This window comes from Gleimia sp. 6138-11-ORH1, assembly GCF_024814355.1.
GTDB lineage: Bacteria > Actinomycetota > Actinomycetes > Actinomycetales > Actinomycetaceae > Gleimia.
Genome location: NZ_JANUXV010000001.1, coordinates 576,716 through 692,058 on the forward strand (window position 1 = coordinate 576,716; position 115,343 = coordinate 692,058).

The window sequence follows — 115,343 nt, forward strand, 5'->3', positions numbered from 1 at the left end:
CGGAACCGGTCTAACGATCGTGAGAAAGCCTATGCGGAGGCGCGTGATCTGGGAGTGGTATTGAATCAATTGCATGAGGAACTGCTTCGAATTGAGATAGATAAACTTAACCGTTGAGGTACGGATTAACTTTTGGTTCCTTTACTTAAGTTTTATAACGAATAAGTCTCAACTTGAACTTTAAGGTTAGACTCGCCGAGTTAAGATCTTACAGTTCAGTAGAGTAGACCGTAAGGTAAAGATAAGTAAAGTACCGATCCAATAAATGTAGGAGCAAGAAATGGCTAACGCCCCCGAAGCGCAGAGTAATAAGTCTGCACCAGAGCCTTATCAGGGCGTGCTTTTCGGAGGATCCTTAGATAATGTTGGCCCAGATACAGGGTATCGGGGTAAAGTAGCCGCGCAAGCTGCTTCAATTACCTATCGACAGCTAGATTACTGGGCGCGCACCGGATTAGTAGAACCCTCAATCCGTACTGCACATGGGTCAGGCTCCCAGCGGCTTTACTCCTTTAGGGACATTTTGGTTCTTAAGGTAGTTAAGCGTTTATTGGATACGGGCGTTTCCTTACAGCAGATTCGTGAAGCTGTGGCCCATCTGAAAAATCGTGGGGTAGCGGATCTTTCTACAATTACTTTGATGAGTGATGGAGCATCAGTTTACGAATGTCGTTCTCGGGATGAGATGATTGACCTGATTGAAGGCGGTCAGGGAGTATTCGGGATTGCAGTTGGGAAAGTCTGGCGCGAGATTGAAGGTACTTTGGCTGAGCTTCCCACCGAAGAACTTGATGGTAACGTTGTGTTATTTGATGAGCTGGCGCAGCGACGCCGAGCTAAGCGTACCGCCTCGTAAAGTTTTTACAGAATCAGATCTGTATAAAGGGGCAGAGGGGTCACCAAAAAGTGTTGCGGGTGAGTCTCTGCCCCTTAACTTTAAATATCTAAATCTGACATAATGTACATTATCGGATTGAAGGGTATTTTTGTAGACTGACTTTTACCTACTAATGCAAGAAAAATAACTAGCCCCCTCCCAAACCCCGCTTATTATTTGCGATAATCAATCCAGCAACAAATTACATAAATAGAAAGTTGGTTCACCATGGCAGATCACGCATTGCGCGGAATGCAAATTGGTTCTAAATCTTTAGAAACTGAAGAAGGTATCGTCTTTGCTGACCGCACGCAAAAACGTTACCAGTGCGAAATTGGGCACGTCTTTTCTATCACCATGGCTGCTGAGGCAACCGCCCCCGCAACCTGGGAATGTAAATGTGGAAACCAGGCAGAGTTTTTAGGTACTGCAGAACCAGATGAAGAAAAAGTACATAAACCAGTTCGCACCCACTGGGACATGCTGGTAGAACGCCGCTCGATTGAAGAGCTAGAAGAACTACTGCAAGAACAGTTAGAAACGCTTCGCAGTGGCGAATTGCGTAACGGAATCGCTTACCAGCGTTAAGCTCTGCAATAAAATGGCGTCAGTTGTCTGTAGAATCGGCAGCTGGCGCCTTTACTGTATAGAACGTGCGCTTTGAAAGAAACTGCGCAACCTTAATAAGTAGCAACATTAGTGGAAATAACATAACCAGTTCTCTAATTGGCCACCCATGTATTCCATAGAATCCACCTACATTATCACGCAAATCCACTGTTTCAATCAGATGTTCTGAGGTAAATAGCTGGGTTTGCTGCAGCACCTCTCCCCTGTGTGATACAATGGCTGAAATACCGTTAGTAGAGACTTGAATTGCCGGACGTTGAAACTCTAAAGCGCGTAACTGGACCATTTGTAACTGCTGCGCAGACTGCGCCGTCCACCCAAAAGAAGAATTATTCGTGGGAACCACTAAAAGTTTTCCTAAAGGACCTTGCGCGTTCGCGAAAACCCCCTCGAAACCAGACTCAAAACAAATCCCCACCCCCACAGGTATCGAATAATCACCTAAATTAACATTCAACTTCCCCGGTTGCTTTCCAAAACTTAACTCACCCACCCCATAGCGATAAAGCTCCAAAAAAGGACCAAATTGTAAAAAACCGGGTAAATACTCACCAAAAGGAACCAACATTTGCTTAGCGTATGCTCCCTCAGCCTTCCCATTTTCAGTCCACACGCCATAGAGGTTATAGCGTTCCGTCTCAGTACCAGAAACATAACCAGTCACAATCGGAGCCTGCGCTCGCCTGGAAAGATCCTGTAACCGCCAACTAATCCCTCCATCAGTTAGAGGATCTAAATCAATCGCAGTTTCCCCCCAAAAAATCACATCAATCGGGCGATTAGTCTCTGCCAGCAAACGCTCAGTTTCATTCAAATGATTATTAAAAACCTTATTCGCAGTCCGATAAGTTACCCGCACCGGCTCCTCAACATTTCCCTGCACCACCCCCACTGTGAGGGATCCCGCCGAAACAGTCGGCGGAATCGGTAAAAGCAACGGCACAGCAAAAACTACCAACCCGGCAGCTAAAATGGGCACGGTCTTTGACAAACGATGTGTAAAAATCCCATAACAAAGTGCCCCTAAGAAACCTGCTACCCCAGACAAAAGCACTTCACCGCCAAAAGGCGCCCAAGCACGCAACGGTGAATCCACTAACGCATAAGCAGCATAAGCCCACGGAAACCCAGTAAAAGGAAAATGCCCACGCAACTGCTCAATAGCCGGCCAAAGCAAAGCAAATGAAATCGCGCGATACCAAAAAACACTGGTTAAATCCCGCAATAAGTACCAAAAAACACCCAGTAAGCCAAAAAATAGCGCTTGAATATTAACTGAGACAAACCACAGAAATAAACTCTCAGTGGTTACATAAGCCCACCAAATATGCCCGCTCATGAAAACCACGCCAAATAACCAACCAAGGGTAAAAGAAACTCGCACACTCTGATTCTCAAAGGCAAGCAGCAATAACCCCAGCGCGCAAATAACACCCGGCCAAAAATATAAAGGAGGAAACCCCGCATACATACACAGCCCAGCCAAGACAGTTAGCACATACGGCTGACGCACCGTTAAGCTCCCTCGCCTAAAGCCACCACTGAACGACGCACCAAATCTGCCGCCCTACGCGCTGTACCTGCTAAAGTGGCATCTGCAGAAGCAACCGCAATCTGGCTCAATAAATCAATAGTCTGCTTACACCAACGAACCCAATCACCGGCTTCTAAATCAGCAGCATGAACTGCTTCAGCTAATGAATCGCCCTTTACCCACCAGTACATGGCGTAAACCAACCCCATTTCCAACGGTAATGAAGTGGGTGCCTGGCACTGTGATTCCACGCGGTTAATGTCATACAAGATTTTTTGCGTATCAGCTAATGCCTGTCCTAAAGTTCCAAAGGCGCCCTCGGGAACTTCCAAAACCGGAGCGTGCATCTTACGAGCTTCAAAAACGCAGGTGCTTACCACCGCAGCCAACTGCGCCTCATCTAAACCAGCCCAAATCCCAGCTTCTAATGCCAACGCCACCACCAGGTCCCGCTCACCGTAAATTCCTCGCAAAGTCTCCCCCGCGCCGGTGAGTGAACCATTATGTAAACAACCTAATATTTCTAAAACCGAAACAATCTTATCGAACCGCTTGGCCACCGAAGAAGTCTGCGTCTCAACCTGCTTAGCTAAACGCTGGAACTCACGCCTGGCCCGCATCCACTGCACCGCGGAACGGGCATGCAAATCACGATCTAAGCACCCGTGCACCGGGTGAGCTCGCACAAAATCTTCCAACCGATTGATTTCAGCCAGCTGAGCGTCTCCACCTGAGAACTTTAAACGCTTAGCTGAGCCCAGTTTGCCCCGCTTACGCAAAAGCGCAACCTCAGCTCCAATCTCCCCTTGGAAACGGCGCACGTTACGTAAATACTCCTTACGCAAACGCATTCGCCCCACCACGTTAAAGCCCTGCGGAAGTTCACTAGCATTAACTTGCTGGAGCCGACCATCAGAAAAAACCACCTGTACAACCGGATTATTCGCCCCCGGGTGAGCTGGCTTAACCACCACCGCATCTCCCCCACGGCGCCGACCAGCCACCGAGATAACTTCCCCCGGTTCCAAATCCCGAAGCAACTGCACCAACTTGGAAGTAAGTTGCAACTTACGCTGTTTCACCGACTGTTTTTGTAAAAAAGTCAGTTCTTCGCGCGCCGCAAAATACTCGCGGGCATCACCCAAATGGCACTCAACCTGAGGTGCTAATTTTTCTAACAACTGCTCAGCCTGTTTTGCTTCAACTGCTAAACCCACCACTTTGCGGTCAGCTTGGAACTGTGCAAAACACTGATCCATTACCTGCCGGGCTGAGGCAAGATTCCCCGCTGCCGCCAGGTTAGCCACCATATTATAAGTAGGGCGGAAAGCAGAAACCAGCGGATAAGAACGCTTTGATGCTAAAGAACCCACCAACTCAGGTTCATGATCCTCTTGATAAAGCACCAGAGCGTGCCCCTCAATATCAATCCCCCGCCGGCCAGCTCTCCCAGTTAGCTGAGTGTATTCCCCCGCTGAAAGAGGAACTCGCGCTACCCCATTCCATTTACGCAGGCTTTCCAACACAACCGTACGAGCCGGCATATTAATCCCTAAAGCTAGGGTTTCCGTTGCAAAAACAACCTTAACTAACCCTGCAGCAAAAAGCTTCTCAACCGTTTCTTTCATCACCGGTAATAGACCCGCGTGATGCGCCGCTACCCCAGCTTCTAAAGCACTTTGCCAAGCGTTAATCCTTAAAACAGTTAAATCTTCCCCTGCTAAAGCGGCCACCGCCGTATCCACCGCAGTTTGAATCTGGCGACGTTCCGCTTCAGTAGTTAAAGTAATCCCCGCCCGAATCACCTGCTCTACAGCTTCATCACAACCAGAGCGAGAAAAAAGAAAATAAATCGCCGGAAGTAAATTCGCCCTATCTAAACTAATCACTACCTCTGGGCGGGAAGAACGCCGCGGACGTTTCCGTCCCTCTCGTAAGCGTCTACCACCAGCCAAATGCCGGTCAGTTTGCCTTTCATTCCGAGAAGAAATCCCCAAATGCCGTGAGATTTCAGAACGCAACTGTGGATTAATCTGTTTAGCAGACTTATCCGCGTATAAATCAATAATTTTTCGCCCCACCAGCATATGTTGATAAAGGGGCACAGGTCGTTTCTCAGAAACGATAATATCGCAGTTAGACCTGACTGAATCGATCCAATCACCGAACTCTTCAGCATTAGAAACAGTGGCCGAAAGAGCCACAATTTGAATATGCGCCGGAGCGTGAATAATAACTTCTTCCCACACCGGCCCGCGGAAACGATCAGCCAAATAATGGACTTCATCTAAAACGATTGCCCGTACCGCCGATAAATCTCTCCCCTGGTAAATCATATTACGGGCCACTTCCGTGGTCATCACCAAAATAGGAGCGTCCCCATTAATAGAAATGTCACCAGTAAGTAACCCTACCGAGGCTTCCCCATACTTTTCACACAGTTCCCGGTACTTTTGATTCGATAACGCTTTAATCGGAGTAGTGTAAAAGGCTCTCTGTCCTTTACTAATCGCCAGGTACAGCGCAAACTCACCGACGATAGTCTTCCCAGCTCCTGTTGGGGCAGCTACTAAGACACTGCGCCCAGCCTCAACTGAGGCTAGTGCTTCTTCTTGGAAAGAGTCTAAGAAAAAATCTAACTCTGCTGCGAACCTAGACCGATCTGTTTTCTGATATGCTGCTCTTTGCCGGCTTTGCCGGTATTTTTCTGCTGGACTAAGTTCTTCAGATTCCGCGGCTACTTTACCCAGTTTCTGCCGTGAGCGTTTACGACGAGTCACTCACTTTCTCCATCTGTAACAGACCCAGCTGGTGGAACAGCTAAAGCAGCGTCTAAGGCAGCTTCTTCTGCAGCCAAACGTTTATCTCTGCGTTTATCATGCAAAATTCCGATCCCAACAGCTAAGAAATACAACCCGCATAAGAAAAGAGCTTGGAAAGTCATTGTCCACGGATCTGGCAGCGGGTTAGCTACTGCTGCAAAGACAAAGGCAATCGCCACTGCCCAACGCCAATGCTTTAAAAATACTTCCCCTCTAATCACATTTATAAAGTTCAAGGCCACCATAGCTAACGGCACCAGGAAAGAAACCCCAAAAACCAAGACTAAACGCATATAAAAACTGAAATAAATACTTGCATGCATTAAAGTCACGGAAGAATCGGGGGCAAAAGAAGTTAAAACTTCCACCGCATGCGGCATAATCCAAATTCCCGTAGCTGCTCCCAGCGCGAAAAGAATCGCACCGGAAAAAGAAAAACCTAAAACATACCGCTTCTCACTCCGGTGTAGTGCCGGTGCCACATAAGCCCAAATCTGGTACAGCCACCAGGGGCTAGATAAAAGAAACCCAATAAAAATAGAAATCCGGAGTTTTAGATCAAAAGCAGCCGATACTGTATCGAAGTTAAGTTCAGCCCGTCTGCCCATCTTCCTTAAATCGGCTAAAGGCTGAGCCATGAAATCAAAAACATAAGGGTAGAGAAACCAACCCACAATTGTGAAAAGGAAAATCCCCGCTAACGCGTAGAGTAAGCGTTGGCGGGCTTCCCTTAAATGATCCGCCAGAGGCATTACGCCATCTGGATCAACGTTTTCTTTAAATCCCATAAAACCTAAGAGTTTATTTCTTATCGGTCGTTTCCTCAGCGACCTCGGTAATAGAATCAGCTACATCAGCAGGCTTAGGAGCCGGCACGGCATCAGTCGCAGCTTCTTCTTCCGTAAGATCCTTAATCTCTTTTTTCAAAACCTTCGCAGATTTACCAATGTTCTTTGCAATTTCTGGAAGTTTAGAAGCCCCAAAAATAAGTACGAAAACAACTACGAGCACAAAAATATGCCCTGGCTTCAGCGCATTGATAAACTGTAACATTTGAGTTCCTTAACGATATAAATTCAAAAAATCAGGTCGCTATCTAGTCTAATGCATCGGATGGTTATTTGTCTCTAAGAGGTCATACAACTGAAGTGTTTGCTCAGCACGCTCACAAATCTCTACCAACAGATCCCGATCCGAACATGCCACCACCAAATCTGCGTAATAAAGCAGCTGTGACCGTAACCAGTTCCGATCAAGCAAACGAAATACCGCAATAACCCCTTGTTTAGATTCATAAATTCTTAAAGCTGCTGGCTCTAATTCTTCAGGTAACCTTTTAAAAACTACTTCAACCTGCGGAAAACGCTGACGGGTAAGCCTTTTTTCAGAAACTAAAGGCGGACTTTTTATTGCATCTAGCAAATCCACATCTTTCATGCGGCTAACTCGAAAACTCCGGGTCTGTGCAGCCGTCTCACAATAACCATCTAACAGCAAGTTACCGCTTCGGATTTCCAAGTTCTGCGGAAAAACGATTCGTTCACTAACTTCACCGCTCGCATTTTGATAAGTAAATGAAATCCACTTAGAGTCCTGTAACGCTTCACCTAAAGTCTGCTGGATTTGTAGCAAACTCTCCGAAGTAACGACCTCCAAATGTGCCCGAAAATCTGCCAACTCAAAGTGAGTGACCAACTGGTCTGCTAACCGACGACTTGCCTGTAACTTTTCCGCCGAAAAAGTCGGCTCTAAAAGGGACAATCCCAGTAAAAGCACCTGAGCTTCAGCTTTAGAGAATCTGAAAATCTGCAAATCAGGAATTGACAAAAACTCAACGATATTTTCATCTAAAAGATCTAAATCAACAACCGGTAAATCATCTAAACTCAAATGAGGTAGGTCAATTACCGCCAGTTGAATCAAAAGCTCACGCAGTTTCTCCCGATCCATCTGAAACTGTTTCGCTAACTCTTCTAAATCACAGCTACCACGCAATTGCACGTACTCAATCAAAGAAAAAATACCTGCCAGGCGATCTCTTAACTTAGTTGCCACCTGCACCCCTCTCCCACTGCAAAGCTGCTTCTAAAGAAGCCTTCACCGCCACTTGTAAAGGCTCAGGTTCCACCACTAGCAACTGGGTTTGCGCCGCTAATACTCTTTCTAACCAAACAGAAAAACTAGCCGGATATCCCCGATAGTACTTCCACCGCGTACTCGACTTGGCAATCCCCGGAAGTGAAAGAGACTCAAGCTCAGCTGCAGCCAGCTCAGTAGCCCAAAAAGCCACCTGAGCTTCATAATCAGTAGCCACCAAAAGCACCGGAGAGATTTCCTCTGGCTGCCCATCTGCAGAAACTACCCCCTGCATCTTTTCTGAAGCATTTTCCCCCAAAAGAAAACGTAGGCTGTTAGGCAGGAAACGACTTAACCGAAAAGTCCGCGAATCCTCCCGCACTTGATCGATTCCCTCTAAGTAGAGCACATTATCTTTAAAAATCAGCCCAGTTGGAAGCACCCGCCTGATTTCCGGCTCTGTTTGCGCTCGTTTTAAGTATGAAAACTCCACCACTTGACCGGCCGCAATCCCCGCCAATAAGGCGCTGGCTAAACTAGCTCCCGCGATCATCGCCTTTACGGCAGCAGGGTCAGTAATCGCGTAGGCGTTTACCTTATAACGGAACAGCTGCGAATCGCTTTGCAAATCCTTCGCCTCACTCCACAGACGCGCAGCCATATCCAGTACTTGACGTTGTAGGGTATCTAAACGCAGACCACCACCGGCGGTTTTTACCCGATACAGAGGCTCATCTTGTTTAGTCTCCACCAGTTCAAGCTCAACGCCTAACTCTTTGAGCGTCACCTTATCTCTTTCAAACATTCGCTCGCGGGCAGCTTCAGTGATTTCCTGATAGGCCGGGATCCGCTCATAGATTTGTTTTTTAGATACGCCGATTGGGGTTGAATTTAAGGTCAGTAGCAAAGTAACCAGGCGCAAATCAGCTTGGAATTTTTCGCTCATTATCTCAGTCTAACCTCTCTTAAAGTTTCCGCCCGTCTACCTCAACTGGCAGAAACTGCTTAGGGAAGATACTCATTCGTCACAGCTGTTTCGACTCTTACCTTCGCCCCTAAAACACCTAAGCCGGATAGAAATTCTGACATCTCTTCCCACGTTTTCAGGTTTTGTTCTAAGCTGACTTTGCCTTGAGGAGCAAATAGCAGATTCGTTGCCTTAATAGTTTCTAAAGCGGCTTTTTGAGCTTGCGGAGTATGCAGGTTCGGGTCGTATAGTTTAGTGACTTCAACAGCCAATTCAGGATCTGCTACGCTCTTTTCCATTCCTTTGCCAAGGGCACGCAGAACTTCCTTGATTACCTCTGGGTTTTGCTTCGCGTATTCAGCGGTGGTGACGATATTGGCACTTACTAAAGGTAGTTCTTTATCAGCTAAGGGAATTTCTTTAATTTTTTCGCCAGCTAAGCGAAACTGTACTGAATCATTATTAGTGAACCCAACTACGGCGTCTACTTGCCCCGATTTTAAGGCAGCTAACTGTGTGTAGCCGATACTTTGAATCGTAAGGTCTTTTTTATCGAGTTTCGCTTCTTTAAGTGCTGCTTGGAGAGCAAACCAGTTTGCCCCATATTCACCGGGCAACCCTACTTTTTTACCTTTTAAGTCGGCAATCGAGTTAATTGCCGAGTCTTCTTTGACGATTACCTTAATGGGATATTGCTGATAGTAGCTTCCTACCGAAATCACATCAAGTCCGTTGGAACGGGCTTGGAGCATTTCATCTCCAGAAGCAATCACGATATGTTCATTGCCTGAAATCAGTGAGTTGAACAGCCCCTCATCTGCGCCGTGGTGTCGCAGTTCAACCTGGAGGTTTTCAGAAAATAGTCCTTTTTCTTTTGCTATATACGAGGGCGCAAATTGCACGTTAGGAATATAAGTTAGACCGATAACTACTTTTTGTGCGTCTGCGCTAACTTTTGGTTTTGTTTCATTTTCTTGAAAGTCGAACTTATCTGTATCGATCCGTCCGGTACTGGTGCAGGCAGTTAAAAGTAATCCGGCTGTTAGAGTTACCAGAAACTGTGTGAGGTGTTTTCTTTTCATTTCTTTGCCTTTAATCTAAATTTACGAGTTTTGAACGCCGTTCAAAAAAGTAAATCACTCCATAAAAAATCATTGCCAGCGTACAAAGAAGCGCAATAGTTACAAACATTCCTACAGTATCAACTGCATTGCGTTGGGCGGTGAGGATCGATCCTAATCCGTTTCCACCCATAACTAGCTCCCCTACCACGGCACCCGTGATTGAAAGTGTGAAACCGTTTCTAACTCCTCCAAGTATGGCTGGCAATGCTAATGGTATTTCCACGTTTTTTAGAAGCACCAGCCCTGCGGCACCATCTAAAACTGCTGCTTCGATAATTTCTTGGTCTAAACGCCGAAGGCCTATCGTAGTTGCTATCAAAATCGGAAAGAAGACTAACATTGCGCATAAGAATACGATGGGTGCTAATCCATAGCCAAACCAGAGCACTAAAAGCGGTGCTAAAGCAATCGCTGGGATAGCTTGAGTTACCCCTAAAAATGGTTCTATCGCTGCAGAAATAAACCTAAAACGGTATATACAGTAGGCTAAGGGAAGAGCTACTGCCGCTCCTAAGAGCGATCCAAGAATCGCTTCAAGTAAAGTGACTGCTACAGCTTCCCAAAGTTGGGTGCGCTGCACTTCCACAATGAATCGTTGCATGAATGCTTCCGGTGTGGGAAAAATCCAGCTTTCAACATTGAGGAAGTGGGTGAAAAACCACCAGGTAAAAAATAGGGTTCCTAAGAATACGGCAGAAGCGAGCACCTGCACCCAGCCTGGAAGACGCTGGCGGTGTCGATTTACCTTAGACATTAAGAAACCCCGGTTTCAGTTTTCAACGAATTCCGGGGTACGAAAGAAGCCGCAACTATACTCCTGTCACAGCTTAGCTTCTCCCATCCGGACTTTAACCGTCGGTACTGGACTTTCACCAGTTCAACCGCCGAAGCGGGTCGCGGACTTTAACCGCCGGTTCGGACTTACACCGACCCCGAAGCTGACAGTTTTAAGTATAGCTTATTTTCTCTGGCAGCTTCTTACCCCCTGAGCGTGTGCGGGACTTATTTACAGTAAGGCTCAGTAGGACGGTGGTTAATGTTGGCACCCATTAGCTAAAGCACGAAGTGTTTCTACCTCTGCATAAGCGTCCTCGGCCCGAAAAACTGCAGAACCCGCCACGAAAACATCCGCCCCCGCCTCTGCAGCTAAGGTGATATTCGCCTGAGAAATTCCCCCGTCTACCTGGATGGCTAAATCAATCTGCCGACTGTTAGCAGCTTCGCGAACGCGCCGGATTTTTGCCAACTGGGATTCTAAGAAGGCCTGCCCCCCAAAACCTGGTTCAACGGTCATCACTAAAATCATGTCGAATTCAGTTAGCAGATCAACGTAATCGTGAATATCCGTAGTGGGTTTTAGCCCCAGTCCGGCTTTTGCCCCCAGACGGCGCAGTTCCCGTGCTAATCGGATTGGGGCGTGCGCTGCCTCAGCGTGGAAGGTAACTGAAGCACTACCGGCTTCTGCATAGGCCGGTGCCCACCGATCCGGATCAGCAATCATCAGATGCGCATCAACTGGAAGAATCTGCTGCGCAATCACCGCTTCTACAACGGGAAGCCCCCAGGTGAGGTTTGGCACGAAGTGATTGTCCATCACATCTACGTGTGCGAAATCAGCGTTGCGGATCTTATTTAATTCACTGGTCAGATTGGCAATATCACAGTTAAGAATCGAGGGGGATATAGTTACCGGTTTAATAGCAGACATTATTTTACTTTCTTAATTAAACACAGGAACATCGCGTCAGTTTGATGTAGGTGTGGCCAAAGTTGGATGGTGTTACCGCTGCCAATTTCCGTAGCGGTAAGTTTAATCGGTTCCATCGCCACGGCTTCTACCGCTGCTTTAGTATTGAGGATTTCTATATCAGAACGGTCCGCAATCCGCTTAATCTGCGCGATAGTTTCCTGCTCGTGCGGTGAGCAGGTGACGTAGGCTAATACTCCCCCAATTTCGAGGGCGTCCAAGCCCGCGTCAAGTAGTTCCGCTTGCAACTTGCACAGCTGAATGACATCTGAGGGTTTGCGGTTCCAACGCGATTCTGGACGGCGACGCAACGAGCCTAAACCAGTACAGGGAGCGTCTAACATGATGCGACTAAATTTCCCGTGTTTGGCGATTTCCCTTCCGTCTCCTACAACTACTTCAACGTTATCGAAAGGTCGCACAGTTTGTTCTACCAGCTGCGCCCGGTGAGCGGTCACCTCATTGGCCAGAAGGTCTACTCCATTAAGATCAGCATAGGCAGCTAAAAGACCCGCTTTTCCGCCGGGGCCAGCGCACATATCTAACCATTTAGTGTCTTCAGTAGCTATCTCGAGTTCTGCTAGAGCTGAAGCTACCAGTTGAGATCCTTCATCTTGGACTGAAGCCCGCCCATCGCGGATTGCATTCAATCGACCGGGATCTCCCTGGTTTAAAGCCACACCCCATTCAGAGTAGGTAGCTGGACGCGGTTCGGCTCGTAAATAACGGGCGGCATCATCAGCTAAATCAGCTGGGAGCACCTGCCCCGGGCGGGCGCACAGCATCACCTCAGGGTTGGTATTATTGGCTGCTAACAGTGCGGTTAGTTCTTTCGCTGGTAGCCCATGCGCTACCAGCGCTTGGGCGAAGGCTCTAACAATCCATTCAGGGTGAGAATACTGGATGGAAACGCGGGTGACATTTGCTTCAATCGCTTTAATGCGTCGTTCCCATTCACCCGGAGTGTGCTCTACCATCGCCCGAGCTACCCCGTTGACAAACTTTTCAACCCCAAAACCACACATATACTTGGTCAGCTCAACTGATTCTGCTACGGCAGCGTGGTCAGGAACTCGCATATGTAGTATCTGGTGTCCGGTCATCCGTAAAATAACTCGAACTTCCGAATCTAAATCAGTTAGTTTCCGAGGCATACACTGTTCAATAACCCAATCAATCCGAGCTTGGTTGCGCAGTGAACCATAAACTAATTCGGTGGCTAAAGCCGCGTCACGCAGGTCTAACTTAGCTTTTGAAAGCGCTGGGGGTAACGCAAGGTTTGCGAAAGCCTTATTGACCTCCACCTCAAGAAGTACTTCATAGGCAACTACACGAGCACGGGAAACTCGCAGGTTTCGGGTGCGCCCTCGAGATTCAGAAGTTGCTTTTCGAGCTTTATTTTCTTCCCAACTGGTGCTCATGCCATCTGCCCACTTTCATTTAAGATTGTCTTTGGTTCTAAACGAGCTCCGCGCGCCCAGGCAGCGGCTTCCATCATATTTTTCCCAGGTGGAGCAACTAAAAGCAGTTCAACGCTTCCAGCGCCAGTGCCCACCCAAACTTGTTTTTTAGTCACTAAAATCTCGCCCGCAGCTAAAGACTCGCCAGCTTGTGAAGCAGTGCCGATACCGGGGGTGTGCGCCGGCGGAGCACTCACTTTAGTAGCTAAGATTTTCAATTTTTTACCATCTGGTAAAAAAGCGAAAGCTCCCGGCGTGGGCGCACAGGCGCGCACCTGATTGTGAACTTCTGAAGCTGACTTAGTGAAATCCACCCACAGATCAGCGGCTTTAATCATCTTCGCATAGGTGGCGCCCTCTTCAGTTTGCGCGGTAGTTACGGCGGTACCGGCGGCGATTTGCGAAACTACTTCCACAACATCAGGGGCACCTATTTGGCTTAACTGAGTAAGAAAATCACCTGAGTTAATCTCTGCGGGAATCTCAACGGTACGAGAAAAGTAAACTGGGCCGGTGTCTAACCCTGCTTCTAACTGGAAAATATTGATAGCAGTTTCTTTATCCCCAGCTGCAATGGCTCGCTGTACGGGGGCGGCGCCTCTCCAACGCGGCAATTTGGAAAAGTGCAGGTTAATCCAACCGTGTGGGAGCAGATCTAATATTTCTTGGGGAATAATTGCCCCATAGGCGACTACTACTCCGAGGTCAGCTTCAAGTGTTTCCAACTGTGCTTGAGCTTGAGCGGAACGGAGGGAATCAGCTTCAATAATGGGTACGCCATGAGCTTGCGCTGCAACTGCAACTTCAGAAGGAACTAATGTTTTAGAACGCCCTTTTGGTTTTGCACTGCGCGTAAGCACTGCTACCACAGTATGTTCCGAAGCCATTAACGCTTCAAAAGTGGGAACTGCAACTTCAGGTGTACCGGCAAAAATAATCTTCACTTACCCAGTTTAACCTCAAATAATAGCGAAGCCTAACCACTCTAACGGGGATTTCACAAGAGATCACGGGGATTTACACGAATCGTCACCAATCCTTGCTTCTTTAGGGAGCGTTTCGTTTGTAACTGGCTGAGTATTTCAAGTAGTGCAGGGAGGTTTTCCCAACTGCTGCGCAGTAGTAACCGAGTTGGGTGGGGTCCAAACACTTTCGCGATGTCCTGCCCGTAGCGTCTAGTGGTGCCCAATATTTCCACCTGAGTAGAGGTCTTAATTTGGTTTAGGCTCTGGGTTAGTTCGGTGGTGTATTCAAGGATGGTTTCTTCTGCTCCGTCAATAGCGATCATTACTTTAGCTGGAAAGAATCCTACTTCATTACGTTCAGCAAGAGTGAGTTTAGCCCATCCGACGGGGTCTTTGCGGATGAGTGCCTGGGCAAAGGCAATGTCGTTGATTCCCAGGATAGTTAGTTCTCCGCTGGTTTTGACCATGCCAAGTAGCCTGATCCACCGGCGCATAGCTTCTTCTAAAGCCCAAAGTTCTGGGCGGTTAGCCACTGCTTCACCGTCTAAAACCACGATTTGCGTGTATCCGCCAACTACGAAAGGTTCTGCCCCGGGAGTGGCGACAACTAGGCACGGCGTATGCGCTGGTAGGTCGGTGATTTGATGTTGGGCGTCTGCTTGAATAATTTTCACGGTGGGAAAGGCGCGTCCCAGTTCTTCAAAAGTTCGTTCTGAACCAAGTTGGATGGGTTTCCATTGGGTTTGGGAGCATTTGTGACAGTGCCAGCTGTACTGCGGATCCGCACACCAGGCGCAGCTTAGGGCGCCGTTTGCACTTACTCTGATTGGGCCTTGGCATTGGACACAGCGGGCAGTTTGCCTGCAGTTTGTGCAGCTTATGATGCTTATCCATCCGCGCCGTGGTACTGATACTAGGACTGGGCCTTGGTTGAGCGCTTTGCGAATTTTGGTTTGGATGAAGGCGGGTAATCGTCCTTTGCCGGCTGATCCTTGGCGCTGTCTTTCATAGTGGTCGATTACTTGCACTATAGCGGTGTTTTTCCGGTATGCCTGGGGGATGGGCAGGAGCCAGTGTGCCCAGTTGCTTTCGGCCAGTGCGGTGGCTTGGATAGACGGGGCGGCTGAGGCGATTAGTAGGCTGGATTTTTCCAGATAGCTCCGTCTTAGGCTGATATCTAGGGTGCTTAAGTAGGGGGATTGTGGGTCGTGATGGCGACTGTCACCATCGTCAAAAATGACGATTCCGGCAAGTTTTGGCACGGGTTGGTAGGCCAGGCTCCGCGTCCCGATAATAATCGAATAGGCTCCCCCGGCAGCGGCGATGTATTTTTTGTACCGCTGGGCGGGAGAGTCGGTGCTTGAAATGGTGGCAGTTTTCAGTTCGCTTTGGTTTTCTGTTTGTAGCTGTGCCAGTTTTGCTTGAAATTGGGTTACTTGTCTGCTGGTGGGTAGGATTACTAGGATTGTTGCATCAGCGGTGCTGAGTGCCCAGTTGTAGATGGTAGTTATCAGTGCGGATTGACTGTAGAAATCACGGGTGGGAAAGTCTGTGGGGATGAGTTGCCAGATAGCTCTGACTGGGTTTTGTTGGTTGAGACTGTGTGCGAAGGCTGCTCCCCCCTGGTAGTTTTCCAAGGCTGGATTTTTTACGAGGGCGGTGTGGGAACTTTCTGCCGGTGTCTGCGCTTCTGTTTTGGAGGCTGTTTCAGGACTTTCTGCCGGTGTCTCAGGACTTTCTGCCAGAGTCTCAGGGGTGAATTCAGGTGAGGTTTCGGTTTGTGTTTGTAGTAGTTTTAGTCCGGCTTTTTCTCCGCCGGCGTGGCGCGGGGGGATCATTGCGGAAATGATTTTTACAACTGGAACGCAGTTGCGTCGGGCCAGGTCTTTAGCCAGTTCTAAGGCTTTGGGGGGCAGGACTATGCTGGTGCTGACGATTCTTTCAATAGATTGCAGTTTGCCGGGGAAATCGGTTTTATTAACGACTTCAACTACCCAAGCTGAGTAGAGTTTTCCTGCGAAGCGGACACGTACTTGCATTCCTGGAGTGACGGTGAACTTTTCGGGGATGGTGTAGTCGAAAAGTTTATCTAAATGAGGTAACTCATTGTCGATGTAGACGCGGGCAATTGGTTGTCCGCCTGGGAATAAGGTGTCCATCTTCTAATAATGACATAGTTTCTAATTGTGCTTGTGGGCACTGCCGGTAAGTTATCTTGCTGGCAGTGCCCTTTGCGTTGGTTTTGTTGGGGTTAGCGAATGGCTGCGCGTAGTTCTTCGGCTTTGGAAGTATCTTCCCAGGTGAATCCGGAACGTCCGAAGTGCCCGTAGGCAGCGGTTTTTGCAAACCCTGGTTCTCTTAACTTTAGGTCGCGGATAATAGCTGATGGACGTAGATCGAATACTTCTGCGACTGCGCGGTTTAGGGCTTCTCTTGAAACGGTGCGGGTACCGTAGGTGTCAATCCAAAGGCCGACGGGTTCGGCACGCCCAATTGCGTAGGAAACTTGGAGTTCACATTTGGCGGCCAGTCCAGCTGCCACAATGTTTTTCGCAATCCATCGCAGGGCGTAGGATGCGGAACGGTCTACTTTGGTAGCGTCTTTTCCTGAGAATGCGCCGCCTCCGTGGCGGGCGTAACCGCCGTAGGTGTCCACAATTAGTTTTCGTCCGGTAAGGCCTGTGTCGGCGGCAGGGCCACCGTAAACGAATCGCCCGGAGGGGTTGATGAGGAAACGTGTTTGGGAAAGGTCTAATCCATTTCCGTGTTCTGCCAAGACGGGTTTAATTACCAGTTCTCGCACGGCTTCGCGGATTTCTTCCAAGCTGATTGTTTCTGCGTGCTGGGTGGAGACTACTACTGTATCCAGAGCAACTGGAGTCCACTCGTCGTATTGAATAGTCACCTGAGTTTTTCCGTCTGGGCGGAATTCAGGGACTTCGGTGCGGCGAACTTCTTCTAGTCGCTGAGCTAGTTGATGCGCTAAGGTAATTGGAACTGGCATTAGCTGTGGGTTGTCTGAGCAGGCGAATCCGAACATGATTCCCTGGTCGCCGGCTCCTTGGAGGGAAAGTTCATCCAAGGAGTTTTCTTCGCGGTTTTCTAAAGAGCGGTCTACTGACTGGGCGATGTCGGGTGACTGGGTGTGAATCAGGCTGGTGATTTTTACAGTTTCGGCATCGAACCCTTCATTGGGATGGGTGTAGCCAATCTTGCGGATGGTGTCACGCACGATGGCTTCAACATCAAAGCTTCCGGCGCAGGTGACTTCTCCAGCTACTACTACAGTGTCGGTAGTAACCAGGGTTTCTACCGCGACGCGAGCCATAGGGTCAGTGAGTAAGGCGGCGTCTAAAATAGCGTCAGAGATCTGGTCACTTACTTTATCTGGGTGGCCAGAGGTCACTGATTCGGAGCTAAATAGTCTGGAGCTTTTCATTCTCTATTTTCTTTCTAGAGTTAAGAACGTTTCTTACGTGCGAATACTGTTGCCACCAGGGCAGCCAGTTGCGGAGCGATTGCTGCTTTGCTTCCGGCGAATTTAGTGAGGGTAGTTCCCGTTGCGTCTAAGATAGTCAGCTGGGTTTGTACGTCACCGAAGCCGGTTTGCCGTCCTACTTGATTGACGGCCAGCAAGTCTGCTCCCTTCCGAATAGCTTTTTCGCGCCCATATTGGGCGACTTGTTCCGCGTTCCCTGTTTCCGCGGCGAAGCCGACGGTTATGAGGTGTGGGAAGCGGTTTACTGCGCTGGCTAATATATCGGGATTTTTAACCAGCTCGAGAGTGAGGGTTTCGTCCTCTCCCCCGGTTTTCTTTATTTTTTGTTCCGCGGTGTTAGCGGGACGAAAATCTGCTACTGCTGCTGCAAATACCCCGATTTGGCTTTGCGGGGCTATTTCCATCACTGCTTCGAACATTTCTTGTGCCGAGGGCGTATTGATAACGCAGGTTCCCGGGGGGATATCTACGTCGGTGAGATTTGCTCCGATGAGGGTTACCTCTGCCCCGAAAGTTTGGAAGGCTTTGGCGATTTCTACCCCAAATTTTCCGGTGGAACGATTTCCGATATAGCGTACTGGGTCGATCGCTTCATGGGTGCCCCCGGCGGTAATGAAAACTCTAATTCCTTTAAGCTGTTTTGTTGCAGTTTCTACCGGAACTGTTTCCGCAGCTGAATTAGAAGCGGTGGGTTTTTGGTAGAGGAAGTTAAAGATTTCTGCTGGTTCGGGAAGGCGTCCTTTTCCGAAATCTCCAGAGGATAGTTCCCCGGTTTCTGGTTCCATAATCAGGTAGCCGCGTTCACGGAGTACTTGGAGGTTTTCTTGGGTGGCTGCATTTTCATACATTGCTGTATGCATTGCAGGGACTAAGACCACTGGGCAGGTGGCAGCTAAAATGGTGGTGGTGAGCAAATTGTCGGCTCTGCCACTGCGAATTTTAGCGAGTAAATCTGCCGTTGCTGGCGCGATTACAATAAGTTCTGCTTCGCGGGCTATTTCCACATGTTCTACATCTGCTGCGGAATCGAATACGCCGGTGACTACCGGCTGTCCGCTGAGAGCTTCCCAGGTGGTTTTACCAACAAAGTTGAGACTATTTTCGGTTGGAATGACCCGCACCTGGTGTCCAGCTTTAATGAGGGCGCGCACCAGGTATGGAATCTTATAGGCGGCTATACCACCACTAACCCCCACCACAATTCGGCGGGGGCTAGTAAGAAAGTCAGAAGCTAATTGCAAACTGCTACTCTCAAAAATCAGCGGTTAGCGTTTTTCTTCCAGGACCAGCAAACCTTCGTTGATTTCACGTAATGCGGTACCAAGTGGTTTGTCATCTGGTTCTACTGGAACTACGGGGCCTACGAACTGCACCATGTTGTTTTCCATCTGCAGGTTGTAAGCGTTGATCTGGCGAGCGCGACGAGCAGCGAAAACAACCAGAGCGTACTTTGAATCTACCTTATCCATCAGTTCATCGATTGGTGGATTAGTAATGCCTTCTGGCTTGGCAACAATTCCTGCCATGATTCCTCTTTCAGTACTGATTATTTGTTAACGCTTAGAATCTTACGCTAATTCAAGCAACTCGGCTAGTTCCGACACAGTGCGATCCACCTCATCATTGACGACAATGTGGTCGAATTCGTCTTTGGCTGCCAGTTCTAGTTTTGCTGTTTCCAGGCGACGCGTCATTTCTTCTGCTGACTCGGTTCCTCTCCCCTGGAGACGCTTAACCAGTTCTTCCCATGATGGTGGGGCGATGAAAATAAATAGGGCATCCGGCATTTGCTGGCGAACTTGTCGCACGCCTGCCAAGTCGATTTCTAAAATCGCCGGGACTCCCTGTGCCAGCTGCGCTTCGATGGGGGCTTTCAAAGTACCGTACTTGTTGACTTTGTGGACGGTAGCCCATTCTAAGAACTCATCGCGTGCAATGGCGCCCTCGAAATCCTCATGGGAGAGGAAATGGTAGTCTTGCCCGTCGATTTCTCCCTCGCGCGGAGCCCGGGTGGTGGCTGAAACAGAAAGGTAGACGTGCGGGTATTTTTCTAAGAGGGCGCGCACTACAGTTCCTTTACCAACTGCCGTGGGGCCGGCAATTACTGCCAGGCGAGGTTTCTTCTCAACGGACATAGAAATACCTTTTCTTTCGATACTACTTAAGGTAGGTAGGTAGGTAGGTTTACGAGTTCTAGTTTAGAGCATCTGTAAAAGTTGGTTGCCGGCGATTCCACATAAGGCCGCCCAGATGATTGACACTGCCGTGCCGATGATGAATTTTTCAGCTGAATGAGGGTGCGCTTTTAACTCTGGGTAGCGCCCTAACCCTTTAACTGCGATTACTGCCGATAGCATTACGGGAGTGCCAGTGAGGATGATTAGGGTAACTGCGAATCTTTCTAAACGACCGATCCAAAGCCCGCCTCTGAGAATTTCTCGGGCGGGTTTTTCGCCGTTAAGTAGGGTAGCTTTTTGTGTTCCTGAGTAGTTAGTTTCCCACACTGGTTCAACGGCAGCCTGTTTGAGAATGAAGTTCACCAGCGGACTACCAAGGGCAACCGATAAGCCAATGGCGCTAAGTGAAATAACTAATTGAGTTAAAGAACCCAGGTAATTGGCAGACCATAGTAAATCCGTTAGACCTTGAATCTGATTCATGAGCGGTTTAATCCTTCAAGTAGCCGGATAGTCAGGGTATCTGTTCCGGTTTCTAACTCCCAGTTTGCAGCTTTTAATACTTTGGAAATAGCCGCTTTAGAAACGCCGGTTTCTTCGGCTACTGCGGTGGCTGACGGGGCTTTTTCACGCAGGGCAATGATTTGTTTTTGTCGTTCAGTCCGCTGGGCGATCAGCATACATTTGGTGCGGATGAGGGATTGTAGTGAGCTGGCGATTTCGCTGTTTTTACCGGTGTGCAGGGCAAAGGCATAGGGGGTTTTCTTAGCTCTTTCCACGGCTTTGCGGGCGTTGACGAAGGCTTTGCCGGTGCCTTCGGTGGTTGAGGTGATGCCGGTGATTTCGGCTTCTCCGATGCCCAGTCCGCAGTGCCATTGGCCCAGGTTGGCTAAGAGTTTGATGGCTTTGAGGGCTTCGTTGGCGTCAGCTACTACTCCTTGGATTTCGTCGCCTACGGTGCGTTCGAAAGGCAGTACGGTGCGTACGTGGGCGAGGATTCTTAGGGCACGGGGGACGGCGTCTTCGCCGGTTTTACGCGAGTCTTTTTGATCTGCGGTGATAACGTACATCTTCCACCTCCTAAGTTAACTATAATCGGTAAACTCTTTCATGTAAACCAATTTCAGTATACTTATCGGTTTTGGCGAGCAAAGCTTTCCTTCTACTATACCGCCTCTACCCTATTTTATGGCGGAAAATCAGTGATTTACCGGGCGTTCTAATGGCAGCTTGCTATAATGAACTTATGAATACCCTGCGCACTGGAGTATTTTCAACTGACTTAGGAGTGGTCCATTATCAGGTGTCCAAAGTCAGTTCTACTGACGCGCCCTGGCTGGTGTTCTTACCGGGTTTAACCGCAGATTCCACGTTATTTAAGTACCAGTTGGAAGCTTTTTTGGGGCGGGCGAATCTACTGGTGTGGGATGCTCCGGCACATGGCAAGTCCCGCCCGTTTCCGCTTTCTTTTAGCTTGGCTGATTTAGCGACTTGGCTGCAGCAGATTTTTCTTTCCGAGGGCGTCACTGAACCTGTTTTGATTGGTCAGTCGATGGGCGGTTATTTAAGCCAAGTATTTATGCAGAAGTTTCCGGGCGTAGCCCGGGCTTTTGTGAGCATTGATTCGGTGCCGATCCTGCGGAGTTTCTATTCCGATAAGGACCTGTGGCTGCTGAAGCATAGTTCTTCATTCCTTTCCCCCATGCCTTGGTCTATGTTGCAGGCAGCTACGGTGAGAGGTTCAGCTACTACCCCACTGGGCCGGGAGAATATGTCTTTGATTGTGAAGCAGTATGCGGCGCGGGAATATGTGCAGTTGGCGGCTTTTGGGTATCGGATTATTGCCGAGGCAATTGAGCAAGCATCTTCAGAAGGTCTAAGTGTACCGGCCCTGTTAATTTGCGGCACAAAAGACCGGGCAGGAGAAATTCGGAAGCTCAATCAGCGCTGGAGTCTTATGTCAGAATTGCCGATAGTGTGGGTGAAGGGCGCGGGACATAACTCTAACGTGGATGATCCGGACACCGTGAACCAGGCGATTACTAAGTTTTTAACGTCTTTAAAAGGTTTTAGTTTCTTTAAAGAAACTGTTATAGGAAAGGAATAGCCATGGAAATTGTTGACGTAGATCTACCTGACCAGTTTGATGAAGACCTGCAGTGCCACCACACGCTGGTGGTGGAAACCAGCGATCCCCTAGCAGACTTGGCACTGCTAACTATCCCCCCAAGCGACGCCCTGCCCGCCCACGACAACACGCCGAAGTTGCGGCGTGAAAAGCCTGTAAAAGTGATTAAGCGATTTAACGAAGCGCAGAACCGATAGCGCCCCTGCTACTCGAATTCATCAAAGCCCATAGCCGATCATCGTTATTAAAGTAAGAAAGTCGATGGATGTGTCAGCGTAGTTAGCAGTTGTTAACCAGCTCCAATTAGGCGGACTTGTGATGCTCCTTAATATTAGATGTTGAGGACTTCCCCATAACTGCAAGTTCATCAAGGAATGTTACGGATTGGTTTTAGGCTCTCATTGTTTCAAAATAGTGACGCGTAACTCTATGCAAAACGGATCTGTACGCTTTTGGCTTCGTGACATCGAACAAAACTAAATTATTTCCCCTGGAAACAGAACTAGGAAACAAGATCCCATCAAAACCATTAGCTTGCAAGAGCTCACAAATAAATTGATATGGCAAGTATTTAAGAACTCGATCAGCTTTAACAATCGGCGTTGCAAGTCCTTGTGCTATTTCTTTGAATAAGGAAAGAAACACGTTTAATGTTGCAATGTCATCAGTTTCCTCTACCCTAAAAGGCGAAGAGTATGATGCATTATCGCGTAAATCAAGCACTTTCCCCTCGGTTATTTTAAAGAACGCAACTTGTACTATTTCACCTGGATCAGGCCGAACTTCAGCAATAGCAGTGTCTTCATCGGAAGCTAAATACAAAACAGGTATGCCTGCAGAATTAGCACGACCAGAAGTAGCTTTCTCAGGAGGCGGTGCTCCCATATATTTAATTTTATATCGCGTGCCCAAAACTACGCGGGCACGATACCATTTCTTGTCGTCAAGATCTTTTATATCTCGGGCAAGAGACTCGACACAAACAAGAAAAGTATTTAAGAAATCCTGAAGCGTACTTCCTCCAAATCCTAGTTGCAGCTCTCTGAAAAACCACCTTCTTTCATGCCGAATCGTTTTAACCAAGCCATGCCAAATTGCTTTTGGATCTGAGAATTTAGTTTGCTTCAATAAATACTTCGCCGTCAGCAAATCTGGATAGTTTGGGAGTAGCTTTTCGACTAGCTCTTCACGTTTGTCAGCCGGTAGCAATTTTGAAAACAATGACCAATCGCGTTGCAACGCATCAGGAAAAAGCTCTCCCGCAGAATCTTCCCAGTACGCTTCAAATAATTTTTCGAAGGACTCTGTCAACTCACAAATTTCAATCGAAACTTGTTTTTTACTACCACAGTAATAGCATTTCGACACGATAGCCTTTATTGAATCTTTATTTAAGAGTTCTCTTAAGTAAGAATCCCTAAAGCATTCTTGACAGCAAAAATCTAGATCAGTCATTTCAATTATTCAACTAAGGAAACAATGGTTTCGATATGGTGCATAATAGAGAGTTTTTTCAATACTCCTAAACCAGGAAAATGTTTTCTTTCATAAAGGTCGACTAATCCTTGAAGTCCAAGAGAATCAATAAAAAGATTGGGGTGTTGTTCTCTAAAATTAATCAACTTTGACAGCGCGTTCATATAACGTTCAGCGATTACTGCACCATCGCCTGATACGAAATGTCTACATTCGATTACGTCATAACCGTCTTTATTCGAATATGTAAGATGAATAGCAACTGCTTTTACAGGACCACCACTTTCGGAATAGCCTTCCCCGATAGTCTGAAAGTCTCCGAATCCATGAAAATCTCCTTCTGAATATTCAAGAGGAATATCAGAGAAATAATCATACTCCGGGTAATCTGCGTTCTTTGATTGCTTGGTAAAACCATCAAAGATCAACATCTTGTTTTCCGTTGTAAACTGCTCAATTGCCCTGTCAGGAACACGATAGAAAAAGAGTTCAAGATCCTTATCCTGAAGATTTAGCGCATTAATATCCTCTTGTCGGAATTCAATATTCTTCCATATTATTAGTGCAATTTTTTCTGCATTCGGAACATTTCGTTTAATCTCAGAAACTATCCGTTTACCGTCTGTCCCACTTAAGATTAAAATAGCTGGAATTATCTTGAATTCACCATTATTCTTACGACAAAAGTCTAAAAGAACGCTGTTATCATCTTTAAACTCACCAACTTGAGGATTAATAACTAAGTAAGACTCAACTTGCGCATCTCTTAAAGTTGCTAGAGTAGAGGTAAGTTTCGCCATATTACGTCGGACAGGTTCTATAACCGGATGAACCAGCTCACCGTTTAGCTTTCCTCGACTTGCCATCTCTTGAAGCGCTGCAAGTTCGAATTGTTTTCCTCGTAAGTATGGGTAATACATGCTTCCTCCAAGAATAGTGGCTGACGAATTGCCTCAAGGTAATTTTCTCTTGCAACTTTGGTTTTCAATAAGCAAAGTGCCATTGATTTTGAGTATATCGGAAAACAATCAAGTTCCGAGCTAAGATAACTGAAGTCTCGGGATTTACGTAAGGTACCTCGAATACATGTAGAAAGTTCTTCAGGATCCGCGGCACGAAAGTATGATGAAGCTATCCTATGGAATAAAGTGTTAGGGACTTCTTCCATTTCAAATCCAAGTCTTTTAATCACTTCAAGCACCTCCGCCTTCCGTAAAGAAGCGGCCATTGTTACAGGGTCATTGAATGCAATCTGGTCCTCTGCACGCCGTTCTATATGTAGTGTCCCACGTTTAGTTAATACTATGATTCCAACATGTGAAGGCATCTCCTTTTTTATGGTTCTTACGTGTTTTTCGGCTGTTACTACATTGATAAACCTGAAAAAACGACGATAATCTTCAAACTGAGAGGATAATCTGAAAAGGCTATCTCTATCTGATTTGATTTCATATGCGATTAACTCGCCGTTCACGATACCCAAGTCAAGAATCGAATCCCGAACTCTAAATTCGTTCAAAACGGTCGTCGTATTCAACGAATGTCTACCGAGCACAAGTTTTTCAATAATCTTATTACGAAAGTAGTAGTCCGGCCGTAAACCTTCTTTAGATAAAACTTTATAAGCGTAAGCATAAAGTTCGTCAAGATTCAGAAAATCTAACGGATGTACCCCCGCTTCGGATAAAATTCGCATTAACCTATCACGATAGGTACCTTCTGATATTGCACGAACCATAGAGGGAGCAAACAGCTGAGATAAAGCTATTGAATCCATTTTCCCTTCCTAGATTCTTTTTCACAGCTGAGCGAACACACTCACATCAACACTACTCTAAAATCCATTGTATTTCTATTTCTCTAAGATAGTTCATTTTCTGATTCATTTTGATTGTTTCGAGCAGAAGGAAGCTGATTTGTGATTCCAAATGGGACATGTGCGCATGGAATTGACTTTACAGTACCCTCGAGATGCTTTATCTGGTCATCGAAGAAAATCTGTGGTCTCAGTTCGTTAAGAATCAAAGCTTTCTTAATGCCCCAAGGAAAAACGCATCATTAACGTAAAGCCCATGTTCTTTCAAAATAAACAATACACGTTCATCAGCGGGTGCATTACCGGCAGTTACAATAGCAATTCGAAGTTTGGGACTATGGTCAGAGTGTGCCTTAGAGATCTCTAACTCATGCTTACGGATACGGTTCAACGCTTTCAGTAAATCCGTTAATGGGCCCTCATTGAGAGGAATAGACGCGTTTTCTGCCTCATGTTTCTGATATTCCTTCATACCCTTATTTTGAGATATACCTTCTGCACTATCCCCGGCAAGCACCCCATCAAAGTCGAAGGCTATCAGTATTTCTTCACTGTTAGCGTCTGGCACTGGGCTTCCAATAACTTGCCCGGCGGAAAACCCAAGATTAGTAGCATCCTCAACATCTTGTGGATTTGCTGAAAGAAAGAGTGAAATATTGAGTACCGGAATAAAGTTATAAAGAGACTTACCCTGGGTAAAAATTGCACGTGTAACATTTAAACCATGTGCTTTAATCGATTTCATTACTTGTAAGCCAGTTTGTGGGTCATTACGCGAGAGAACAATTACTTCTATGAGGGCGGCATTTGATTCGTTCAACGAGTTAAAGCTGAGTAGACGTTTAATAAAGTTAAAGGCTACGCCAGGGGCAAGAACGTCATCAACTTTAGCATCCTGATATTCGCGATATGCTTTCTCTCCTTTTTTCACGAAAATAAACATCTGAATCTTTCAAATCAAATAAAGCGCTCGACGCAATACCGATCACCAGTTTATTCTCTAGCGGATAGCTCAAATGAATCACCTACTTTTCTGGGTTGAAGGGTAAGAGGAAGCTGATTAGATGCTAGGGAGCGGCTTGAAACGGTTAACAACGACTGGATCAAGCAAAAAAGGTATTTAGTCTCAAAATCGAGAAATTACATTCCTGCAACGGGAACATAAAACCCCAGACGCAGTTACTGAACTCCCAGGTAGTCAAAATATGCTGCCACTTTGACTCATGCGAACTTGTCATAGTAACTACTTTAGCTCCAAAGCATAGGGCGCGAAGCAAAATACTTCGCGCCCCGCACTATGAAACAGTTCTGTTTACACCCCCAAAGGTACATCCACTTCAGCCACAGACTTAGCCAAAGCAGCCTGCAGTGCCGAAACCGACGGCCCGGCTTCTAACAGCCCGCGGGAGGACGACGCCAGTACCTGTGGGAAGTGACCGGCAAAACGCTTGCGAATATCTTCTGCATCCGCGCCCTGCGCGCCAAAACCCGGTGCCAAAATCGGACCATTAAATACCGCAAAAGAATTCCCTAAAACTTCGGTCATATCCTTTACAGTTGCCCCAATCACAACACCGAAAGAGCCTAAACGAGCGTCAACACAATGCTTCGCATTCGCCTCATTCGTCCACTCCATTACCTGCGCCGCCACCGGCACGCCAGAGCCAGAACGGGAACGCTGCAGGCGCTTACCCTCCGGATTAGAAGTCAGCGCCAAGCTGAACAACCCCTTACCATGCTTAGCCGCTAAAGCCGCCGTAGCATCATAGGCAGAAGCCCCCATGTAAGGGGCGATCGTAATCGCATCAGCCTCAAGCGGAGCGCCCTCGGGAAGAAAAGCCGCAGCATAACCAGCCATTGTGGACCCAATATCCCCGCGCTTCACATCCAAAATCGTCAGCACCCCGGCAGAACGCGCGTCACGCAGCAAATCCTCTAGCACTGCCCAACCGGCAGAACCGAACCGCTCATAGAAAGCCGACTGCGGTTTAATCGCCGCCGCACCCGCCAAACCTTCCAACGCGATCTTAGAAAACTCGCGCAAACCCGCCACCGAATCGGGCAACCCCCACTTCGCCAGCAGCGACGCATGCGGGTCAATCCCCGCACAAACGTGACCGCGTTCTTCCATTGCTACTCGCAGCTTAGAACCAAAACGCATCGTCTATTCCCCTCCCGCGCGGCGTGCCAAACGATCCGCGTCATATTCTTGCAAAGTACGAATCTGGAACTGGCCGCGCCGCTCAACCTCAATCGCCTGCACCGCCGCAGAAAACGCCTGCAAAGTCGTCAAAACCGGCTTGCCCATACCCATCGCTGCAGAACGAATCTTATAACCATCCTGGCGGGAAGACTGTCCCTGCGGAGTATTGACTACCATCTGCACTTCCCCACTTTGAATCAAATCCAAAATAGTAGGCTCGCCCGGTAAACGCTCAGACTCCTTATGCACCAACTGCACATCAATGCCATTGCGACGCAAAACAGAAGCAGTACCCTCAGTTGCCAAAATCTTAAAACCCAGATCAACCATGCGTGAAGCTGGGAAAACCACCGAACGCTTATCCGCATCCGCAATGGAAATGAAGATAGTCCCGGACTTTGGTAGGCCGCCGTAAGCGCCGTGTTGGCTCTTCGCGAACGCCGCTGGGAAAGACAGGTCCTTCCCCATCACCTCTCCGGTTGAACGCATTTCGGGACCTAAAATAGTATCCACAATCATGCCGTTCTTATCGCGGAAGCGGTTAAATGGCAGCACTGCTGCTTTCACAGAAATCGGCTCATCCAAGTCTACGAAAGAAGCATCCTGCGCTGGCAGTTCCCCGCTGGCACGCAGCTGGGCGATGGTGGCGCCCAACTGGATTTTCGCAGCTGCGCGGGCCAGGGAAACCCCCAGGGCCTTGGATGCAAAAGGCACCGTGCGCGAAGCTCGTGGGTTGGCTTCAATCACGTACAAAACGCCAGAAACCAGGGCGAACTGAATGTTCAGCAGGCCGCGTACACCCACGCCCTCGGCAATCGCGCGCGTAGATTTCACGATTTGCTCAATCTGCCGGGAAGAAAGCGTCATCGGGGGCATCACGCAAGCAGAATCGCCAGAGTGAATCCCCGCTTCTTCAATATGCTCCATAATCCCACCCATAAACAGGTCGGTACCGTCAAACAGGGCGTCCACGTCAATTTCCACCGCGTTATCTAAGAAACGATCGATTAGCAGCGGCCCATTTTCAAAAGCATCACCTAAACGTTCCAAATAGCCGAGCATACCCGGCTCATCGTAAACGATTTCCATGCCGCGTCCGCCCAAAACAAAAGATGGGCGCGCCAACACCGGATAACCCACCTGCGCGGCGGCTGCCACGGCCGAGGCCGGAGAAAGTGCTGTTGCATGTGCCGGGGAAGGTAGTTGAGCTTCTTCCAAAACTCTTCCAAAAAGTTCCCGATCCTCAGCTAAAGCAATCGCCTGTGGGCTGGTCCCCACAATCGGCACCCCGGCTTTTTCGAGTTCTTCTGCCAAAGAAAGTGGCGTTTGCCCGCCCAGTTGCACCAAGACTCCCTTTATTGGACCAGCTTGTTTTTCCGCGTAATACACCTCGAGGACGTCCTCTAAGGTAAGTGGTTCAAAATAGAGCCGATCAGATATATCAAAGTCAGTGGAAACTGTCTCCGGATTGCAGTTAATCATGATAGTTTCGTACTTTTCACGCAAAGCTAAAGTAGCGTGCACACACGAGTAGTCAAACTCAATCCCCTGCCCGATTCGGTTTGGGCCAGAACCTAGGATAATGACCGCTTCTCTTTCCCGCGGTTTTACTTCCGTAACTTCATCGTAGGAAGAATAGAAGTATGGGGTTGTAGCTTGGAATTCGCCGGCGCAAGTATCCACCGCTTTGTAAACTGGGCGGAGGTTGAATGCTCCGCGCAGTTGTCGCACCACTTCTTCAGATAGATTCCGTAAAGAAGCAATCTGCCGGTCAGAAAAACCGTACTTTTTCGCTTTGTGGAGGATTTGCGCGGTAAGTGCCGGCACAGTTGCTACCTCGGTAGCAATTTGATTAAGCTGCTGGATTTGGTTAATGAACCAAGGGTCGATTGCTGTGGCAGCGTGTACCTGTGTTAAAGAAGCCCCGCCGCGCAAAGCCTGTTGGACCTGCACTAAACGCTGTTCAGTTGGGGTGGTGGCAGCTTCTAAAAGAACTTCAACTTCTTCAGGGGTGGGCGCTGGCCCGTCCCAGTGGAAAGTAACTCCCTTTTTGTCGATGGAGCGTAAGGCTTTTTGTAAGGCTTCGGTGAAGCTACGTCCCAGCGCCATAGCTTCTCCTACTGACTTCATTGAGGTAGTTAAGGTTGGGTCTGAAGCTGGGAACTTCTCAAATGCAAAACGGGGTACTTTAACCACAATATAGTCCACTGCTGGTGAATCTGCCGCCGTTTTTTCCGCAACCAGGTCATTGGGAATTTCATCTAAGTTATATCCCAATGCCAAACGGGTAGCGATCTTAGCGATCGGATAACCGGTAGCTTTAGAAGCCAAGGCAGAAGAACGCGAAACTCGCGGGTTCATTTCGATTACCACTACCCTGCCGTTAGTTGGGTGAATCGCGAACTGAAGGTTACAGCCTGCTTGATTTACCCCCACTCCAGCAACAATGTCGGCACCAATTTTAACCAGGTGGGCGATTTCGTCCCCGGTCAGAGTCAGTGCCGGAGCAATCGTGATTGAATCGCCGGTGTGCACCCCCATTGGGTCTACGTTTTCAATCGAGCAGATAGGAATGCAACGACCAGTCCGGTCCCGGACAACTTCCAACTCGATTTCTTTCCACCCCAAGATTGATTCTTCTAACAGCACTTCACTGGTTAGAGAGTTCTGCAAGCCAGCCCCGGCAAAGCGCCGTAATTCGGTCTCATTATGAGCAAATCCTGACCCTAATCCGCCCATGGTAAAAGAAGGGCGCACTACCAGCGGGTATCCGAGGGTTTCTGCAGCTTCCAAACATTCTTCCATGCTGTGGGCAACTACAGAGCGGGCCACTTCAGCTCCGCAGGCCTCTACAATTTTACGGAACTCGTCCCGATCTTCTCCGGCGCGAATTACCTCAGCGTCAGCTCCGATTAGCTCCACTCCGTACTCTTCTAAAACCCCTGCTTCAACCAGTGCCATAGCAGCGTTTAATGCCGTTTGCCCACCCAGGGTAGGTAAGATCGCATCAGGGCGTTCTTTTTCGATGATTTTTCGGATGGTTCCTACATTAATTGGCTCCACATAGGTGGCATCTGCCATAGCTGGATCGGTCATGATCGTAGCTGGGTTAGAGTTGATTAGAACAACCCGGATTCCCTCATCTTTTAGGATTCGACAAGCCTGGGTACCTGAATAGTCGAATTCGCAGGCTTGCCCAATCACGATAGGGCCAGAGCCGATTACCAGAACGGATTTAATGTCAGTGCGCAGTGGCATTAGATTTGCTCGCTTTCAATGACGCGGGTTACTAAGTCAGATTTGATGGACGCGGGGATTTTCGCGTTTCGCTCCAGGTTCCTCACCGTTTCTGGGAGGGCTAAGCCAGAGAAGATTCCTGCTTTTACCGAGGGGTTTTGCTGTATCAGCTGTCTCACGGCGCGGGTATCGATTCCGCTGATCCCGATTACTTTATGGGAGCTAAGCTGAGGTTCTAACTCTGCTTCTGCCGTCCAGTTTGAGACGATTTGGGCAGGTTCGCGCACAATCATTCCAGCAGCCAAATAGGCGCCGTTTCCGCGGGCTCCCACGTTCCCAATATGCGGGCTGGTGGATAACACCAGTTTTCCTTTATTTTCTGGTTTACGGAGTGCTTCTTCATATCCGCTGATAGTTGCGTCAACTACCACCGCTCCAGTAGTTACGCCTTTTTTCCCCCAGGCAAACCCGCGGAAAATAGTTCCATTTGTGAAAACTAGCAGTGCGTCTGTGGTTGTCATCGGTTTTCCTTTGCCACTGGTTTTGCGTCAAATACGGTGAAGTCACCGTTGTACATGGTGTACATGACTTGTCCGTCCAGGTTCTCCCCAACAAACGGAGTATTGGTTGAACGAGTCCACTGAGTGGCGGGATCAATCCGGCGAACTACGGTGGGGTCTACAAAAGTCAGGTGTGCGGGGGCTCCTACTGCGATTCGGTGGCCTTGCTGCGCGACTTGCCCAATTTTTGCGGGGGCTTCAGATAGGACTCGAGCCACGTCTTGCCAGCTCATTCGCCCGGTTTTCACCATGGTGGTGATGATTACTGGGAGGGCGGTTTCTAAACCGGTCATTCCAAAAGCGCCGGCCTGCCACTCGCAATCTTTCTTTTCTAACGGATGCGGGGCATGGTCGGTACCTACGATGTCAATGGTGCCATCGGCTAATCCGGCGCGTAGCGCTTCTACGTCTTCTTGGGTGCGTAGGGGCGGATTGACTTTATAGAGAGGGTTGTAGCTGCAAGCCAGGTCTTCGGTGAGGAAAAGGTGATGTGGGGTGGCTTCTGCGGTTACTCGCACGCCCATTGATTTTGCCCAGCGGATTAGTTCTACTGAACCGGCGGTGGAAACGTGGCAGACGTGCAGGCGCGAGTCTACATGCTTTGCTAAAGCAATATCGCGGGCAATGATGGCTTCTTCAGCTACTGCTGGCCAGCCAGCCAAGCCGAGTTTAGCTGAGAGTGGGCTCTCATTCATTTGGGCTTCGGCAGTTAGGTTAGGGTCTTGTGCGTGCTGTGCGATCACCCCGTTAAAGGTTTTCACGTACTCTAATGCTCTGCGCATTAAGAGTGAATCTGAAACGCACATGCCGTCATCAGAGAATACTCTTACTCGTGCTTTTGAGCTGGCCATACCACTCATGGCGGAAAGTTGTTTACCTTCCAAACCACGGGTGACTGCCCCAACTGGGCGGACTTGTAACCATCCGGCTGCGTCCCCTAATGCCTGTACTTGTTCAACAACTGAGGCGGTGTCTGCCACTGGGTTGGTATTTGCCATGGCGTGTACGCAGGTGTAGCCCCCTACTGCTCCGGCGCGGGTTCCGGTGTAGACAGTTTCAGCGTCTTCTTGTCCGGGTTCGCGCAGGTGGGTGTGCAGGTCCACTAAACCGGGGAGGGCAATTAGTCCGCTGGCATCAATTACTTTTGCTTTTCCGAGGGCGTCGCGGGCAGCTTTTCCGATGGCTATGATCTTTCCATCGGCAACAGCAATATCGGTGTTCTTTTCTCCGTAGGGTGCTACTGCGGTGATTAAGTATTGTTTGTTTTTAGACATGGTTTTCTCCAGTTCCAGCTAGAAGGAGATAGAGGGACGCCATGCGCACGCTCACTCCGTTATTGACTTGTTCTACGATTACTGATTTAGGTGAGTCGGCAGCTTCAGCACAGATTTCTAAACCGCGGTTCATTGGTCCGGGGTGCATGATGATTGTTTCGGGACGCAGTGATTTGAATCGTTCTAAATCTAATCCGTATTCGCGGTGGTATTCCGTGGGGGAAGGAAAGTATCCGCCCCCTAAAGAGGTCATGCGTTCTCTTTGGACTCGAAGCATCATCACTGCATCTGGTTCTTCACAAAGAGCCTGATCTAAGTTGTAGACAACTTTGCAGGGCCAAGTTTCCACTCCTACCGGCACCAGGGTGGGAGGCGCAACTAGGGTTACGCTGGCTCCCAGGAGGGTAAGTAAATCGACGTTTGAACGGGCAACTCGGGAATGAAGGATGTCTCCTACGATTACTACTTTTGCACCTTTTAAGTCAGTTCCCTGGGTTGGGCTGCTACCGTCTGCCTGATAGTAGCGTCGTAGGGTCATGGCGTCTAAAAGTGCTTGGGTGGGATGTTGGTGGGTTCCGTCTCCGGCGTTAAGAATCGGACAGTCAATCCAACCTGCGTAGGCTAGGCGGTGGGCTGCGCCGGAGGCAGGGTGGCGGATAATTACCGCATCCGCTCCCATTGCTTGTAGGGTGAGCGCTGTGTCTTTGAGGGATTCGCCTTTAGAAACTGATGAGCCTTTGGCGGCGAAGTTAATCACGTCTGCGGAGAGTCGTTTTGCGGCTGCTTCAAAGGAAAGTCGAGTGCGTGTTGAGTCTTCGTAAAAGAGATTTACGACTGTTTTTCCTCTGAGTGTGGGGAGTTTTTTTATTGCGCGCACTTGGGTGCTGGCCATTTCTTCAGCAGTGTCAAGTAGGTTAATGGCTTCCTCATAGGATAGGTCTGAGATATCGATTAAGTGTTTCATGCTGCACCTGTGATTACTACTGAGTTAGTTCCGTCTATTTCTTCGCAGTTGATGGTGACAATTTCTTGTCGCGAGGTGGGGAGATTTTTTCCGATAAAGTCAGGGCGGATCGGTAGTTCGCGGTGGCCCCTATCAACTAGTACGGCTAGCTGTACTATTGAGGGTCTTCCCAAGGCGAATAATGCGTCTAAAGCAGCTTTGGCGGTGCGTCCGGTGTAGAGTACGTCGTCTACCAGTACTACGCGTTTATTTTCAATTCCGCTTACGGGAATCTCAGTTGGGTGTGGCAGCCTGGTGGGTTGTTTTGCCAGGTCGTCTCGGTACATGGTGGTATCTAGGGTACCTACCTGCACTGGACGGGAAGTGATTTCGGCTATTTTTCCTCCGATCCGTTTGGCTAGGATTTCCCCGCGGGTGGGGATTCCCAGAATTACCAGTTCGGATATGGCATCGGAGTATTCGATGATTTCATAGGAGATACGGGTGAGTGCCCGATTCATTTCGTCCTCGTTGAGGACTATTTTTGTGCGGCGATTCATGCCGGCTCCTTCCCCGCCTCTCTGGACGGACTTAAAGGATTTTATTAGGTTATTTTAATGCCCGAAGTAATTGAATACTTCGGGCATTAGGATTAATTGTCTGGGCTTTCGTACTCAGAAAGTACTTCATCCAGGTCGATGAATTCCTCAGGGTCTTCATCAATTGCGAAAGCTGCTTCAATGGCCGCATCAGCTTCATGTACGTTACTGGAATCGCGTCGTACTGCGTCTAATATGGCATTGACTAAAGCAGGTGAATCATCTGTAGAGATTTTCCGCGTGATTCGGACAGCTTCATCAATCGCGGTAATATCGGGAACTGTTTCGTTCCAAATAATTTCCCAGGTGGCGACTCTTAAGATAGCTCGGTCCACTGCGGGGAGTCTAAAGAAGCTCCGTCCCGTGGTGTGTGTTTCTAGAAGCGAGTCAATCTCGTTAAGGTGGTCGCGCACGCCCTCGACAATTTCAATCGAGTATTCGGGAAGTGGAGTTTGTGCTGCCGTGATTTCTTTACGTTCGGTGAGCATTTTGTCAATGCCTGCCGGCGTATCTGCACGTCCTCGTTGATCGGCTTCGAAAATCGTGTCGATGGCACGTTTTCTTGCTCGGGTCCGAGATGAAAATCCGCGGTTGCTCATTAGTCGTTTACTCGTCCTGCGTATTCGCCGGTGCGGGTGTCCACCTTGATACGGGTTCCCTGTTCGATAAACAGTGGCACCTGAATGTCAGCTCCGGTTTCTAAAGTGGCTGGCTTGGTGCCGGCGTTGGAGCGGTCTCCTTGTAAACCTGGTTCAGTGTAGGTGATTTCCAAGACTACGGTGGCGGGGAGTTCAATGAAGAGAACTTCACCTTCGTGGAGGGAGACGATAACGTTCTGGTTTTCCACCATGTAGTTCTTTGCGTCGCCTACGGTTTGTGCGGAAACTAGGATCTGATCGTAGGTGGATACGTCCATGAATACGTAGTCAGCACCGTCTTGGTAGAGGTAGGTCATGTCGCGACGGTCTACGGTGGCGGTTTCTACTTTTAGTCCGGCGTTGAAGGTCTGGTCTTTGATTTTTCCAGAGAGTACGTTCTTTAGCTTGGTGCGGACGAAAGCTGGGCCTTTACCTGGTTTCACGTGTTGAAATTCGATTACTGACCACAGTTGGTTGTCGATTTTCAGGACCATACCGTTCTTAAGATCGTTAGTTGTTGCCATTCGGTTTACCTCATAACTCGTTTACCCCATAGGCTGCTATGGAGATTTTATCATCGGTCATAGAATACCTTGTTTTAGCTTAATAATGCGACTACACGCGGGGCAACCAGGTGCGGTTTTGTTAAAGATGTGTCGATTTTCTCATCTGCTAGTTCCGCGTAGGTTTGCCGATAGGCTTCTACGAGGAGCCGGAAGGTGCGTCGCGTGGGGCCTAAACTAATCGAGCGGGGCGCGTTTAGGCCGGTGCGCTGGGCTAAAGTATTGAAATCTGCGTAGAGTTCAAGTATTTTCACGCCTTGGTGTTTAAGTTCCTTTAGTTTTTCTTGGACTTTTGGTTGTATCGCTGCATCTGGTGAGAGGACGACTATTCCAGTTTGTTTTAGGGCAGCCAGGGCTCCTGCTTGCAACTGGTGTTCTTGCGTTTGGGTAGTTTCTCTGACTGCTAATAGTTCTGGACTTTGTCCTGATAGTTTAGCCGTGTAGTGGGCAGATTCGTGGAGTGGAAGTCCCAGTTGCGTGGCAACTGCTTGAGCAACTTCTGTTTTCCCAGCCCCACTAACCCCGATAATAACCAGATTTGGTTTATTTTCCATATTATTTTCTTTCCAAGGTAGCTTTTATTTGCGCTGTTTCAACACTGCGAACAATAGTTCGTTGCGGTGAGCAAAGCACGAATCTTAACTTCCCATCACGAATTTTCTTATCGGTCTGCATTTGCGCGAGCAGTTCCGCTGGGGAATATTCTCTCCAGCTGGTAGGCAGACCTTGGGTTTCGATAATTTTCTGCTGTAGTTGCACCCATTGTTGGTCGGCGATTTTGAGTTCTTCTGCTAGTTTAGCGGCGAATATTATTCCGATTGCCACTGCTTCCCCGTGTTTAAGTTGGTAGTTAGAAATTTTCTCGAGGGCGTGCCCTAAGGTATGCCCATAGTTAAGAACTTCTCTTATCCCAGCTTCGTGGAAGTCTTGGCTGACGATCTTTGCTTTAACTTTTATGGCTCTTTTTATCAGTTCTGGTAGTGCTGCGGAAGTTACCCTAATCGGTTTTTGCATTAGCTCAGTTATTTTCGGATCGGCGATGAATCCGCATTTGATTATTTCAGCTAATCCGGCTGTGAATTCTTCAGTTGGTAGGGTTTTTAACAGACTTGGGTCGATTAGAACTGCGTGGGGTGAGTAAAAGGAACCTACCAGGTTTTTCCCTGCGCTTGTGTTAATCGCTGTTTTCCCACCAATTGCTGCATCTACCATTGCTAAAAGTGAGGTGGGGATATGAAGGAGTTTTATTCCTCTAAGCCAGGTAGCTGCGATGAAGCCACCCAGATCGGTGACTGCTCCGCCGCCGAGGGTAATGATTAGATCATTGCGTTCCAGTTTAATTTGCCCGGCTCGATCCCAGGCTGTTTCAAGAACAGTTAGTGTTTTCCCAGCTTCCCCATCCGGTATCCAGATAGTTTCAGTTGAAATATTAAGCTCTTTAAGCTGTTTTTCCACTATCTGCTGGTAGTTTTTTAATGCTTTAACTGAGACGATTAGCGTTTTTTTACACGCGAGTTCGTTTATAAGTTGCGGAAGCAGGTTTTGTATTCCTTGTTCCGCGATTAGAACTTGATAGTCTCGTTCTGCTTTTACGGGAATACTTATTTCAAGCATTTTTTGCTTTCAAGAGTTCATTCACGGCTTCTTCTAATACCAGCGTGTCTTCTTCTAAGGTGGCATCGCCAACGGGGATTGTCAGTGTGGCGACTTGTTTAAACCATTCTTGTCTGCGCACGTAGAGTTCTATTAGGTTTAGTTTTCTTTTTTCTAGGTCTGCTGCACTAAGCAGGGGGCGATTGTTGTCGTGTTTGACGCGATTCCAAAGTACTTCTAAGGGACAATCTAGGTAGATTACTTGCTGATTCATTAAGAATTCTCGGTTGGCGGCTCTTTCTACAACGCCCCCTCCGCAGGAGATGAAAGTTGGTGAAGTTACCTGCATATTTCGCAGCGCGGTTTCTTCTGCGTCTCTAAAGCGTATTTCAGATTCGGCGAAGAGTTTAGCGATCGTGGTTTGGGTCTGTTCTTCGATTAGGTTATCGAGGTCGATTTGTGTCCAGCCTAAATCTGCGGCTGCCTTTTGGGCAAGGGTAGTTTTACCGCTTCCTGGCATTCCCACGATGTAGATTACTGGGGTGGACATTTCATTCCTCATTTCCAACTGTTAAACGTTTATTGAGACGTTCTTGATAGTGGTTAAGATTGGTTTGTAAGTCTTTAAGGGTGGAGCTTCCGAACATCTCTGTCAGGGCTTTAGCTATCACTAATGCAAGCATTGCTTCCGAGATTACGGCTGCGGGTACGACTGCGCAAGTATCGGAGCGCTGATGAATAGCTTTCGTAAGCTGTTTCGTTTGGAAGTCGAAGCTAGTTAAGGCTTCTGGAACGGTGGAGATGGGTTTGAAACCTATTTCTACTGAGATTGTTTCTCCGTTACTGATTCCGCCTTCAAGACCACCGGCGTGGTTGCTTTGTCTACCAATTTTTAGTTCGTTGGTTTGCGTCCGTCTCTGGGTGAAGGGGTCGTGTGCTTCCTTGCCGGTTGCAGTGGTCTGTCCGCTGCCAATTTCTACGCTTTTTGCCGATTGGATTGATAGCATGGCTGCGCCGATTTGTGCGTCTAAGCGCTGGTCCCACTGGGTGTGGGTTCCCAGTCCGATAGGAACGTTGAGGGCGGCTACTTCTACTTTGCCACCAATCGTATTTTGTTGCTGTTTTGCTTCGTCGATGAGGGTTTGAAAACGCCGGCTAGTTTCAGCGCAGGTGGTTCGTAAGGGGCTTTTATCAACTTCGGGCATTTGTTCCACAGAGGGAAGTTTAGCTTTGGTTTTTTCGGTTCCGATTGCCGTTACATGGGAGACGATTTCAATCTGTGCGCCTTGTTTCAAGAAGGCTTTTGCTACAGTTCCCAGGGCTACCCGCATGGCGGTTTCTCTGGCGGAAGCACGTTCTAATACGTTGCGTATGTCGTAGTGATCGTATTTTAGTGCTCCGGCTAAGTCAGCATGTCCGGGTCTGGGACGGGTAAGTGCTTGGTTACGGGCTAATTCTCTTTCGTCAGAGGTTCCTGCGTGTTTTTTTAGGCTCTCTAAGGGAACGGGATCTGCTGACATAACTGTCTGCCATTTTTCCCATTCTGCGTTAGCTATTTGAATGGAGATAGGTGCTCCGGTGGTGATGCCGTGTCGCACTCCTGCAGTGATGGTTACTTTGTCTGTTTCAATCTTTTGGCGTGCTCCTCGCCCGTATCCGCTTCGTCTGCGGGCGAGTTCTGCTTCAATATCTTCTGTGCAAAGAACTATTCCGGCGGGGATGCCTTCGATTATTCCAGTGAGTACGGGGCCGTGTGATTCACCTGCGGTTAGCCATCTGATCATATTTAAATTTTCGCATATTTTGTTTCTTTTTTTCTTTCTTCTGTTTTCGGTGCGTTGCTTTTCTCTCCCACCAAGACTTGCTGACACTCAGTCATTTAAAGGGGTAAAAATCATTTACGATCACCTCTGCCCCATTTATAAGAACAAATGATTTTAATGTCACAAATATGCTGACAGTCCGTCACCAACTCTGCGTATCTGTTCAAGCTAAAACCAACCGATCCAACAGATTAAGGAATTTTCACATTACAGCACTCCCCTAAAAGCAATTAAGTAACAAAACATTTTCCTTAACATTTACCACTGGCTCAACACTAAAGCCCGCAGCTTCAAGAAATTACCCCGTTTCCAAAATTGCCAAATAAGGCTTACCTTACTAACCTATTCATGTCGAGTTATCGATATCTATATAAAAGAACGTACATTCAGGAGACATAAGTATGCGCCCCACTGTGAAACGCACGGTGATTGCCAGCCTGATGGCTACCGCCCTCGTCGCCGGTAGCACTTTACCTGGCTTCGCAGCAGAAACCGTAGAAATGCCTCCTTCCGCCTCAACTGACACGGTTGCAACCAACCCTGTCGCACCTGAATCGGAAGAAGCTAGCAAAGACTCCCTTCCCACAACTAATCCCAATGCAGAAGCAACAACCGAATCTTCCGAACCAAAGGCAGATAAGCAGGTTACCGAAGCTCCTGCACCAGCTAATCTCAAAGTAGAATCAGCAACTACCGAACCAGCAACCGGTTCAACCGCTACTGAAACTGCTCCGGCAAAACCCGCAGCTGAGGCACCAAAGGCCGCTGACAACCGCGTCGTTGAAGCCTACGCTAACTGGGACTTCCGCCGTTCCTTCCGTGAATATGTTGGTTTTGAAAACGAAACCTTCTCTGAGGGCCTAGGCAAACTCGAAAAAGGAAACCACCTCCTCTGGTTACCAAAACCCGGCCAAACCTTCGACGCAACCGGCACCACCGGCAAACTTGAATTCGCTGGTAAAATCGGTTGGCTCAAATACGACGGTCTCTTGGATGTACAGATTTCCAACCTGACTTTGGACTTAGAAAACCGCGTTCTTTTAGTTGACGGCTACACCGCTGGAACTATGGCCCGCGCCGGCAAGGTTGAGTTCAAGCAGCAAGCCATCGCAACGCTGCCCGACCTTCAGGTACAAAAGCACGACGGTTACGTGGTAATTTCCTCCCTCAAGCCAGTCTTTACCTCCAAGATTATTGACCTGGTAGGTCTTTACAAAGATGAGCTGGCGGCACCACTGGTAATTACCGTTAATACCGCAAATAACGAAGAAAAAGTCACCCCACAGCCAGTTTTGTGGGAGCTTTTCCCAGATCAGTTCAAGAACCCAATAAACGGCCCAGTTTATTCTGACGAGCCACTGCGGAACGTGAATATCCCCGATCCTCAGCTGGAAAAATGTATCCGCAGTCAGTATGACGTGGCAGCTGGAATTCCAATCACCAATAAGGTGCTTGAAGGAATGCAGGCACTTAAGTGCCCTGGCCTCAACATTGAAAAACTCGATGGTCTGGAATCAGCTATCAACCTAACTTCAGTTAGCTTCTACGCAAACAAGCTCACTTCTTTGGCTCCGCTTAAGAACTCCACCAAGCTCGTTGATATTGACGTAGATAAGAACCGCTTAACTTCTCTTAGCGGATTAGAAAATTCCACCCGAATCCAGAATCTGAACGCCAGTGAAAACTACCTAACTGACGTAAGTGTAGTTAAGAAGCTTGGTTACCTAAGCTCGGTAAATCTCTCTCACAACCGGATTACCGATATTTCTCAACTTGCAGTTACCCTGCTTGATGACAACAACGATAAGCTGCAGACCCTGGACTTATCCCACAACCGGATTTCCGACCTCTCCGCCATTAATGACCTGCCTTACGTGCGTAATCTCGATCTTTCCCATAACTTGATTACCGAAATTGGTGCACTGGCACATAAGCGTGCGCTGGAGAAGCTAAATCTGGAATACAACTTCATCACCGATCCATCTCCGCTGGGCAAATGGGCAAGCCAAAGCTGGCGCCGCGGCTTCACTCAGCTTAAGATTCGTTTCAATAAGTTCACCGACTGGTCCTCTTTAGAAGATCTCAAATCGGCTGAAGATTTCCGCGGAGATAAAATCAACAAGGTTTACAGCTTCCCTGCGCCAGGCGAAGAAGAATCACTGGTAAACCCAAATACAATTGAAGACATCAATAAGAAAAATAGCGATCAGGACACTGAGATCGAAAAGATTCTCACCCCACCTGCTCCTAAACCTGACGATTCTTCTAACCCAAAGAACCCCGGTGAAGTAACTCCACCTCCTGCTGCAAAGCACTACATTGCCAACCTCCAATGGGGTATTAAAGAAAGCTTCACCCGTTACATTAAGGGCCCTATTGCTCACGGCACCTGGGAACTATCAAACGGAGCTACCGGACAGTTCGATTTCCCATTGAAACCCGGCTTTAAGGTAAATCCAAATGCAGTAGAACGAATTGACTTTGGTGGAACCGTTCACTTTAAGGGGCACGGCGGGCTATTAGATCTGGCTATCTCAGAACCAACCATTGAAAAGGTAAACGACAGCTGGCAACTGGTTGCAACTGTTACTTCCCGTCCGTTTAACCAAACTCAGGCAACTCCCACCGGGTTCCTAGGACGCGCGAATAAACTAAGCGATCCTGTAACCGTACGCTCAGCGATTGCTAACCTTTCCGCACCGGTAGTTACTTCCGAAGCAGATGTAACTTCACTTGCCTTCAATGACGTGATTCTTACCGAATCAGGTTCTGAAGCTTTCGCTAAGTTCTACCCCACCGGTCAGAAGCTCGACGGACTGGTAGTGAAGGTTAAAGCATCCGACACACCAGGTGCTACTGATTCGATTTCAGACGGAGCACATGAAGGCGGTAAGCTACCTACCCCAGATCCAAATACCCCTGATCCGAAGGACCCAGCTCCAAAGGATCCAAATACCCCTGATCCGAAGGACCCAGCTCCAAAGGATCCAAAAGATCCAGGTAAGACTCCTAATCCAAACGTTCCAGATGCAAATGTTCCAGCTTTCGTAGCAGACCTGCACTGGGGATTAAAGCAGTCATTCCGCAGCTACGTTAAAGGCCCAATTGCCGGTGGCAACTGGACTGTATCTGATGGGGTAACCGGCGAATTCGTATTCCCACTGGTACCTGGAACCACAATCGATCCTAAGGATTACTCCAAGATTGATTTTGCCGGTAAAGTTCATTTCACCGGGCATAAGGGACTTCTGGATCTGACTATTTCCAACCCAACCTTGCAAAAGGTAAACGGAAACTGGGAACTGGTAGCAACCGTTGCCTCCGCACCATTCGATAAAGCGAATGTTGGCAAAGTTCTCTCAGGTGGATTCCGCAACGCACCAAACGCTCCGGTTCCCACTCGAATCGTAATTGCTAACCTCAGTGCACCTGTGATTAGCAAGGTAGATTCTGCAAATCAGATTACTTTCAATGAAGTAACCCTAACTGCAGCCGGTGCTAAGGCATTCTCAGACTTCTACCCAGCAGGTCAGAAACTTGATCCGCTAACTGTGGTACTGCGTCCAGCAGATGTAAAGATCCAGCCTGAGATGCCAAAGAAGCCTGACGTAGCTCAGCCAAATAAACCTTTAGTACCAGCTCCAGCTCAACCTGCTGTTCCAGGTACTAAGCCAGCACCAAAGCCAACTCCAAAGCAGTGCACAGTTGATACAACTAAGCAGCGGATTACCGGCGGTAACCTGGCATGGGGTCTACGCGCTTCATTCACTAACTACGTGCGCGGTTCAATCGCTGCAGGTGGTTGGCAACTTTCCGGCACCAGCTGGGACGGCGCAAACTTCAACTGGGCAGCAACCGGTGGCGTTTACAACACCGTTACTAAGACCGGTACGGTTTACTACGCTGGGTCAGTTCGCTTCACCGGACACAAGGGAATCTTGGATCTCACCATTTCCAACCCAACCATTGAAATCAATGGCAACTCCGGCGCACTCTATCTAACCGTTGCCGGTTCGGATATGAAGGGCAACAAGTTCAACTTAGGTCGCGTCCATTTTGCGAACCTAACCTTCAGCGGTGTTGCAGTAAACGGTGGAGCCCTGAATCTCAATGCTCCAAGCGTTACTCTAACTGCAGCTGGCGCAAAAGCATTTGCCGGTTTCTATAATGCAGGTGAAGTCCTTGCACCACTTGGATCTTCCCTCTCTATAACCACCGCAACCGCTTGTGACCCAGTCACCGGTGAACTTATTGAGTTCGGTGCTTTCGGTAAGGCATTGCCTGCAACCGGTGCAGAACTCGAAGCACTCTTACTGGTCTCCCTACTTACCCTACTCGGCGGTGTTGCAGCGTTAGCTGTAAAGCCACGTCGCGTAAAGTAAAAAGACAAGTAAACTCATTAATGTAAAACATTAACCACCTGGCGGTGCGGAGCTAGCATTGCTCGCTCCGCACCGCACAGTTATGAGGAAATGATGAAGTCAAGATTTTTCATTACAATAGCCGGTTTATGTGTGGCCCTGGCCGCCTGTAACACTCCTACTCATCCAGAAGCGCCCTCGGCAGCAGCTGATAAAACCCCTGACACCACTGCAACCGAAACGCAAAAAGAAAAAGTCTCCCTTCCCGATCCTCATACTTTAACCGGGCTTACCGTAGTTGAAGATATCGCTGACCCTAAACCAATCTCCGGTGACTTCCCCGCGAAACTTCCAGTTACTATCACAGACTTTGAAAATAACTCCGTTACTATTACCGATACCTCTCGTATCCTTGCTTTAGACCTCACTGGCACGCTTTCTCGTACCGTGATTGCCCTTGGACACGGGGATAAACTGGTCGGACGTACAGTTTCTTCCACAGAAACACAACTGGCTGATATTCCAGTGGTGACTGAAAACGGACACACCCTAAACGTCGAAGCTATTCTTTCCCTTAAACCAACTGTCATCATCGCCGACCGTTCGGTAGGTCCTCCAGAAGCACTAGATCAGCTTCGAGCAGCCGGGATTCCTGTTGTTTTAGTCGATCCGCAACGCGGCTTGGAACATAACTCTCCTTTGATTAAAACAGTTGCAACGGTACTGGGAATTCCTGCAGCCGGCGATGCGTTGGCAGCCCGCACACAAGAAGAAACTGATGCTGCCATTGCCCAAATCAAACAGTGGGCTCCAGAACAACCCATTGAAGCTGCTTTCCTCTATGTCAGAGGGACCGGAGGCGTATTCTTCATTCTAGGTTCAGACGAGGGCGCCACGGCACTTATCCGCTCAGTAGGGGCTAAAGACCTGGCTACCGAAAATGGGATAACCGGTGTTACCCCTGCAAATGCTGAAGCTCTGGTAGCTTTAAACCCAGAAGTTATTTTCACCATGAGTGGCGGTTTAGAATCAACTGAAGGTTTGGAAGGTCTAATGGCACGCCCCGGCGTTTCGCAAACACGTGCTGGGAAAACTCAACGTGTAATTGCTATTCCTGATGGCCTTTCACTTTCCTTCGGCCCCCAAACCGGTGAGACTCTACTGGCCGTTGCAAAAGCACTCTACGGCGTGAAAGACGCTAAATGAGCGATAACCTTGCCGCGATTGGTTTCAAAAAGCGTCGTATTCGAGTAACCGTAACTTTCTCTGTAGTAATCGTTGCGCTGATTGCAGCTACCTTAGCTTCAGCTTTACTCGGACAGTACGCCATCTCTTTTACCGACGTTTTTAAAGCCTCTTTTGCTCCTTTGGGTTTAACCGAGTATCCCCATGATCCGCTGGCTTTTTCCACACTTTGGACGATTCGTTTCCCACGGATTGTACTTGGTCTTCTAGTTGGGGCTGCTTTAGCAGTTGCCGGCGCAGTTTTGCAAGCGGTGTTTTCTAACCCGCTTGCAGAACCGGGGATCATTGGCGTTTCCTCAGGTGCCTCAGTGGGAGCAGCCTTAGCTTTAGTATTTGCTCCTCACGCTCTGGCTGGTTTTTCAGTTCCTCTGGCCGCATTTGTTTCTGGACTTGCAGCTGCTTTCTTCGTCTACATGCTAGCCCGCTCAGAGGGGAAAGCAGACGTAATTGTGCTGGTACTTACCGGTATTGCGGTAAATGCGGTAGCTTCCGCCCTCGCCTCAATTGCAACCTATATTGCGCCCACCACTGCCCGCGATCATATCGTCTTTTGGCAAATGGGCTCTTTAAATGGCACCGTCTGGCCACAGGTGTGGACTGTTCTTGTCGTAGTCAGTGTAGGAATTTTCCTTACCTTCATTTTGGCTCGCAAACTTGACACGCTTTCTTTAGGTGAAAGAGCAGCTAGCCATGTTGGGGTGAATGTCCAAAGGCTCCGTTTATTCGCCATCGTACTGGCCACCCTTTTAACTGCGGCAGCTGTTTCCTACGCTGGGGTAATCGCCTTCGTTGGCCTCATTGTTCCCCACGTTATGCGCCTTGCCTTAGGTCCAATAAATCGCGTCCTTTTGCCAGGAGCGATGCTTGCAGGTGCCCTTTTGGTGACCTTATCTGACTTGGCAGCCCGCACCCTAATTCCTTTCGCAGATCTCCCAATTGGGATTTTCACAGCTTTAGTCGGTGGACCAACATTCTTCATCTTACTGCGCACCCGAATCCGAATGGGACGATGATTTTGGAAACTTTTGAACCTACTGAAAACTCAGCCCAGCCGGTATCTGCTGGCTACGCGGTTACGGCACAGAACTTAGCTTTCTCATACGGTACTACTGAGATCTTAAAAGATGTCACCCTAAAAGTTAAGTTCGGAGAAGTCGTCGGGCTACTGGGTCCTAATGGCACCGGAAAATCAACTTTAGTTGCCTTAATGGCCGGGGATCTTTCACCGGCAAATGGTTTCATTAAATACGGAGAAAAGCTCCTGAATGACTACACTCGGAAAGAATTAGCTCAAACCCGTGCAGTAATGCCTCAGAGCACCGATTTTCCGTTTTCCTACTCCGTCTACGATATTGTCGCCATGGGTAGGCATTGCTGGGAGGCTAACCCCGCCCTCGATAATGAAATTATCTCCCAGTCGATGAGCAAAACCGATGTGAGCCACTTCGTTAATCGTGACGTAACCCGTCTTTCTGGTGGGGAGAAAGCTCGGGTTACTTTCGCCCGCGTTCTCACCCAAAAAGCCGGCGTGGTATTCCTTGACGAGCCCACAGCAGCATTGGATATTGCCCACCAAGAACGCACTATGGAAATCTGCAAAGAACTTGCTAACGCCGGGCACGCCGTTATCGCCGTAATGCACGACCTGCAGTTAGCGGGCAGCTACTGTGACCAGATTGCGCTTTTAGATAACGGAAATGTAGCAGCTTTCGGCAGTCCCGCTGAAGTTCTCACGGCGGAGCGTCTCAGTCGAGTTTATAACTGGCCGATTGATACTTTCACCCTCCCGAACGGACGTTTAGTTGTGCTCCCACAGCAACGTGAAAAGCAGTACTGAGCCTTATATAAGAGCACTGGGTCCTACAGTAAACTCACGTGCGCTGCCCACACCAGGTAGGCTCCAACAACTAAGAATGGGCCGTAGGGAATCCGGTCTTTTAGCTTCAGTTTCTTTAAGATTACGAGGCTAAGGGCCACTACCCCACCCAGTGTGAAAGCCAATAGCAATCCGGTGTAGGAAACCTCGAATCCGTAAAGCCCCAGCCAGGCGCCAATCACCGGTGCCAGCTTTAAGTCCCCCAACCCCAGTCCCTTCAAACCGTAGTAGATTACCGCCAGTGGCAGGGCCCAAACCAACGCACCTAAAGCGGCGGAATAAAGCAGTCCCAGCGGGTACGGTACGGGCGCGATAATCAGGGTGAGGCCAACTCCCGTTAAAAGACTTAAAGCTGCTAGGGCGGTGAGTTTATCGGGAAGTTTCTGCGTGTAGTAATCCACGTAGGCAGACAGGGCTAAAATAATAGCAAGTGGTACCGTAACAGCAATGAGCGGGTCTTTTTGTCCAATTATGAAAGTTACGATAAAGACTGTTCCGGCATAGACAGTTAGCCTTTGACAGTTTGCCGGTCCGGCCCCGACGTCGCAACTGCTCGCTTGAGTACTTACTGGTGGCTTAGTTGCGTAACTTGCCAAATAGGTGCCGATTAGTAAATATCCTTTAGTTAGCACCCAAAATAGGGCGATAAAACCCAAGATTCCGGCGGTTACCTGAAGGTTGAACTGCATAGTTCCCATAGTTACGTTCTTTCAAAAAGGAATGGAGCTGCCCCCTGTTTTTTAAGTGCCTTGCGTAGGGCTGCTTCCATTATTTCAACGGGCGCTGTTTGTCCGGTGTGTAAAGAAAACTGTTGGATGGCTTGGTGTAAGAGTAAACGCGTGCCATTTATATAGCTGTCAGTTGCAGCTAGCTTTTCTCTTCCCAGTGGGGAAACTTGCGCGTAGTCTGCTTCTAAAACGAGGGGTTCGAGCAGACTTTGTTCTAAGAGCAGAGCAAGGCGCGTAAATTCTGCGCTGGGAATGGTTGAGATTACCAGCTCGGCAGTTTGCAGGGTTTTTTCCACCAGCTTATTTTGTTTCAGTGGGATTGCTTGGATTTCGATTCCTAAGCTGGCAGCAATTTTGATTATCGAGGGCGGTTTGTGGAAGCTACGGGCGATTACTGACTGTTTTTTTACCCCCAGTTCAGCACCGGCCATCATCGCGGATATAGCGGTTGCGCCAGCTCCCACAATCACCAGGTGAGGGCTAGTTTCGGCTAGTTTAGTTAAGGCAGTGGGAGCTTCTAAAAGGGCTTGGCGGATACCGTAGACATCAGTGTTAAAACCGGTGGCGATGTTGGCACTAAAAACTACTGTATTTACAACGGAAAGTGTACTTGCCATTGGTTCTATCGCATCAAGGTATGGCAGGATTTGATGCTTGTGAGGAGCGGTAACTGCCAGGGCGCTTACCTCGGGGGTTTCTTCTTTAAAGTAGCGGGAAATTTGTTCTGTGGGCAGATCGTAAACACTGAACTCGTAAGGTAGTTGTAGTGCTTGGTAGGCGGCATTATGAATCGCCGGTGAAAGAGAGTGTTTCACCGGCGATCCGATTAATTGAACTTTCTGGGGCAAGAATCAGCACTTACCTTTATTTGCTTCGCACCAGGAAGAAAGTTCTTTTACGAACTTTTCGTGTTCTTTATTGGTTGAAGAGAATTTCGTTTCCCCGGTGTCAAGGTTTACGGTAACAAAGTATAGCCAGTCTCCAGGTTCTGGGTTAAGGGTTGCTTCAATCGCAGCCTTAGATGGCATGGAAATAGGTCCCGGAGGGAGGCCTTTGTGAATGTACGTGTTGTATGGGGTATCTTTTTTAATTTCTTCGGACGTGGGGATTCCTCCGGCGCGGTGTACTCCGTAAAGCACGGTTGAATCCATTTGCAAAAGTCCCACTGTTTCGGCTTCTGGCTTGGTTAAACGGTTTTCGATTACGCGCGCGACTTTCCCCATGTAGGTGGGGCCGTTTACTTCACGCTCTAAAATCGACGCTTTGATAAGCACGTTTTGGCGTTGTTCTGCGGGTACTTTTAACGCATCCAATTCTGCGATCCGAGCTTGTACCATGGCGCGAAGTACATCAGCTGGCTTATCGTCGGTGTGGACTTCGTAGCTACCGGGTTGAAGCCAACCTTCCAACTTTCCATTTGCTTCCGCTGGAAGCCCCAGGTCACTGGGGTTAGCGATCGCTGCGTCTACTTCTTCTGCGGTGAAGTTTTCATTGGCTTTAAGCCGTTCAGCTACTTGCCAGATGGTGAATCCAGAGGCTATCGAAACTGCGTTAGAAGTGCGTTTTGTTGGATCTAATAGGGCAGCTACCGCGTCGGCGCTGCTCATTTTCTGTTTTAGTGTGTATGAACCAGGTTGTACTGACTGGGCAGCTTGATTTGCTTCCCACGCGCGGATAAAAGCAGCTTCAGTTTTAATCACGTCGAGTTCTACGAGTTTTTTCGCAATCACAGTTCCGCTATCGCCAGGGTTGATAACGGCAACTACTTCCGTAGTTCCTGGCCCGGGATAGTCTCCAGCTTCAGTTTGTAGACTATCTGAAGTTAAGGCGTTGTATGCCAGGTAGAAACAGGCAGCCAGGATAGCAACTACCGAAAGGAGAATAACCCCGGTTTTAACCCGAGAACGTTTCCGCTGTTTTACCTGTTTGCGAATTTTAGTCTCCTGAGCCCGAGACGGTAAACCAGCTGCCGGAGTTGGAATTGGGGCGCGCCCATATGCTTCAGCTAATGATGCCGGACGTTCTGGTCTTTCTCGCCTTTCTGCGGTACGTCGCGAGGGAAATGGGTACTCAGCGCTACCTTGTGGATGTGAAGGCTGGCTTGGGTGGGTACCTGTTTGCCCATTAGCTGCAGCTCTTTGCTGCGGTAAGTTGTGTTCTGCTACCGGCGTACCGGTGGGTTGTTCACCGACATGGCGGTGACGGATTGGAGGAATTGGAGTGCCAGTCTCACTGCGAGTAGTTTGAGGGGGCTGGCCAGTTCGATAGTCGCGTCTACGGGGAAAAGGGGGACGCCTTCCAGCGGTTGCCTGGGTGCCGGTTGCACCTGATTCGGTTTCTGTCTCCCCTGGCTTTGGAATTCGCGTGCCTGTCCCGGTTGGACCGTTTAATGGGGAGTTACCTGCAGCGTGACGAGACGCGGGTCTGCGAGCGGTAAGGGGACTTTCCGTATCATCGTATCGATCATTTTCCCTGCTCATACAATACCTCTTGTCTTTAACTTGGTGCACGTAATGTGGAAGAGTAAAAGGTGGTAGCCTAAGCCACTGTCTCAGCTATTCTACCTGTTCTCCGGGAGGATTTCCGGTAACCAACTCTGTCTGCAACGCATTTTCAAGAATAATCGCTGCTGCCAGTTGATCGATTTTATCTTTACGTTTACGATTTTCAATCCCCATTGTTGCTAAACCAGCGTGAGCTTGATTGGTAGTTAAACGCTCATCAATGAGGCAAACACGCAGTTCGGGAAGCTCAGTAGCCAGTTCTTGCGCGAACTCTCTCACTGACTGCGCGGTGGCTCCTTCAACGCCACTTAAATGCTTCGGCATCCCAACGACGATTTCAATTGCTTCACGTTCAATTGCTAAAGCAATAATCTCATCAATATGGGTGCCGTAGGGTGAGAATTTAAAAGTGGTGTGAGGGAAACAAATTTTTCCACTTGGATCAGTTACGGCAATACCAATCCGGCTTTTGCCGTAATCAATACCAATTCTCACACCACTTCTAAAAGCCATGTTCTCACCTTCTGGTGGTTTAAGCACCAATGATTGCTTGCTTCACAGCTTCAATTGCGGCAGGTACCGCAGTAGGATCTTGACCGCCACCTTGGGCAATGTCGTCGCGACCACCGCCGCCTCCCTTTAGGGTTTGCGCGGCAGTTCTTACCAGGGCACCAGCTTTAACTCCCAGCTTACGGGCAGCTTCATTAGTGGCCACCACTACCTGTGGGCGTTCTCCGATTACCCCAATGGCTGCTACTACTGCGGGGGTGGCTTCACCCAGGCGAGCTCGAACATCCATAACTAGGGTGCGTAATGCGTCGGTAGAAGCTGCTTCGCTCAGGCTAACAACCACGCTATCAACCTTACCCAGGCGTTCAGCTTGGCTGGCGAACTCAGCGGCTTTAGCTAGTAGCTGGGCTTCTCCTAACTTAGCGATCTGCTTTTCAGCGTCTTTTAGTTTCTTCAGCAAGGTTTCAATCTTGCTGGGGAGTTCTTCACTCTTACCACCTACCAGGCCGGTAAGTTGAGAGACCAGCGCGTGTTCTTTAGCTTGGAATACGCGGGCTCCGTCACCAACCAAGGCGTCGATCCGGCGAACTCCGGAACCGATTGAGGCTTCCCCTAACAGAGCAACCCGGCCAATATGACCGGTGGTGGGAACGTGAGTGCCGGCGCAAAGTTCCACAGACCAGCCGTCACCGATATTAACTACGCGCACCTCTTTGCCGTACTTTTCACCGAAAAGTGCCATTGCTCCCTGTGCTTTTGCTTCGTCAATATCCATAACCGCGTCGGTAATGGAGAGGTTATTAGCCAGCATTTGGTTAACGCGACCTTCCAATTCACCAAGCACATCAGTGGGAACTGCTGCTGTGTGGCGGAAGTCAAAACGCAACCGGCTTGGAGAATTTTCCGAACCAGCTTGGGTTGCCCCTTCGCCAATCAACTCATGGAGTCCTTTATGTACCATGTGGGTAGCGGTGTGGGCACGGGCAATTGCGATACGGCGCTCCACATCAATTTTCGCAACCGCTGCTTCACCCAGGGCCAGTGTTCCTTCAACTAAACGTCCGCGGTGAACACTGAGTCCCTTAATGGGAGCTTGAACGTCATCAATTTCGATGATGGCTCCCCCGCTGGTACGGATTGTCCCGTGGTCAGCAAGCTGTCCGCCCATTTCTGCCCAGAATGGAGTCTTATCAAGGATGACTTCCACGTCGGCTGGGCCGGTAATGACTGGTACAGCAGCGCCCTCGGAAATAATCCCAGAAACTACCGCCTCAACTTCTGTTTCAGTGTATCCCAAGAAAGTGGAGCCGCCACCGAGTTGAGTTTGGAACTCGTGGTAGATGCGGGAATCAACGTGGCCAGCTTTCTTTGCCAACGCATCTTGCCGGGCACGAGTCTTTTGTTCCAGCATTAGTTCACGGAAACGAGCCTCATCAACGTCTACACCCTGTTCTTTCGCCATTTCTAAGGTGAGGTCAATCGGGAATCCGTAGGTGTCGTGAAGTTGGAAAGCTTCTTCTCCGGATAGTTTTGTACTTTCCCCACTTGCTTTAGCTTTGGCTACGGCCGTATCTAAAATAGTGGTTCCTGCAGTCAGAGTCCGGCGGAAAGTTTCTTCTTCAGCATAAGCAATGTCAGCAATCCGATCCCAGTTGGTTTCTAACTCTGGGTAAGAGGCTTTCATTGCGTCGCGGGAAACTGGCATTAAAGTTGGTAGGGTTGCGGTATCCACTCCGAGTAAACGCATGGAACGAACTGCGCGGCGAATTAGGCGGCGTAGCACGTAACCGCGTCCATCATTACCTGGTACTACCCCATCGTTAATTAGCATCATAGAAGAGCGAATGTGGTCTGCAACAATTCGCATCCGCACGTCATCTTCAGGGTCGTTCCCAGCCAAATAGGTGCGGCCTGACATCATTTCTGCCGCGGTAATTACCGGGCGAACTTCGTCAATTTCGTACATATTTGGCTTGTCTTGTAGGACGAAGGCAAGTCGTTCTAAGCCAGCACCAGTATCGATTGCTTTTGAGTCTAGTTCACCCAGCAGCGGATAGTCTTTTCCGGTGCCTTCCCCGCGGAGATATTGGTCAAATACCAAGTTCCATACTTCCAGGTAGCGGTCGCCACCGGGATCAACATTTCCGCCGACGGCTTCGGGGCCGTAAGCAGGGCCGCGGTCATAGTGCCATTCTGCACAGGGGCCGGCGGGGCCGGGCTGGCCGGTATCCCAGAAGTTTTCATGTCGCGGTAAACGGACGATATGTTTAGGGTCGAGTCCGATTTTTTTAGTCAGCACATTGTAGGATTCCGCGTCCTCTTCCCAGAGGGTTACCCAAAGGCGGTCTCCGTCTAAACCGTAGTGTCCGGTTTCTTGGCTACCGGTGAGTAGTTCCCAAGCGTAGTCAATCGCACCTTCTTTGAAGTAATCTCCGAATGAGAAGTTGCCATTCATTTGGAAGAAAGTGCCGTGGCGAGTTGTCCGCCCTACATTTTCAATGTCGTTGGTGCGTAGACATTTTTGGACTGAGGCTGCCCGGGGCCACGGGGCGGGTTCAGTACCAATAATGTAGGGAATAAAAGGAACCATTCCCGCAATGGTAAAGAGAATTGACGGGTCTGGGGAAACTAATGGTACCGAGGGGCGAATCTCGTGGTCATTTAGTCGGAAGTAGTCCTTCCAACGTTGGGCAATTTCAGAAGTGCGCATTGCTTCTCTATTTCTCACCGGGGACACTGCGTATGAGCGTCTCTTTTAAGGTACTTTAACTTGACTATCATACCGAATCTTCAGGTTTACTCTAAAGTTGAAGCCGATATGTGTTAGTGTGAAAGCCCCCTCACGCTGGGCATGAGGGGGCTTTCAATTACTAGACTCAGCGTGAGTAGTATTCAACGATTAGCTGTTCGTCAGCAATAACTGGAACTTCAGGACGTTCGGGGCGACGTACCAAGGTCGCGCGGAGACGTTCGAGTTCTACATCTAGGTACGCAGGAACTGGGGCTAGTACATCGCGGTGTACGCCAGCTGCTGCGATTTCGAATGGAACAGTGGTCTGGGACTTTGGCTTAACCTGAATGGTCTGTCCTGGCTTTACGCGGAAAGATGGACGGTCAACAATCTGGCCATCTACCAGGATGTGACGGTGTACAACTACCTGACGTGCCTGTGCGATAGTGCGAGCGAAACCTGCGCGCAATACCAGTGCGTCTAAACGCATTTCCAGTAGTTCAACCAGGTTGAAGCCAGTCTTACCTTCGGCGCGAAGGGCTTCTTCGAATGCGCGACGCATCTGTGCTTCACGGATGCCGTACTGTGCGCGAAGACGCTGCTTTTCCTTCAAACGTACTGCGTAGTCGGATTCTTGACGGCGACGAGCGCGGCCATGCTGTCCTGGTGCGTAGGGGCGACGTTCCATGAAACGTGCTGCTTTAGGGGTAAGTGCAATCCCCAGGGCGCGAGATAAACGCACCTGACGGCGGGAACGGTTTGCCATGTTGGCTCCTTTTTCTTCCTGTTTCTTTTACTTATGAAAACATACGATTTCGTGCTGAAATCGCACGGGGCCACCTAAATCTTCCGTCACTTTAGAGTTCCGGAGGTGAAGTGGATAAGACCCCAGGTGTTGTCTGAGCTTTATAGCTAGCGGACAACTTTTTTAGTCTACCTTATCTTTAGTAAAGAACGTATCTTCTCTAGGCGTTTCGTGAGCGATCCCTCATAGCCGTTGGTGGTTGGCTGATAGTATTGCCGGCCTCGTAAACTTTCCGGCAGATATTCTTGGGCAACTACCCCATAGGGTGCCTCATGCGCGTAGAGGTATCCTTGCCCATGTCCCAGTTCTTTTGCCCCCGCATAGTGTCCGTCGCGCAGATGGAGGGGAACCTGCCCACTTTTTCCCGCTCTAATATCGGCGATGGCAGTGTCTATCGCCAGATAAGCCGCATTTGATTTCGGGGCGGTAGCAACTGCTACTACTGCTTGTGCCAGGATAATCCGTGCTTCTGGCATTCCGATTAGCTGGACTGCTTGGGCAGCAGAAACTGTCAGCGGGAGAACTGTGGGGTCAGCCATGCCAACATCTTCACTGGCACAGATCATAATTCTTCGAGCGATATAGCGGGGATCTTCACCGGCTTCTAACATTCTCGCTAGATAGTGGATGGCTGCATCAACATCTGATCCGCGCATTGATTTAATAAATGCGCTGGTAACGTCGTAGTGTCCGTCTTCTCCGTAGTTGATTAACGCAACGTCAGCGGCTTTAACTACTTCCGCTTCACTGATTTCCGTACGTTCGTCATCTAGGGCGGTTTGGGCTGCTGCTTCAAGAATGGTTAATGACCGCCGGGCATCTGCCCCTGCTAACCGTACGATCAGTTCTTTTGCCGAGGTCGTAATGCTAACGCGGTTGTCTAAACCATTTTTTGCCTTGAGTGCGCGATCTAAAAGGGTGCTTATTTCAGCGTCGGTTAGCGGATTTAATGTCAGAAGAATGGAACGAGAAAGCAGCGGGCCAATCACCGAAAATGAGGGATTTTCAGTAGTGGCAGCAACTAAAGTTACCCATCTATTTTCAACTGCTGGGAGAAGCGAGTCTTGCTGGCTTTTTGAAAAACGGTGTACTTCGTCGATGAAAAGGATGGTTTCTTTTCCTTCTGTAGCCAGTAGCCGTTTAGCGTGGGCGATTACTTCTCTAACTTCTTTTACTCCCCCAGAAACTGCTGAAACTTCGGCGAATTCTCTTCCCGATGACTCTGCCATTAGGTAGGCGAGCGTAGTTTTGCCGACTCCGGGTGGGCCCCAGAGGATTACCGAGGTAACGGCTTTAGTGGGGTCGGCAGGTTCTAGGAGCCGGCGTAGTGGCGATCCGGGGGTAAGTAGGTGCTGCTGCCCCACTATTTGGTCGATATTTTTGGGGCGCATCCGCGCAGCCAGGGGGGCGCGCGCAGTAAACTGAGGAATTCCTTGAGCTGTGGTTACTGCAGAATCAAATATATCCATCTATAGGTGTAGATTTCTTTTTGGGAACTAGCTGGTTAGAGATCAGGAATAACAGTTTAGAACAGTTCTAAACTTCCTGCCCCTTCTCGGACGACTACGGGGGAGGCTTCCGTGTAGTCAATAACGGTGGTGGCACCTTGGTTTCCGGTAGTGGAGGCAACCACTAAGTCAAGCTGTGCTCCGATTTTTTCCATTACTTCTTCAGGGTCCCAAAGTGCTTCGGTTTCACCTGGCAGAATTAGGGTTGAGCATAGAAGTGGCTGGCCCAGTTCCTTAATTAATTCCAGGGTGAGTCGGTGGTCTGGAATCCGAATACCGATTGTATGCTTCTTTTTATTTAGCATCATCCGAGGGATTTCTTTGGTTCCTTGGAGGATAAAGGTGTAGGGGCCGGGGGTTACTGCTTTAATCGCTCGAAATGCGCGATTGCCTACATGGACTAGGCTGCCCAGTTGCCCAAAATCGTGGCACAGGAGTGAAAAATTATGTTTTTCGTCAAGGTTACGAATCTGTCGAATGGTGTCCATTCCGCGTTTATTTCCCATTTGTGTGCAGATGGCGTATCCCGAGTCAGTTGGGAGGGCGATTACTCCCCCTTTTTCGAGGGCGGCAACTACCTGTTTCAGCAGGCGAGGTTGCGGATTATCAGGGTGGATCTCTAAGTAGCTCATATTCTAAGGATACTCTGTTCGGTCTCTATAAACTGGAGAAAGAACTTTTATTTTTAAAAGAAAAGTCCTTGTTCGGGGTCATGTTAATAGAGGGATTTACAGGTAACAAATTTGCGTCAGTAAATGAGCAGGTATAAATGCCATATATTTGCTCTGTTAGACTAATGGTGCGATATTTTGACATTTATTGCCTAATCGCTGTCTTTATCCCGTTAAATATCCCATATTATGCCAGGAGGCAGTTTTGAAAAAACTAACAAACCGGCTCCGTATGCTGGGAACAGCTACAGCATTGACGCTGTTGCTTGCACCGCTCGGCTCGCTTGTACATGCCGCACCTGCTGCTGATGTTCCACTTGAAAAAACTATTCAAGAGGTCCAGGGCAACGGTGCCAGCTCTCCCCTACTTACTGCTGACGGGAAAGGCCCGCTGGTAAGCATTAAAGGGGTGGTAACTTCTGTTAATGTTACCGATCAGCACCGTAAGGGTTTCTTTATTCAAACCCCCGGCACCGCAGAGGAAATTCCGGTAGGCGGTTCTCACGGTATTTTTATCAGTTTGGTGAAGAAAACCCTCCATCATGCTCCGCAGGTGGGTCAGTGTGTCACCGTGGTTGGAAATGTCGATGAAATGGGCAATTCTAAATCGAATCGCCTGACTCGCCTTGAAAATATTAAGTCTGTAACTGTCTCTGCGGAGGCTTGTGCTCCCGTTAAAGCGGTTGCCTTAACTGAGATCCCAACTGATGAGCAGCTGGAATTGTTGGAAGGTATGTTGGTGCGCCCCCAGGGTGAGTTCCAGATTACTTCAACAAAAGATTTCCATAAAAAAGGGGTTTTGGAGCTTGCTAATAAAGTAAATCCGGGGCACAAAGTTCTTTTAGATGATGGTGTTCATACTCATTTGAAGAACTCTCCGTTGCCTTTCATCCCTGAAAATGTAACTGTCTCTGTGGGAGATACCCTTAGTTTCCATTCTGACGTATTAGTTGATGTAAATGGCGCTCTGCGTCTACAACCTTTACTGCCGGTGGCGGGAACAACTAACTCACCTGTTTCAATTACTAAGGCAGGTGAAAATCCACCGGCTCCGAAACCTGATGAAACTCCGGATCCGGGAGGTAACCCAAATCCAGGTGGCGGAACTAACCCAACTCCGCCTCCAGCTTCAGGTAATGAACAACCCATTTCAGCAGTACAGGGCACCGGTTTTAAGTCTCCACTTGAGAACCAGCCAGTGACTGTTAAAGGTGTCGTTACAGCTCGTTACCCTCACGGTAATATTAATGGCTTCTATATCCAGACCCCGGGCAGCGGAAAAACTGCCCCCACTAATGGTTCTGAAGCTATCTTCATTTATACGGGGAAAAATAACACCACAGCTTTACCTGAAATAGGAAACTGCGTGAAGGTAGCTGGTACGGTTAAAGAGCACGCTGCAGCAAAAAATCCTACTGAAGAGCAGTTCACTACGCAGATTACAGATCCAACAATTACTGCGCTTAACGATTGTGATCCGGTAACAACTTTGGAACTTGCGAAACTTCCCCAAACCGCAGCTGAATCCGAAGCTATCGAAGGTATGCTCATCAAACCACAGCAAAAGCTGGTAGTGACGGATAACTACGAGTTAAATACTTTCGGGGTAGTTGGTCTTTCTAAGAGCGGGAAGCTACTTCCTCAAGCAACTGATGTTGCTCGTCCAGGTCAGGCTGCTGAAGCCGTCGAAGCGCAAAATAAAGCAGATTTTATTAAACTTGACGATGGTGTGTCTTGGAATTACATGTCACGGCAAAAAGCTAGTGATCCAAAACCTAATCCGAATCCGCGTGATTTTGCACTTCCCTACGTAACCAAAGAAAACCCAGTACGTTTGGGGGCTGCGGTTACTTTCACTGACGGTGTGATTTACGAATACCGCTATGGGTGGGTTCTACAGGCACGTCAGCCGGTTCATGGTTTAGAGAACTCTTCGGTGCAGATTGAGAACAATCGCCCGCAGGCGGCTCCCCAGGTTCAGGGTGATGTTAAGATCGCTACCTATAACGTATTGAATTACTTCGTGCATTTAGGTAAAGACCATAAGTGTCGGTTCTATGCTGACCGCGATGGTAATCCAGTTGTTTCCAATGGTTGTAGTGTTCGTGGAGCCTATTCTGAAGCTGCGTTTCAAGATCAACAGGCTAAAATTGTTACTGCGATTAACAAATTAAATGCCGACGTTGTAGGTCTTGAAGAGGTAGAAAACTCCTCTAAGTTCGGTAAGGATCGAGATTTTGCGTTAGCTCATTTAGTTTCAAAACTCAACGAAGCTGGTGGAACTTGGGATTACGTACGTAGCCCGCAGACTGTTCCTAACAACGGTGATTTCATTCGTACCGCCTTCATCTTCAATAAGACGAAGGTTAAACCGGTGGGAGATTCAGAAATCCTGGCAGACCCCTCCTACAACAACCTGGCTCGTTCCCCGTTAGCACAAAAATTCACTCCAGTTGTGGGTGAAAAGCAAACGGGTACAGATTTCGTTGTGGTAGTTAATCACTTTAAATCAAAGCGCCCTCCAAGAGGTGGAAGTAACCCAGAGCAGCAGGATCAGCAAGACGGTCAAGGCGGTTGGAATCCAAAACGCGTTGAACAAGCTGAGGCTTTAGCAAACTGGGTAAATGCCACTTATGCAAATACTCCAGTTTTCTTGATTGGTGATTTTAACTCTTATTCTCAAGAAGATCCCATCGTTGCATTTGCAAACCTTGGTTTCACTAAGGTACCCACCCAGGGGCATTCCTACCTGTTCGGCGGACGAGTAGGATCCTTAGATCACGCAATCACCAACCCTGCTGGTCAGGCAATTGTCAATGGTAAAGCTCAGGTATGGGAGATTAACGCCCATGAACCTGTTGCCTTAGAATATTCTCGGAAGAACTACACGGCGTCGGATCTTTACACTACTGATGAGTTCCGTTCCTCTGACCATAATCCAGAGATTTTCGGCATTAATGTCATCAAAGAAAAAGACACTAATCCAAAACCACCGGAAGGCGACAAACCTGTTCCCCCTCCGGCAGTTAATCTGAAACCGATTTCTGAGATTCAAGGAACCGGCATGAAGTCCCCTCTGGTAGGACAAACTGTTACTACTAAGGGTGTCGTCACAGCAGCTTACCCCACCGGTAATCTAAATGGTTTCTACATCCAGACCCCTGGCTCAGGAAGCTCAGTTCCCGCAAATGGTTCTGAAGCAATCTTTGTCTACGCCGGAGCTAAGAATCTAAACGCAATCCCCAAATTGGGAAGTTGCGTCCAGGTAAAGGGTACAGTCGCAGAATACGGGGCTAAAAACGCTAAAGAGGATTATGAATTCTCTACCCAGCTAACTAACCCCACTGTTACCCCCGCGCAAGATTGTGCCCCGGTAACTGCTTTGGAACTGGCTGCGGTACCTGCAACCGACGCTGAAAAAGAAGCAATCGAAGGTATGTTGGTGAAACCAACTGGTGCCTTGACTGTAACTGATAACTATACTCTTGGACAGTACGGTACTTTAACCTTAGCTTTCGGCGCTGTTCCGCTGCAGCAGCCAACTGATGTGGCTGCACCGGGAAGTGACGCAGCTAAAAAGATTGCTGCTCAAAATAAGGCAGCTGCGATTGTTCTAGATGACGGATCAACTTGGAACTATCTACGCGCTCCCGGTAAGAATGCTCCACTTGATCCTCGTAACTCTGCTCTTCCTTACCTAACTTTAGATAATCCAGTGAGGGTAGGAGCACCCGTTACATTCAACGATAGTGTTGTCTTTGAATACCGTTTTGGCTGGGTACTTCAGCCACGCCAGCAGGTAGTTGGATTAGAGAACTCCCCTATTTCGGTTACTAACAATCGCCCGGTTAAACCTGAAGTAGTTGGCGACGTGAAGGTAGCTACCTTTAACGTGCTGAATTACTTCACTGATTTAGGTGAGAATGAACCTGGTTGTAAAGCCTACACTGATCGTGAAGGAAATAAGATTGGTACCAACCGCTGTAAGGTACGTGGCGCTTATTCTGCCGCCGCATTCCAAATGCAAAAGGATAAGATCGTCTCAGCGATCAGTGCGTTAGATGCTGACATTGTTTCCTTAGAAGAAATTGAGAACTCAGCTAAGTTCGGTAAAGACCGCGATGAGGCATTGCTTGATCTGGTAGCTGGCTTAAACCAAAAAGCAGGTTCTGAAGTTTGGGCTGCTGTGCCTTCCCCAGCTGCAGTTCCCAATAATGGAGATGCTATCCGCACCGCGTTTATCTATAAGCGCGCAGTAGTTAAAGTCGAGGGTGAGAGCCTAATCCTTGATGATTCAGCATTCACCGGAGTGGCTCGTTCTCCGTTGGCGCAAAAGTTCTCTCCAGTGGTCACTGAAAAGCAAGTTGGGAAACCTTTTGTTTTAATTGTGAACCACTTTAAGTCAAAGGGTTCAGTTGCCAGCGGACACGGACAACAAGAAGGTGACTTCGATGGGCAGGGAAATAACAACCCACTGCGTGTCGAACAGGCCATTGCGTTGGCTAAGTTCGCGAATGATAATTTCGCTGACGTACCTACCTTCCTACTGGGTGATTTCAATGCTTACTCTAAAGAAGATCCGATTATGACCTTAGCTTCAGCAGGTTACGCTAAATTACCTACTGAGGGTCACTCTTACGTCTACAAAGGTCTATCTGGTTCTTTAGATCATGTGTTGGCTAATGAAGCGGGTACAAAGCTGCTCACCGCTTCTAATGTGAAGGTCTGGGAGATTAACGCTCACGAACCTCTCATGTTGGAATACTCTCGTCATAACTATAATGTGACGAACCTCTACGCGGCCGACCAGTGGCGTTCTTCTGATCATAACCCTGAGATTTTCGGGCTTAAAGTTGTGACTGAAAAACCCACCGATCCTGATACTCCAACTCCTCAACCTCCCGCATTTGACTTAACTGGAGCTACTTTGGAAGTGGAAAAGCCGGAATATCCTGTTTCTGAGACTTTGGTTGCTACTTTCACTTTGCCTAAACCCACTACTGAAAAGGAAGTAGATTTCTACATCCAATCAGACCCAACCTTTATGGGACGAGCAAAGCTAGTTGCAAATCCAAATGGTGAGGGAATGGTTGCCACCATTTCTTGGCAGATTCCAGCTAATTTCCCACTTGGGAAACATCAGGTTATTGTTCGTTCCTTAGCTGGAAAGGATTTGTTAAGCCAACCGGTAAATATCGTCAAAGCCGGAGAACAAAAGCCGTCTCCAGGTACGGATCAAACTCCTGGTAAGGATAAAACTCCTCAGCAGCCAAAAGCTCCGGCAAAGCCGGGTAAGCAACTACCTAAGACCGGTCTGACCGCTGGTGTTGCTTTTGCTGGTATCACGGCCTTATTCGCCGGGGTAACTCTAGTAGCCTGGCGTCGCCGCGCCTAAGTTACCTTAGCTTAATTCCAAAAGGTCCCCGAGCACTTTAGCTCGGGGACCTTTACTATTTGCCTGAAGGAATATTCCAACTATCTAAGGACTCAAGGGAGGCTGCCTTTCCTTTACCGGTGAAATTAATTTACGGGTAACTAGGTTGGGTTTCTCATATACTTTTGCGAGGGCGCCCCTAAAATGCTCGCTACCAGACAGCTGTAGTTTGCCTAATAGACCAGCCAATTAAAAAGAACGCGAGAAAACCTTTCTCGCGTTCTTTTTAAGCTAACCAAACTTATGCGTCTGCTTCATCTTCCTCAGCTACGAAGTCTACCCCAGCTTCAGCTCGCTGTTCAGCGGTAATCGGAGCAGGAGCCTGAGTCAAAGGATCGTAACCGCCCCCGGACTTGGGGAAGGCAATTACGTCGCGGATAGAATCTGCCTTTGTCAGTAAGGACACAATCCGGTCCCAACCAAATGCCAACCCACCGTGTGGTGGAGCGCCGAAACGGAAAGCGTCAAGTAGGAAGCCGAACTTTTCCTGTGCTTCTTCAGGACCGATCCCCATTACGTTGAAGATACGCTCTTGCACGTCACGGCGGTGAATACGGATGGAGCCGCCGCCAATTTCGTTACCGTTACAGACAATGTCGTAAGCGTAAGCCAAGGCGTTGCCGGGATCTTCTTCGAAATTGTCGATCCAATCTGGGTTTGGTGAAGTGAATGCGTGGTGTACTGCCGTCCACTTAGAGTTACCCAAATCAACGTCATCATCTTGACCGGCTGGTTTAAACAGTGGTGCGTCTACCACCCAAACGAATGACCAAGCGTCTTCGTCAATCAAGCCGGTACGCTTACCGATTTCCAAACGGGTGGCCCCCAGTAGAGCACGGGCTTCATCAGCCTTACCAGCGCCAAAGAAGATACAGTCACCATTGGTAGCTCCAGTTGCAGCCTGTAGGCCAGCGCGTTCTTCGTCAGAGATATTCTTTGCAACTGGACCGCCCAGTTCACCGTCCTCGGAAATGGTTACGTATGCCAAGCCCTTAGCACCGCGAGAACGCGCCCATTCCTGCCACTTGTCGAAGGTGCGGCGAGGCTGAGAACCGCCTCCTGGCATCACAACAGCGCCAACGTATTCAGATTGGAATACGCGGAAAGGAGTGTCTTTGAAGAAAGCTGTTAAGTCAATGATTTCTTGCCCAAAACGCAAGTCTGGCTTGTCGGAGCCGTACTTTTCCATGGCTTCTTTGAAAGTCATCCGGCGAATCGGAGTTGGCAAATCGTAGTCGATAGTCTTCCAAACTGCTTTCAGAATATCTTCCGCAACTGCGATTACATCGTCTTGTTCTACGAAGGACATTTCCAAGTCCAGCTGAGTGAACTCTGGCTGACGGTCAGCGCGGAAATCTTCGTCGCGGTAGCAGCGCGCAATCTGGTAGTAGCGTTCCATACCCGCTACCATCAGCAGCTGCTTAAACAGCTGAGGCGACTGTGGCAGCGCGTACCAAGAGCCGGGAGACAAACGCGCTGGAACCAGGAAGTCACGGGCACCTTCAGGAGTGGAACGAGTCAGTGTCGGAGTTTCAATTTCAACGAACTTATGGTCATCCAAAACGCGACGAGCCGCCTGAGAAACCTTGGAACGCAAACGGATTGCGTACTGGGCTGGGCTACGACGCAAATCTAGGTAACGGTAGCGCAGGCGAGTTTCTTCACCTACCTTGCCTGAATCATCCGCATTATCAGAAACTTGGAATGGTAAAGCGTCACAGGTGTTTAGAATTTCAATATCATCGCCCAGTAGTTCAATTTCGCCGGTCGCTAAGCCAGCGTTTTCATTACCTTCTGGACGGCGGGAAACTTCACCGGTGACTTTCAGAACGAATTCTGAACGAAGTTTGTGGGCAACTGCCTCATCGCGAACTACCACCTGGGCAATTCCTGAAGCGTCACGTAAATCAACGAAAACTACCCCACCGTGGTCGCGGCGGCGGTCTACCCAGCCGGCTACGGTTACGGTTTCGCCTATGAGTGAGGCGTTAAGGGTTCCAATTTCATGTGTACGCAGCATTTGCGTTCCTCTCTTTTGGGGTGTCGACACCGCTGAACGGGCGGGCGCACTTTCTATGATAAGTCTTGTTCTCCCTACTGAAAAACCGATTTCCAGACGTATTGTATTATGAAGCCTATGACACAATCATTTGCGGCGCGACTTTCTAACTTCACTTTGCTTTCAGTGGCTGCTTTCACGTTGATTACCGGCTTTGCTTTTGAGGCGATGGCCACGACAAATGCGATGCCAGCGGTGATTGCGCAGCTCGGATCTGACACCTGGTATTCTCTGGCAGCTGGAGTGGTCTTAGCTGGACAGATTTTCACCACTGTTTTTGCCGGTTGGTTAAGCGATCGCCTGGGTGTGGCGCGCCCATTACTTTTTGGTGTTGCCGGGTTTATGCTCGGTTCTTTACTGGCGGGTTTAGCGCCGAATCTGCTGGTCTTTGTCGCGGCCCGGTTCCTGCAGGGCTTAGGAATCGGTTTCACGATTGTGCCCCTTTATGTGATGATTGGCGCCTTGATTGAGGCAGAAGACCGCCCGAAACTTTTTGCCTCCTTTTCCTATGCTTGGGTGGTTCCGTCCATGGTGGGGCCTGCGTTGGCAGGTTTCGTGGTTAATACTTGGCATTGGCGTCCAGTTTTCCTGATGGTGTTACCGTTGGCTTTTTTCGGTACCATTCCGCTTTTCCCACTTTTGCGCCGGATGCCGGCAAAAGAGGATTATCTTTCCGAGGGCGATAGTGCCCCTGAGCATCGTCCGCCTTTACTTCCCACCATGGCGCTTTCTGGTTCCATTGCCCTAATGCAATTTGCTGGGGGGACGAGCGGTTATTGGACGTTTGGCATAGGTATTTTTGCAGTGATGCTTTTTCTTTATGGAATGATCTGGCTTTTCCCGAAAGCTACTTTCCGGGCAGCTACGGGGGTGGCTTCCATGTATGCCACGCGGTTTTTACTAATGGCAGCGATGATTGGTACCGAGTTCTTTATCCCGTTGATTCTTAACCGTGAGCACGGTTGGGATTTACAGCAAACCGGTTGGGTTTTAACTTTGGGGACAATCACATGGACACTTGGCTCGTATATCCAAAGTCGTGTGAAACCAATGCAGGCTCGCTTAAAGTTGCCTTTTATTGGGGCGATCTTAGTTTTCGTTGGGAACCTTTCGTTAATTGGGTTAGCTTTTGCAAATCTCAGTGTTTATCCGTCTTTAGTGGGCTGGGGGCTAATTGGTTTAGGCATGGGCGTTATGACCTCCACAATCTCAGATCTTTCATTAGCAGTCACTCCTTTTAAACACCACGGTGATGTCTCTTCTAAACTGCAGTTAGCTGATGCAACTGGCCCGGCAGTTGCTACGGGATTATTTGGTTTAGCTTTAGGAATCTGGGGGAACTTTATTGCTGATGCGAAGTTGAGTTTACCCGCTTATTTACCGGCTCCACTACTGGCAAGTGTAATCGCCTTACTGGGAGTTTACGCGGCTTGGCAGAATCGAAACTTAGTAGTTCCCACCCGCGGAAGAAAAGAGTGAGAAAGAAACGACTGGTAGCTGCAGCAAACCTGGATTCTCCACGCACTCTAGCGGAGCCTGTAAGAGAACTCACCAGGGCCTGCAAAGACTTCTTGCTTGAAAGCGTGTAGGGTTGATTAGGTTGCGAGATCTCCTCGGGTTTGATGTGCGGTCCACTTAACAGAAGGTTAAGTCGGTAGGTATGTGGTTTAAGGAGAACGCAGTATTTAATGCAGTTTTCCGATTATGAAATGGACACAATGACTACTTTTGCCGATTTAAATCTACCTGAAAAAGTACTTTCCGCGATTACCGAAATGGGTTTTGAATCCCCTACTCCGATTCAAGAACAATCAATCCCTTACCTGCTAGAAGGACGCGATATTGTTGGTATCGCCCAAACTGGCACTGGCAAAACCGCTGCTTTTGGGCTTCCGATGCTGGCTCACATTGATCCTGCTCTACACGCTGTCCAAGCGATTATTTTAGCGCCTACCCGTGAACTCGCGATGCAGTCTGCTACGGCGATTGAAGCTTTCTCAGCGCATTTGTCTAAGCTTAAAGTTGTCACCGTTTACGGTGGGGCTCCTTATACAACCCAGATTAAGGGTTTGAAATCCGGTGCCCAGATTGTGGTGGGTACTCCTGGACGTGTGATTGACCTTATTGAAAAAGGCGCGTTGAAGCTTAATAACGTAGCTATGCTGGTTCTTGATGAAGCTGATGAAATGCTCCGCATGGGCTTTGCCGAGGACGTTGAGACTATCGTGGCTGCTATGCCAGAGTCAGGGAAGCGAATCACGGCTCTTTTCTCAGCCACAATGCCTGATTTCATTAAACGCGTAGCAGACCAGTATTTGACTGATCCCGTGCGCATTGAAGTTGCTCGCCAATCATCTACTGTTGAGAATATTCAGCAAACCTACGCGGTAGTTCCCTTTAAGCATAAGCTGGGTGCTTTAGGACGGGTGTTGGCTACTCGTGATGAAGACGCAGCGATCGTTTTCGTGCGTACCCGCGTGGACGCTGATGAAGTTGCTGTGGATATGGCAACGCGGGGTTTTACTGCCGCAGCTATTTCTGGGGACGTTTCCCAAAATGAACGTGAGCGGATTGTTTCGCGGTTACGCGATGGTTCTTTGGACGTGCTGGTAGCAACCGATGTGGCGGCGCGTGGTTTAGACGTTGAGCGAATCGGATTGGTTATTAACTTTGATGTCCCCCGCGAAACTGAAGCATATGTTCACCGCGTGGGACGTACCGGTCGCGCCGGTCGCCAGGGTCGCTCTCTTACTTTCTTTACTCCTAAAGAACAGTTCCGTCTTCGCCAGATTGAAAAACTAACCGGCACTAAGATGGAAGAAATCGTTATTCCCTCTCCTCGGGAAGTTTCTGAGTTCAGAGCACGTCGCCTGTTAGCTACCATGCCTCAGCGTGTTGAGTTGGGTCGTTTAGAACTCTACTACGATTTACTTCACGAGATTCGCCATACTACTGACATTGAGATTGAGGACATTGCTGCTGCGCTGCTTGCATTTGCGATTGGTGATAAGGGACCTCAACCAGAAGAACGTCGCGGAAAAGGTAAGATCCGCCATGAAGAAGAAGTTGATGCAGAGGGCAACTTTGTAGCTGCATCTTTTGAAGCAGGTCGTGATGGCGGGAAGAAATCTCGGTTAAAGTCCACTAAACCAAGCTCTGCTCCGCGCATTTCCTCTGGGTTCTCCCGCCGTTACCGCGTGGAAGTTGGTAAACGTGACGGTGTTAAACCAGGGGCGATTGTAGGGGCGATTACTGGTGAAGGTGGCGTTGCTGGTTCCGATTTAGGACGGATTGAAATCTTCCCAACTTTCTCTTTAGTTGAAGTTTCCGGAGAACTTTCCGAAAAGGCTACTTCGCGTATTTCTAAAGCATTTGTTTCTGGCCGCCAGTTACGGATTAAAGAAGATACCGGCCCGGCTGAGCGCGGCGCAAGCGACGAAAAAGCTGGTCGCTCTGGCGGTAGACAAGGCTGGTCTGATCGAGGTCGCGGCGGTTTCAAGGGGCGCGATCGTAAACGCGGTGGTAGCGGACGCTCTGATCGAAAAGGTTTTTCCGCTGGAAAAAAGCGTAAGTAGTTGAGCTAGTTTTACGACTTTAAAATATTTTTTGGGGGGCTGATTTCAGCCCCCCAAAGTTTAAGCTCCACCAGTTAATGCAAGGTTTTCGACGATGTTTACCGTTTAGCTCAGTAGTTTTCTAAGAATTGTTTCCTGCCGACTAATTTCCGTTTTAACCGGGTTAAGAATATTTTCTTCTGCTACTGCGTCAAGCCGTTGCTGTAGGATGGTTGTGGCTTTTAAAGCATGTTTTCGCGCGGTTATTCTCACCAGAAGATTTGTTATCAAACTGGTAGCCACTGCCCCAATAGTTCCAAAAAACATCAGCCAAACCTTTATTGGAATCAGGTTCCAAGTTTGCACCGGTAAATCGATTAGGAAAAAGCTACGCAGCAGGTGAAAAGCCAAGAGCCAAAGCAATCCCGCCAAAGCTACTGCCCAACAAAGTGTTTGTATCCAGTTAGAAACTTTCCACCAAGTTGGTTTCTCTTGTGGGATTGGTAGAGATACAGTGGCTAAAGTTTGCGTGATCGCCGGGATTACATTTTCCGTTCCTTGTAAAGCAGTTTCTTGGATCTGCTGATACCACTTTTTGGGAAGCGCTTCTCCCAATGGTTCGAGTTCGCGACGAACATTTAATTTAAGTTGATTTGCCGCTTGGGTTGCCGGAAGTAGATTTGTTAATGAGGGTGACTGTTCCAAATGTAAACTTTTTGCCGGATCAGCCTTTAAAAGCCGAAGTTTACGGGTTAATAGAAAACCGCTGGCTAAACCTGCCCGATAACGGTAGGTGGCTTCAACTGTCTGTTGCAAACGAGGCACATTGGCAACTTCATAAACCGTGTTTTCAACCTGTTTTCTAAACTTCTTTTCTTTAAATCCTCGGTAGGTTGCCTGCAGTTCCAGTTCTGATTTTCCACCCAGAATTTCTTTACTAATTGCCTCTTTTTCCTCTTCTAAAGCAGCAATTAGCTTCTGGGATTCCTGACTTTGCCGGGTGGCTACCGCACTGAGGGTTTCCCGTAGGCTCTCAATCCCCTGCCCATTTTTCGCAGATACGGTAACTACCAGAGGGTCTTTTACTTCCCCTGCTTCTAACAGCCGTTGTAAATCTGCTTTAACCGTCTGCATATCCGCTTCGGTTAATAAATCGCTTTTAGTTAAAACAGCTACCGTTTTGGGCGCGTGTTTTGCCAGGGGGCGTATAAACTCGCTGTGTAAAATGTTATCCGCATACTTTTCAGGGTCGGTTACCCAAATCAGTAAATCTACACGCTTAATCAGATGCGCAACCAGCTCTCGCCCAGCTGACCGGATAGAATCAACATCCGGTAGGTCAAGTAAAGCCATATTCGCTGGCAGTTTAGCATCAGCTGGTACCAGGACTCGGTGTTTGATTCCCAACCAGTCCATTAACTCAGGCATCCGAGGAGTCATATGAACCACAGCAATCGCTTCGGTTGTGGTGGGGCGCTTCACCCCCATCGGGGAAATATCCACCTCTAAAAGCGCGTTAAATAAACTTGATTTACCTGAACCAGTTGCGCCGACTAAGGCAACTACAGTTGTCTGCGGGTCTAACTTTAAACGTTCACTCGCCAGTTGAACGACCTCAGCGGAACGCTTAATCTGTGCTTCATTCAGATCAGGTTCAGTAAGTTCAATTATTTCCTTGAGATCTTCTACCAGCCGGTTCGGATTTACCTGATGGCGATTAAATAATCCTTTCACAGTTTCTCCCCAAGTCTGGTACGGATTTCATGCTCTAACTCCCGCACTGTCCGCTCAGTGCTAAAAATCGCCTCAGTAAGTTCTTTAGTGTCGGTAAGTGGGGGCAACTGTCCCCGCAGTTTTGCAAATTCTTCACTGTAAAACTCTTTAACTAACTCTACTAATTGAGTATGAGCCCGTTTAGTCATAGTTTTCACTGCTTGTTCACCGAAAATCACTTCCAGTAGCTTTTGCGCAAAAATAGAAGTGACCCCCGCTACCCCCACTTCGGCTCCGGTTAAACCACCGGTGGACGCAAAAACCACAATCATTAAGGCAACTCCCAAAAGATTCACTCCCGCTGCCATTATTTTTGCTGTGGTTCGCCTGGAACCGCCCTCGAGACTAATCATCTCCAACAATTTTTGCTGCCATACCAGCGTTAAGTTTTGCGCTTTTGTCTGAATATCTTCAGTTGCCAACTCAGCTATTTCGGTTTCTAAATCCTGCAGGTAAGGGTTAGTTTTCCAGTCGGCACGTACTCGCCGATAGGCGGTGAATAATTCGGTTGAAATGATTGTTGCCAACCCTGATTCAAGGGCAACTTCAATAGCTTCTAACTGTGGTTTTTGGCTTCCAAAAAAGTTCCGCACCCTGTATTTGAACAGGGTAAAACCTTTTTCAATCGCCTTGGTTAACTCTGATACGCCTACCAGTTCTTGCCATCTTGCCAAGACTTCACCTTTCAAAAGGCTTCCATCTGCAGAGGCTTCTTTAACCCGCGTAATAGCCTGTTCAAGCTGTTGATTAACAGTTTGCTGACTGTCTTCTAAAAGCTCATTTTGGAATGAAATAGTACGCCTTACCGCATGAGTATCATTTGCCAGCACTCTAACAGTTCCTAAAAGTGCCCGCATAGCAGTTGCAATCCGTAACTGACTGCTTTCCGTGTAATCACGCAACCAGTTGGACAGTGGTTCGACCAGTTGGAAGGGAATCCGCCCATTTTCTAACTTTGTTTCAGGGAGCACCCAAAGAGGTAGCTTTTCTAAACCAGCTTCGGTTAATAGTTGGGAAAGATCTTCACTTACCAAGGCGCTAGATTCTTCCGGCGTTCGGTTCAAAACAACCGCTAAAGTTAAGTTTCGTTTCTTAGCTTCCCGTAGGATTTCCCAAGGTACCGCATCAGCATAACGAGTTGCTGTAGTCACGAAAACCCACATATCCGCAACGTCTAAGAGTTTCCGTGAAAGCTCTCTATTTTCAGCAACTAGGGAATCAAAATCTGGTGCGTCAAGCAAGGCTAAACCGGCGGGAAGTACCGTACTACTGCGAACTTCAAGTTCCTGATGGCTACCAACTTCAGCGGCAGTGGGAGGAGCATCTAAAGCTACCTGCACTTTCGCTAACTGCGGTAGTAAAGGTGAGCCTACCGCAAACCAATCCTGATCAGCAGCTGCATGGATTAAAAGCGGACGACGGGTAGTGGGACGCACTGGTGAAGCGGTAGCCACCTCAGTTTCCAACAGTGAATTAACTAAGGTTGATTTTCCCGCTCCCGTAGAACCAGCCACTACGCAAATCAGGGGGGCTTCAATATTTCGCAAACGCGGTAACACGTGATTATCCAACTTATGAACAATCCGAGAACGTTCCGAATCAGCTTGAGTGAACTCAGGTTGAGTAAAAGTAAAGCGGATTTCATTTAACGCTTTACTTAACTTTGTTAAAGCACTTATATCAACCATGACACCTCATTATTCCACAAATACTTAACTATTTAAGCAAAAGCTGCGGTTGTAAATCAGCTTCTGCGGGCATCCAAGTTTGTGGGTCGGCGGATACTTGTTCCCCACTGCGAATATCTTTAACGGTGTGAGCGCCCTCGGGATCAGTAAACCAAACGAAGGGAATCCCCCGCCGGTCAGCATACTTAATTTGTTTGCCAAACTTAGCTGAAGAGGGGCTGACTTCCACGGCAATCCCCCGGCTGCGTAACGCGTAAGCTACGTCATCAGCCTGACTGCGCTGAGTTTCGTCATTGACTGCTACCAGCACGCAAGTGGGAACGCTTCTTGAAGCAGTAATCAGTTCTTGTCCAAGAATCCTTGAAACTAAACGGGAAACGCCGATTGATAGGCCCACTCCCGGGTAGGTGCGTTTACCGCTAGTTGCCAAAGAGTCATATCTTCCTCCAGAGCAAATTGATCCCAGGTCTTCATGTCCTTCCAAAATAGTTTCATAAACTGAACCGGTGTAATAATCTAAGCCACGGGCAATCTTCAAATCAGCAACAACCTGCCCCGGAGCGCGTTTAGAAGCTGCTACTAAGAGGGTTTCTAACTCTGCTAAACCAGTTTCTAACAGTGGATTTTCTACCCCTAGTTTTGCAACTGCGGCAGTGACATTTTCAGTCACGCGGATATTCGCAAGTTCTAAAAGTTTCTCTCCCTGTGCCGGTGAAATACCATTTTCAACCATTTCAGCTAATACTGCTGGAGCACCGATTTTATCGAGTTTATCAATTGCCCGCAGAGCCTCATCCACGGCAGTAATCCCAATCCCTTCACAGAATCCCTGCACTACTTTGCGGTTATTAACTAAGACGGTCACCTTTGGAATAGGTAATCCGGAAAGTGCTTCTAACATCACCAGTGGTAGTTCTACTTCGTGGTGGAATGCGAGGGAGCCGTCTCCTACCACGTCAATATCCGCTTGGGTGAACTCCCGGAAACGCCCATCCTGCGGGCGTTCTCCGCGCCAGACTTTTTGGATCTGATAGCGGCGGAATGGAAATGCTAAGGAACCTGCATTTTCAATCACGAAACGGGCAAACGGTACCGTTAAATCAAAGTGTAATCCTAAGGAACGTTCTTTCTTAGAAGCTCGTTCTTCTTTTTGTTCTTGCAGTCTAGAAAGTACGTAAACTTCTTTAGAGGTTTCGCCCTTGCGTTGCAATTCATCAAGTGTTTCGACTGCTCTGGTTTCCAAAGATGCAAACCCATGTAACTCAAATGTCCGCCGCAGGTGATCTAAGATCGCATTTTCTACGATGCGTCCTGTAGGGAGCCATTCGGGGAATCCGGAAAGTGAGGTGCGTGCAAGCATTGGAAATCTTTCTTTATTTAGTATTTGCTTAATAGACTTAGTTTAGTTCTTTAGGCGGGATCAGCCCAAGCGCATGGCGCGTTTTACGTAGGCGTTATTAACCTTTTCAAAACCCCACTGGGTAATATACCCGTGTCCGGGTAAGAGGATTGTAGCGGGGTCAATCGAGTTAGCCAGGGTACGTAGGGAATGTCGCATCTGTGTTTCGTCGCCGCCAGGCAGATCAGTGCGTCCTACTCCCTGCATGAAAATAACATCGCCAGCTAAAGCAAATGGCTGTGTTGCAGTGAAGGTTTCAGCCAGCCAGTCGCTTTCTAAGTTAGTTTCTAAATTGGTGTGTGCCGGCAGTTCGAATAGAAAAATTGCTGAACCTTCAGTGTGTCCTGGCGCGGGGATCATCAGCATATTTAGTTTTGGAACAGGTTGGAAAGTACCGGAGGGAATTTCACAGACCTCGGCAGGTGGCTGCCACGGGGTTGGGAATTCAATCCCGAGGGGCAGGTGCGTTAAAGGATCCTTTAAGCGGTATAAATCGGGGCGGGGAATCCAAACGCGGGTATTAAAGTTAGCTGCTTCCCAAACGTGATCGGGGTGTCCGTGGGTAAGTAAAACCGCGTGGGCTTCTAACTGGTTTTGCGTTAGGTATTCGTTTACCTTTTGGGTTACGCCTACTCCGGGGTCTACAATCAGTGCCTGGTTAGAGCCAGGGGGCGTAATTACAAAGGTATTTTCGGCGAACATTTCCGCCACAATACTGTGAATTCTCATGAGACTAATATTAGCCCGGCTTGGTTAAAAATACGATGTGGGGCAAGAATCGGTTTAAATCTCGTAACATTCTTTCTAAATGACTATGTTACCTCTCTTAAAAGACGTAAGATTAATCGTGTAGGTTTCCTACATCACCTGCTATTTGGCAGGTGGTTGAATTTAACGCATCAATGTCGAACGGTCAGGTTTTTACCCAACCCCGTCCTCTAAATCTAGGAGTATCGTGAGCAATCCAACTGACGAAACCGTAAAAAACGAATCTCTTGAAACTACCGCTAATAAACCTAAGACTCCGCTTCTAACTGTTTCTAAAGAGGAAGAAGCAGCTAAGTTCGGTCGGGTAGATGAAGCTGGTAATATCTGGGTACGTGAGTCCGCTGGGGAACGTCAGGTTGGCTCTTACCCCGATGGCCTTCCAGAAAATCCGCTGAGCCTCTATATTCGCCGTTTCCTAGATTTGGAAGCTTCCATTAATCTTTTTGAAGCTCGGCTTCACATTCTTTCTCCAAAAGATATTGAAACTACGATTAAATCAATTTCTGCTTCGTTGGTTTCTCCTGCAGCCGTTGGTAACTTAGATGAATTACGTTCTCGTTTAGCTGGTTTAGAAAAGATCGCTGAAGAACGTAAGGAGCAGGCTAAGGCAGAACGTAAGCAAGCTAAGGAAGCAGCTTTAGCGGAGCGTACAGCTTTAGTAGAAACTGCTGAAAAGCTGGCTGCGCAAGACCCAGCTAAGACTCAGTGGAAGCAGTCTACTGAAAAGATGCGTCAGCTGTTGGAACAGTGGAAAGAGTTGCAGCGGAGAGGACCTCGTTTAGATCGTAGTGCTGAAGATGCTTTGTGGAAGCGTTTCTCTACTGCGCGGACAACTTTGGATCGCCACCGTCGCCAGTATTTCTCTGCTTTAGATGCCCGCCAGTCTGAAGCTCGCCGCGCTAAAGAAGCCCTGATTACTCGGGCGGAAGAACTCCAAAATTCCACTAATTGGGGGCAAACTGCTGCTGCCTATCGTGAACTGTTGGAGGAATGGAAGCAGGCGGGGCGTTCCACTCCGAAAGAAGACGATGCGCTCTGGGCTCGTTTCCGCGCTGCCCAGCAGGTTTTCTTTGACGCTCGCCGGGCCAATAGCGAGGCTATTGAATCTGAATTCCGCGCTAATTTGGAAGCAAAGGAAGCTTTGTTAGCCGAAGCTCAGGCTCTGCTGCCAATTACTGATTTGGCTGCTGCTCAAGAGAGTTTGCGGGGTATTTTGGATCGCTGGGAGTCAATCGGTCGGGTTCCTCGGGCTGATTTAGGTCGTATCGAGGGCGCTATGCGGGCGGTTGAGAATGCGGTTGCTGATGCTGAAGAAGAACAGTGGCGTCGCTCTGATCCGGATGCAAAAGCTCGGACTGAGGGAATGTTGGGCCAGCTCGCGGCAGCAATTAGTGATTTAGAAGCTAAGCTAGAAGCTGCTACTGATGCGAAGCAAAAAGCTAACTTGGAAGATGCTTTAGCTACCAAACGCGAGTGGTATAAGCAGATTTCTGCCGATTTAGACTGAATCTCTTAGTTTTAAGTGGGCGCCTTTAGGCGCCCACTTTTTTATTTGTCCTTAGTTTTCCACAGGCTGTTTCTTACGCGATTTATTTGGTGAAAAATAAGCATATGAGAGTTGATTATGTGGCGGTGAATCCCGGGGAGATTTTTCCCCTTACTCAGGAAACTCGGGGTTTATTTCATCGTGTTGAGCAGCATCCGCAGGCGGTACAAGTCGGGGCTTTACTCTGCCCTAAGCAGTTGGTTATCTCCCCTGTTTCCAGGGCGCTGTTATTAGAGCCTTTTTTAGATACTGACGAAGCCTTTTCTCACCACACGGCGCGGTGGATTCATTTGGGTACAGGTAATCCATTTCCAATTTGTGTAGTCAGTGAAAAACGGCGCCGAAAGCCTACGCAGAAGCTAGTTTTCTTCCGTGCTCACTGGGCACTACAGGTGGATACTTCCCTACCTGTTCCAGTTTTAAGTGAAGCGAATATCCGGTAGTTAAACTTTTGTTTTAAGTTAGTTTCGGTTTCGATTCCCTGTATTGCCCTGTACTCGATTTGCTTCAAACACGCCGTCTACTTTACGGAGTCCGCTTAATGTAGCGTTCAGATGGGCTGCGTCTGCCATTTCCATAGTGAAACGTACAGTCGCGATCCGGTCGCTGGAGGTAAACATATTCCCAGAGAGAATATTTACCTGATAGTCAGCCAGGACAGAGGTTAAGTCACCTAGGAGGCGGGCTCGGTCCAATGCGTGTATCTCAACCTGGACTAGGAAATTAGCCTGTGTGTCTGCATCCCACTCTACGGTTAGGAATCGTTCTGGATGATTAGCTTGGAGGGCTTTAGCATTCGCACATTCTTTGGAATGGACTGAAACGCCTTGTCCGCGGGTAATGAAGCCAACTATTTCGTCAGGGGGAACCGGGGTACAGCATTTTGCAACTTTTACCCAAATGTCATTGGCTGACATACCTTGGACAATTACCCCACTGTCTCCACTGGACGAGGAGCGGCGGGTTCTTCCGGGCGTGATTGCTTCGGAGAGAGTTTCCTCTGCGCCCTGGTCTCCACCTAAAGAATCGATGAGGCGTTGCACTACAGTGTGGGCAGATACCTGATTGTCTCCCACTGCCGAATACAGTGAAGTGATATCTTTATACCCCAATCCTGAGGCGATTGTGGTTAAGGAATCATGGGTGAGCAGTCTTTGGATCGGGAGATGTTGTTTGCGCATTGCCCGGGCAATCGCCTGTTTTCCAGATTCGACTGTCTCTTCGCGGCGTTCTTTGGAGAACCAGGCTTTAATCTTTGAGCGAGCCCGGGAGGAAGCAACGAAAGCTAACCAGTCTTGGCTTGGACCGGCTTTTTCAGCTTTAGAGGTAAATACCTCAACAATGTCACCGTTTTCTAGTTTCGTTTCTAAACTGACGAGTTTTCCATTAACTCGCGCGCCCACAGTTTTATGCCCTACCTCAGTGTGCACTGCGTAGGCAAAGTCAATCGGGGTGGATCCGGCAGGAAGTACTTGAATTTCCCCTTTGGGGGTGAATACGTAAACTTCGTCACCAGAAATTTCATAGCGTAACGAGTCTAGGAATTCTTCCGGGTCGCCGGTTTCTCTTTCCATTTGCACTAAGCCGCGAAGCCAGTTCATTTGTTCTTGGCTTGACATCCGGTCTGTATCGCCGTTGGTGGCGTTCGGATTTTCTTTATAACGCCAGTGGGCTGCTACCCCGTATTCGGCGCGTTCGTGCATTTCAAAAGTGCGGATTTGAATTTCTACCGGACGGCCAGCTGGCCCCATAACTGTGGTGTGGAGGGACTGGTAGAGGTTAAATTTTGGTGTGGAAATGTAGTCTTTGAACCGTGATGGAATGGGGCTCCACCGGGCGTGGACGGCTCCCATCATCGCGTAGCAGTCCCGCACAGTATCTACTAGGACGCGGACTCCAACCAAGTCGTAGATGTCGTCAAAAGCTTTTCCTCTGACGATCATTTTTTGATAGATGGAATAGTGGTTTTTTGGTCGTCCAGTAACTTTTCCGTGGATCCCGTTTACGCGCATATCATCTTCAATGCTGAGGATGACGTTGCGTAAGAATTCGTCGCGTTGGGGGGCGCGTTCACTGACCAGGCGATCAATTTCAGCAAAAATCTCTGGGTAGAGAATTGCAAATGAGATTTCTTCTAGTTCCCACTTGATCGTGTTCATGCCCAGGCGGTGGGCTAAGGGAGCGTAGATTTCAAGTGTTTCCCGCGCTTTTTTCTTCGCAGATTCGGGGGAAACGTATTTCCAGGTGCGCGCGTTGTGTAGTCGGTCCCCTAGTTTAATTAAGAGGGTGCGAATGTCTTTAGACATGGCGACAATCATTTTACGCAGTGTTTCTGACTGCGCAGCGGACCCGTACTTTACCTTGTCGAGTTTAGTTACGCCATCGACTAATAGCGCGATATTTTCACCGTAGTCTTTACTGAGTTGTTCAAGCGTGTAGTCGGTGTCTTCAACTGTGTCATGTAGAAGTGCTGCCACTAGGGTCGGAGGGGTCATTCCGATTTCCGCTAAGATGGTGGCCACCGCTACGGGGTGAGTAATGTATGGTTCGCCTGATTTGCGCATCTGCCCTTCGTGATAGTGTTTGGCAGTCGCGTAGGCGCGTTCGATTACTTCAACGTCTGCTTTAGGGTGATGGGCTAAAACTGCGCGGATCAACGGTTCTATTTCAGGCGCAGTTGAGCGTCGCCGCGTCCCAAACCACATTAGGCGGGAGCGAACCCGAGAACCACTTACTGGGTTACTGTTCATGTTCTCTACGCTGTGCGATGTCATGTGTTAATAGTAACATTTCTTTTGTTTTTAACCAGAATCAAGAAACTCTACTGGAAAAATCATTCCCGGCGCAGCTTAAAACTTCAGGTATTAAGTAATAATTTATTTGCCCTCGTGAGACTTACTCACGAGGGCAAATAGAATGTTTAGTTTAGAAAGTGACGCCACTTTCAACTATTAAGCCAGGTAGCTTGTCTCGTCCTTTAAGAGCTTCTAGTTCTAGAAGCACAGTGATACCGGCAACTTCTGCACCGAGTCCTCGAACTAGTTCCACAGCTGCAGCGGCGGTGCCTCCGGTGGCAAGCACGTCGTCAATGATTAGGACGCGCTGACCTTCGTGAATCGAGTCTGGACGAACTTCCATCCGGGCGCTGCCGTATTCAAGATCGTAGTCTACGCCGATGACTGGGCCAGGGAGCTTACCGGCTTTACGGATGGTAATCATCCCTAAACCAAGTTTGATAGCTAAAGGCGCTGCCAAGATAAACCCACGAGATTCCAAACCGGCAATCGCATCTACTTTTCCGCGGTAGTGTTCGGCTAAAGCGTCAATCAGTTTTCCAAAAGCCTCTCCGTTTGCCAAAAGCGGGGTGATATCGCGAAATAATACGCCAGGTTCTGGAAAATCAGGAATTTCTCTTAAATTTTCGGTGATTAGATTGCCAATTCGAGAATTGAGTTCATTGCTCATTTCTTTTTCCTTTTCTTGACTTTACCCTTTGGCTGAGCGGATTGTCCCAGATGACGTCCGGGAATCACGTCTGGGGCAAATTCTTCTTCCTCGGTAGCCTTTGCTGGTTCTACAAAAATATCTTTAGCTTTGGGCGCAACTACGGTTATTTCTTTCTCCCCGCGGGCAGCTAAAACGGTTGCCGTATGTTGGCTGGTACGCTTTCGTTTTTCTTCGATGAGCACTAAAGTTGCTGGAGCGATAAACACTGAAGATAAGGTACCGGCAATCATACCTACAAATAGTGCCAGTGAAATATCAATAAGTGTCCCCGCTCCTAAAAGCAGCGCGCCGATAAATAGGATTGCACCTACTGGAAGTAATGCCACCACTGAAGTGTTAATCGAACGCACTAAAGTTTGGTTCACAGCTAGGTTCACCAACTCTGCGAAAGTGTACTCATTTTGTTTGGTGAGGTCCCCGGTAAGTTCACGCACGCGGTCAAAGACCACTACGGTGTCGTACAGGGAGTATGCCAGAATCGTTAAAAACCCGATCACTGTGGCCGGTGATACTTCTGCTTGGATTAGGGCGAAGAACCCGGCGGTAATAAACATATCGTGTGCCAGCGCAAATAAAGCGGCAACTGACATGGGCCATGACCTAAAGTAGATGGCCATTAGTGTTCCCACCAAAGTCAGGAAGATAACCAGTGATTTAACTGCTTTGCTGGTTACTCCCGCCCCCCAGGAGGGGCCGATCTTAGTAGCATCAACCTCATTGGGGCTTACCTGGTAGGCAGTGGCTAAATCGGTACGTAGTTTCGCGATTTCTTCGACGGATACTTCTGGACCTTGAATTCGCAGTCCGGAACTGCCCAGCTGAGTGATTTTAGTTCCCTGAGTTAAACCGTGCTGTTCAAGCACTTTTTCGGCAGGTTCCTGCGATGTGTTAGAAAGCTGGCTTAGAGTGAACTGTGATCCTCCAATAAATTCGATAGAGGGGTTCATTCCGCGTATTCCGATGAAGGCGATTGAAACCGCGATCAAAACTAATCCAAGGGACAGCCATTTTTTACGGGCAGAAATGATGCCGTAGGATTTTTCACCGGAGTAAAGGGCGTTCCCCCATTTTGCGAAGCTCATCATTGGTTGGTCTCCTCTACTGCGGTGCTTTCTGCTTCCTTACGTTTTTGGGCAAGGGATTTACGTCCAGTTTCAACTCCGGCTGGGTCAGCAGAATGTTTAATTTTAGAAACGTTCCTGACTTTACCGCGTCCCATATAGGTGGCGGGATCAGTTGCCCCCAGATGTTCTGGGTCGAGGCCGGATAGTTTATGCCCGTTTCCAAAGAACTTTGTCTTTACCATGAGCACCATCATTGGGTGAGTAAACCAGAGGATCACAATCAGGTCCACAATAGTCGTTAATCCCAGGGTGAAGGCGAATCCCTGTACTCCCCCAACTGCTAGGAAGTACAAAACTGTAGCAGCTAGTAGGTTCACCATGTCAGAGACGATGATGGTGCGTCGCGCACGGATCCATCCAACATTTACCGCATCATCTAACCGCATACCGGAGCGAACTTCGTCACGGATTCTTTCAAAGTAGACGATGAATGAGTCAGCGGTAATACCTACTGAAATAATCAAACCAGCAACGCCCGCTAGAGAGAGTCGGTAGCCGATTAACCATGAGAGTAAGGCGATGGAAAGGTAGATCAAGATAGCGGCGACTACCAGAGAGCCTCCGGCTAAGAGCGCTAATCCGCGGTATTGGTAGAGCAGATAGAGCATCACTAAGATAAGTCCAGCGATTCCTGCCCACATTCCCTTCTGTAGGTGTTCGGCACCTAATGTGGCGGAAATATGCTGTTCAGTTTCAACATTAAAGTTAAGTGGTAATGAACCGAATTGAAGTTGGTTTGCTAACGCCCGCGCACTTTCAGCGGTGAAATCGCCGGTAATTTGAGGGGAACCATTCGTGATAGCTCCCTGGACCACGGGGGCGGTGACAACATTACCGTCCAGAACGGAAGCGAACCGCTGCCGGGCGGGGTCCACATTTCGCAGCTCATACAGTCTTCTGGATACTTCACTAAACTGCTTAGTGCCTTCGGCATTAAAGGTGAGGACTACTTCCCATTGGCCAGTTAAGTGTCCGTTTACGTTACGGGATGGCTGTGCCAGTGCGGAAACCAGGTTAGTTCCGTCAAGATCAACCGGGCCCAGAAGGTATTTTTCAGTTCCGGTAAGGTTACAAGCGACCAGTGGTTTAGCTGGGTCGTCAGCAGATCCCTGCGCTAATGCTTCAGGCTTAGTACAGTCAGTGATTAAGAAATCGTAAACTGCCTGTTCCGTTACCCACGCTAAATCCGAGTTATTTTCTGGAGTTTGCGCAGGCGCATCGGAAAGTTGTCCGTCTTTATTTTGATCTGCAATCGATTTTGCGTATTCTTCAACAGTTTTCGGAACTGTTTCCCCTTCTTTGGGGGCTTCTTTGGGAAGTTCCAAAGCATTTGGGGTGCCGGATTGTAAGACTGGTCTAAACCGCATTACCGCAGACGAGCGGATTAGGTTAAGAGTTTCTTCCGAGGGTTGCCCGGGGAGAGCAACCACGATATTTTGCCCACCCTGTGAAGTAATTTCTGCTTCGGAAACGCCAGAGGCATCGACGCGTTGGCGGATGACATCAATTGCCTGTTCCAAGTCGGTTTCGGTTATTTCTGCTTCGGATTCTCCCTCTCTTAAAGTGGGGGTAAGAATCAGCTGGGTACCGCCTTGTAAATCAAGGGCCAGTTCAGGAACGGGAGAGGCGACGTTACGAACTGTCCCAACAGTTAAAGCAATAATTGCAGAAACTATCAGTAGAGTCAGCGCCACCAGAGGTTTTACTGGGTTGCTTGTTGGAGGAGTCACTTTGTTTCTTCCGCTTCAGACTGAGGGTTTTCCGTTTCTTCCTCAGTTTCATCTTCTTCTGAGAAAGGAGGTTCGGTTACTTCAACGATGGCGCGCCGATCCCAGAGGGTTTCGGTTCCATCTGGCGATGCCAGTACTACCACATCACCATCGATATCTACTACAATCCCGTAGAAGCCAGAGCCGGTGCGCGCCCAGACGCCCTGTTTAAGTTCGTCATTTAACTTAGCTTGCATTTCGGCTTGTTTCTTACGGGCATTTGAGCCCATGAAGAATAAAACGGCAATGGGTAATAGAAACATAAGTGGAAGGAGATATTGCTCCACAGTTTTGCCTCTTCCTAGTTGTCGGCGTTATAAATTATGTCCAGGGTGAATTCTATGCCCTTTTATGTCGTTTTGCATCCATGTCCCACGCCTTGAGTGAAACTTAGATGCTTAAAAACATCTTTTAAGTTACCAAAGGGGCATTATAAAAGCGGGTTATCTGGGGGAACCAGTCCTAAATGTTCCCAGGCTTGCCGAGTTGCGGCTCTGCCTCGGGTGGTTCTAATGATAAAACCTTCGCGAACTAAATACGGTTCCGCTACCGTCTCAACGGTTTCAGGTTCTTCACCTACTGTGATCGCTAGAGTAGTTAATCCTACCGGCCCCCCGTTGAAACGTTTACAAAGCGTCTCCAGTACGGCGCGGTCTAAACGGTCTAATCCTTTGGGATCAACTTCAAAAAGACGCAAAGCCGCTTTGGCTGCATCTTTATCCACGTTTCCACTGCCGTGCACCTGCGCGTAATCCACCACGCGACGCAGAAGCCGGTTAGCGATACGCGGGGTTCCGCGGGAACGTCCGGCGATCTCTTCAGCTGCAGCTACTTCAATTTCAGTTTCTAATAGATGAGCAGAACGTTCGACTACTTTTTGCAGTTCACGCGCATCATAGTATTCCAAATGCGCGGTGAAGCCGAATCGGTCGCGTAAAGGGGCAGGCAGTAAGCCAGAACGTGTAGTTGCTCCCACCACCGTAAAAGGTGGTAGGGTAAGAGGAATCGAAGTTGCTCCCGGCCCTTTGCCCACAATTACGTCTACGCGGAAATCTTCCATCGCCAGGTAAAGCATTTCTTCCGCAGTACGCGCCAAACGGTGAATTTCATCGATAAAAAGTACATCACCTTCTTGTAATGAGGAAAGAATGGCGGCTAAGTCACCGGCGTGTTGGATTGCCGGTCCCGAGGTGAGCCGTAAAGAAGCTCCCAGTTCCGCGGCAATAATCATTGATAGGGTGGTTTTTCCCAAACCGGGTGGCCCTGCTAAAAGCACATGGTCGGGGCTAACTCCCCGATTTTGAGCCGCGGTTAAAACCAGTTGCAGTTGTTCGCAAACTTTTGGCTGCCCAATAAAGTCTGCTAATTTTTTGGGGCGCAGCGCAGCTTCGACAGCTCTTTCAGACTCACTGGCTCCAGCTGCCACCAAACTATGATTATCCACGGTTCGCTCCTAAGCTAATTAAAGCTGCGCGCAGCATTTCTGAAGTTTCCATCCCACTACCTTGGAAAGGTTCCACGGCAGCACTTGCTTGGGCTTCAGCGTATCCTAATGAAATTAGGGCTGCGATAACTTCACTTTCGGCTGCACTTACCGAAGTGGTGATCTTTAGTCCGCCGGTAGGGCTTCCCAATTTATCGCCAATTTCAATCAGCATTCGTTGCGCAGATTTCTTCCCTACTCCGGGAATCTTCTGGAGGGTTTTCTCATCAGAGTTCAGGACTGCTTCACGCAGTTCATCTGGGCTGAGTGCTTCTAAAGCAGCTAAGGCTGTGCGCGGACCAATCCCGGATACGGTTTGGAGGACATTGAAAGTTTCTTTTTCGTCCTCGGAAAGAAAACCGTATAAGGTGAGCGAATCTTCCCGGACGATAAGTGAAGTGTAAAGGGAAATTTCTTGTCCTAAACGCACCTGGTTTGCAGTTGCCGGAGTAACTAAAATACTTAAACCAAACCCGCCATTAACCACTATCAGCTGACCGGGTTTAATGGCGTGTAACTGGCCTTGGAAGAATGAGATCATTAACTACTCCCCTTTTGGGAGCAGATCTGCACCCTTTGGAAATTCGAACACTAGTTTGAATTCTACTAGTATCCGCCGTTTTTTGGAGCAACCGCACCCTTGCGTCGTGATTTCGCTAGGGCCTGCGCCCACTGAGCCTGCGCGGGAGTTAGTTTCTTCCGGGCAGACACCCCGCCAGAAAGGGAGACATTCACAGTCCCATCCTTGGTGGCCCCCTGTAGTCCAGTGCCCCGCCAAGCATGACAGATCGCAATCGCAATCGCGTCCGCAGCGTCCGCCGGTTTCGGTGGTTTCGCTAACCCCAGAATACGGGCAACCATCGCCTGCACCTGGGCTTTAGAGGCCACACCATTTCCGGTGACAGCAGCTTTTACTTCCGAGGGCGTATGGATAGCCAGCGGTAGTCCTGCCCGCGCCACAATCACCATCGCTGCGCCCATAACCTGCATAGTTGTAGTCACTGACTGGAGGTTATCTTGGGCAAAGACTCTTTCAATAGCCACCACATCCGGCTGGTATGTTGCAATGACGCGTTCAATTGCATCCGCAATAGTTTGCAACCGGAAGTGGGTGGCGATAGCTTGTTGAGAGCGGGCTACTTCTACGTGCACTAAGCTGGTGCGACGCATTGGATCTACATCTATAACTCCAATACCGCACCGAGTAATACCAGGGTCAATCCCAAGAACACGCACGCTGAATTAGTCCTACCGGCTTATTCAGCGTCTTGGAACTGTGCCAGTACTTCGTCAGATGCTGTGAAGTTAGAGTAGATATTCTGAACGTCATCAGAGTCTTCTAACGCATCAATTAGTTTCATGATCTTCTGTACGCCTTCAAGATCCAGCTCTACCTTTGTAGCTGGAACGAAAGAGGCTTCTGCTGAATCGTATTCAATCCCGGCATCTACCAGTGCAGAACGTACCTTAACTAAGTCAGTAGCTTCAGAGATGACTTCAAACTTTTCGCCTTCATCGGTTACTTCTTCTGCCCCTGCGTCCAACACGGTCATGAAGATAGTGTCTTCGTCTACGCCGTCAGCTTTCGGTACTTCGATTACACCCTTGCGGGTGAACAGGTAGGATACGGAACCTGGGTCAGCTAAGGAACCGTTATTGCGGGTGAAAGCAACGCGTACGTCTGCGGCAGCGCGGTTACGGTTATCGGTAAGGCACTCTACCAGCACGGCCACGCCTCCGGGACCGTAGCCTTCGTACATGATGGTTTCCCAGTCGGCTCCGCCGGCTTCCGCACCGGAGCCACGCTTAACTGCGCGGTCAATGTTATCGGAAGGAACCGAGTTTTTCCGCGCCTTTTGAATTGCATCGTAGAGGGTTGGGTTTCCCGCTGGGTCGCCGCCGCCGGTGCGGGCAGCAACTTCAATATTCTTTACCAGGCGGGCAAAGAGTTTGCCTCGCTTAGCGTCAATCGCGGCTTTCTTATGTTTAGTGGTGGCCCATTTAGAGTGACCTGACATGAGAAGTTCCTCCAGTTAGATGCGAATCGGCGCTTGGTTAAGCACCGTTTTCATTGTACTCGTCGATTTTAACGCATTCACCGTCCCAACGGTTACTGTAAAGCGTGGAAATAATCTCGGTTAGTTCCGGCGGGTAAATGAATGCTTCTTTAGAAAGCTCCTCAATTTCTGAGATCGGCACCCACCGCAGATCGTCAATTAGAGATTTTTCACTTGTGGTCCACCGCGAAGAATCAACTTCAAACCGCTCAGTGCGCACTAAAAACATATATTCAATCTGCCTGCGCGGGCGGTCAACAAACTTAAATAACCCGTCTCTTTCTACTACCGGTCCCACAACTTCGTGTGGTTTAGCTTCATATCCAGTTTCTTCAAGGAGTTCCCGTTGGGCTGCTTCTAAGGCGGTTTCTCCGGCTTTGATTCCACCTCCAACAGTGAACCACCAGCGGTAATTCACATCATTAGAGTCGTGTCCAAGCATAAGCAGGGCGTAACCGTCCTCGGAAATAATAATTACTCGCGCTGCCTGCCGGGTGGGTATCCCATCTGCGCCCAGGGGCCATTCTTTTTTCGCTAAGAAACGATATTCTTCTGGTTCTTTCATGCGTGACCTTCCCAAGCGTCTGCCAACAGTTGGCGGGCTTCCCCCAACAGTTGGGGCACGGCTTTAGTTTGCGCAATAATCGGGAGGAAGTTCGCATCCCCTGCCCAGCGGGGCACCACATGCTGGTGCAGGTGGGCGGCAATTCCGGCTCCCGCTACGTCACCTTGATTCATTCCCAGGTTGAATCCCTGCGGGTGAGCTACCGCGCGAAGCACTCGCATAGCTGAAGCAGTTAGCTCCCCTACTTCTTGTCTTTCCGCGTCAGTGAGTTCAGGATACTCTGCCACGTGACGGTACGGGCAGATCAGCAGATGCCCAGAGTTATATGGAAACAGGTTCATCAGCACGAAAGCGGCTTCACCGCGGTGCACGATTAAGCTACTTTCATCTGTTTGGGAGGGCGCGCTACAAAAGGGGCAGTCGCAAGCCGCTTTTGACACTGGTTTGGCTTCTCCTTGGATATAAACCGCGCGGTGCGGAGTCCACAGGCGGCTGAAGCCATCGGGGACACGCGCGAAAGTGGCAGCGTCCTCGTAGTTAGGAAGTGGGTTGGGAGTTTCCATCGTTTTCCTTTCTTTTCCGAGGACGCTGCGGGAGTCTTTTAGTTCTTTTTAATCGTTCACGCGATTACGAATCGCCTGCAAGATCCGTTCGATGGCTTGTGCCACAGGTACTTGATTGTCTTGGCTTCCATCACGTAGGCGGAAGGAAACTGCTTCAGCGTCCACGTCATCACCACCGGCGATCAGCGTGAATGGAATCTTATCCTTGGAAGCGTTACGAATCTTCTTACCGAAGCGGTCATCTGAACGGTCTACTTCCACGCGGACACCTTCAGCGCGAAGCTGCGCAGCGATTTCTTCCAAGTAGTCTTCGAACTTTTCTGCTACGGGGATGCAACGCACCTGGACGGGAGCTAGCCAAGCGGGGAATGCACCTGCATAGTGTTCAGTCAGTACTGCGAAGAAACGCTCAATGGATCCAAAGAGGGCGCGGTGGATCATTACCGGACGCTGGCGGGAACCATCCGCAGCGGTGTATTCCAATTCAAAGCGTTCTGGTAGGTTAAAGTCCAGCTGAATTGTGGACATCTGCCAGGTGCGTCCAATTGCATCTTTAGCTTGGACGGAGATTTTCGGACCGTAGAAAGCGGCTCCACCTGGGTCTGGTACCAGTTCCAATCCGGAGGCTTCTGCTACTTCTGCGAGGGTGCGGGTAGCTTCTTCCCAGGTTTCGTCGTCTCCAACGAACTTTTCTTCATTCTTAGTGGATAGTTCCAGGTAGAAGTCGTTTAAGCCGTAGTCTTTAAGCAGGTCGAGGACGAAAGTTAGTAAGCTGGTTAGCTCATCTTTCATCTGTTCTCTGGTGCAGTAGATGTGTGCGTCGTCTTGGGTGAAGCCGCGTCCACGTGCCAAGCCGTGTACCACCCCTGATTTTTCATAACGGTAGACGGTACCGAATTCGAATAAGCGCAAAGGTAGTTCGCGGTAGGAGCGTCCGCGGGAAGCGAAAATCAGGTTGTGCATTGGGCAGTTCATGGGCTTCAAGTAGTAGTCTTGCCCCGCCTTAGTGATTTCCCCAGTTTCTGGATTGCGTTCTTCATCAATCGAAAGTGCCGGGTACATTCCGTCCTTGTACCAAGAAAGGTGCCCGGATTTTTCAAAGAGAGCTCCCTTAGTAATGTGGGGGCTGTAGACAAAATCGTAGCCAGCTTGCACGTGACGTTTGCGGGAGTATTCTTCCATCTCCATACGAATAATTCCGCCCTTAGGGTGGAAGCAAGCTAAACCTGAGCCGATTTCTTCTGGGAATGAGAAAAGATCAAGTTCAGTTCCCAGTTTCCGGTGATCGCGTTTTTCTGCTTCTGACAAGCGATGGAGGTAGGCGGCCAGTTCTTCTTTGGTGGGCCAAGCCGTGCCGTAGATCCGCTGAAGTTGCGCGTTCTTTTGGTTCCCTAACCAGTAGGCGGCAGAGGTTTTTAACAGTGCGAAACCGTTGCCAATTAGTTTTGTATTTGGAATATGGGGGCCGCGGCAAAGATCTGACCAAGCGACTTCTCCGTTACGACGCACATTATCGTAGATAGTTAGCTCTCCCCCGCCAACTTCTACGGAGGCACCTTCACCCAAATCTGCACCTTTAGCACCGATTAGGTGAAGTTTATGAGGTTGATCTGCCAGTTCTACGCGGGCTTCTTCCTCAGTAACTACGCGACGTACAAAACGCTGTCCTTCTTTCACGATCCGCTTCATGACCTTTTCAATTTCTTTCAGGTCTTCCGGGGTGAAAGGCTCTACGTTGCCGAAGTCGTAGTAGAAACCGTCAGTTACTGGTGGCCCGATCCCCAGGTCCACCTGCGGATTAATTTGTTGCACTGCCTGCGCCATCACGTGAGTACAAGAGTGGCGGAGGATTGCCAGACCAGCAGGAGAATTAATGTCGATACCGGATATTTCTGCTCCGGCTGGAATTTCAGCAGCCAGGTCTGTTTCTACGCCGTCTACGTACATTGCGATGATGTTCTTTTCGTTTGCGTAGTATTCCAGACCGGTGAGGCCAGCTTCGATTGCTTTAGCTTCGCCGTCAATTACTGCTTGGATTTCAGCCACAACAGCTCCTTGGTTTAAATCGGGGTAATGATTATCGATAACTTATCTTTGATTTTACCCGCTTAAAGCGGTTTAGGGAAAAATAAAATAGCCCAGCGACCTGCTGAGCTACTTAATCTTTTATTTGAGGTGAGTACCGGATTCGAACCGGTGTAAACGGTTTTGCAGACCGGTGCCTAACCTCTCGGCCAACCCACCGCGATTCCCACGTTGGTTGGAATCAGAGCGGATGACGGGACTCGAACCCGCGACCCTCACCTTGGCAAGGTGATGCTCTACCAACTGAGCCACATCCGCGTTTGTTACTGAACTTTGTCCGGCAACAACTTTTACTTTACAGACTTTTTCTTACAGATGCAAAACGAGTTGCTTGAGATTTGCCCCACTGCACAAAAACCGTGAGTTTCCCGAATTTCCGCTTTTATCTAAGTCCCTAACCTGAGCTAAACTGAGGGTAAGAAGTAGCTAGATTACAGAAAAGGAAACCTCATGTTAAACGAATCACACGAGATTGAAGAATCCGCCACCCAAGAGGAGGAAGTGAACCTTCTACCTCTCACCGATGAAGATGTTGAATGGCTTGAAGGCGTCTTAGATACGGCAGCTGAACTAGAAATCGCCCTCGACAATCAGTCCATCAGCGCCTTTTTTGAAGAAGCAAAACAAACTTGGTACGAAAAAGATGAAACTCAACGTGAAGATCCCACCGGATACATCGCCACTGTTGGTGTCTTAGCTGGACAACTAATTGTCGAAGAACATAACGGCGACTGGGTACTGGTAGAACTTCCAGAAGGAAACCAACTAGGAGTTGTCGATCCGGTAGCTGAAGTTGTCCTACTCCCCCTTGATACTGTTGCCGAAATCTGGTTCGGAGAAGTAGACCTTACTATCGCTGAGTTCATTGACGAATGCCGCTCAGACCGACCTGACTATGAGAACCCAGCTGAGCTTCCCTTAGCTGAAGAAAGCGGTTGCGGCTGCGGTGGTTGCGGTTGTAACTAATCCGTTTTAACTAACTGAATGCCCTGTTTGCGCACCCGTACCAGTTTACGAATGCGCAAACAGGGCATTTAAACCAGCGTAGAAACTTGCTAGCCTCATGAAAGATCATTGCTCGGGCCCCCAGAATGAAACACAAACTTGCGTGGATAGAACAGCTCCCCTAGAGGAATATCTGACTGTAGTCCCTCCTGCGGAATAATTCCAAAGAGTCTGCCCCTCGCTTGTATTTGCAATACTTTAACTACACGCAACCTGTTCCTTCTCCGTTGAATGACACCTGGTTACGAGTGAACTTACACAATGCAAAAAAAGAGCCAACGCTTGATTGACTCTTCCGAAAGGATAGTGGGCGATACTGGGATCGAACCAGTGACCTCTTCCGTGTCAAGGAAGCGCGCTACCACTGCGCCAATCGCCCGAGCGGATGACGGGACTCGAACCCGCGACCCTCACCTTGGCAAGGTGATGCTCTACCAACTGAGCCACATCCGCGACACACTCAATGAGTGCACAACCAAGTGTAGCAAAACCAAACGCGAATGCAAAATAACCTTCAATAGCTTTCTAAACGGCGCGCCAACTGGGCAGCATGCCTCTTAGAATCTAAGCTAAATACTGTGTTTGATACTGATAATCTTCGGGTAGTACCGAAGGAAACTTCTCCGAAAATAACTCCCCCAGCAGAGTTTTTGGACGCTTTACTCTCCCTGCGTAAGGTGAGTGTCCCAACACACCTATCCCTCTCTGAAATCCCTGCCCCATCTAAAATCACTCCTTTTTCTGCTGCCCTCTACGTGCAGACTCCATTAGAAGAAGATGACCTTCCGGTAGCTAACGGACGCTTCATCGTCCTATACGACCCCAAAACGAATCTAGAGTGGGGTTCAAAATTTCGGATAATTATTCAAGTCCGCGCCGAAATGGATGCTTCCATCGGAGCTGACCCCCTTTTAGGAGAGGTTATCTGGAGCTGGCTCCACGACGCTTTGGACCATAACCTAACTGACGTTCACCACCTGAAAGGCACCGTCACGCGGGAACATTCCGAAACATTTGGCAATCTTGAACTAACTCGTTCTGAAGTTGAAATCGAACTCAAAGCCTCCTGGTCCACTAACGGTAATGACCTTTCCTCGCATTTAGCTAGTTGGCTTGATATCGTAGACTACGCGTACGCACAACAAGATCCCGAAAATCTTCTTACAGGACCAGCCCTCTATGGACTCTGAAGCTAAATTAATTATTCACCCCAAAGAGGGCACCCCAGATCTAATCGACACCCCTGAGGAACTGGCAGCAGCCTGCAAACTGCTGAAAAAATCCACTGCACCCGTCGCCATCGACGTAGAACGTGCCGGGGGCTACCGCTATTCTAACCGCGCTTACCTCATCCAAATCAGACGCGAAGATGTTGGCACTTTCCTAATCGATTCAGCAGCACTCCCCGACCTAGCTAGCCTAAACCAGCCTTTAAGTAACGCGGTTTGGATTCTGCACGACGCGGACCAAGATATTGCTTCTCTACGGCTTGCAGGTTTAGAAATCCCCGAACTTTTTGACACTATGTTAGCTGCCCGTCTGCTGGGACTGCAAAGATTCGGTTTAGCCGCAGTATGTGAACAATTCTTGGGTCTTACTTTGGATAAAAACCATCAAAATGATGACTGGTCTACCCGCCCACTTCCACGAGCTTGGCTGCGCTACGCCGCTTTAGATGTTGAACTATTAACTGATTTATATCGCGCAATGTCAAAGAAGCTCTATGCCAATAACCGGTGGGAATGGGCAGTTGAAGAGTTTGCTAATATCCTTACTCGACCGGTTAAACCAGCTGACCCGCAAAGATGGCGGACAATCCCCGGAGCAGGAAAGATCAAAATCCGCCGAAACCTGGCGATTTTAGAAGAACTATGGACTACACGGGAAAAAATCGCCCAAGAAATCGATATTGAACCCACCCGCCTAATCAGCAATAAACTACTTGTTGAATTAGCGTTACAACCACCACGAAATACACGGCAATTTTTAAATAATCAACAACTGCGTCGCCCTCGCACTCGTAAATATCTCGATCAGTGGATGGCAGCGATTAGTCGCGGCAAGTCACGTTTAGAAGCAAAACTCCCCGATCTGCGACGCCCTTATAGTCCCGGACAGTTTCCTAAAGTAACCGCGTGGAAGTCAACCGACCCGGACGCTCATACTCGCTTGCAACATATTCGCACCCACGTAAAAAACCTGGCTGCGAAACTAGAAATTGACCAAGAGATTCTCTTAGATACACGGATTCAACGTCATATTGCCTGGCATAATATCCGCTACCAAGGTAGCGATCTAACAGCTTTTCTTCGCCGCCACGGGGCGCGCCAATGGCAGATTGAGTTCATCTTTAAAGACCTAGCACGTGCCATTAAAACTATGCCGGCATAGTTCAGCTTCAACCGGCACTGCCCGCGCGAAACTCCACCAACCCTCAGCACTTAAAGACATTCAGCGAAGGTAATCTAAGATTTTTTGAGTTACTGCCTGCGCATCCAACCCGATTCGGCTCATAATCTCACCGCGAGTAGCATGCGGTAAAAATTCTTTCGGCACCCCAAAAGAAACAACCGGCGTAAATACCTTCGCTTTCGCCATCTCTTCTCTTAAACACCCGGCATAACCGCCAGAGTCTAAACCGTCCTCCAAACATACAACCAGACGGGCTTTCGCCAGACGATCCACTAACTCAGCTTTTACCGGCAAAATCCACACCGGGTCAATCACTGTCACCTGCGGAAAATCTTTACTTTCGAGGGCGCCCTCGGAAAACTCTGCGCAAAGCTGCTGGGCCACTGCTAAACCAGTTCCTGCCAACGCTCCAGTAGCCACAATCACTACTTCCCCAGCTTCACCCACAGAACGACCTGCCAAAACATCACCATAAGCGGCAGACTCCAAAGCGCTGATAGGATCTGGGAGCGCCCCCTTCGGGTAGCGAACTAAAGTGGGTCTATCATCAACCTGCACAGCGCGACGCAAGCTGGCTCGTAAAGTCTGCTCATCTCGCGGGGCAGCCAATTCCAAACCAGGCACAATCGACATCAGGGAAATATCCCACATCCCATTATGAGAAGCACCATCATCGCCAGTTACCCCAGCGCGATCTAAAACGAAAGTAACCCCTGCCTTATGCAGGGCCACATCCATCAGCACCTGGTCAAAAGCGCGATTTAGGAAAGTCGCATAAACTGCGAAAACTGGGTGCGCCCCAGCAAAAGCCATCCCCGCAGCTGCAGTTACTGCGTGCTGCTCTGCAATACCAACATCAATCACTCGTTCCGGGTATTTTTCAGCCAAAGGAAGCAATCCCACCGGAGCCATCATCGCAGCAGTAATCCCCACCACCTGCGGGAATTCCTCAGCTAACTTAACAATTTCATCAGCAAATACAGAAGTCCAGCCAAATCGAGATGGAACCAAAGGTAAGCCAGTTTCAGGATGAATCACCCCCACCGCGTGGAAACGATCCGCCACATCTTCCTCTGCAGGCACGTACCCGCGACCTTTTTCTGTAATTACGTGCACTAAAACAGGCCCACCCAGCCCCTTCGCACGCATCAAAACCGTCTCTAAAGCAGGCAAATCATGGCCATCAACTGTACCTAAATACTTCAAACCTAATTCCGCAAACATAGCATTAGGAGCTACCAGTTCTCGCATTCCAGCTTTAATCCCATGCAGAGCATCAAAAGCCAGTTCCCCTGGTTTTCCATGTGAAAGCAGGTGTTTTTTCCCCCAGGCCAATGCTTTTTCATAAGTCGGAGACGTCCGCAGAGCGTCTAAGTGCTGAGCTAGGCCACCGATTGTAGGCGCATAGGAACGTCCATTATCGTTCACAACAATAATCACGTTACGGCTTTCATCGTCAGCTAAATTATTTATCGCTTCCCAAGCCATTCCCCCAGTTAATGCCCCGTCACCTATTACTGCGACTACGTGGTGCGGATTGCCCTGACGCTGGTATTCACGGGAAATTCCATCAGCCCACGAAATCGCGGTGGAAGCATGGGAGTTTTCCACTACATCGTGGATAGATTCAGTCCGGCTCGGATATCCAGAAACCCCTCCGGCTTGACGCAAATGTGAAAAATCCTGGCGCCCTGTTAAGAGTTTATGCACATATGACTGGTGTCCGGTGTCAAAGATCAAGGTATCTGCCGGAGAATCAAACACTCGGTGTAATGCCATGGTAAGTTCAACTACACCTAGATTTGGCCCCAAATGACCACCGGTACGCGAAACTGCCTCCACTAAATAATGGCGGATTTCCTGCGCTAACTGAGGAAGTTCACCGGCTGAGAGTGCCTTTAGATCGGCTGGGCTGGAAATAGCATTAAGTAAGGGCCCTAAGGAAGGATTTTCAGTCATAGATCTATTCTAAAGCCTGAAACGCCATGCTTCGAATAGTTCTTCATACTTGCGCCCATTTGGTGCTTAACTCCAAATGAAAAAACGGACATAAATTGGGTAAAAGACCCAGAGCAAATGAATGGTTTCTTTCAATCTCCAGGGTAAATTAGAAGAAGATAATTCAGAGCATTTTCACAGTTAGGACACCCATGGTTATTAAACAGCGGTATGGCACTTGGGACTCAGCAATTACCGCAGAGGCTATGGCTACCGGATCCATTGGACTTTCTCAGGTAGTCGCCTCCGACACTGGCACCTACTGGGTCGAACAGCACGCCACCGCGAATGCGCGCAATGTACTGATCCAACATACTGATGCCGCTGGGAGTATTGAGGTGCTTCCCCAGTTCAAAGATGGATCCCTACCGAATGTGGGTACTCGGGTACATGAATACGGTGGAAAATCCTACGCCGTAAGTGAGGGGCTGATAGTTTTCTCCCACCTCGATGACAATCTAGTTTACTGCTACAACCTGAATGAACCCCAGGCGGGGTTAATTCCCCTCACGAATTCTTCACTTACCCGCTACGGTGATTTTGAAATTAACCTTTCGCAAAATACGGTTTACGCCGTTTGTGAGGATCATTCAGCCGGTGAAGAACCGCGTAACTATTTAGTGGCAATTCCCCTTGATGGTAGGGGCGCTCAGGTGGAAACTGCAATTGAGGTGATTTTTGCCCGATCAGATTTTGTAGTTGCCCCCACGCTTTCGCCAGATAAATCTAAACTTGCTTGGATTACTTGGAATCACCCACATATGCCCTGGCAACAAAGTGCTCTGAAAGTAGCTGAAATCCAAGATAATCGACTAATCAATGAGATTACTTTAGTTAATGAAAACAATGTTGCAGTCTGTGAACCACGTTGGACCATGCAGGGAGATTTAATCCACATCGATGATTCAAGTGGCTGGTTAAACCTATACCGAACTGAAGGTTTCTCGCAAACAGGTAGCGCAGTTACTTCTGCCTCGCAGTGGCAAAAAACGTTACGCACCCGTCGTCTCCACCCCGGAAACCGAAACTTTTCCCAACCCGCCTGGCAGTTAGGACTTCACTCTTACGACGTGTTAGATAACGAGCACCTGATTTGTTCCTGGGTACAAGATGGCTTCTGGCAACTGGGAACAGTTCGTTTAGATAACGGGCAGCTTGAACCCTGGTCTGTTGGATGGTGGCCACTTGGTAATATTTCCGTTGCTAACGGTAAGGTTTTCCTGCTTGCAGATAATGCCCATGAGCCTGCTGCCATCATCGAAGTTAGTGCGGGGGTAACTAAGGTTTTACGTTCCTCAACTAACTTACAGTTAGAATCAACCGATATTTCTACAGCCAAAGCAATTTCTTGGCCCACCTCTGATGGGGATACCTGCCACGGATTTTTCTATCCGCCAGTAAACTCTAGATTTATTGGCGCTGACTTTGAATTACCTCCCCTAGTAGTTATGGCCCACGGTGGTCCCACTTCAGCTTCTCGTCCCGGCTTTAATTTAGGGAAACAATTTTGGACTTCCCGCGGGTTCGCCGTATTAGACGTGAATTATCGCGGTTCTTCCGGTTGGGATAGGAATTACACTGATAAACTTCAAGGCCGCTGGGGCATCACTGATGTGAATGACTGCAATGATGGTGTTAAATACCTGGTGCAGCATGGAATTGTCGATGGTAAACGCGTTGCCATTCGCGGTGGCTCTGCCGGTGGCTTCACTGTTTTAGCTGCGTTGGTAAGTGCAGACGTTTATACTGCTGGCACCTCGTTATATGGGGTGGCAGACTTAGCTTTGCTCGCTGCCGAAACTCATAAATTTGAATCACGTTATTTAGAGGGGCTACTGGGAACAGCCGATCTTGAAGATCCTGTTTTTACGGAGCGCTCGCCTATCCACCAGATTGATCAGATTACGGCACCGTTACTGCTGTTACAGGGAGAGGATGATAAGGTCGTTCCCCCATCACAGGCAAAAACTATGTACGCAGCTTTACAAGCCCGTCACCATCCAGTGGAGTTGGTAATTTATCCGCAGGAAGGACACGGCTTCAGAAAAGCTGCGAATATTATCGATGCCTACCAAAAAGAGTTAGACTTCTATCTAAAGACCTGGGGTTTATAAACCCTCCTTGCGATCAAGATTTGGAAGATTCAATGGTACCTAAACCAGTTGAAACGATTAAACAACCTCCCCAACGTCTTTTAGAAGCATTCGCAGATTCTGTGCGCCCTTGGCTGAAGCTGCCTAAGTCATGGAGAGTATTTTTCGATGCGGAAGCACGTAGCCTGTTTTTACTTTGTGTTGCCGCTGTTTTAGTGGGTATCTCTACCGGTCTAATCGCTGCTTCATTCCGTTTGGGGATCCAATGGGTAGTTTACCTACGCTTCAAATTGATTGATATGCTGGTGATTTCTCCGATTTTAGGATTCTTTATTTTCATCGCTATCACTACTATTCTCACCGGACTTTCAGCACTTTTAGTTGCTAAAGTTTCCCCGGATGCGGAAGGTTCGGGGATTCCCCGTGTCGAAGCGATTGTTAATGGGCATCTCCAGCCGGGACGTTCCCGTATCCTCCCAGTTAAGTTTGTGGGTGGATTGATGGCTATCGGGTCGGGACTAATGTTAGGCAGAGAAGGTCCTCTGGTACAGATGGGTGCTACGGCCGCCTACACGGTGAATAAGTATTTTCGCCTGCGTGAAGATGATCTACGCGTTTTAATGGGTGCCGGTGCGGCAGCTGGATTAGCTACGGCTTTTAACGCCCCCATTGCCGGTGGGGTTTTCGTCCTCGAAGAGTTATTAAGACGCTTTGATCTTCGTACTACCTTAGCTACTTTAGTTGCTTCTGGCTCTGGCTTCATTTCTTCGATTCTGCTGGTTGATGCCCGTTTCGAGTTCTTCATTGGTTGGGCGCCGAAAGTATCTAATACTTCCGTTCACTGGGTGGTGCTAATTGGCATTATCTGCGGGTTCTTAGGGATTCTGTATAACAATTACGTGATGTGGTGCCTGCGGTTTGCGGACACATTAAAACCACCTGCTTTTATTCGCGGGGGTGTAGTTGGTTTAATCATTGGCTGTGTAGGTTGGTTTACTCCAGCTTTAGTTGGGGGCGGAGATAATCTTACCCAAGAGGCACTGCTCGGTAACGGGGGGCTTGGCTTAGCTGCAGCGATCCTCCTGGTGCGTTTCGTTTTAGGTCCGATTTCTTATGCGGCGGGAACTCCGGGAGGATTATTCGCCCCCCAGTTGGTAATTGGTTCGACTTTAGGGTTAATGATTGGGATTATCGCCAACCAGTTACAGCCTGACTACTCTCCTTCACTGGCTGCAGCTGCTTTAATCGGTTTAGCCGCTTTCTTTTCTTCTACCGTGCGCACACCGATTACTGGAATGATTTTAGCTACTGAAATGACCGGTAACGCTTCAGTTTTACCAGCTATGTTACTGGCTTGTGCTTGTGCGATGTACGTAGCGACAGTGGCTAAGTCAGATCCGATTTATGAAAGACTGGCTCGGCGTTTTGAACGCAACGTGGACTTATACCGGTTGCGCAGTATGTGGCAGAAAGTAACTGAAACTAGTGTTAGGACGATTCGTCCTTTCCGGGTGCGCTTATCTTCTTCTGGTAGTTCTGTCTCGAGGGCGATGAAAAACTCTGATTTAGAAAGATGAGGTACTAAAAGCTCTCTGCAGGTGAGGGCTTGTATCTGCTTAGTTTAGCTTCTGGTAACGTCAGTTAGTTCTTTATTTTGGTTAGTTTCGCTCCGCCAAACTCTCCAAGCCAGATAGGCAATCGCGCAGGCGCTTATGCCGATAATGATTTCCGTTAGTAAAATAGATTCACTATAGCGGAGGATAAGGAACATTACTGCATTCGTTCCGGCGTGCAGAATAATCGCTAGCGGAAATAGGTAGAATTTTTCCCGGTTCTTTACAGCAAACCATACCAGAACAGATAATCCCAGGTGAACGATAATTGCGAAAACACGTTCTATGATTCCCGCTAAGAAGAAATATGCGGGAGCTTCCGTCAGCGTTTGCACCAACGTGGTTAACTGGTCGCTTGCTTCAGGCGGAACCTGTGTTAAGACTTCCTGAATTCGCCCGTTATTGATCAATAGTGCCATTGTTACGTTATTTGCGGATGCTAGAAACAAAATCGCGTAGGCTTCAAATCCGCCGTGTCCGGCTCCGTACATTAGCGCGTTTTGATTGCGGTTTAGCTTTTTCTTTAATGCGGTTTTCATAGCTAGGTAACGGCCGGTTTCTTCAAAAATCCCTGCCATTAAACCCCCGTAGATTGCTAAAAACCAAAGATTTTGTAGCAAACTTTTTGGTGCAATTACATTTAAAACTAAGAAGTTCAGGCTTCCTTCTAGGATAAATACGAAGCCCAGCATTACTGCTGCTCCTATAAAGAAAGGAGAAATATCTGCCCGTTTTTTCTTATTTAGGTATAAAAACATGACGATTGGTATGAAAATCCCCGCAACTGCGGTAAATCCCATTGCCATAATAGACAGATTACTTACCATCTCTTTTCCCTATCATGTTCCAAACGGGCTAATCGCAATATGACAAGTATACTCCCCTTGTTTTCCTTTATTAGGTTTTTGCATTCACATGGCAGCGAGCAGCTTTTTGGCGTAGTCTTAAATTACTTAACATTTATTTGATGGGATAATTCTATGTCTTTTATTTCTAGATTTTTTAACATTTTTGTAGGCGTATTTTTTATTGCGTTCAGCATTTACCTGTGGAATAACCCCGCAGAGACTGTGGTGACCTATTCTATTTACTTAGGTATCACCTACGTAATCGGTGCCATTGCTGTTTTGGCTTTTGTCATGTTGCAAGGGATTAAGCCTGTGCCTTGGGGTAATATCATCGTTTCCTTCATTATTGGGTTTACGATTTTATCCCTCCCACTACTAACTACAACCGTTTTGCTGGGGATTTTCATTGCCGCTTTCTTGGTTATGGCTATCTACTACTTCCTGCAGGTTTACAACAAGCAGCAGAAGTTCCAGATTTTGCATCTAGCCTTAGCTATTGCGGCAATCGTTTACGGTATCTTCATGCTATTTAACCCAATCCTGGGCTTAAACACTATGGCGAAGCTAATCGCTGCTTTCGTATTCTTCAACGGCCTTTCTTACATTTTCCCATCAACTAAAGTTCAAAAGTAACTAGGCCCTTTTAGTTTGTGCCCACCCACTTCGCGGGTGGGCACAAACTATTTCTTTAGGTTTAGATTCATTACTGTGTTTATGCTTTTTCTAAAACACAAACTGTCTCCACATGATGAGTGTGGGGGAAGAAATCGGTGGCTTGGAAATCTCTTACCTGATAACCGGCTTCAAGGAAGAATCTAATGTCGCGGGCTCCAGCTGCCGGATCGCAAGAAACCAAAACCACAGTTTCCGGTCCAACAGTCGCTATGGCTTGAATCAGTTCGCGGCCGGCGCCGGCCCTGGGCGGATCGAGGACAACTACCCGAGGGCGTTCTCCCAGGTCTGACCAAGCACGCATAACGGCTTTTCCGTTTACGTTTCCCACTCTTAAGTCTCTGGGGGTATCCAGGTTTCTTAAATTGTGGCTGGCATCATCTACTGCTTGGGCAGAACCTTCGATTGAGATTAAGCGTCCTGCTTTACCTGTTGCGGTAGCTAAGAAATAGGTGAATAATCCAGCGCCTGAGAACAGTTCCAAAACTGCGTCCCCGGGATTGACTTTTGCCGCATCTATCACGGTTTGTACCAGATCTTGCGGCGCAGATTTATGTGCTTGCCAAAATCCTTGCGTGTGTACGCTAAAGGTTACTTCTTCCTCACCGTAGCTAACCTGCCATTGAGCAAAGTTTTCAACTCGCCGCCCATTGGGCGTGTAAGTCTTATTTCCAATGACCACCCGTTCGCCGTCACCGCTGGGCGCTAAGGCACGAACTCGGTTTCCCGGACGCCAGAGTTCTTTCCACGGGGAGTCTCCAAATAAGTTCAGGTTAAGAATTGCTTCATCTGCTAATGGCATATCGGATATTTCCAGCAGTTCGTTTGAAGCTGCTTTAGCCATTGCCAGGCGCCCGGTATCAGCAACTTCAAACTCGACTCGGCTCCGACTATGTAAACCGTCAGTTTCTCCGCTTGCGGGGCGCACAGTTATTTCTCCGACAGCTGCTTGCACAGCTTGTATCGTTTCTGCTGAGCCTATCCGTTTCAGCTGGTCGGCAATAACCTGTGCTTTCCAAGTTCTTTGGTAGGCCAACTTAACGTGTCCTAAGTCTGCGCCACCAACTCCGCCTGGACCAGCTTCACTCCAAATGTGTGGTTGTCGGTGTGCGGAGGCAACGTGAATTTCAACTGCGTCTGCGAAAGCGACTTTTGCGCGTTTCTTTGTTAGTTGAACATCAACTACTTCTCCCGGTAGCGCGTGAGAGACAAAGAGTGGATTTCCTGATTCATCTACTGCGAAACAGGTACCTCCGTGAGCTGGGCGGAGTACTTCAATTCTTTTTAAGAGTGGAAGGTTAGGGTCATTTTGGATGGTGGGACGGTATTTAGGCATTTTCTCTCTCTAACTTAAGTTTGGTATTCACTTCCTCAGACCAGGGGATTACCGTGACCATTACTCCTGATTCTTTTTCTAAAGCTCGACGTAGGTAGCGTATTTCTGCATTATAGAAGCGATTTTTCCAAATTGAATTTAAAACATAATGAGGGATTACCACGTTAATTAACCTATTTGGGTTGTCTTGGCGGATACGACGAATGTGTTCAAGAACTGCTTGATGGACGCGGATGGAACTGGTTTCAATTAGGGTTAGCTCCACATTTAAGGCTAGTTTTCGCCAGCGTTCGATTTGTACTTGAGCGTCGTCGCCGCCGCGATCAACGTGGATTATTTCCATTGAATGAGGGCGGGTAGCTTTAACCCAGTGAATTGCTCTTTGTACAGCTGGCCCAAGGTTCGGGGCAATAACCATGTGGTGTACTCGTCCTGGCATCAGAGGTTCAGCTACAGGTTCTTCAATCGCATCACCGCCGTAGTAAAGGTAGTGGCTTCGTACCAGGAAAAAGAACATATAGAATGAGCCAATTAAAGCTACGGCCGCCCAAGTGCCTGTTTTCATGTCTGCAGCTAGGAAAGCTAAAAGCATGATGAAGCTTACCACTACCCCGCCTAAGGCAACTAGTTTCGCTTTTTTCATGGTTTTCCTCTCATGTGAGTGTCCTTCATAGCGCAGTTGTTTACGCCAGTAAAGTAGAGTCGCTAACCTGGTGAGGGTTAAAGAAATGATTCCGCTAAGTACTACGATTGGAATAATCGTAGTGAATTTTCCATTGCTATAGCTCAATAGGCCGATTGTGCCAATCAGCAGAAGCGTTATATTTGCTCCGGTGAGATTAAAGAAACGAGCCACGTGGAGTGGGAAAATTGAAAAGTGAGTTAGCTCAGCTGCCACGATTCTGGCGTCGTCTAAGATAACCCGCATTGATACAAGTGTGGCAGCTAGTAAGAAAGCCGCGAAGATACCCAGAATTACCGTGGGAATGTTAATAATCCTCAGTGCATTAAAAACCGCATATTCTCTGAGTAAGAAGGCGCCGGAGTCTATATCCGCCACATTTGAAAACACGCCGATGGTGACAACCCCAAAGGCAAAGGTGGTGGCAACCATCGCTGTAGTTGCAGAACGGGCTCTTTGCGGAGAATAGATAGATAAGTCTGTGGCGAAATGCCGAATCATAATCACCGGGGTCATCACGGTGACGAGGGCGGAAAATAAACTTACTAAAATACGCGGTGCAGTAGAGGTACGTGAAGTAATTTCTTGGGAAACGTCTACCAGGTCTTGGGAACCTGTAGTTAATAGGTAGGGTGAGGCACCGATGAAACCGATGATTAAAATAATCAGCAACGTGAGTGTACCCACTACTATTCCAGTGGCGATTTTCGGGTATCGTCGCTTTCCTAAAGTAGTGCTAAATACCACTGCAATGGCCATGAAAATCGAAAATACCAGTTGGTAGTCGTAAAGCCTGGGAAAAGCAGAAATAATAAAAAACCCGCCGGTGGCTGCTAAGAGCGCGTAGGTGGAGATATATTCAACTATGGTTGAAACCGCCGCTAAGGTGGACATTCGTGAACCGAGTTCACTGTCTAAGAGCGCAAAATCACCAACGTGCTTGTGACGACTGCGCAGTACTGGTTCCCCTGATGCTACCAGTAAAAGAGCCAGGGGAAGCGCGAAAACTGCAATCCAAACAGCGATTGAGGTATCTAACTGTCCCAGGGGTCTGAGTGAGAGGATTACTTCATCGGCTAGCCAAATGGGAGCAGTGACAAAAAGGGCAGTTACGGCTCCGAAGCGAGCGTAACTTTGCAGTGGACGGGTTGTTTTTCCACTTCCTTTTTGTCTCTGATTTGAGTTTTTTAGTGCCATAGTATTTCTAGTCTACCTGGCTACTGGTAAGTTAGTATTATGCATTTTGTTGTCATGGGAGCAGGTCGAGTAGGAATTGCGTTAGCTAGCCTACTTGATGAACGAGGACACTCGGTAGCCATTATTGATCGTAACCCGGATGCTTTCCGTAAGCTTCCGGCGTCTTTTACCGGACGACGCGTTACGGGTATCGGGTTTGATCGCGATACTTTGAAGCAGGCTGGGATTGAAAAAGCATATGCTTTCGCAGCGGTTTCTAATGGTGATAACTCGAATATCATTTCTGCGCGCGTAGTGCGGGAAACATTCAATATTGATCGCGTGGTGGCTCGGATTTATGACCCCACGCGTGCTGAAGTTTATGAACGTTTAGGGATCCCTACTGTAGCGACTGTACGCCGCACCACTGAGGCGGTTCTTTCGTGGATGCTACCTCCGGATACTGATGAGGTTTGGACGCACCCTACTGGGGCCGTTAGTTTAGCGAAGATTCGTCCAGCTGATGGCTGGTTGGGATACTCGATTGATAAGTTAGAGAAATTGGTTGGCCACAGAGTTGTTTTTATTTCCCGTTTAGGGATTGTGCAAGAAGTGAAATCTGGGTTAGTTTTACAAGAAAATGATGTGCTTTATATCGCGATTTCTGGACATGAGGTGGTTCCGGTTCGCGATCTGCTGGTGAAGTCACCACCTGCGGAGGTTTAGAATGCAGATTGTGATTGCTGGAGCTGGTTCCGTGGGGCGTTCAATTGCCCGCGAATTGCTTTCTAAAGGGCATGAGGTTACGTTAATTGATCGCCTTCCCGATCAGATGCGAGTTGCTTCTGTGGCTCAGGCTGACTGGGTTTTAGCTGATGCTTGTTCTCCTGAGTCTTTGAGAGAAGCTGGGGTTGGAACCTGTGATGTGATGGTAGCTGCCACGGGTGATGATAAAGCTAATCTGGTGATTTCCTTACTTTCTAAAACTGAGTTTGGGGTTCCCAGGGTAGTTGCCCGTGTTAATAATCCGAAGAATGAATGGATGTTTGATGAAGCGTGGGGGGTGGATGTGCGCGTGTCTACCCCGCGAGTAATGACTGCGTTAGTTGAAGAAGCAGTTTCCGTCTCTACCCTGGTTCCGCTTTTTGAATTTCACGAGGCCGGTGCCGCCCTTTATTCTTACACTCTAGGCGCGGATTCTCTGGCGTTAGATAAGCGTCTATTTGAGTTGGGGCTTCCCGGTGATGCCAGGGTAGTTTCTATCCTGCGTGATGATGCTCCACTGGATTCTTTAGATAACGTGATCCTCGATGCAGGTGATCAGCTGATTCTCATGCTTTCAGCTAAGGAAGCATCTTTAAGGGAGGATCTTGAATCAATCTTGGGGCCGAAGCGGGTGGAGTAAGAGCCAGCTAAGCCAGACGCAGAGTACAAATGGAGGAATTCCTAGAATGAGTTTTAGGATTCCTAAAACGGCTACGTTACCGCTTAACCAAAAAGGCAGTTGTAGCCCCACGCGGAGGATAAATAATCCAGCCCATAGCCATGAAACGATTAAGCTTGCTTTCACCAGGGGTGCTAACCGTTTTTCGCTGATTACCTGGCGGTTTTTCCACCATTTCCACGGTAGCCCCCAGGCGGGAGAAAGCAGCATCGCAGCAACCGGGTAGCCGATTAGATTGGCAGTTATAATAACTGCACCATAGATGCTACCGGTGATTAGCCCTAATGAGAAGAAGTTCTCTCCCCTGCCCGATAGCCAGGCCCAAAGAACGCCGATCCCCACTCCGAAGATCCCCGAAAGTGCATAGCTGAGACTACCTTTTGTGACTAGGCGGAATCCGGCAAATCCTAAAGCGATGATTCCTGCTCCAAGCAGGGGGATCTGCAAATTAGTGTAGATGGCAAAGAGGACTACAAATACTAATCCCGGTAAGGTGGATTCTAAAAGCCCACGTACTCCCCCGACAGTTTGCCACATATCAAAATTTTCGGTGTTAAGTTGATTCACCAAAGCAGACTGATCTAAAGATGCTTCCAGATTGTGTTTTGTAGTTTCTGTTTCCATTGTTTCCTTTTAAACGTACGATTGGGAATAATCCTCAAGTACCTGGTAGCGGGGGTTGAGCATCTGTGGGTGGCCGGATCCGGTAGAAACGATCCCAGTTACTTCTAGGATATCTCCAACATTCACGCCACCTAGAGTTTTTCTTCCCAACCAGCTGATTAGCAAGGTTCCTGTTTTATCTCTTAACGCAACTTTAACAGCAGGTGAGGTTTCTGAGGCAGGGTATGTTATCGAAACAACTTTACCGCGTACAGTTTGGGTTGCCCGGTCGATACACTTGGCAACTGGCGTTGTTTGATGCCGTTTTTTCTCAGCCATTTTGTAGAGTCACTGCCTGGTTTAGGCTTCTATTTCTTTATCTGATTCAATGATTTCCACGTCGCGGGGAATGTTTAGTCGGATCAGAGATAAAGGTGCTCGAGGTTCCTTATCTCTTTCGACGATTAGGTTATCGATTAGGGTTGCGGCTTGGCGATAAACTTCATCTTCAACGGCTACTGTTCCCATCATGTCGATCCGCAGGGCCCAGCGATTTCCTTCGACGAAGAAAACTCTTAGTGGGGTGATTCCTTTTTTGCCGTTATTGCCGGTAACTGGAACAGCTATTTGCAGTTCTTTTCCCCAGCGACCTTTAGCTTGTTTTACATCAGCTCCCTGCTGTTTAAATGCCTGAGCCGTTTCTTTTAGGAGATCTGCGGCCACATTACCGGATTTAGGGGTGGCAATCACCAGGATTTGCACTACGGAATTTGCAAATAAGAGGTTAAGCCGTTCAATACTCTGTCTATCTGGGGAAAGCACCGGCTGGATTTGCAACCCGGTGATTACTGGGATTTTTAATGTCCCAAAGTCTAAATAGTTGGCTGGAACTTTCTGCTGACTAATATCCCACGGTCCGTGTGTTTGTGTTTGCACAGGAGTTTGTGGGGTAGCTGCTTCGTCTTTGACAGCTTCTTTTTTCTTTCCAAACCAACCCATTTTTCTTTCCCTCACCTTAAATTTTAGGCACGGAAAAACCTTCCGTGCCTAATCGCTTATTCAACGCATTCAGCGCAGATTAGTTCTCCGTCGCGTTCTTCAGCTAACTGGCTGCGATGGTGAACCAGGAAACATTCACTACAGGTAAACTCGTCTTCTTGCTTAGGAACTACGCGGACAGTGAGATCTTCTGAGGAAAGATCCGCACCGGGTAGCTCATAGTCTTCGGCAATATCATTTTCGTCGTCGTCGACGCTGTTAGAACCAATATCTGTGCGTCGACTCTTCAGCTCTTCGATGGATTCTTCTGAAACTTCATCCTCGCTCTTACGGGGAGCGTCGTAATCAGTTGCCATTTATCATTTCCTTAACTGCGTTAGAGTCCTTGCACGAAAAGATTAACAGACTCACGGAAAAAAACCTATTCGCTGGGGATAATAGCATTTTTTCAAGGAGATGTGCAGAATCAGTGCGACACGCTATTATTTTGCGCTTTTTCTTTTTAGTCTTAGAAAGACTAGATTATTTTGGGGGAGGTTCCAATGATTGAACTGGAGCTACTTGGGTCACATGGTGATGGTTCACAGCTCGTCTTTACGGATTCGGCTGGAGAACGCTATTTAGTGACGATTGATGATGCCTTACGCGCTGCGATCCGTCGTGAGGAAATTCAGATCGAAATGCCAGTTGGAAAAGCTGAACTAAGTCCAAAAGAGATTCAAGAACTTTTAAGAGCGGGGATGACTCCACCTGAAATTGCTTCTGCTTTTGAAATGGAGATCTCTCGCATTAATCGTTTTGTTCCTCCGATTTTGTCCGAACGTACCTTTATTGTCTCAACTGCTTTAGCAACCAACGTGGGAGCGGAACTAGATGCTCCGCGGCTTGAGGACGTAGTAATTAACCGTCTTGCCACTCGCGGTGTCGATCCCAGCTCACTGGTTTGGTCTGCAACTCGCAAACGCAATCATCCTTGGCAGTTACATTTAACTTTCGTACAGGCAGCGCGGACGCTTTCAGCTAGCTGGGAGATTGAAAACTCCGGCAGACTCTTACGCGCACTAGACGAACAGGCGCGGTGGCTGACAGAGACTTTAACGACTGCCAGTGAAGCGGTAGCTTCCCCGGGAGACACCCCGGCAAAAACTCCCTACACTTCCCCTGGGGAACCTGAAAACGCTGCGGAAGTTGAGAAACTACTTGACGACCTGGTGGCAGCGCGCGGTAAGCGCAACGGCGATTTAGCCAGTGCTGACAAATCAGCTCCCGAGGCTTCCCGACTAGGTATTTTAGAGCTCCCCGAAGCAGAAACCACCAAAGTCCCCACTACCGAAGCTAAATCAGCGGGGGTTATCGACTTTACTGCCCGCCTTACCTCAGTTGAAACCTCTACTCCCCCGTTAGAGGACGCTACAAAACATTCACTTGGTGGCCAGGCTAAGACTGCTCAGGAAAGTGAAGCTCATCCAAAACATCTCCCCCGCCAGTCTGCCCATGAACAAGCTAATAAAGCGCAGCTGGAAGAAACTGCCGCATTAGCTTCAGATAATGATGTGCAGTCACTTCCCGGCTTGGACAATTTCGCAGGCGAAGAAAAACCTAAGAAAACTACTTCCAAACGTCGTTCCGTACCAACTTGGGATGAAATTATCTTCGGTGCTAAAAACGATTAAAGTTTCGTTTCACTTCTGCTAAAGAGTGAAACGAAACTTAACTTAGGCTTTTAACTAGGCAAGCCGCCACATGGGAATGGTAACTTCAGGTGCGGTTACTGACCCATGGACACCAATTAGATTAACTTGCCCAATTGGTTGAATCCGCGAATCAACAATCACTTGCCTATCCAAAGAAAATACCAACGCGTCTGCGGTGAAACGCTGGGTTGGGCGCCCTCGGAAAACTGTTGCTGGATCAGTTGATATCAGCACTTTGTCGCCAAAGAATTCCTTCCAATTTTGCACCACTTTCTCTGCCTGCCCGGGCTGCGTATACAGTTGTACGCAACGCCCCTCGCCGGCAATCACTTTCACAGAATCTGAAAGAGTTGGATAATCTGCTAAATCTATCCGCTGGGACGGGTCTACATCGATCATCCCATGATCAGCGGTGAGGATAATCGCAGCATCCTTTGGGCAAGCAGCCGCTAAATCTCGTAAGTTAGCATCCACGTGTTCTAACTCATTTGCCCATTCTAAACTCTGCCAGCCCCTCTCATGCCCCACATGATCAAGTTCTGACCAGTAAAGATAAGCCAGCCCACGGCCTTTTTGCAGGTGAGCGATTCCCGCAGCAATCCGGTCTGCAAAAGTTTCTGCCCCAACGAATCTAGCTCCCCGAAAAGCTGCTTCAGTTAATCCTGAGTTAGCAAACCGAGGGTGAGAAATCACCTGCGAGTCAATGTCAAACTTTTCTTTCGCAACTGCAAATAACGGAGGTACTGGTTGCCACTGTTTAGGCGCCTGGCGAATGTTTTGGAAGTTGATTAAGTTCCCAATCCCATCCTCGGTATAAATAGACCAGCCGAGCATATTTGTTTTCCCCGGAAATTCTCCGGTAGTAAACGAAGTTAAGGCAGTTGCCGTAGTCGATGGCAGTACCGTATGGCCCGCGATCAGCCCGGTTTCTTGTTTCCTTAGAAAAGGCGTATGCGCGCGGCAAGCCAGGATCTGTTCTAATCCCATTCCGTCGATTAACACCACGCAAACAGCCCGGTAGGTATCGTCTAAGCCTAACTGTTGCAGTAGTTTAGTTTGCGAGTAGCTCCCTGTCCTTTTATGAGTAGGTTTTTTCGGCTTTTCACTGGCTTGCTTCGGCTTTTCACTACTCTGTCCCTGCGGTTCGCTGCCCTGTTCCGGCTCGGCGACCAATTCCTCAAAATCAGCACCTAAACCCCGGTAGGCACATCGCAATAGTTGAGTGAGATTCGGGTAATTTTCGTGGGAGGACTTTTGTAAACTATCCAAACGATGGGTATCTGGCATTTTTTCTCCCTCGGCGTGTGAAGTCATTGGAATTACGGGTATTTTGGGACAATTGTAGCTATGTCAACGTCACTTTCAACACCCGATGTAGAGAATATTATCGAAATCGATGTCTCCGACGAAATGCGTGGCTCTTTCTTAGAGTACGCGTATTCGGTAATTTACGCGCGCGCACTCCCAGATGCGCGTGACGGTTGTAAACCCGTCCAACGTCGTATCCTCTACCAAATGTCACAAATGGGGTTACGCCCCGAAAAAGGGCACGTCAAAAGCCAGGGTGTTGTAGGTGAAGTTATGGCTAAACTACACCCCCACGGTGATACCGCGATTTATGATGCCCTGGTACGTTTAGCGCAACCCTTTAACCTTAGGCTCCCACTGATTGACGGGCACGGAAATTTCGGTTCCTTAGATGATGGCCCTGCAGCAGCCCGCTATACCGAAGCCCGGTTAGCTCCTGCAGCTATGGATTTAGTTGCCAATCTTGATGAGAACGTGGTGGATTTCGTCCCCAACTACGACAACCGCAATCTTCAACCAGATGTATTGCCAGCTGGTTTCCCCCAGCTCCTGGTAAACGGGGCAATGGGTATTGCCGTGGGAATGGCAACTAACATTGCCCCCCACAACCTTGGTGAAGTAGTTGCCGCTACCTGCCATTTGATTGATAATCCGCAGGCAACAACTGAAGACCTAATGCGTTTTATCCCCGGCCCCGATCTGCCTGAAGGAGGCATTATCGTTGGCTTAGAAGGGATTAAACAAGCCTATGAAACTGGCAGAGGCTCATTCAAAACGCGCGCAAAAATTGTTGTCGAACGAATCTCTGCCCGCAAGCAGGGATTAGTAATCACCGAACTTCCCTATCTGGTGGGGCCTGAGCGGGTAATCGAAAAAATTAAAGAGGCCGTAAACTCTAAGAAACTGCAGGGCATTTCCAACGTCTCTAACTTAACTGACCGCCACCACGGTGTACGTTTAGTGGTTGAAGTGAAAAACGGTTTTAACCCGCAAGCAGTAATGGCCCAACTCTATAAATTCACTCCCTTAGAAGATAACTTCTCTATTAACGCGGTTGCTTTAGTAGAAGGCCGTCCCATGACAATGGGACTTAAACAAATGCTGGAAGTCTATGTTTCCCACCGGCTAGAAGTAGTTTCAAGGCGCACCAAATTTAGGTTACAAAAAGCATTAGATCGGCTGCATTTAGTGCAGGGCTTACTCATCGCCATTTTAGATATCGACGATGTCATTGCAATTATTCGTTCTTCCGAGGACGTTGATTCGGCCCGTCAGCGACTGATGGACGTTTTTGATCTTTCAGATATTCAAGCCGACCATATTCTTTCCTTACGTTTGCGCCGGCTCACTAAATTTTCTCGCATTGAGCTTGAAGCTGAACAGGCCGAATTATTGGAACAGGTTAAAAGCCTCCAAGAAATTTTAGACTCTGAGCAGGTTTTACGGGCAGTTGTGCGCGACGAGCTGGTAGAAGTTGCGAAACGCCACTCTACTGCGCGGCGCACCGTTTTACTGTCAGTAGATCCGCAGCAGGTAGAAACCGCAGGAAAAGTCACTGCAGTTCCCCTGGAAATCCCAGATGCCCCTGTCCAAGTAGTTTTAACTACCAACGGTGGGCTGTTGCGTGTTGATGGCGCAGAGCCTTTAGAAAAAACTGACACCCGCGGAATTTGGGATACCTATCGCGTAGCTATTTCCACTACGGCTCGTTCACAAGTTGGGTTGGTAGACTCTACCGGCACCTTACACCGAGTTGAAGTTGTTGATTTACCGGAAGTACCTCGCTCTGCTTCTAACCCTTCCTTTGCCGGAGCGATTTCAGCTTCGCAACTGTTGGGACAAGAACTTAATCCAGTTGGGCTGTTAAATGTTGATAAAGATGAGGTTGCCGGTTTCGTCACTGCGCAAGGACAAATTAAACGAATGCGCCCTGACTATGCAAAAGCTGACTCTTTTGAAACTATCCTTTTAGCAGCTGGTGATGAGGTTCTCTTTGCAGCTCCTTGTTCGGATGAAGCAGAGATTGTTTTGGTAACTTCTGACGCCCAGCTACTGCGCACCCCGGCAGCTAAGATTCGCCCGCAAGGACGCGTAGCCGGTGGTGTAGTTGGCATGGTTATTGGCGAGGGCGCACGTCTATTAGAAGCAAACTTTGTTCCTGCCCCAACCGAAGAGAATCCGTTACCAGCCCAGGTTGTCACCGTTGCTGCTACCGCCGATGGACTATTGGGAAGTATGCAATCAAGTGTCAAAGTTAGTGATTTAGAGATTTATCCAGTTAAGGGTAGAGCTACTCAAGGGGTGCGTTGTCACCGCTTCTTAAAATCAGAATCTGAACTGGTACTTGCTCGTGTAACGGTAGGACCGGCAATCGCTACAAGTACAACCGGAGAGCCACTTGCCCTCCCTGAAGTTGATCCCCGCCGGGATGGTTCCGGGCAAGCTGTAGCTCATGAAATTGCCGGGCTTGTCTAAGCACCTAACTTCCGAAAACTGAATTAGTTATTCACCCTCACTTAAGCTAAAAGGTGAGGGTGAATAATTTGGCAGTTGCCACCGTTTCAAACCCCAAGGTCTTATATATTCCCAACGCTCCCGAAGCGTTGGTAGAAGAAAGGCTGGTCGCAGTATGTTCCATTCCCGCCTCTGCCTGTGCCTGCATAGTGGCGTAAATTAGGGCTTTGGCAAGAGAGTCTCCGTGGTATTTCTCAAGTACCGCGATCTGATCGATACTGCCTTCAGACCAGCCAAGTACCTCCCAATCTTGTTCATATGCTGAAGCCATTATGAAACCGGCAACAATGGGGCGATCTGCACGTTGATCTAAGGCTACGAAAGACCAGTCTGCTCGGAAATTACTGCGCCCAGCTAACCAGTTTTGCAAACTCTGTGCTTTGCGCTGCCGCTGCTCATAAGAAACCCGGTTTTCAACTTCTAAAATTGCTTCTTCTGTCTGCGAAGCCCACGGAACAATTTTAAAGAGTGAACTAATTTCAACTTCAGGAAGCGCCTGGTTTAGGTTTGCACGCAAATCGTAAAATGATCGCGTCCACGCATAACCGCTATTCGTTAAATGATTCTCTAACTCGTGGTTTCCCATTTCCACATAGAACTCTACAAAAACAGCTTCACCTGGGACTCTCTGCGCTTCTAAAAGAATTCTCGCCTGCTGCGTCAACCAGCTGACTATGGCTCCCCCAATTCCCTGATTGCGATAATTGGGATCAACTCCACCTTGGCACATGGCATGGTTAAGATTCGAGTCTCTCACACGCACAAAAGCATAGGCTTTCAGACTTCCGTCTTTCCAGCCGCCGATACAAATCATTTGCGCATTATCGGCAAAAAGTTCATTAACCTCAGACTCAGAGGTGCGATATGGAAGTCCATCCGCCTGCTCAATCCGATGAATTAGAGCTTGGAACTGGACGATATCTGCACTGGTTAGTTCCCTCCAGTCCAGGCCTACGTCAAGAATAAGTTGCATTTTACCTCTTAGTAGACGTAAGTTATAGGCTCATTGCTTGCAGGAAGTTTAAACACCCTTTGAAAGATAATACTAGAGATCCAAAGCAAAATAAATTTGTTCCCCAACCGATCTAAAACCTAGGCGTTCATAAAAGCTACGCGCCCCATTAGAGTTATCTTTATCAACGTCTAAACCAATCGCACTGATCCCACTAGCTTGTACTGCACGCATCGCATGGGTCAAAAGGGCTTTGCCAATTCCATGTGCCCGCGCCTGGGGAGAGACGCCTAAAAGCTCCACATAGGCTTCGGTACGCTTCACCTGCATCCAACGTTCAGGGTTGCGACACACCATAATGTAACCAGCTAACTCCCCTGAAGGAGACAGCGCCACTAAAGACCAACGCGGATCTAACGCTGGGCGAGAAAGACTCCACCAGGAGCGAATCTCTTCAGTTGTCCCCCAATGTTCTTTGAAGGCTTCATCATGCAGGTTCTGTAACTGTATTTCAGCAACCTGGGACCAGGGTTTAATCTGATAACCGTCCTGCGGATAAGCTAGCTCAACCTCTTTAGAAGAAAACTCAAAGTACATTACGTCAAAAGTACGGATCGGACGAAATCCTGCGGCCGTGTAGAGTCTACGCCGATCAGTTAAATGCGCATCCACAAGATTCGCTAAACGCACATCTAAGTGGGAATCAGCCCCTAAGGAAGCTACAAAGAGTTGGCGTGACTTAGACTCCTGCCACTTCAATACTGCGCGTCCAATCCCCCGCCCTCGATATTGGGGAGCAATAAATGCCACCACTTCCGCGCGAGCTAAATCAATATCGGGAATCTGGATCTCAACAGCGGCAAACGCCTGCACCTGCCCAGTATTATCTCTACCCACAATAGCTTCAGCAGGAATCTTCCCCAGGGAAAATTCACCAAAGGTAGCTAAACGCTGATCACCCACCGAATGGAGCGCCTGATCGTGAGCTTCACAACGACGAATCAGCTGAGTAACTTCAGCTAAATCAGCTATATCCAAATGTTTCCAAACTAACCCCAAATGGGTCTTAGGCAGTGGGACTGCCGCTAAAGGTGACAGCCTGTCTTCTAATTTCATGCTATTCATCTAAGTTCTAGCACTTTCTTAAGCATCAATTTGGGCTCGATCAAGTTCAGAAGCACCCGCCACGATAAAGCCTTTGCGAGGTTCAACTTCCGATCCCATCAAAAGCTCAAAAATCTCCTCAGCTTCTTTTAACGCCGCTTCATCAGCTAAAGTAATCCGCCGCAAAGTACGGTGAGTGGGATCCATCGTGGTTTCCGCCAGCTGATCCGCATCCATTTCCCCCAAACCCTTATAGCGTTGGATGGGTTCTTTATAAGAGCGGCCCTGGCGTTTCAACAAAGCTAACTTTTCACGCAATTCTTCTTCCGAATAGGTGTAGATTAACTCCTTTGGTTTCCTCCCCTGTTTCGGCACTTCAATCCGATGGAGCGGCGGAACCGCCGCGTAAACACGCCCGGCTTCAACTAAGGGGCGCATATACCGGAAAAATAGTGTCAGCAGCAAAGTACGAATATGAGCGCCGTCTACATCCGCGTCAGTCATCAAAACGATTTTTCCATAGCGGGCTTGGCTAATGTCGAAAGTTCTTCCCGACCCTGCGCCGATTACTTGAATAATCGCCGCGCATTCCGCGTTAGAAAGCATATCCGCAGTAGATTTCTTTTGCACGTTAAGAATCTTCCCGCGAATCGGGAAAAGAGCCTGATACTCTGATGAACGCGCAAATTTCGCAGTCCCTAAAGCAGAGTCGCCTTCGACAATGAACAGTTCTGACTTTTCAACGTCGTTAGAACGACAGTCAGCTAACTTAGCTGGCAGTGAAGAAGTTTCTAAAGCGTTTTTCCGCCGCGAAATTTCTTTGTGAATCCGCGCAGAAACGCGGGCTTTCATTTCCCCAACGATCTTTTCTAACAAGGCGTCATTAGTTTGCTTATCACCTCGTTTAGTGGAAGCGAATCTTTCCTTAAAGTAGTCGGTAACTACTTTATTAACTACCTGACGTACCTGGGGAGTTCCCAGAATTTCTTTCGTCTGCCCCTCAAATTGAGGTTCGGGGAAACGTACCGTAACCACGTAGGTAAGCCCCGCTAAAATATCATCTTTTTCAACGCGCTCATCTTTAGCAGTTACCTTTAGTTTCCGCGTATTCTTTTCAACTTGCGCGCGGATTACCTTCACCAGCGCCTGCTCGAAACCCTGCACGTGAGTGCCGCCTTTAGGCGTGGCTACAATATTCACAAAAGAACGATCAATAGTGTCATAGCCGATTCCCCAGCGTAAGGCAATATCCACTTCGCAGGTTCGTTCTAACTCAGCCATCCGCCGTTCGCCCTCGTCAACAATGGGGACTGTCTCAGTGAAGTTACCTTTGCCTTGAATGTGGAGTGTATCTGTAACCGCCCCATCTTTTGCTAGGAAATCTACGAAGTCTACTACCCCGCCATCAAAACGGAGAACTTCTTTTACCAAAGTATCTGCACGTTCATCGATTACTGTTAAGGTTAAGCCGGGAACTAAGAAAGCTGTCTGGCGGGCACGTTCAACTAATTCTTCCCAGCGGAAAGTTTCTGCGGCTGGGAAGATCTGGTAGTCCGCCCAAAATCGGACTCTGGTGCCGGTAACCCCGCGTTTTGCTTTACCAACGACTTCTAACTGGGAGCGGTCAATAAAAGGAGTGAACGGTGAATTAGGGGTGCGTTGCTTAGTGTCATCAAAAGTACCCGGTTCACCGCGGCTAAAGCACATCTGGTAGGTTTTTCCACTTCGATCTACCTGCACATCCAAGCGTGCTGAAAGAGCGTTTACAACTGACGCGCCTACCCCGTGTAAGCCGCCGGAGGAACCGTAGGAACCTGCCCCGAATTTACCGCCGGCGTGTAGTTTAGTGAAAACAACTTCCACCCCAGAGAGGTTAAGTCCTTTAACTTCATCAACGGGAATCCCACGGCCATTATCTGCAACTGAGGCAGAGTTATCATCGTGTAAAGTTACTTGGATATGATCGCAGTGGCCTTCTAAGGCTTCATCAACTGCGTTGTCGATAATTTCCCACAGGCAGTGCATGAGTCCCCGATGGTCGGTTGAGCCAATGTACATACCGGGTCGTTTACGTACCGCTTCTAACCCTTCTAAGACAGTTAAATGCCGGGCGGTATAACTACGACTTGCGTCATTCTTTACTGTTTCACTCACTCTCCTAGTTTACTTGCTATTAAAATTTTTGCCGGTATCAGACGATTTACGAGTGTCATGTCGAGGGCGGTGATTCTGCCGGTAGCGAAAGCAGCGGTTTCAACCCCGAATAAGTAGGTGGTTTCAGGGATGATAGAAGTATGAATGAAGAAGAAACTGTAGCAACTGGTTTGAAGGTATCTGACCGCTGTGATCTTTGCGGGGCACAGGCTTTCGTGGAAGTTATCATGCAATCTGGAACTTTACTATTTTGTGGACACCATTCTCGCAAATTCCAACACACTTACGTGCAGCAGGCTGTGCGGGTAAATGATTACACGCATCTGTTACAAGCCTAAGATAGAGACTTTATAAAAATGTTTAGCCACCTGAGTTTCAGGTGGCTAAACATTTTAGGGGTTTAAATCAGTCTAGGTAATCGCGAAGCACTTGGGAGCGCGATGGGTGGCGCAACTTAGACATAGTTTTAGATTCGATTTGGCGAATACGTTCACGGGTTACCCCGTAGACTTTACCAATCTCATCAAGGGTTTTTGGTTGTCCGTCTCCCAATCCAAAACGCATTGAAACTACGCCTGCTTCACGCTCTGATAAGGTATCTAGCACCTTGTGGAGCTGTTCTTGAAGTAGGGTGAAGGAAACGGCGTCGGTGGGAACGATTGCTTCAGAGTCTTCAATCAAATCACCAAATTCTGAGTCACCATCTTCTCCCAGTGGAGTGTGCAAAGAGATTGGTTCACGCCCATACTTTTGAACTTCAACAACCTTTTCTGGGGTCATGTCAAGTTCTTTAGCCAGTTCTTCCGGAGTGGGTTCGCGTCCCAGGTCTTGCAGCATTTGCCGCTGGACTCTGGCAAGTTTGTTGATTACTTCCACCATGTGCACGGGAATACGGATGGTGCGCGCCTGATCTGCCATGGCACGGGTAATCGCTTGGCGGATCCACCAGGTAGCGTAGGTAGAGAACTTGTATCCTTTGGTGTAGTCGAATTTTTCGACTGCACGGATCAGCCCCAGGTTGCCTTCTTGGATCAGATCCAAAAAGAGCATTCCGCGTCCGGTGTACCGTTTTGCCAAGGACACTACCAGTCGGAGGTTTGCTTCTAACAGGTGATTTTTTGAGAGTTGTCCGTCCTGTACCAGGACTTGTAATTCGCGGCGCAGTTTTGAGGGGAGTTCGTCCCCGGAGGTTTTAATCTTATGCTCTGCGTACAAGCCGGCTTCGATACGACGCGCTAAATCCACTTCGTCTGCGGCGGTAAGGAGCGATACCTTACCGATCTGTTTCAGGTAGTCTTTTACCGGGTCGGTAGTTGCTCCGGCGACAGTTACTTTTTGAACTGGTTCGTCAGTGTCATCAAGGTCAGAGACAATGAAACCACCGGTTTTAACCACTACATTTTCTTCTGGATCAGCTTTACCGGGTAGTTCTTCGTTTTCTTCGTCGTCAGTGTCCTCAAGTTCTTCTTCCAGGTCAACTGCGTCGTCATCTAACGTAAGATCTAGTTCTTCATCTACCTCAGTGAATTCTTCGGGTTCTTCCAGTTCTACGTCAGTTTCAAGCTGAGTTTCTTCAGTGTCAGTAACTGCGGTTTCTATAATTTCTGGTTCAGTAGTTTTCTTTTTCCGTGAAGCGCGCTTAGGTTTTTCTTCTGCCTGCGCTTTAGTGGCTTTAGGCTCAGCTTTTTTCGC

97 protein-coding genes, 4 tRNA genes, 1 pseudogene and 1 riboswitch (2 of these 103 running past the window's edge) are annotated in these 115,343 nt (G+C 48.6%); of the genes and pseudogenes, 25 read left to right on the forward strand and 77 right to left on the reverse strand.

The genetic code is table 11. The annotated features are described in order from the left end of the window. The 3 genes from NXS08_RS02430 to NXS08_RS02440 all read left to right on the forward strand — a co-directional run. Positions 1-117: the 3' end of a MerR family transcriptional regulator gene (locus NXS08_RS02430; protein WP_259136828.1), read on the forward strand. Its footprint begins 648 nt before the window's first position; 117 of the gene's 765 nt are visible here — the last part of the coding sequence; the start codon falls outside the window, past its left edge; its stop codon occupies positions 115-117. A gap of 163 nt (positions 118-280) precedes the next feature. Next, positions 281-856 (forward strand): MerR family transcriptional regulator, encoded by a 576-nt coding sequence (locus NXS08_RS02435; RefSeq protein WP_259136830.1) that lies wholly within the window; start codon positions 281-283, stop codon positions 854-856. 249 nt (positions 857-1,105) lie between these two features. Further along, entirely contained in the window at positions 1,106-1,465 is a 360-nt protein-coding gene (locus NXS08_RS02440) for an RNA polymerase-binding protein RbpA (protein WP_259136833.1), read from the forward strand. A 19-nt stretch (positions 1,466-1,484) separates the two neighbouring features. Here NXS08_RS02440 and lnt read toward each other — a convergent pair whose 3' ends face one another. From lnt to NXS08_RS02530, 18 genes are all read right to left on the reverse strand, one after another. Further along, the gene (gene lnt, locus NXS08_RS02445) at positions 1,485-3,020 is read right to left on the reverse strand and encodes an apolipoprotein N-acyltransferase (protein WP_259136836.1); all 1,536 of its coding nucleotides are present in this window, start codon (positions 3,018-3,020) and stop codon (positions 1,485-1,487) included. Between the two features lie 2 nt (positions 3,021-3,022). After that, on the reverse strand, positions 3,023-5,821 hold the full coding sequence (locus NXS08_RS02450; protein ID WP_259136838.1) for an RNA helicase: 2,799 nt from the start codon (positions 5,819-5,821) through the stop codon (positions 3,023-3,025). Then, positions 5,818-6,651 (reverse strand): twin-arginine translocase subunit TatC, encoded by an 834-nt coding sequence (gene tatC, locus NXS08_RS02455; RefSeq protein WP_259136840.1) that lies wholly within the window; start codon positions 6,649-6,651, stop codon positions 5,818-5,820. The genes NXS08_RS02450 and tatC overlap by 4 nt, the downstream gene beginning before the upstream one ends. Before the next feature lie 13 nt (positions 6,652-6,664). Beyond that, on the reverse strand, positions 6,665-6,916 hold the full coding sequence (locus tag NXS08_RS02460) for a twin-arginine translocase TatA/TatE family subunit (protein WP_259136842.1): 252 nt from the start codon (positions 6,914-6,916) through the stop codon (positions 6,665-6,667). 48 nt (positions 6,917-6,964) lie between these two features. Continuing rightward, complete coding sequence (locus NXS08_RS02465) at positions 6,965-7,918, reverse strand: YafY family protein (protein ID WP_259136844.1); 954 nt, start codon at positions 7,916-7,918, stop codon at positions 6,965-6,967. After that, on the reverse strand, positions 7,908-8,885 hold the full coding sequence (locus NXS08_RS02470) for a YafY family protein (RefSeq protein WP_259136846.1): 978 nt from the start codon (positions 8,883-8,885) through the stop codon (positions 7,908-7,910). The genes NXS08_RS02465 and NXS08_RS02470 overlap by 11 nt, the downstream gene beginning before the upstream one ends. A 59-nt stretch (positions 8,886-8,944) precedes the next feature. Then, a complete protein-coding gene (locus NXS08_RS02475) occupies positions 8,945-9,988 on the reverse strand; it encodes an ABC transporter substrate-binding protein (RefSeq protein WP_259136848.1) in 1,044 nt (347 codons plus the stop codon). Positions 9,989-9,998: 10 nt separating this feature from the next. Next, positions 9,999-10,784: an ABC transporter permease gene (locus tag NXS08_RS02480; protein ID WP_259136850.1), complete on the reverse strand. Its 786-nt coding sequence runs from the start codon at positions 10,782-10,784 to the stop codon at positions 9,999-10,001. A gap of 71 nt (positions 10,785-10,855) precedes the next feature. Then, a riboswitch (FMN riboswitch) is annotated at positions 10,856-10,974 on the reverse strand. An 89-nt stretch (positions 10,975-11,063) separates the two neighbouring features. Beyond that, the gene (gene rpe, locus NXS08_RS02485) at positions 11,064-11,738 is read right to left on the reverse strand and encodes a ribulose-phosphate 3-epimerase (RefSeq protein ID WP_259136854.1); all 675 of its coding nucleotides are present in this window, start codon (positions 11,736-11,738) and stop codon (positions 11,064-11,066) included. After that, entirely contained in the window at positions 11,738-13,198 is a 1,461-nt protein-coding gene (locus NXS08_RS02490) for a transcription antitermination factor NusB (RefSeq protein WP_259136856.1), read from the reverse strand. Before NXS08_RS02490 ends, rpe begins: the two co-directional genes overlap by 1 nt. Then, positions 13,195-14,181 (reverse strand): methionyl-tRNA formyltransferase, encoded by a 987-nt coding sequence (fmt, locus tag NXS08_RS02495; protein WP_259136858.1) that lies wholly within the window; start codon positions 14,179-14,181, stop codon positions 13,195-13,197. The genes NXS08_RS02490 and fmt overlap by 4 nt, the downstream gene beginning before the upstream one ends. A gap of 53 nt (positions 14,182-14,234) precedes the next feature. Next, complete coding sequence (locus NXS08_RS02500) at positions 14,235-16,361, reverse strand: hypothetical protein (protein WP_259136861.1); 2,127 nt, start codon at positions 16,359-16,361, stop codon at positions 14,235-14,237. A 92-nt stretch (positions 16,362-16,453) separates the two neighbouring features. Further along, positions 16,454-17,641, reverse strand: a complete 1,188-nt coding sequence (gene metK / locus NXS08_RS02505) for a methionine adenosyltransferase (RefSeq protein ID WP_259136863.1) — start codon at positions 17,639-17,641, stop codon at positions 16,454-16,456. Between the two features lie 20 nt (positions 17,642-17,661). Then, positions 17,662-18,942, reverse strand: a complete 1,281-nt coding sequence (gene coaBC / locus NXS08_RS02510) for a bifunctional phosphopantothenoylcysteine decarboxylase/phosphopantothenate--cysteine ligase CoaBC (protein WP_259136865.1) — start codon at positions 18,940-18,942, stop codon at positions 17,662-17,664. Positions 18,943-18,966: 24 nt separating this feature from the next. Further along, on the reverse strand, positions 18,967-19,227 hold the full coding sequence (gene rpoZ / locus NXS08_RS02515; protein ID WP_259136867.1) for a DNA-directed RNA polymerase subunit omega: 261 nt from the start codon (positions 19,225-19,227) through the stop codon (positions 18,967-18,969). Between the two features lie 42 nt (positions 19,228-19,269). After that, positions 19,270-19,836 (reverse strand): guanylate kinase, encoded by a 567-nt coding sequence (gene gmk / locus NXS08_RS02520; protein ID WP_259136869.1) that lies wholly within the window; start codon positions 19,834-19,836, stop codon positions 19,270-19,272. Between the two features lie 63 nt (positions 19,837-19,899). Further along, positions 19,900-20,361, reverse strand: a complete 462-nt coding sequence (locus NXS08_RS02525) for a hypothetical protein (RefSeq protein WP_259136871.1) — start codon at positions 20,359-20,361, stop codon at positions 19,900-19,902. Next, a complete protein-coding gene (locus NXS08_RS02530; protein WP_259136873.1) occupies positions 20,358-20,948 on the reverse strand; it encodes a hypothetical protein in 591 nt (196 codons plus the stop codon). The genes NXS08_RS02525 and NXS08_RS02530 overlap by 4 nt, the downstream gene beginning before the upstream one ends. Positions 20,949-21,124: 176 nt before the next feature. Here NXS08_RS02530 and NXS08_RS02535 point away from each other — a divergent pair, with 176 nt between their 5' ends. After that, a complete protein-coding gene (locus NXS08_RS02535) occupies positions 21,125-21,985 on the forward strand; it encodes an alpha/beta fold hydrolase (protein ID WP_259136875.1) in 861 nt (286 codons plus the stop codon). A gap of 2 nt (positions 21,986-21,987) precedes the next feature. After that, on the forward strand, positions 21,988-22,203 hold the full coding sequence (locus tag NXS08_RS02540; protein WP_259136877.1) for a hypothetical protein: 216 nt from the start codon (positions 21,988-21,990) through the stop codon (positions 22,201-22,203). Between the two features lie 193 nt (positions 22,204-22,396). On the opposite strand, the gene NXS08_RS02545 is transcribed toward NXS08_RS02540, so the two are convergent. From NXS08_RS02545 to aroC, 17 genes and pseudogenes are all read right to left on the reverse strand, one after another. Further along, positions 22,397-23,461: an RES family NAD+ phosphorylase gene (locus NXS08_RS02545; RefSeq protein ID WP_259136878.1), complete on the reverse strand. Its 1,065-nt coding sequence runs from the start codon at positions 23,459-23,461 to the stop codon at positions 22,397-22,399. Positions 23,462-23,466: 5 nt separating this feature from the next. Then, a complete protein-coding gene (locus NXS08_RS02550; protein WP_259136880.1) occupies positions 23,467-24,402 on the reverse strand; it encodes a sce7725 family protein in 936 nt (311 codons plus the stop codon). Next, complete coding sequence (locus NXS08_RS02555; RefSeq protein WP_259136882.1) at positions 24,327-25,259, reverse strand: sce7726 family protein; 933 nt, start codon at positions 25,257-25,259, stop codon at positions 24,327-24,329. The genes NXS08_RS02550 and NXS08_RS02555 overlap by 76 nt, the downstream gene beginning before the upstream one ends. An 83-nt stretch (positions 25,260-25,342) precedes the next feature. Continuing rightward, positions 25,343-26,241, reverse strand: a pseudogene (locus NXS08_RS02560) (5'-nucleotidase). Continuing rightward, the gene (locus NXS08_RS07400) at positions 26,186-26,323 is read right to left on the reverse strand and encodes a 5'-nucleotidase (protein ID WP_396232234.1); all 138 of its coding nucleotides are present in this window, start codon (positions 26,321-26,323) and stop codon (positions 26,186-26,188) included. The pseudogene NXS08_RS02560 and the gene NXS08_RS07400 overlap by 56 nt, the downstream one beginning before the upstream one ends. Before the next feature lie 287 nt (positions 26,324-26,610). Continuing rightward, complete coding sequence (gene pyrF, locus NXS08_RS02565) at positions 26,611-27,459, reverse strand: orotidine-5'-phosphate decarboxylase (protein WP_259136884.1); 849 nt, start codon at positions 27,457-27,459, stop codon at positions 26,611-26,613. Between the two features lie 3 nt (positions 27,460-27,462). After that, positions 27,463-30,759, reverse strand: a complete 3,297-nt coding sequence (gene carB, locus NXS08_RS02570; RefSeq protein WP_259136887.1) for a carbamoyl-phosphate synthase large subunit — start codon at positions 30,757-30,759, stop codon at positions 27,463-27,465. Next, positions 30,759-31,259: a carbamoyl-phosphate synthase domain-containing protein gene (locus tag NXS08_RS02575; RefSeq protein WP_259136889.1), complete on the reverse strand. Its 501-nt coding sequence runs from the start codon at positions 31,257-31,259 to the stop codon at positions 30,759-30,761. Before NXS08_RS02575 ends, carB begins: the two co-directional genes overlap by 1 nt. Next, positions 31,256-32,572, reverse strand: coding sequence for a dihydroorotase (locus tag NXS08_RS02580; protein WP_259136891.1), 1,317 nt, complete (start codon positions 32,570-32,572; stop codon positions 31,256-31,258). Before NXS08_RS02580 ends, NXS08_RS02575 begins: the two co-directional genes overlap by 4 nt. Next, complete coding sequence (locus NXS08_RS02585) at positions 32,565-33,536, reverse strand: aspartate carbamoyltransferase catalytic subunit (protein ID WP_259136893.1); 972 nt, start codon at positions 33,534-33,536, stop codon at positions 32,565-32,567. Before NXS08_RS02585 ends, NXS08_RS02580 begins: the two co-directional genes overlap by 8 nt. Then, the gene (gene pyrR, locus NXS08_RS02590) at positions 33,533-34,075 is read right to left on the reverse strand and encodes a bifunctional pyr operon transcriptional regulator/uracil phosphoribosyltransferase PyrR (protein ID WP_259136895.1); all 543 of its coding nucleotides are present in this window, start codon (positions 34,073-34,075) and stop codon (positions 33,533-33,535) included. The genes NXS08_RS02585 and pyrR overlap by 4 nt, the downstream gene beginning before the upstream one ends. A 92-nt stretch (positions 34,076-34,167) precedes the next feature. Continuing rightward, positions 34,168-34,713 carry a transcription antitermination factor NusB gene (gene nusB, locus NXS08_RS02595; protein ID WP_259136898.1) on the reverse strand — a complete coding sequence of 182 codons (546 nt, stop codon included), beginning with the start codon at positions 34,711-34,713 and terminating at the stop codon, positions 34,168-34,170. Then, the gene (gene efp / locus NXS08_RS02600; protein WP_259136900.1) at positions 34,713-35,276 is read right to left on the reverse strand and encodes an elongation factor P; all 564 of its coding nucleotides are present in this window, start codon (positions 35,274-35,276) and stop codon (positions 34,713-34,715) included. The genes nusB and efp overlap by 1 nt, the downstream gene beginning before the upstream one ends. Positions 35,277-35,350: 74 nt before the next feature. Next, positions 35,351-35,869, reverse strand: a complete 519-nt coding sequence (locus tag NXS08_RS02605) for a shikimate kinase (protein ID WP_259136902.1) — start codon at positions 35,867-35,869, stop codon at positions 35,351-35,353. 1 nt (position 35,870) lies between these two features. Further along, positions 35,871-36,929 carry a 3-dehydroquinate synthase gene (gene aroB, locus NXS08_RS02610; RefSeq protein ID WP_259136904.1) on the reverse strand — a complete coding sequence of 353 codons (1,059 nt, stop codon included), beginning with the start codon at positions 36,927-36,929 and terminating at the stop codon, positions 35,871-35,873. Continuing rightward, entirely contained in the window at positions 36,922-37,458 is a 537-nt protein-coding gene (locus tag NXS08_RS02615; protein ID WP_259136906.1) for a shikimate kinase, read from the reverse strand. Before NXS08_RS02615 ends, aroB begins: the two co-directional genes overlap by 8 nt. A 1-nt stretch (position 37,459) precedes the next feature. Next, the gene (gene aroC, locus NXS08_RS02620; protein WP_259136908.1) at positions 37,460-38,692 is read right to left on the reverse strand and encodes a chorismate synthase; all 1,233 of its coding nucleotides are present in this window, start codon (positions 38,690-38,692) and stop codon (positions 37,460-37,462) included. Positions 38,693-39,132: 440 nt separating this feature from the next. Here aroC and NXS08_RS02625 point away from each other — a divergent pair, with 440 nt between their 5' ends. From NXS08_RS02625 to NXS08_RS02640, 4 genes are all read left to right on the forward strand, one after another. Then, positions 39,133-43,113 carry an HtaA domain-containing protein gene (locus NXS08_RS02625; protein WP_259136911.1) on the forward strand — a complete coding sequence of 1,327 codons (3,981 nt, stop codon included), beginning with the start codon at positions 39,133-39,135 and terminating at the stop codon, positions 43,111-43,113. Between the two features lie 90 nt (positions 43,114-43,203). Beyond that, complete coding sequence (locus NXS08_RS02630; RefSeq protein WP_259136914.1) at positions 43,204-44,298, forward strand: hemin ABC transporter substrate-binding protein; 1,095 nt, start codon at positions 43,204-43,206, stop codon at positions 44,296-44,298. Further along, complete coding sequence (locus NXS08_RS02635; protein ID WP_259136916.1) at positions 44,295-45,350, forward strand: iron ABC transporter permease; 1,056 nt, start codon at positions 44,295-44,297, stop codon at positions 45,348-45,350. Before NXS08_RS02630 ends, NXS08_RS02635 begins: the two co-directional genes overlap by 4 nt. 2 nt (positions 45,351-45,352) lie before the next feature. Further along, positions 45,353-46,174: a heme ABC transporter ATP-binding protein gene (locus NXS08_RS02640; protein WP_259136921.1), complete on the forward strand. Its 822-nt coding sequence runs from the start codon at positions 45,353-45,355 to the stop codon at positions 46,172-46,174. A gap of 23 nt (positions 46,175-46,197) precedes the next feature. On the opposite strand, the gene NXS08_RS02645 is transcribed toward NXS08_RS02640, so the two are convergent. From NXS08_RS02645 to NXS08_RS02680, 8 genes are all read right to left on the reverse strand, one after another. Next, complete coding sequence (locus NXS08_RS02645) at positions 46,198-46,911, reverse strand: prepilin peptidase (protein ID WP_259136923.1); 714 nt, start codon at positions 46,909-46,911, stop codon at positions 46,198-46,200. A gap of 2 nt (positions 46,912-46,913) precedes the next feature. After that, positions 46,914-47,789 carry a shikimate dehydrogenase gene (locus tag NXS08_RS02650; protein ID WP_259136926.1) on the reverse strand — a complete coding sequence of 292 codons (876 nt, stop codon included), beginning with the start codon at positions 47,787-47,789 and terminating at the stop codon, positions 46,914-46,916. Positions 47,790-47,792: 3 nt separating this feature from the next. Beyond that, positions 47,793-49,421, reverse strand: coding sequence for an endolytic transglycosylase MltG (gene mltG / locus NXS08_RS02655; RefSeq protein ID WP_259136928.1), 1,629 nt, complete (start codon positions 49,419-49,421; stop codon positions 47,793-47,795). Between the two features lie 75 nt (positions 49,422-49,496). Further along, complete coding sequence (ruvX, locus tag NXS08_RS02660) at positions 49,497-49,958, reverse strand: Holliday junction resolvase RuvX (protein ID WP_259136930.1); 462 nt, start codon at positions 49,956-49,958, stop codon at positions 49,497-49,499. A 19-nt stretch (positions 49,959-49,977) separates the two neighbouring features. Next, a complete protein-coding gene (gene alaS, locus NXS08_RS02665; protein WP_259136933.1) occupies positions 49,978-52,665 on the reverse strand; it encodes an alanine--tRNA ligase in 2,688 nt (895 codons plus the stop codon). Between the two features lie 166 nt (positions 52,666-52,831). Next, the gene (gene rpsD, locus NXS08_RS02670; protein ID WP_259136936.1) at positions 52,832-53,452 is read right to left on the reverse strand and encodes a 30S ribosomal protein S4; all 621 of its coding nucleotides are present in this window, start codon (positions 53,450-53,452) and stop codon (positions 52,832-52,834) included. 167 nt (positions 53,453-53,619) lie between these two features. Next, the gene (locus NXS08_RS02675; RefSeq protein WP_259136940.1) at positions 53,620-54,960 is read right to left on the reverse strand and encodes a replication-associated recombination protein A; all 1,341 of its coding nucleotides are present in this window, start codon (positions 54,958-54,960) and stop codon (positions 53,620-53,622) included. Positions 54,961-55,016: 56 nt separating this feature from the next. After that, positions 55,017-55,631, reverse strand: coding sequence for an L-threonylcarbamoyladenylate synthase (locus NXS08_RS02680; RefSeq protein ID WP_259136942.1), 615 nt, complete (start codon positions 55,629-55,631; stop codon positions 55,017-55,019). Positions 55,632-55,875: 244 nt separating this feature from the next. Between NXS08_RS02680 and NXS08_RS02685 the strand changes: the two genes are divergently transcribed. Further along, on the forward strand, positions 55,876-61,065 hold the full coding sequence (locus tag NXS08_RS02685) for an ExeM/NucH family extracellular endonuclease (protein WP_259136945.1): 5,190 nt from the start codon (positions 55,876-55,878) through the stop codon (positions 61,063-61,065). A 280-nt stretch (positions 61,066-61,345) separates the two neighbouring features. Here the strand turns inward: NXS08_RS02685 and aspS are convergent, their stop codons facing one another. Further along, positions 61,346-63,124 carry an aspartate--tRNA ligase gene (gene aspS / locus NXS08_RS02690; RefSeq protein ID WP_259136947.1) on the reverse strand — a complete coding sequence of 593 codons (1,779 nt, stop codon included), beginning with the start codon at positions 63,122-63,124 and terminating at the stop codon, positions 61,346-61,348. Positions 63,125-63,241: 117 nt separating this feature from the next. Between aspS and NXS08_RS02695 the strand changes: the two genes are divergently transcribed. Both NXS08_RS02695 and NXS08_RS02700 read left to right on the forward strand, forming a co-directional pair. Continuing rightward, the gene (locus NXS08_RS02695; RefSeq protein ID WP_259136949.1) at positions 63,242-64,642 is read left to right on the forward strand and encodes an MFS transporter; all 1,401 of its coding nucleotides are present in this window, start codon (positions 63,242-63,244) and stop codon (positions 64,640-64,642) included. Positions 64,643-64,851: 209 nt separating this feature from the next. Next, positions 64,852-66,738, forward strand: a complete 1,887-nt coding sequence (locus tag NXS08_RS02700; RefSeq protein WP_259136951.1) for a DEAD/DEAH box helicase — start codon at positions 64,852-64,854, stop codon at positions 66,736-66,738. Positions 66,739-66,843: 105 nt separating this feature from the next. On the opposite strand, the gene NXS08_RS02705 is transcribed toward NXS08_RS02700, so the two are convergent. The 4 genes from NXS08_RS02705 to NXS08_RS02720 are packed head-to-tail and all read right to left on the reverse strand — an operon-like array spanning position 66,844 to position 72,306. Then, a complete protein-coding gene (locus NXS08_RS02705; RefSeq protein WP_259136953.1) occupies positions 66,844-68,451 on the reverse strand; it encodes a GTPase in 1,608 nt (535 codons plus the stop codon). Continuing rightward, positions 68,448-70,178 (reverse strand): dynamin family protein, encoded by a 1,731-nt coding sequence (locus NXS08_RS02710; protein WP_259136955.1) that lies wholly within the window; start codon positions 70,176-70,178, stop codon positions 68,448-68,450. The genes NXS08_RS02705 and NXS08_RS02710 overlap by 4 nt, the downstream gene beginning before the upstream one ends. Before the next feature lie 28 nt (positions 70,179-70,206). After that, positions 70,207-71,538 carry a histidine--tRNA ligase gene (gene hisS / locus NXS08_RS02715; protein ID WP_259136957.1) on the reverse strand — a complete coding sequence of 444 codons (1,332 nt, stop codon included), beginning with the start codon at positions 71,536-71,538 and terminating at the stop codon, positions 70,207-70,209. Between the two features lie 60 nt (positions 71,539-71,598). Continuing rightward, entirely contained in the window at positions 71,599-72,306 is a 708-nt protein-coding gene (locus NXS08_RS02720) for an MBL fold metallo-hydrolase (protein ID WP_259136960.1), read from the reverse strand. A 226-nt stretch (positions 72,307-72,532) separates the two neighbouring features. Here NXS08_RS02720 and NXS08_RS02725 point away from each other — a divergent pair, with 226 nt between their 5' ends. Continuing rightward, entirely contained in the window at positions 72,533-73,852 is a 1,320-nt protein-coding gene (locus NXS08_RS02725; protein WP_259136963.1) for a DUF349 domain-containing protein, read from the forward strand. 104 nt (positions 73,853-73,956) lie between these two features. Beyond that, on the forward strand, positions 73,957-74,334 hold the full coding sequence (locus NXS08_RS02730) for a hypothetical protein (protein WP_259136965.1): 378 nt from the start codon (positions 73,957-73,959) through the stop codon (positions 74,332-74,334). A gap of 18 nt (positions 74,335-74,352) precedes the next feature. On the opposite strand, the gene NXS08_RS02735 is transcribed toward NXS08_RS02730, so the two are convergent. The 14 genes from NXS08_RS02735 to NXS08_RS02800 all read right to left on the reverse strand — a co-directional run bounded on the left by NXS08_RS02735 (position 74,353) and on the right by NXS08_RS02800 (position 87,302). Further along, positions 74,353-76,665, reverse strand: coding sequence for a bifunctional (p)ppGpp synthetase/guanosine-3',5'-bis(diphosphate) 3'-pyrophosphohydrolase (locus NXS08_RS02735; RefSeq protein WP_259136967.1), 2,313 nt, complete (start codon positions 76,663-76,665; stop codon positions 74,353-74,355). Between the two features lie 151 nt (positions 76,666-76,816). Next, complete coding sequence (locus NXS08_RS02740; RefSeq protein ID WP_259136972.1) at positions 76,817-77,356, reverse strand: adenine phosphoribosyltransferase; 540 nt, start codon at positions 77,354-77,356, stop codon at positions 76,817-76,819. After that, positions 77,353-78,483 (reverse strand): protein translocase subunit SecF, encoded by a 1,131-nt coding sequence (gene secF, locus NXS08_RS02745; protein WP_259136974.1) that lies wholly within the window; start codon positions 78,481-78,483, stop codon positions 77,353-77,355. The genes NXS08_RS02740 and secF overlap by 4 nt, the downstream gene beginning before the upstream one ends. Next, positions 78,480-80,252, reverse strand: a complete 1,773-nt coding sequence (gene secD / locus NXS08_RS02750) for a protein translocase subunit SecD (RefSeq protein WP_259136978.1) — start codon at positions 80,250-80,252, stop codon at positions 78,480-78,482. The genes secF and secD overlap by 4 nt, the downstream gene beginning before the upstream one ends. Continuing rightward, positions 80,249-80,578, reverse strand: a complete 330-nt coding sequence (gene yajC, locus NXS08_RS02755; protein WP_259136981.1) for a preprotein translocase subunit YajC — start codon at positions 80,576-80,578, stop codon at positions 80,249-80,251. The genes secD and yajC overlap by 4 nt, the downstream gene beginning before the upstream one ends. Positions 80,579-80,721: 143 nt before the next feature. After that, complete coding sequence (ruvB, locus tag NXS08_RS02760; protein ID WP_259136982.1) at positions 80,722-81,735, reverse strand: Holliday junction branch migration DNA helicase RuvB; 1,014 nt, start codon at positions 81,733-81,735, stop codon at positions 80,722-80,724. After that, positions 81,728-82,315 (reverse strand): Holliday junction branch migration protein RuvA, encoded by a 588-nt coding sequence (ruvA, locus tag NXS08_RS02765; RefSeq protein WP_259136984.1) that lies wholly within the window; start codon positions 82,313-82,315, stop codon positions 81,728-81,730. The genes ruvB and ruvA overlap by 8 nt, the downstream gene beginning before the upstream one ends. Before the next feature lie 65 nt (positions 82,316-82,380). Further along, the gene (gene ruvC / locus NXS08_RS02770) at positions 82,381-83,010 is read right to left on the reverse strand and encodes a crossover junction endodeoxyribonuclease RuvC (protein ID WP_259136986.1); all 630 of its coding nucleotides are present in this window, start codon (positions 83,008-83,010) and stop codon (positions 82,381-82,383) included. Between the two features lie 20 nt (positions 83,011-83,030). Continuing rightward, positions 83,031-83,792, reverse strand: a complete 762-nt coding sequence (locus NXS08_RS02775; RefSeq protein WP_259136989.1) for a YebC/PmpR family DNA-binding transcriptional regulator — start codon at positions 83,790-83,792, stop codon at positions 83,031-83,033. A gap of 37 nt (positions 83,793-83,829) precedes the next feature. Further along, positions 83,830-84,396 carry an NUDIX hydrolase gene (locus NXS08_RS02780; RefSeq protein WP_259136992.1) on the reverse strand — a complete coding sequence of 189 codons (567 nt, stop codon included), beginning with the start codon at positions 84,394-84,396 and terminating at the stop codon, positions 83,830-83,832. Next, complete coding sequence (locus tag NXS08_RS02785; protein WP_259136995.1) at positions 84,393-84,959, reverse strand: HIT domain-containing protein; 567 nt, start codon at positions 84,957-84,959, stop codon at positions 84,393-84,395. Before NXS08_RS02785 ends, NXS08_RS02780 begins: the two co-directional genes overlap by 4 nt. 48 nt (positions 84,960-85,007) lie before the next feature. Then, the gene (thrS, locus tag NXS08_RS02790) at positions 85,008-87,005 is read right to left on the reverse strand and encodes a threonine--tRNA ligase (protein ID WP_259136998.1); all 1,998 of its coding nucleotides are present in this window, start codon (positions 87,003-87,005) and stop codon (positions 85,008-85,010) included. Positions 87,006-87,132: 127 nt separating this feature from the next. Continuing rightward, positions 87,133-87,203: transfer RNA gene (locus NXS08_RS02795), tRNA-Cys, on the reverse strand. 26 nt (positions 87,204-87,229) lie between these two features. After that, positions 87,230-87,302, reverse strand: a tRNA-Gly gene (locus NXS08_RS02800). A 192-nt stretch (positions 87,303-87,494) separates the two neighbouring features. Between NXS08_RS02800 and NXS08_RS02805 the strand changes: the two genes are divergently transcribed. Next, on the forward strand, positions 87,495-88,010 hold the full coding sequence (locus NXS08_RS02805) for a hypothetical protein (RefSeq protein ID WP_259137000.1): 516 nt from the start codon (positions 87,495-87,497) through the stop codon (positions 88,008-88,010). 346 nt (positions 88,011-88,356) lie between these two features. Here NXS08_RS02805 and NXS08_RS02810 read toward each other — a convergent pair. Further along, positions 88,357-88,428, reverse strand: a tRNA-Val gene (locus tag NXS08_RS02810). Between the two features lies 1 nt (position 88,429). Beyond that, a tRNA-Gly gene (locus NXS08_RS02815) sits at positions 88,430-88,502 on the reverse strand. 125 nt (positions 88,503-88,627) lie between these two features. Here NXS08_RS02815 and NXS08_RS02820 point away from each other — a divergent pair. Next, entirely contained in the window at positions 88,628-89,239 is a 612-nt protein-coding gene (locus tag NXS08_RS02820) for a DUF3000 domain-containing protein (RefSeq protein WP_259137002.1), read from the forward strand. Beyond that, a complete protein-coding gene (locus NXS08_RS02825; RefSeq protein ID WP_259137004.1) occupies positions 89,229-90,440 on the forward strand; it encodes an HRDC domain-containing protein in 1,212 nt (403 codons plus the stop codon). Before NXS08_RS02820 ends, NXS08_RS02825 begins: the two co-directional genes overlap by 11 nt. A 60-nt stretch (positions 90,441-90,500) precedes the next feature. On the opposite strand, the gene dxs is transcribed toward NXS08_RS02825, so the two are convergent. Next, positions 90,501-92,420 carry a 1-deoxy-D-xylulose-5-phosphate synthase gene (gene dxs, locus NXS08_RS02830; protein ID WP_259137006.1) on the reverse strand — a complete coding sequence of 640 codons (1,920 nt, stop codon included), beginning with the start codon at positions 92,418-92,420 and terminating at the stop codon, positions 90,501-90,503. Between the two features lie 191 nt (positions 92,421-92,611). On the opposite strand from dxs, the gene NXS08_RS02835 reads away from it, so the two are divergent. Both NXS08_RS02835 and NXS08_RS02840 read left to right on the forward strand, forming a co-directional pair. After that, positions 92,612-94,573: a S9 family peptidase gene (locus NXS08_RS02835; RefSeq protein WP_259137009.1), complete on the forward strand. Its 1,962-nt coding sequence runs from the start codon at positions 92,612-92,614 to the stop codon at positions 94,571-94,573. 32 nt (positions 94,574-94,605) lie between these two features. Next, a complete protein-coding gene (locus NXS08_RS02840; RefSeq protein ID WP_259137012.1) occupies positions 94,606-96,129 on the forward strand; it encodes a ClC family H(+)/Cl(-) exchange transporter in 1,524 nt (507 codons plus the stop codon). Between the two features lie 44 nt (positions 96,130-96,173). On the opposite strand, the gene NXS08_RS02845 is transcribed toward NXS08_RS02840, so the two are convergent. Continuing rightward, positions 96,174-96,992 (reverse strand): YhfC family intramembrane metalloprotease, encoded by an 819-nt coding sequence (locus NXS08_RS02845; RefSeq protein ID WP_259137014.1) that lies wholly within the window; start codon positions 96,990-96,992, stop codon positions 96,174-96,176. Between the two features lie 153 nt (positions 96,993-97,145). On the opposite strand from NXS08_RS02845, the gene NXS08_RS02850 reads away from it, so the two are divergent. Beyond that, positions 97,146-97,646 (forward strand): DUF308 domain-containing protein, encoded by a 501-nt coding sequence (locus NXS08_RS02850; protein ID WP_259137016.1) that lies wholly within the window; start codon positions 97,146-97,148, stop codon positions 97,644-97,646. A gap of 79 nt (positions 97,647-97,725) precedes the next feature. On the opposite strand, the gene NXS08_RS02855 is transcribed toward NXS08_RS02850, so the two are convergent. Both NXS08_RS02855 and NXS08_RS02860 read right to left on the reverse strand, forming a co-directional pair. Beyond that, positions 97,726-99,021: a class I SAM-dependent RNA methyltransferase gene (locus NXS08_RS02855; protein WP_259137018.1), complete on the reverse strand. Its 1,296-nt coding sequence runs from the start codon at positions 99,019-99,021 to the stop codon at positions 97,726-97,728. After that, entirely contained in the window at positions 99,014-100,900 is a 1,887-nt protein-coding gene (locus NXS08_RS02860) for a hypothetical protein (protein WP_259137020.1), read from the reverse strand. The genes NXS08_RS02855 and NXS08_RS02860 overlap by 8 nt, the downstream gene beginning before the upstream one ends. A 39-nt stretch (positions 100,901-100,939) precedes the next feature. On the opposite strand from NXS08_RS02860, the gene NXS08_RS02865 reads away from it, so the two are divergent. Beyond that, positions 100,940-101,605, forward strand: a complete 666-nt coding sequence (locus tag NXS08_RS02865) for a TrkA family potassium uptake protein (protein WP_259137023.1) — start codon at positions 100,940-100,942, stop codon at positions 101,603-101,605. 1 nt (position 101,606) lies between these two features. After that, positions 101,607-102,284 (forward strand): TrkA family potassium uptake protein, encoded by a 678-nt coding sequence (locus NXS08_RS02870; RefSeq protein WP_259137025.1) that lies wholly within the window; start codon positions 101,607-101,609, stop codon positions 102,282-102,284. On the opposite strand, the gene NXS08_RS02875 is transcribed toward NXS08_RS02870, so the two are convergent. From NXS08_RS02875 to NXS08_RS02890, 4 genes are read right to left on the reverse strand one after another with little or no spacing between them, the layout of a single operon-like run. Next, positions 102,255-102,947 carry a DUF3159 domain-containing protein gene (locus NXS08_RS02875; RefSeq protein WP_259137027.1) on the reverse strand — a complete coding sequence of 231 codons (693 nt, stop codon included), beginning with the start codon at positions 102,945-102,947 and terminating at the stop codon, positions 102,255-102,257. The genes NXS08_RS02870 and NXS08_RS02875 overlap by 30 nt on opposite strands. A 9-nt stretch (positions 102,948-102,956) precedes the next feature. Further along, positions 102,957-103,265, reverse strand: a complete 309-nt coding sequence (locus tag NXS08_RS02880) for a hypothetical protein (RefSeq protein WP_259137030.1) — start codon at positions 103,263-103,265, stop codon at positions 102,957-102,959. A gap of 21 nt (positions 103,266-103,286) precedes the next feature. Then, a complete protein-coding gene (locus tag NXS08_RS02885; protein ID WP_259137033.1) occupies positions 103,287-103,925 on the reverse strand; it encodes a DUF3710 domain-containing protein in 639 nt (212 codons plus the stop codon). A gap of 56 nt (positions 103,926-103,981) precedes the next feature. Then, complete coding sequence (locus NXS08_RS02890) at positions 103,982-104,281, reverse strand: DUF4193 domain-containing protein (protein WP_259137035.1); 300 nt, start codon at positions 104,279-104,281, stop codon at positions 103,982-103,984. A 186-nt stretch (positions 104,282-104,467) separates the two neighbouring features. Between NXS08_RS02890 and sepH the strand changes: the two genes are divergently transcribed. Further along, entirely contained in the window at positions 104,468-105,598 is a 1,131-nt protein-coding gene (gene sepH, locus NXS08_RS02895; protein WP_259137037.1) for a septation protein SepH, read from the forward strand. A gap of 54 nt (positions 105,599-105,652) precedes the next feature. Here sepH and NXS08_RS02900 read toward each other — a convergent pair whose 3' ends face one another. Continuing rightward, positions 105,653-106,906 carry an alkaline phosphatase family protein gene (locus NXS08_RS02900; RefSeq protein WP_259137040.1) on the reverse strand — a complete coding sequence of 418 codons (1,254 nt, stop codon included), beginning with the start codon at positions 106,904-106,906 and terminating at the stop codon, positions 105,653-105,655. Between the two features lie 60 nt (positions 106,907-106,966). On the opposite strand from NXS08_RS02900, the gene NXS08_RS02905 reads away from it, so the two are divergent. Further along, the gene (locus NXS08_RS02905) at positions 106,967-109,402 is read left to right on the forward strand and encodes a DNA topoisomerase (ATP-hydrolyzing) subunit A (protein WP_259137042.1); all 2,436 of its coding nucleotides are present in this window, start codon (positions 106,967-106,969) and stop codon (positions 109,400-109,402) included. Between the two features lie 46 nt (positions 109,403-109,448). On the opposite strand, the gene NXS08_RS02910 is transcribed toward NXS08_RS02905, so the two are convergent. The 3 genes from NXS08_RS02910 to NXS08_RS02920 all read right to left on the reverse strand — a co-directional run bounded on the left by NXS08_RS02910 (position 109,449) and on the right by NXS08_RS02920 (position 113,651). Beyond that, the gene (locus tag NXS08_RS02910; RefSeq protein ID WP_259137045.1) at positions 109,449-110,414 is read right to left on the reverse strand and encodes a GNAT family N-acetyltransferase; all 966 of its coding nucleotides are present in this window, start codon (positions 110,412-110,414) and stop codon (positions 109,449-109,451) included. Positions 110,415-110,486: 72 nt separating this feature from the next. Next, positions 110,487-111,509 (reverse strand): GNAT family N-acetyltransferase, encoded by a 1,023-nt coding sequence (locus NXS08_RS02915; protein ID WP_259137047.1) that lies wholly within the window; start codon positions 111,507-111,509, stop codon positions 110,487-110,489. Between the two features lie 27 nt (positions 111,510-111,536). Continuing rightward, positions 111,537-113,651 (reverse strand): type IIA DNA topoisomerase subunit B, encoded by a 2,115-nt coding sequence (locus NXS08_RS02920; RefSeq protein WP_259137048.1) that lies wholly within the window; start codon positions 113,649-113,651, stop codon positions 111,537-111,539. Positions 113,652-113,791: 140 nt separating this feature from the next. Between NXS08_RS02920 and NXS08_RS02925 the strand changes: the two genes are divergently transcribed. Continuing rightward, on the forward strand, positions 113,792-113,989 hold the full coding sequence (locus NXS08_RS02925; RefSeq protein ID WP_259137050.1) for a hypothetical protein: 198 nt from the start codon (positions 113,792-113,794) through the stop codon (positions 113,987-113,989). A gap of 67 nt (positions 113,990-114,056) precedes the next feature. Here NXS08_RS02925 and NXS08_RS02930 read toward each other — a convergent pair whose 3' ends face one another. Then, positions 114,057-115,343: the 3' portion of an RNA polymerase sigma factor gene (locus tag NXS08_RS02930; protein ID WP_259137052.1), read on the reverse strand. Its footprint extends 336 nt past the window's final position; 1,287 of the gene's 1,623 nt are visible here — the last part of the coding sequence; its start codon lies beyond the right edge, outside the window; its stop codon occupies positions 114,057-114,059.

Excerpts from the sequence above, each read along its gene's own strand:
- NXS08_RS02435 (WP_259136830.1), top strand. The coding sequence starts at position 281 with ATGGCTAACGCCCCCGAAGCGCAGAGTAATAAGTCTGCACCAGAGCCT.
- NXS08_RS02440 (WP_259136833.1), top strand. The coding sequence starts at position 1,106 with ATGGCAGATCACGCATTGCGCGGAATGCAAATTGGTTCTAAATCTTTA.
- tatC (WP_259136840.1), bottom strand. The coding sequence starts at position 6,651 with ATGGGATTTAAAGAAAACGTTGATCCAGATGGCGTAATGCCTCTGGCG.
- NXS08_RS02460 (WP_259136842.1), bottom strand. The coding sequence starts at position 6,916 with ATGTTACAGTTTATCAATGCGCTGAAGCCAGGGCATATTTTTGTGCTC.
- NXS08_RS02470 (WP_259136846.1), bottom strand. The coding sequence starts at position 8,885 with ATGAGCGAAAAATTCCAAGCTGATTTGCGCCTGGTTACTTTGCTACTG.
- NXS08_RS02475 (WP_259136848.1), bottom strand. The coding sequence starts at position 9,988 with ATGAAAAGAAAACACCTCACACAGTTTCTGGTAACTCTAACAGCCGGA.
- NXS08_RS02480 (WP_259136850.1), bottom strand. The coding sequence starts at position 10,784 with ATGTCTAAGGTAAATCGACACCGCCAGCGTCTTCCAGGCTGGGTGCAG.
- rpe (WP_259136854.1), bottom strand. The coding sequence starts at position 11,738 with ATGTCTGCTATTAAACCGGTAACTATATCCCCCTCGATTCTTAACTGT.
- NXS08_RS02490 (WP_259136856.1), bottom strand. The coding sequence starts at position 13,198 with ATGAGCACCAGTTGGGAAGAAAATAAAGCTCGAAAAGCAACTTCTGAA.
- NXS08_RS02500 (WP_259136861.1), bottom strand. The coding sequence starts at position 16,361 with ATGGACACCTTATTCCCAGGCGGACAACCAATTGCCCGCGTCTACATC.
- metK (WP_259136863.1), bottom strand. The coding sequence starts at position 17,641 with ATGAAAAGCTCCAGACTATTTAGCTCCGAATCAGTGACCTCTGGCCAC.
- rpoZ (WP_259136867.1), bottom strand. The coding sequence starts at position 19,227 with ATGGCAGGAATTGTTGCCAAGCCAGAAGGCATTACTAATCCACCAATC.
- gmk (WP_259136869.1), bottom strand. The coding sequence starts at position 19,836 with ATGTCCGTTGAGAAGAAACCTCGCCTGGCAGTAATTGCCGGCCCCACG.
- NXS08_RS02525 (WP_259136871.1), bottom strand. The coding sequence starts at position 20,361 with ATGAATCAGATTCAAGGTCTAACGGATTTACTATGGTCTGCCAATTAC.
- NXS08_RS02530 (WP_259136873.1), bottom strand. The coding sequence starts at position 20,948 with ATGTACGTTATCACCGCAGATCAAAAAGACTCGCGTAAAACCGGCGAA.
- NXS08_RS02535 (WP_259136875.1), top strand. The coding sequence starts at position 21,125 with ATGAATACCCTGCGCACTGGAGTATTTTCAACTGACTTAGGAGTGGTC.
- NXS08_RS02540 (WP_259136877.1), top strand. The coding sequence starts at position 21,988 with ATGGAAATTGTTGACGTAGATCTACCTGACCAGTTTGATGAAGACCTG.
- NXS08_RS02545 (WP_259136878.1), bottom strand. The coding sequence starts at position 23,461 with ATGACTGATCTAGATTTTTGCTGTCAAGAATGCTTTAGGGATTCTTAC.
- NXS08_RS02550 (WP_259136880.1), bottom strand. The coding sequence starts at position 24,402 with ATGTATTACCCATACTTACGAGGAAAACAATTCGAACTTGCAGCGCTT.
- NXS08_RS02555 (WP_259136882.1), bottom strand. The coding sequence starts at position 25,259 with ATGGATTCAATAGCTTTATCTCAGCTGTTTGCTCCCTCTATGGTTCGT.
- pyrF (WP_259136884.1), bottom strand. The coding sequence starts at position 27,459 with ATGCGTTTTGGTTCTAAGCTGCGAGTAGCAATGGAAGAACGCGGTCAC.
- carB (WP_259136887.1), bottom strand. The coding sequence starts at position 30,759 with ATGCCACTGCGCACTGACATTAAATCCGTTCTGGTAATCGGCTCTGGC.
- NXS08_RS02575 (WP_259136889.1), bottom strand. The coding sequence starts at position 31,259 with ATGACAACCACAGACGCACTGCTAGTTTTCACAAATGGAACTATTTTC.
- NXS08_RS02580 (WP_259136891.1), bottom strand. The coding sequence starts at position 32,572 with ATGTCTAAAAACAAACAATACTTAATCACCGCAGTAGCACCCTACGGA.
- NXS08_RS02585 (WP_259136893.1), bottom strand. The coding sequence starts at position 33,536 with ATGAAACACTTAATCGATATCTCAGACCTATCCTATGAGGAAGCCATT.
- pyrR (WP_259136895.1), bottom strand. The coding sequence starts at position 34,075 with ATGAATCGCCGCACAAAAATAGTCCTCAACGAGGACGAAATGAATCGG.
- nusB (WP_259136898.1), bottom strand. The coding sequence starts at position 34,713 with ATGAGCAACCGCGGATTTTCATCTCGGACCCGAGCAAGAAAACGTGCC.
- efp (WP_259136900.1), bottom strand. The coding sequence starts at position 35,276 with ATGGCAACAACTAACGATCTTAAGAACGGTATGGTCCTGAAAATCGAC.
- NXS08_RS02605 (WP_259136902.1), bottom strand. The coding sequence starts at position 35,869 with ATGGAAAATAAACCAAATCTGGTTATTATCGGGGTTAGTGGGGCTGGG.
- aroB (WP_259136904.1), bottom strand. The coding sequence starts at position 36,929 with ATGCTTGAAATAAGTATTCCCGTAAAAGCAGAACGAGACTATCAAGTT.
- NXS08_RS02615 (WP_259136906.1), bottom strand. The coding sequence starts at position 37,458 with ATGTCCACCCCAGTAATCTACATCGTGGGAATGCCAGGAAGCGGTAAA.
- aroC (WP_259136908.1), bottom strand. The coding sequence starts at position 38,692 with ATGATCAGATGGCTAACCGCAGGTGAATCACACGGCCCCGTACTCACT.
- NXS08_RS02625 (WP_259136911.1), top strand. The coding sequence starts at position 39,133 with ATGCGCCCCACTGTGAAACGCACGGTGATTGCCAGCCTGATGGCTACC.
- NXS08_RS02630 (WP_259136914.1), top strand. The coding sequence starts at position 43,204 with ATGATGAAGTCAAGATTTTTCATTACAATAGCCGGTTTATGTGTGGCC.
- NXS08_RS02635 (WP_259136916.1), top strand. The coding sequence starts at position 44,295 with ATGAGCGATAACCTTGCCGCGATTGGTTTCAAAAAGCGTCGTATTCGA.
- NXS08_RS02645 (WP_259136923.1), bottom strand. The coding sequence starts at position 46,911 with ATGGGAACTATGCAGTTCAACCTTCAGGTAACCGCCGGAATCTTGGGT.
- mltG (WP_259136928.1), bottom strand. The coding sequence starts at position 49,421 with ATGAGCAGGGAAAATGATCGATACGATGATACGGAAAGTCCCCTTACC.
- ruvX (WP_259136930.1), bottom strand. The coding sequence starts at position 49,958 with ATGGCTTTTAGAAGTGGTGTGAGAATTGGTATTGATTACGGCAAAAGC.
- alaS (WP_259136933.1), bottom strand. The coding sequence starts at position 52,665 with ATGCGCACTTCTGAAATTGCCCAACGTTGGAAGGACTACTTCCGACTA.
- rpsD (WP_259136936.1), bottom strand. The coding sequence starts at position 53,452 with ATGGCAAACCGTTCCCGCCGTCAGGTGCGTTTATCTCGCGCCCTGGGG.
- NXS08_RS02675 (WP_259136940.1), bottom strand. The coding sequence starts at position 54,960 with ATGGATATATTTGATTCTGCAGTAACCACAGCTCAAGGAATTCCTCAG.
- NXS08_RS02680 (WP_259136942.1), bottom strand. The coding sequence starts at position 55,631 with ATGAGCTACTTAGAGATCCACCCTGATAATCCGCAACCTCGCCTGCTG.
- aspS (WP_259136947.1), bottom strand. The coding sequence starts at position 63,124 with ATGCTGCGTACACATGAAATTGGAACCCTTAACGCCTCACTCATAGGC.
- NXS08_RS02695 (WP_259136949.1), top strand. The coding sequence starts at position 63,242 with ATGACACAATCATTTGCGGCGCGACTTTCTAACTTCACTTTGCTTTCA.
- NXS08_RS02700 (WP_259136951.1), top strand. The coding sequence starts at position 64,852 with ATGCAGTTTTCCGATTATGAAATGGACACAATGACTACTTTTGCCGAT.
- NXS08_RS02710 (WP_259136955.1), bottom strand. The coding sequence starts at position 70,178 with ATGGTTGATATAAGTGCTTTAACAAAGTTAAGTAAAGCGTTAAATGAA.
- hisS (WP_259136957.1), bottom strand. The coding sequence starts at position 71,538 with ATGCTTGCACGCACCTCACTTTCCGGATTCCCCGAATGGCTCCCTACA.
- NXS08_RS02720 (WP_259136960.1), bottom strand. The coding sequence starts at position 72,306 with ATGAGAATTCACAGTATTGTGGCGGAAATGTTCGCCGAAAATACCTTT.
- NXS08_RS02730 (WP_259136965.1), top strand. The coding sequence starts at position 73,957 with ATGAGAGTTGATTATGTGGCGGTGAATCCCGGGGAGATTTTTCCCCTT.
- NXS08_RS02735 (WP_259136967.1), bottom strand. The coding sequence starts at position 76,665 with ATGACATCGCACAGCGTAGAGAACATGAACAGTAACCCAGTAAGTGGT.
- NXS08_RS02740 (WP_259136972.1), bottom strand. The coding sequence starts at position 77,356 with ATGAGCAATGAACTCAATTCTCGAATTGGCAATCTAATCACCGAAAAT.
- secF (WP_259136974.1), bottom strand. The coding sequence starts at position 78,483 with ATGATGAGCTTCGCAAAATGGGGGAACGCCCTTTACTCCGGTGAAAAA.
- ruvA (WP_259136984.1), bottom strand. The coding sequence starts at position 82,315 with ATGATCTCATTCTTCCAAGGCCAGTTACACGCCATTAAACCCGGTCAG.
- NXS08_RS02775 (WP_259136989.1), bottom strand. The coding sequence starts at position 83,792 with ATGTCAGGTCACTCTAAATGGGCCACCACTAAACATAAGAAAGCCGCG.
- NXS08_RS02780 (WP_259136992.1), bottom strand. The coding sequence starts at position 84,396 with ATGAAAGAACCAGAAGAATATCGTTTCTTAGCGAAAAAAGAATGGCCC.
- NXS08_RS02785 (WP_259136995.1), bottom strand. The coding sequence starts at position 84,959 with ATGGAAACTCCCAACCCACTTCCTAACTACGAGGACGCTGCCACTTTC.
- NXS08_RS02805 (WP_259137000.1), top strand. The coding sequence starts at position 87,495 with ATGTTAAACGAATCACACGAGATTGAAGAATCCGCCACCCAAGAGGAG.
- NXS08_RS02825 (WP_259137004.1), top strand. The coding sequence starts at position 89,229 with ATGGACTCTGAAGCTAAATTAATTATTCACCCCAAAGAGGGCACCCCA.
- dxs (WP_259137006.1), bottom strand. The coding sequence starts at position 92,420 with ATGACTGAAAATCCTTCCTTAGGGCCCTTACTTAATGCTATTTCCAGC.
- NXS08_RS02835 (WP_259137009.1), top strand. The coding sequence starts at position 92,612 with ATGGTTATTAAACAGCGGTATGGCACTTGGGACTCAGCAATTACCGCA.
- NXS08_RS02840 (WP_259137012.1), top strand. The coding sequence starts at position 94,606 with ATGGTACCTAAACCAGTTGAAACGATTAAACAACCTCCCCAACGTCTT.
- NXS08_RS02845 (WP_259137014.1), bottom strand. The coding sequence starts at position 96,992 with ATGGTAAGTAATCTGTCTATTATGGCAATGGGATTTACCGCAGTTGCG.
- NXS08_RS02850 (WP_259137016.1), top strand. The coding sequence starts at position 97,146 with ATGTCTTTTATTTCTAGATTTTTTAACATTTTTGTAGGCGTATTTTTT.
- NXS08_RS02855 (WP_259137018.1), bottom strand. The coding sequence starts at position 99,021 with ATGCCTAAATACCGTCCCACCATCCAAAATGACCCTAACCTTCCACTC.
- NXS08_RS02860 (WP_259137020.1), bottom strand. The coding sequence starts at position 100,900 with ATGGCACTAAAAAACTCAAATCAGAGACAAAAAGGAAGTGGAAAAACA.
- NXS08_RS02865 (WP_259137023.1), top strand. The coding sequence starts at position 100,940 with ATGCATTTTGTTGTCATGGGAGCAGGTCGAGTAGGAATTGCGTTAGCT.
- NXS08_RS02870 (WP_259137025.1), top strand. The coding sequence starts at position 101,607 with ATGCAGATTGTGATTGCTGGAGCTGGTTCCGTGGGGCGTTCAATTGCC.
- NXS08_RS02875 (WP_259137027.1), bottom strand. The coding sequence starts at position 102,947 with ATGGAAACAGAAACTACAAAACACAATCTGGAAGCATCTTTAGATCAG.
- NXS08_RS02880 (WP_259137030.1), bottom strand. The coding sequence starts at position 103,265 with ATGGCTGAGAAAAAACGGCATCAAACAACGCCAGTTGCCAAGTGTATC.
- NXS08_RS02885 (WP_259137033.1), bottom strand. The coding sequence starts at position 103,925 with ATGGGTTGGTTTGGAAAGAAAAAAGAAGCTGTCAAAGACGAAGCAGCT.
- NXS08_RS02890 (WP_259137035.1), bottom strand. The coding sequence starts at position 104,281 with ATGGCAACTGATTACGACGCTCCCCGTAAGAGCGAGGATGAAGTTTCA.
- sepH (WP_259137037.1), top strand. The coding sequence starts at position 104,468 with ATGATTGAACTGGAGCTACTTGGGTCACATGGTGATGGTTCACAGCTC.
- NXS08_RS02900 (WP_259137040.1), bottom strand. The coding sequence starts at position 106,906 with ATGCCAGATACCCATCGTTTGGATAGTTTACAAAAGTCCTCCCACGAA.
- NXS08_RS02905 (WP_259137042.1), top strand. The coding sequence starts at position 106,967 with ATGTCAACGTCACTTTCAACACCCGATGTAGAGAATATTATCGAAATC.
- NXS08_RS02910 (WP_259137045.1), bottom strand. The coding sequence starts at position 110,414 with ATGCAACTTATTCTTGACGTAGGCCTGGACTGGAGGGAACTAACCAGT.
- NXS08_RS02915 (WP_259137047.1), bottom strand. The coding sequence starts at position 111,509 with ATGAAATTAGAAGACAGGCTGTCACCTTTAGCGGCAGTCCCACTGCCT.
- NXS08_RS02925 (WP_259137050.1), top strand. The coding sequence starts at position 113,792 with ATGAATGAAGAAGAAACTGTAGCAACTGGTTTGAAGGTATCTGACCGC.